Source organism: Xanthobacter luteus, from assembly GCF_040049235.1.
In the GTDB taxonomy this organism is placed as follows: Bacteria; Pseudomonadota; Alphaproteobacteria; order Rhizobiales; family Xanthobacteraceae; genus Xanthobacter.
On the sequence record NZ_JBDZDO010000001.1, the window covers coordinates 273,744 to 383,790 of the forward strand.

The 110,047-nt window shown below is 70.7% G+C and carries 107 protein-coding genes and 1 tRNA gene (2 of these 108 only partly in view); 32 read left to right on the top strand and 76 right to left on the bottom strand.

What is annotated here, in order from left to right; all coding sequences use genetic code 11:
- The 5 genes from tsf to ABLE88_RS01420 all read right to left on the bottom strand — a co-directional run.
- On the bottom strand, positions 1 to 316 hold the 5' portion of the coding sequence (gene tsf, locus ABLE88_RS01400; protein ID WP_348829583.1) for a translation elongation factor Ts. Its footprint begins 608 nt before the window's first position; only the first 316 of its 924 coding nucleotides appear in the window; the start codon lies at positions 314 to 316; its stop codon lies off the left edge, out of view.
- 135 nt (positions 317 to 451) lie between these two features.
- The gene (locus ABLE88_RS01405; protein ID WP_348829584.1) at positions 452 to 1,456 is read right to left on the bottom strand and encodes a 30S ribosomal protein S2; all 1,005 of its coding nucleotides are present in this window, start codon (positions 1,454 to 1,456) and stop codon (positions 452 to 454) included.
- Between the two features lie 201 nt (positions 1,457 to 1,657).
- Positions 1,658 to 2,482 carry a sulfotransferase family protein gene (locus ABLE88_RS01410; RefSeq protein ID WP_348829585.1) on the bottom strand — a complete coding sequence of 275 codons (825 nt, stop codon included), beginning with the start codon at positions 2,480 to 2,482 and terminating at the stop codon, positions 1,658 to 1,660.
- Positions 2,483 to 2,649: 167 nt separating this feature from the next.
- On the bottom strand, positions 2,650 to 6,111 hold the full coding sequence (gene dnaE / locus ABLE88_RS01415) for a DNA polymerase III subunit alpha (RefSeq protein ID WP_348829586.1): 3,462 nt from the start codon (positions 6,109 to 6,111) through the stop codon (positions 2,650 to 2,652).
- Positions 6,112 to 6,228: 117 nt separating this feature from the next.
- A complete protein-coding gene (locus tag ABLE88_RS01420) occupies positions 6,229 to 7,347 on the bottom strand; it encodes a linear amide C-N hydrolase (RefSeq protein ID WP_348829587.1) in 1,119 nt (372 codons plus the stop codon).
- 221 nt (positions 7,348 to 7,568) lie between these two features.
- Here ABLE88_RS01420 and ABLE88_RS01425 point away from each other — a divergent pair, with 221 nt between their 5' ends.
- Positions 7,569 to 8,336: a hypothetical protein gene (locus tag ABLE88_RS01425; protein ID WP_348829589.1), complete on the top strand. Its 768-nt coding sequence runs from the start codon at positions 7,569 to 7,571 to the stop codon at positions 8,334 to 8,336.
- A 9-nt stretch (positions 8,337 to 8,345) separates the two neighbouring features.
- On the opposite strand, the gene thiL is transcribed toward ABLE88_RS01425, so the two are convergent.
- The 11 genes from thiL to ABLE88_RS01480 all read right to left on the bottom strand — a co-directional run bounded on the left by thiL (position 8,346) and on the right by ABLE88_RS01480 (position 17,751).
- Complete coding sequence (thiL, locus tag ABLE88_RS01430) at positions 8,346 to 9,350, bottom strand: thiamine-phosphate kinase (protein ID WP_348829590.1); 1,005 nt, start codon at positions 9,348 to 9,350, stop codon at positions 8,346 to 8,348.
- 1 nt (position 9,351) lies between these two features.
- Entirely contained in the window at positions 9,352 to 9,831 is a 480-nt protein-coding gene (gene nusB, locus ABLE88_RS01435) for a transcription antitermination factor NusB (RefSeq protein WP_348829591.1), read from the bottom strand.
- The gene (gene ribH, locus ABLE88_RS01440) at positions 9,828 to 10,322 is read right to left on the bottom strand and encodes a 6,7-dimethyl-8-ribityllumazine synthase (RefSeq protein ID WP_348829593.1); all 495 of its coding nucleotides are present in this window, start codon (positions 10,320 to 10,322) and stop codon (positions 9,828 to 9,830) included. The genes nusB and ribH overlap by 4 nt, the downstream gene beginning before the upstream one ends.
- Positions 10,319 to 10,966 (bottom strand): riboflavin synthase, encoded by a 648-nt coding sequence (locus ABLE88_RS01445; protein ID WP_348829594.1) that lies wholly within the window; start codon positions 10,964 to 10,966, stop codon positions 10,319 to 10,321. Before ABLE88_RS01445 ends, ribH begins: the two co-directional genes overlap by 4 nt.
- A gap of 1 nt (position 10,967) precedes the next feature.
- The gene (gene ribD, locus ABLE88_RS01450; protein ID WP_348829595.1) at positions 10,968 to 12,125 is read right to left on the bottom strand and encodes a bifunctional diaminohydroxyphosphoribosylaminopyrimidine deaminase/5-amino-6-(5-phosphoribosylamino)uracil reductase RibD; all 1,158 of its coding nucleotides are present in this window, start codon (positions 12,123 to 12,125) and stop codon (positions 10,968 to 10,970) included.
- Positions 12,122 to 12,667 carry a transcriptional regulator NrdR gene (gene nrdR / locus ABLE88_RS01455; RefSeq protein WP_348829596.1) on the bottom strand — a complete coding sequence of 182 codons (546 nt, stop codon included), beginning with the start codon at positions 12,665 to 12,667 and terminating at the stop codon, positions 12,122 to 12,124. Before nrdR ends, ribD begins: the two co-directional genes overlap by 4 nt.
- 28 nt (positions 12,668 to 12,695) lie before the next feature.
- Entirely contained in the window at positions 12,696 to 14,009 is a 1,314-nt protein-coding gene (glyA, locus tag ABLE88_RS01460; RefSeq protein WP_348829597.1) for a serine hydroxymethyltransferase, read from the bottom strand.
- A 166-nt stretch (positions 14,010 to 14,175) separates the two neighbouring features.
- Positions 14,176 to 15,030 (bottom strand): energy transducer TonB family protein, encoded by an 855-nt coding sequence (locus ABLE88_RS01465; RefSeq protein WP_348829599.1) that lies wholly within the window; start codon positions 15,028 to 15,030, stop codon positions 14,176 to 14,178.
- The gene (gene exbD / locus ABLE88_RS01470) at positions 15,027 to 15,578 is read right to left on the bottom strand and encodes a TonB system transport protein ExbD (protein ID WP_348829600.1); all 552 of its coding nucleotides are present in this window, start codon (positions 15,576 to 15,578) and stop codon (positions 15,027 to 15,029) included. Before exbD ends, ABLE88_RS01465 begins: the two co-directional genes overlap by 4 nt.
- A gap of 16 nt (positions 15,579 to 15,594) precedes the next feature.
- Positions 15,595 to 16,662 (bottom strand): tonB-system energizer ExbB, encoded by a 1,068-nt coding sequence (gene exbB / locus ABLE88_RS01475; RefSeq protein WP_348829601.1) that lies wholly within the window; start codon positions 16,660 to 16,662, stop codon positions 15,595 to 15,597.
- A 198-nt stretch (positions 16,663 to 16,860) separates the two neighbouring features.
- Positions 16,861 to 17,751, bottom strand: a complete 891-nt coding sequence (locus ABLE88_RS01480; RefSeq protein ID WP_348829602.1) for a LysR family transcriptional regulator — start codon at positions 17,749 to 17,751, stop codon at positions 16,861 to 16,863.
- A gap of 111 nt (positions 17,752 to 17,862) precedes the next feature.
- On the opposite strand from ABLE88_RS01480, the gene ABLE88_RS01485 reads away from it, so the two are divergent.
- Complete coding sequence (locus ABLE88_RS01485; protein ID WP_348829603.1) at positions 17,863 to 18,864, top strand: aldo/keto reductase; 1,002 nt, start codon at positions 17,863 to 17,865, stop codon at positions 18,862 to 18,864.
- 30 nt (positions 18,865 to 18,894) lie between these two features.
- Here ABLE88_RS01485 and ABLE88_RS01490 read toward each other — a convergent pair whose 3' ends face one another.
- The gene (locus tag ABLE88_RS01490; RefSeq protein WP_348829604.1) at positions 18,895 to 20,061 is read right to left on the bottom strand and encodes an MFS transporter; all 1,167 of its coding nucleotides are present in this window, start codon (positions 20,059 to 20,061) and stop codon (positions 18,895 to 18,897) included.
- 433 nt (positions 20,062 to 20,494) lie between these two features.
- Here ABLE88_RS01490 and ABLE88_RS01495 point away from each other — a divergent pair, with 433 nt between their 5' ends.
- Both ABLE88_RS01495 and ABLE88_RS01500 read left to right on the top strand, forming a co-directional pair.
- Positions 20,495 to 22,096: a DEAD/DEAH box helicase gene (locus ABLE88_RS01495; RefSeq protein WP_348829605.1), complete on the top strand. Its 1,602-nt coding sequence runs from the start codon at positions 20,495 to 20,497 to the stop codon at positions 22,094 to 22,096.
- A 306-nt stretch (positions 22,097 to 22,402) separates the two neighbouring features.
- Complete coding sequence (locus tag ABLE88_RS01500; protein WP_348829606.1) at positions 22,403 to 23,227, top strand: class I SAM-dependent methyltransferase; 825 nt, start codon at positions 22,403 to 22,405, stop codon at positions 23,225 to 23,227.
- Between the two features lie 44 nt (positions 23,228 to 23,271).
- Here the strand turns inward: ABLE88_RS01500 and ABLE88_RS01505 are convergent, their stop codons facing one another.
- From ABLE88_RS01505 to crcB, 9 genes are all read right to left on the bottom strand, one after another.
- Positions 23,272 to 23,628 carry a TfoX/Sxy family protein gene (locus tag ABLE88_RS01505; RefSeq protein ID WP_348829607.1) on the bottom strand — a complete coding sequence of 119 codons (357 nt, stop codon included), beginning with the start codon at positions 23,626 to 23,628 and terminating at the stop codon, positions 23,272 to 23,274.
- Positions 23,629 to 23,635: 7 nt separating this feature from the next.
- Positions 23,636 to 24,424, bottom strand: coding sequence for an ATP12 family chaperone protein (locus ABLE88_RS01510; RefSeq protein ID WP_348829608.1), 789 nt, complete (start codon positions 24,422 to 24,424; stop codon positions 23,636 to 23,638).
- Between the two features lie 17 nt (positions 24,425 to 24,441).
- The gene (locus tag ABLE88_RS01515; RefSeq protein WP_348829609.1) at positions 24,442 to 25,122 is read right to left on the bottom strand and encodes an HAD-IA family hydrolase; all 681 of its coding nucleotides are present in this window, start codon (positions 25,120 to 25,122) and stop codon (positions 24,442 to 24,444) included.
- A 16-nt stretch (positions 25,123 to 25,138) separates the two neighbouring features.
- Positions 25,139 to 25,942 (bottom strand): hypothetical protein, encoded by an 804-nt coding sequence (locus ABLE88_RS01520; RefSeq protein WP_348829610.1) that lies wholly within the window; start codon positions 25,940 to 25,942, stop codon positions 25,139 to 25,141.
- Between the two features lie 95 nt (positions 25,943 to 26,037).
- Positions 26,038 to 27,852 (bottom strand): TRAP transporter large permease, encoded by a 1,815-nt coding sequence (locus ABLE88_RS01525; protein WP_348831057.1) that lies wholly within the window; start codon positions 27,850 to 27,852, stop codon positions 26,038 to 26,040.
- Between the two features lie 125 nt (positions 27,853 to 27,977).
- Positions 27,978 to 28,631, bottom strand: a complete 654-nt coding sequence (locus tag ABLE88_RS01530) for a TRAP transporter small permease subunit (RefSeq protein ID WP_348829611.1) — start codon at positions 28,629 to 28,631, stop codon at positions 27,978 to 27,980.
- Between the two features lie 217 nt (positions 28,632 to 28,848).
- A complete protein-coding gene (locus ABLE88_RS01535) occupies positions 28,849 to 29,541 on the bottom strand; it encodes a hypothetical protein (RefSeq protein WP_348829612.1) in 693 nt (230 codons plus the stop codon).
- Positions 29,538 to 30,617, bottom strand: coding sequence for an RluA family pseudouridine synthase (locus ABLE88_RS01540; protein WP_348829613.1), 1,080 nt, complete (start codon positions 30,615 to 30,617; stop codon positions 29,538 to 29,540). The genes ABLE88_RS01535 and ABLE88_RS01540 overlap by 4 nt, the downstream gene beginning before the upstream one ends.
- 73 nt (positions 30,618 to 30,690) lie before the next feature.
- Complete coding sequence (gene crcB / locus ABLE88_RS01545; protein ID WP_348829614.1) at positions 30,691 to 31,074, bottom strand: fluoride efflux transporter CrcB; 384 nt, start codon at positions 31,072 to 31,074, stop codon at positions 30,691 to 30,693.
- Between the two features lie 291 nt (positions 31,075 to 31,365).
- Between crcB and ABLE88_RS01550 the strand changes: the two genes are divergently transcribed.
- Positions 31,366 to 31,620, top strand: a complete 255-nt coding sequence (locus tag ABLE88_RS01550; protein ID WP_348829615.1) for a PepSY domain-containing protein — start codon at positions 31,366 to 31,368, stop codon at positions 31,618 to 31,620.
- Between the two features lie 7 nt (positions 31,621 to 31,627).
- Here the strand turns inward: ABLE88_RS01550 and ABLE88_RS01555 are convergent, their stop codons facing one another.
- Both ABLE88_RS01555 and ABLE88_RS01560 read right to left on the bottom strand, forming a co-directional pair.
- Positions 31,628 to 32,938 carry a replication-associated recombination protein A gene (locus ABLE88_RS01555; RefSeq protein WP_348829616.1) on the bottom strand — a complete coding sequence of 437 codons (1,311 nt, stop codon included), beginning with the start codon at positions 32,936 to 32,938 and terminating at the stop codon, positions 31,628 to 31,630.
- A 5-nt stretch (positions 32,939 to 32,943) separates the two neighbouring features.
- Positions 32,944 to 34,368, bottom strand: coding sequence for a Do family serine endopeptidase (locus ABLE88_RS01560; protein WP_348829617.1), 1,425 nt, complete (start codon positions 34,366 to 34,368; stop codon positions 32,944 to 32,946).
- A gap of 168 nt (positions 34,369 to 34,536) precedes the next feature.
- Between ABLE88_RS01560 and ABLE88_RS01565 the strand changes: the two genes are divergently transcribed.
- Positions 34,537 to 34,869: a hypothetical protein gene (locus ABLE88_RS01565; RefSeq protein WP_348829618.1), complete on the top strand. Its 333-nt coding sequence runs from the start codon at positions 34,537 to 34,539 to the stop codon at positions 34,867 to 34,869.
- A 48-nt stretch (positions 34,870 to 34,917) separates the two neighbouring features.
- On the opposite strand, the gene gcvA is transcribed toward ABLE88_RS01565, so the two are convergent.
- Together gcvA and ABLE88_RS01575 are read right to left on the bottom strand one after the other, a co-directional pair.
- The gene (gcvA, locus tag ABLE88_RS01570) at positions 34,918 to 35,883 is read right to left on the bottom strand and encodes a transcriptional regulator GcvA (RefSeq protein ID WP_348829619.1); all 966 of its coding nucleotides are present in this window, start codon (positions 35,881 to 35,883) and stop codon (positions 34,918 to 34,920) included.
- A 147-nt stretch (positions 35,884 to 36,030) separates the two neighbouring features.
- The gene (locus tag ABLE88_RS01575; RefSeq protein ID WP_348829620.1) at positions 36,031 to 37,521 is read right to left on the bottom strand and encodes an aldehyde dehydrogenase; all 1,491 of its coding nucleotides are present in this window, start codon (positions 37,519 to 37,521) and stop codon (positions 36,031 to 36,033) included.
- A gap of 491 nt (positions 37,522 to 38,012) precedes the next feature.
- Between ABLE88_RS01575 and ABLE88_RS01580 the strand changes: the two genes are divergently transcribed.
- From ABLE88_RS01580 to ABLE88_RS01610, 7 genes are all read left to right on the top strand, one after another.
- Positions 38,013 to 38,828: an alpha/beta fold hydrolase gene (locus tag ABLE88_RS01580; protein ID WP_348829621.1), complete on the top strand. Its 816-nt coding sequence runs from the start codon at positions 38,013 to 38,015 to the stop codon at positions 38,826 to 38,828.
- Positions 38,825 to 39,283: an SRPBCC family protein gene (locus ABLE88_RS01585; RefSeq protein WP_348829622.1), complete on the top strand. Its 459-nt coding sequence runs from the start codon at positions 38,825 to 38,827 to the stop codon at positions 39,281 to 39,283. The genes ABLE88_RS01580 and ABLE88_RS01585 overlap by 4 nt, the downstream gene beginning before the upstream one ends.
- On the top strand, positions 39,280 to 40,149 hold the full coding sequence (locus tag ABLE88_RS01590) for an FAD binding domain-containing protein (protein WP_348829623.1): 870 nt from the start codon (positions 39,280 to 39,282) through the stop codon (positions 40,147 to 40,149). The genes ABLE88_RS01585 and ABLE88_RS01590 overlap by 4 nt, the downstream gene beginning before the upstream one ends.
- Complete coding sequence (locus ABLE88_RS01595) at positions 40,149 to 42,458, top strand: xanthine dehydrogenase family protein molybdopterin-binding subunit (RefSeq protein ID WP_348829624.1); 2,310 nt, start codon at positions 40,149 to 40,151, stop codon at positions 42,456 to 42,458. Before ABLE88_RS01590 ends, ABLE88_RS01595 begins: the two co-directional genes overlap by 1 nt.
- Before the next feature lies 1 nt (position 42,459).
- A complete protein-coding gene (locus tag ABLE88_RS01600; RefSeq protein ID WP_348829625.1) occupies positions 42,460 to 42,957 on the top strand; it encodes a (2Fe-2S)-binding protein in 498 nt (165 codons plus the stop codon).
- A gap of 117 nt (positions 42,958 to 43,074) precedes the next feature.
- On the top strand, positions 43,075 to 44,859 hold the full coding sequence (locus tag ABLE88_RS01605) for a thiamine pyrophosphate-binding protein (RefSeq protein WP_348829626.1): 1,785 nt from the start codon (positions 43,075 to 43,077) through the stop codon (positions 44,857 to 44,859).
- A gap of 85 nt (positions 44,860 to 44,944) precedes the next feature.
- Positions 44,945 to 45,916: a Bug family tripartite tricarboxylate transporter substrate binding protein gene (locus ABLE88_RS01610; RefSeq protein WP_348829627.1), complete on the top strand. Its 972-nt coding sequence runs from the start codon at positions 44,945 to 44,947 to the stop codon at positions 45,914 to 45,916.
- 104 nt (positions 45,917 to 46,020) lie between these two features.
- Here ABLE88_RS01610 and ABLE88_RS01615 read toward each other — a convergent pair whose 3' ends face one another.
- The 16 genes from ABLE88_RS01615 to ABLE88_RS01690 form a co-directional block, all read right to left on the bottom strand.
- Positions 46,021 to 46,917 (bottom strand): DMT family transporter, encoded by an 897-nt coding sequence (locus ABLE88_RS01615; RefSeq protein ID WP_348829628.1) that lies wholly within the window; start codon positions 46,915 to 46,917, stop codon positions 46,021 to 46,023.
- Between the two features lie 26 nt (positions 46,918 to 46,943).
- Entirely contained in the window at positions 46,944 to 47,516 is a 573-nt protein-coding gene (locus ABLE88_RS01620) for a hypothetical protein (protein ID WP_348829629.1), read from the bottom strand.
- A 26-nt stretch (positions 47,517 to 47,542) separates the two neighbouring features.
- Positions 47,543 to 49,186 carry a GMC family oxidoreductase gene (locus ABLE88_RS01625; RefSeq protein WP_348829630.1) on the bottom strand — a complete coding sequence of 548 codons (1,644 nt, stop codon included), beginning with the start codon at positions 49,184 to 49,186 and terminating at the stop codon, positions 47,543 to 47,545.
- A gap of 446 nt (positions 49,187 to 49,632) precedes the next feature.
- Positions 49,633 to 50,049: a 50S ribosomal protein L17 gene (gene rplQ / locus ABLE88_RS01630; protein ID WP_348829631.1), complete on the bottom strand. Its 417-nt coding sequence runs from the start codon at positions 50,047 to 50,049 to the stop codon at positions 49,633 to 49,635.
- A gap of 75 nt (positions 50,050 to 50,124) precedes the next feature.
- Complete coding sequence (locus ABLE88_RS01635) at positions 50,125 to 51,141, bottom strand: DNA-directed RNA polymerase subunit alpha (protein ID WP_348831058.1); 1,017 nt, start codon at positions 51,139 to 51,141, stop codon at positions 50,125 to 50,127.
- Positions 51,142 to 51,271: 130 nt separating this feature from the next.
- Positions 51,272 to 51,661: a 30S ribosomal protein S11 gene (gene rpsK, locus ABLE88_RS01640; RefSeq protein WP_348829633.1), complete on the bottom strand. Its 390-nt coding sequence runs from the start codon at positions 51,659 to 51,661 to the stop codon at positions 51,272 to 51,274.
- A gap of 91 nt (positions 51,662 to 51,752) precedes the next feature.
- Positions 51,753 to 52,121 carry a 30S ribosomal protein S13 gene (rpsM, locus tag ABLE88_RS01645; RefSeq protein WP_348829634.1) on the bottom strand — a complete coding sequence of 123 codons (369 nt, stop codon included), beginning with the start codon at positions 52,119 to 52,121 and terminating at the stop codon, positions 51,753 to 51,755.
- A 395-nt stretch (positions 52,122 to 52,516) separates the two neighbouring features.
- On the bottom strand, positions 52,517 to 53,827 hold the full coding sequence (locus tag ABLE88_RS01650) for a porin (RefSeq protein ID WP_348829635.1): 1,311 nt from the start codon (positions 53,825 to 53,827) through the stop codon (positions 52,517 to 52,519).
- 765 nt (positions 53,828 to 54,592) lie between these two features.
- Positions 54,593 to 56,047, bottom strand: coding sequence for a porin (locus tag ABLE88_RS01655; RefSeq protein ID WP_348829636.1), 1,455 nt, complete (start codon positions 56,045 to 56,047; stop codon positions 54,593 to 54,595).
- A 348-nt stretch (positions 56,048 to 56,395) separates the two neighbouring features.
- Positions 56,396 to 56,487: transfer RNA gene (locus ABLE88_RS01660), tRNA-Ser, on the bottom strand.
- Positions 56,488 to 56,565: 78 nt separating this feature from the next.
- Positions 56,566 to 56,976 (bottom strand): DUF6165 family protein, encoded by a 411-nt coding sequence (locus ABLE88_RS01665; RefSeq protein WP_348829637.1) that lies wholly within the window; start codon positions 56,974 to 56,976, stop codon positions 56,566 to 56,568.
- Positions 56,973 to 58,934 (bottom strand): tetratricopeptide repeat protein, encoded by a 1,962-nt coding sequence (locus ABLE88_RS01670; protein WP_348829638.1) that lies wholly within the window; start codon positions 58,932 to 58,934, stop codon positions 56,973 to 56,975. Before ABLE88_RS01670 ends, ABLE88_RS01665 begins: the two co-directional genes overlap by 4 nt.
- Positions 58,935 to 59,015: 81 nt before the next feature.
- The gene (locus tag ABLE88_RS01675; protein WP_348829639.1) at positions 59,016 to 59,756 is read right to left on the bottom strand and encodes a glutathione binding-like protein; all 741 of its coding nucleotides are present in this window, start codon (positions 59,754 to 59,756) and stop codon (positions 59,016 to 59,018) included.
- A gap of 280 nt (positions 59,757 to 60,036) precedes the next feature.
- On the bottom strand, positions 60,037 to 61,572 hold the full coding sequence (locus tag ABLE88_RS01680; RefSeq protein ID WP_348829640.1) for a glycosyltransferase family 39 protein: 1,536 nt from the start codon (positions 61,570 to 61,572) through the stop codon (positions 60,037 to 60,039).
- Between the two features lie 71 nt (positions 61,573 to 61,643).
- Complete coding sequence (locus ABLE88_RS01685) at positions 61,644 to 61,958, bottom strand: acylphosphatase (RefSeq protein WP_348829641.1); 315 nt, start codon at positions 61,956 to 61,958, stop codon at positions 61,644 to 61,646.
- Positions 61,955 to 62,785: an EipB family protein gene (locus ABLE88_RS01690; RefSeq protein WP_348829642.1), complete on the bottom strand. Its 831-nt coding sequence runs from the start codon at positions 62,783 to 62,785 to the stop codon at positions 61,955 to 61,957. The genes ABLE88_RS01685 and ABLE88_RS01690 overlap by 4 nt, the downstream gene beginning before the upstream one ends.
- Positions 62,786 to 62,899: 114 nt before the next feature.
- Between ABLE88_RS01690 and ABLE88_RS01695 the strand changes: the two genes are divergently transcribed.
- The 4 genes from ABLE88_RS01695 (at position 62,900) to ABLE88_RS01710 (ending at position 66,300) form a co-directional block, all read left to right on the top strand.
- Positions 62,900 to 63,364: a RidA family protein gene (locus ABLE88_RS01695; RefSeq protein WP_348829643.1), complete on the top strand. Its 465-nt coding sequence runs from the start codon at positions 62,900 to 62,902 to the stop codon at positions 63,362 to 63,364.
- A gap of 29 nt (positions 63,365 to 63,393) precedes the next feature.
- A complete protein-coding gene (locus ABLE88_RS01700) occupies positions 63,394 to 64,137 on the top strand; it encodes a glycerophosphodiester phosphodiesterase family protein (RefSeq protein ID WP_348829644.1) in 744 nt (247 codons plus the stop codon).
- 73 nt (positions 64,138 to 64,210) lie between these two features.
- A complete protein-coding gene (locus ABLE88_RS01705; protein ID WP_348829645.1) occupies positions 64,211 to 65,383 on the top strand; it encodes a GNAT family N-acetyltransferase in 1,173 nt (390 codons plus the stop codon).
- A 125-nt stretch (positions 65,384 to 65,508) separates the two neighbouring features.
- Positions 65,509 to 66,300: a proteasome-type protease gene (locus ABLE88_RS01710; protein WP_348829646.1), complete on the top strand. Its 792-nt coding sequence runs from the start codon at positions 65,509 to 65,511 to the stop codon at positions 66,298 to 66,300.
- Positions 66,301 to 66,345: 45 nt separating this feature from the next.
- Here the strand turns inward: ABLE88_RS01710 and ABLE88_RS01715 are convergent, their stop codons facing one another.
- Positions 66,346 to 66,582 carry an Lrp/AsnC ligand binding domain-containing protein gene (locus ABLE88_RS01715; RefSeq protein WP_348831059.1) on the bottom strand — a complete coding sequence of 79 codons (237 nt, stop codon included), beginning with the start codon at positions 66,580 to 66,582 and terminating at the stop codon, positions 66,346 to 66,348.
- Positions 66,583 to 66,686: 104 nt separating this feature from the next.
- Between ABLE88_RS01715 and thiD the strand changes: the two genes are divergently transcribed.
- Both thiD and ABLE88_RS01725 read left to right on the top strand, forming a co-directional pair.
- Positions 66,687 to 67,520, top strand: a complete 834-nt coding sequence (gene thiD, locus ABLE88_RS01720; protein WP_348829647.1) for a bifunctional hydroxymethylpyrimidine kinase/phosphomethylpyrimidine kinase — start codon at positions 66,687 to 66,689, stop codon at positions 67,518 to 67,520.
- A gap of 99 nt (positions 67,521 to 67,619) precedes the next feature.
- Positions 67,620 to 68,234, top strand: coding sequence for a helix-turn-helix domain-containing protein (locus ABLE88_RS01725; protein ID WP_348829648.1), 615 nt, complete (start codon positions 67,620 to 67,622; stop codon positions 68,232 to 68,234).
- A gap of 179 nt (positions 68,235 to 68,413) precedes the next feature.
- Here the strand turns inward: ABLE88_RS01725 and ABLE88_RS01730 are convergent, their stop codons facing one another.
- The 13 genes from ABLE88_RS01730 to ABLE88_RS01790 form a co-directional block, all read right to left on the bottom strand.
- A complete protein-coding gene (locus tag ABLE88_RS01730; RefSeq protein WP_348829649.1) occupies positions 68,414 to 69,556 on the bottom strand; it encodes a hypothetical protein in 1,143 nt (380 codons plus the stop codon).
- Between the two features lie 248 nt (positions 69,557 to 69,804).
- A complete protein-coding gene (locus tag ABLE88_RS01735) occupies positions 69,805 to 70,281 on the bottom strand; it encodes a MaoC family dehydratase (RefSeq protein ID WP_348829650.1) in 477 nt (158 codons plus the stop codon).
- Positions 70,274 to 71,488, bottom strand: a complete 1,215-nt coding sequence (locus tag ABLE88_RS01740) for a CaiB/BaiF CoA transferase family protein (protein WP_348829651.1) — start codon at positions 71,486 to 71,488, stop codon at positions 70,274 to 70,276. Before ABLE88_RS01740 ends, ABLE88_RS01735 begins: the two co-directional genes overlap by 8 nt.
- Positions 71,485 to 72,390 carry an HpcH/HpaI aldolase/citrate lyase family protein gene (locus tag ABLE88_RS01745; RefSeq protein WP_348829652.1) on the bottom strand — a complete coding sequence of 302 codons (906 nt, stop codon included), beginning with the start codon at positions 72,388 to 72,390 and terminating at the stop codon, positions 71,485 to 71,487. The genes ABLE88_RS01740 and ABLE88_RS01745 overlap by 4 nt, the downstream gene beginning before the upstream one ends.
- On the bottom strand, positions 72,380 to 72,862 hold the full coding sequence (locus ABLE88_RS01750) for a MaoC family dehydratase (RefSeq protein WP_348829653.1): 483 nt from the start codon (positions 72,860 to 72,862) through the stop codon (positions 72,380 to 72,382). The genes ABLE88_RS01745 and ABLE88_RS01750 overlap by 11 nt, the downstream gene beginning before the upstream one ends.
- Before the next feature lie 75 nt (positions 72,863 to 72,937).
- Positions 72,938 to 73,975, bottom strand: coding sequence for a TRAP transporter substrate-binding protein (locus tag ABLE88_RS01755; protein WP_348829654.1), 1,038 nt, complete (start codon positions 73,973 to 73,975; stop codon positions 72,938 to 72,940).
- Positions 73,976 to 74,011: 36 nt separating this feature from the next.
- On the bottom strand, positions 74,012 to 74,383 hold the full coding sequence (locus tag ABLE88_RS01760) for a cupin domain-containing protein (RefSeq protein WP_348829655.1): 372 nt from the start codon (positions 74,381 to 74,383) through the stop codon (positions 74,012 to 74,014).
- An 18-nt stretch (positions 74,384 to 74,401) separates the two neighbouring features.
- Entirely contained in the window at positions 74,402 to 75,688 is a 1,287-nt protein-coding gene (locus tag ABLE88_RS01765) for a TRAP transporter large permease (protein WP_348829656.1), read from the bottom strand.
- Between the two features lie 64 nt (positions 75,689 to 75,752).
- Positions 75,753 to 76,253 carry a TRAP transporter small permease gene (locus tag ABLE88_RS01770; RefSeq protein ID WP_348829657.1) on the bottom strand — a complete coding sequence of 167 codons (501 nt, stop codon included), beginning with the start codon at positions 76,251 to 76,253 and terminating at the stop codon, positions 75,753 to 75,755.
- Entirely contained in the window at positions 76,250 to 77,005 is a 756-nt protein-coding gene (locus tag ABLE88_RS01775) for an IclR family transcriptional regulator (protein ID WP_348829659.1), read from the bottom strand. The genes ABLE88_RS01770 and ABLE88_RS01775 overlap by 4 nt, the downstream gene beginning before the upstream one ends.
- A 388-nt stretch (positions 77,006 to 77,393) precedes the next feature.
- Complete coding sequence (locus ABLE88_RS01780) at positions 77,394 to 77,828, bottom strand: DUF1489 family protein (protein WP_348829660.1); 435 nt, start codon at positions 77,826 to 77,828, stop codon at positions 77,394 to 77,396.
- A gap of 138 nt (positions 77,829 to 77,966) precedes the next feature.
- On the bottom strand, positions 77,967 to 78,953 hold the full coding sequence (locus ABLE88_RS01785) for a hypothetical protein (protein ID WP_348829661.1): 987 nt from the start codon (positions 78,951 to 78,953) through the stop codon (positions 77,967 to 77,969).
- A gap of 156 nt (positions 78,954 to 79,109) precedes the next feature.
- The gene (locus ABLE88_RS01790) at positions 79,110 to 79,235 is read right to left on the bottom strand and encodes a hypothetical protein (RefSeq protein ID WP_348829662.1); all 126 of its coding nucleotides are present in this window, start codon (positions 79,233 to 79,235) and stop codon (positions 79,110 to 79,112) included.
- 355 nt (positions 79,236 to 79,590) lie between these two features.
- Here ABLE88_RS01790 and ABLE88_RS01795 point away from each other — a divergent pair, with 355 nt between their 5' ends.
- Positions 79,591 to 79,926 carry a DUF3253 domain-containing protein gene (locus ABLE88_RS01795; protein WP_348829663.1) on the top strand — a complete coding sequence of 112 codons (336 nt, stop codon included), beginning with the start codon at positions 79,591 to 79,593 and terminating at the stop codon, positions 79,924 to 79,926.
- Positions 79,927 to 79,948: 22 nt separating this feature from the next.
- Here the strand turns inward: ABLE88_RS01795 and ABLE88_RS01800 are convergent, their stop codons facing one another.
- Together ABLE88_RS01800 and ABLE88_RS01805 are read right to left on the bottom strand one after the other, a co-directional pair.
- Complete coding sequence (locus tag ABLE88_RS01800; RefSeq protein ID WP_348829664.1) at positions 79,949 to 80,746, bottom strand: YdcF family protein; 798 nt, start codon at positions 80,744 to 80,746, stop codon at positions 79,949 to 79,951.
- 103 nt (positions 80,747 to 80,849) lie between these two features.
- Positions 80,850 to 82,022 carry an isovaleryl-CoA dehydrogenase gene (locus ABLE88_RS01805; RefSeq protein ID WP_348829665.1) on the bottom strand — a complete coding sequence of 391 codons (1,173 nt, stop codon included), beginning with the start codon at positions 82,020 to 82,022 and terminating at the stop codon, positions 80,850 to 80,852.
- Positions 82,023 to 82,344: 322 nt separating this feature from the next.
- On the opposite strand from ABLE88_RS01805, the gene ABLE88_RS01810 reads away from it, so the two are divergent.
- Positions 82,345 to 82,734, top strand: coding sequence for a hypothetical protein (locus tag ABLE88_RS01810; protein WP_348829666.1), 390 nt, complete (start codon positions 82,345 to 82,347; stop codon positions 82,732 to 82,734).
- A gap of 39 nt (positions 82,735 to 82,773) precedes the next feature.
- On the opposite strand, the gene ABLE88_RS01815 is transcribed toward ABLE88_RS01810, so the two are convergent.
- The 9 genes from ABLE88_RS01815 to yajC form a co-directional block, all read right to left on the bottom strand.
- A complete protein-coding gene (locus ABLE88_RS01815) occupies positions 82,774 to 83,712 on the bottom strand; it encodes an AEC family transporter (RefSeq protein ID WP_348829667.1) in 939 nt (312 codons plus the stop codon).
- 234 nt (positions 83,713 to 83,946) lie between these two features.
- On the bottom strand, positions 83,947 to 84,483 hold the full coding sequence (gene ruvX / locus ABLE88_RS01820; protein WP_348829668.1) for a Holliday junction resolvase RuvX: 537 nt from the start codon (positions 84,481 to 84,483) through the stop codon (positions 83,947 to 83,949).
- 72 nt (positions 84,484 to 84,555) lie between these two features.
- Complete coding sequence (gene recQ / locus ABLE88_RS01825) at positions 84,556 to 86,376, bottom strand: DNA helicase RecQ (protein ID WP_348829669.1); 1,821 nt, start codon at positions 86,374 to 86,376, stop codon at positions 84,556 to 84,558.
- Between the two features lie 227 nt (positions 86,377 to 86,603).
- A complete protein-coding gene (locus ABLE88_RS01830) occupies positions 86,604 to 87,317 on the bottom strand; it encodes a metal-dependent hydrolase (protein WP_348829671.1) in 714 nt (237 codons plus the stop codon).
- Positions 87,318 to 87,407: 90 nt separating this feature from the next.
- Positions 87,408 to 88,283, bottom strand: coding sequence for a phytoene/squalene synthase family protein (locus tag ABLE88_RS01835; RefSeq protein ID WP_348829672.1), 876 nt, complete (start codon positions 88,281 to 88,283; stop codon positions 87,408 to 87,410).
- A gap of 194 nt (positions 88,284 to 88,477) precedes the next feature.
- On the bottom strand, positions 88,478 to 88,918 hold the full coding sequence (locus ABLE88_RS01840) for an Mth938-like domain-containing protein (RefSeq protein ID WP_348829674.1): 441 nt from the start codon (positions 88,916 to 88,918) through the stop codon (positions 88,478 to 88,480).
- A gap of 2 nt (positions 88,919 to 88,920) precedes the next feature.
- On the bottom strand, positions 88,921 to 90,258 hold the full coding sequence (gene secF / locus ABLE88_RS01845; protein ID WP_348829675.1) for a protein translocase subunit SecF: 1,338 nt from the start codon (positions 90,256 to 90,258) through the stop codon (positions 88,921 to 88,923).
- An 11-nt stretch (positions 90,259 to 90,269) separates the two neighbouring features.
- The gene (gene secD / locus ABLE88_RS01850; RefSeq protein WP_348829677.1) at positions 90,270 to 91,877 is read right to left on the bottom strand and encodes a protein translocase subunit SecD; all 1,608 of its coding nucleotides are present in this window, start codon (positions 91,875 to 91,877) and stop codon (positions 90,270 to 90,272) included.
- A gap of 38 nt (positions 91,878 to 91,915) precedes the next feature.
- Complete coding sequence (yajC, locus tag ABLE88_RS01855) at positions 91,916 to 92,272, bottom strand: preprotein translocase subunit YajC (RefSeq protein WP_348829679.1); 357 nt, start codon at positions 92,270 to 92,272, stop codon at positions 91,916 to 91,918.
- A gap of 251 nt (positions 92,273 to 92,523) precedes the next feature.
- On the opposite strand from yajC, the gene cobS reads away from it, so the two are divergent.
- From cobS to ABLE88_RS01875, 4 genes are all read left to right on the top strand, one after another.
- Positions 92,524 to 93,324, top strand: coding sequence for an adenosylcobinamide-GDP ribazoletransferase (gene cobS, locus ABLE88_RS01860; RefSeq protein WP_348829681.1), 801 nt, complete (start codon positions 92,524 to 92,526; stop codon positions 93,322 to 93,324).
- A gap of 57 nt (positions 93,325 to 93,381) precedes the next feature.
- Positions 93,382 to 93,624 carry a DUF1289 domain-containing protein gene (locus ABLE88_RS01865; RefSeq protein WP_348829682.1) on the top strand — a complete coding sequence of 81 codons (243 nt, stop codon included), beginning with the start codon at positions 93,382 to 93,384 and terminating at the stop codon, positions 93,622 to 93,624.
- Positions 93,614 to 94,333, top strand: a complete 720-nt coding sequence (locus ABLE88_RS01870; protein WP_348829683.1) for a TIGR02281 family clan AA aspartic protease — start codon at positions 93,614 to 93,616, stop codon at positions 94,331 to 94,333. The genes ABLE88_RS01865 and ABLE88_RS01870 overlap by 11 nt, the downstream gene beginning before the upstream one ends.
- 94 nt (positions 94,334 to 94,427) lie before the next feature.
- Entirely contained in the window at positions 94,428 to 95,345 is a 918-nt protein-coding gene (locus tag ABLE88_RS01875) for a cation diffusion facilitator family transporter (RefSeq protein WP_348829685.1), read from the top strand.
- A gap of 6 nt (positions 95,346 to 95,351) precedes the next feature.
- On the opposite strand, the gene ABLE88_RS01880 is transcribed toward ABLE88_RS01875, so the two are convergent.
- On the bottom strand, positions 95,352 to 96,185 hold the full coding sequence (locus ABLE88_RS01880; protein ID WP_348829686.1) for an aldo/keto reductase: 834 nt from the start codon (positions 96,183 to 96,185) through the stop codon (positions 95,352 to 95,354).
- Positions 96,186 to 96,398: 213 nt separating this feature from the next.
- Between ABLE88_RS01880 and ABLE88_RS01885 the strand changes: the two genes are divergently transcribed.
- From ABLE88_RS01885 to ABLE88_RS01900, 4 genes are all read left to right on the top strand, one after another.
- Positions 96,399 to 97,733, top strand: a complete 1,335-nt coding sequence (locus ABLE88_RS01885; protein ID WP_348829687.1) for a DUF3300 domain-containing protein — start codon at positions 96,399 to 96,401, stop codon at positions 97,731 to 97,733.
- 143 nt (positions 97,734 to 97,876) lie between these two features.
- The gene (locus ABLE88_RS01890) at positions 97,877 to 99,586 is read left to right on the top strand and encodes a thiamine pyrophosphate-binding protein (RefSeq protein WP_348829689.1); all 1,710 of its coding nucleotides are present in this window, start codon (positions 97,877 to 97,879) and stop codon (positions 99,584 to 99,586) included.
- Between the two features lie 15 nt (positions 99,587 to 99,601).
- Positions 99,602 to 100,141 (top strand): carboxymuconolactone decarboxylase, encoded by a 540-nt coding sequence (locus tag ABLE88_RS01895; protein WP_348829690.1) that lies wholly within the window; start codon positions 99,602 to 99,604, stop codon positions 100,139 to 100,141.
- A 12-nt stretch (positions 100,142 to 100,153) separates the two neighbouring features.
- On the top strand, positions 100,154 to 100,642 hold the full coding sequence (locus ABLE88_RS01900; RefSeq protein WP_348829692.1) for a DUF2938 family protein: 489 nt from the start codon (positions 100,154 to 100,156) through the stop codon (positions 100,640 to 100,642).
- Between the two features lie 100 nt (positions 100,643 to 100,742).
- Here ABLE88_RS01900 and ABLE88_RS01905 read toward each other — a convergent pair whose 3' ends face one another.
- Positions 100,743 to 102,920 (bottom strand): malate synthase G, encoded by a 2,178-nt coding sequence (locus ABLE88_RS01905; protein WP_348829694.1) that lies wholly within the window; start codon positions 102,918 to 102,920, stop codon positions 100,743 to 100,745.
- A gap of 455 nt (positions 102,921 to 103,375) precedes the next feature.
- On the bottom strand, positions 103,376 to 103,963 hold the full coding sequence (locus ABLE88_RS01910) for an MFS transporter (RefSeq protein ID WP_348831060.1): 588 nt from the start codon (positions 103,961 to 103,963) through the stop codon (positions 103,376 to 103,378).
- A gap of 548 nt (positions 103,964 to 104,511) precedes the next feature.
- On the opposite strand from ABLE88_RS01910, the gene dusA reads away from it, so the two are divergent.
- Positions 104,512 to 105,507, top strand: coding sequence for a tRNA dihydrouridine(20/20a) synthase DusA (gene dusA / locus ABLE88_RS01915; protein ID WP_348829696.1), 996 nt, complete (start codon positions 104,512 to 104,514; stop codon positions 105,505 to 105,507).
- Between the two features lie 106 nt (positions 105,508 to 105,613).
- Positions 105,614 to 106,438, top strand: coding sequence for a sulfite exporter TauE/SafE family protein (locus ABLE88_RS01920; RefSeq protein ID WP_348829697.1), 825 nt, complete (start codon positions 105,614 to 105,616; stop codon positions 106,436 to 106,438).
- A gap of 4 nt (positions 106,439 to 106,442) precedes the next feature.
- Here the strand turns inward: ABLE88_RS01920 and ABLE88_RS01925 are convergent, their stop codons facing one another.
- A complete protein-coding gene (locus ABLE88_RS01925) occupies positions 106,443 to 107,108 on the bottom strand; it encodes a hypothetical protein (RefSeq protein WP_348829698.1) in 666 nt (221 codons plus the stop codon).
- A gap of 263 nt (positions 107,109 to 107,371) precedes the next feature.
- Here ABLE88_RS01925 and ABLE88_RS01930 point away from each other — a divergent pair, with 263 nt between their 5' ends.
- Complete coding sequence (locus tag ABLE88_RS01930; RefSeq protein ID WP_348829700.1) at positions 107,372 to 108,265, top strand: ATP-binding protein; 894 nt, start codon at positions 107,372 to 107,374, stop codon at positions 108,263 to 108,265.
- 110 nt (positions 108,266 to 108,375) lie between these two features.
- Here ABLE88_RS01930 and ABLE88_RS01935 read toward each other — a convergent pair whose 3' ends face one another.
- Positions 108,376 to 110,047, bottom strand: partial view of an SPOR domain-containing protein gene (locus tag ABLE88_RS01935; RefSeq protein WP_348829702.1) — the 3' portion only. The gene runs 587 nt beyond the window's last position; only the last 1,672 of its 2,259 coding nucleotides appear in the window; its start codon lies beyond the right edge, outside the window; it ends in the stop codon at positions 108,376 to 108,378.

Here is a 110,047-nt window from a genome sequence, read left to right on the forward strand (position 1 = left end):
AGCCGTCGGTGTTGAGGCCAACCTTGGCCACCTCGCGCACGAACGCCTGGAAGTCGGGATTGCGGGCGACGAAGTCGGTTTCCGCGTTCACTTCCACCGCCACCGCGTAGTGGCCGGACGACTCGACCGCGACGGCGCCCTCGGCGGCGACGCGGCCGGCCTTCTTGGCGGCCTTGGCAAGGCCCTTCTTGCGCAGCCAGTCGATCGCCGCCTCGATGTCGCCGTCAGTCTCGGTGAGCGCGGCCTTGCAGTCCATCATGCCAGCGCCGGTCTTCTCGCGCAGGTCCTTGACGAGAGCGGCAGTGATCGCGGCCATGTTGCTATCCTCTTCTTCTCGCGCCACGGCCGGCACGAGGCGATCCCGAGCCGGCCGTGTGGGCGCATGGCGCCCTTGATCCACAATTCTCTTTTCAGATCTGCGACAGGACGTGCGCCCTGTCGCGCCGCGAGGTCATTCGACCTCGGCGGACATCTCCTTGGCCTGGGCGACCCAGCCGTCCACGCGGCCGGGAAGTCCCACCTCCTCGCCGATGCGGTGGGCATCGGCAGCGTCGAGGGCGGCGATCTGCCAGAAATGGAAGACGCCGAGGTCGTTGAGCTTCTGCTCGATCTCCGGGCTCACGCCGGTGAGCTTCTTGAGATCGTCGGCGACGCCGCGCGGGCCGGACAGCGGCTCGAAGGTGGACCAGATGCTGGTCTCGGCCGGCAGGTCCTCCACCAGCGGCGCCTCCTCGGCGCCCACGTCGATGCCGAGATCGGTGTGGCCGCGGCCGATGCCGTCGATGGCGGCGCGCGCCACGAGGTCGCAATAAAGCTGGATCGCGCGGCCGGCGTCGTCATTGCCCGGCACCGGGAAGGCGATGCCGTCGGGATCGCAATTGGTGTCGAGGATCGCCGCCACCGGGATGCCGAGGCGCTGGGCCTCCTTCACCGCGATGTCTTCCTTGTTGGTGTCGATCACGAACAGGAGGTCCGGCAGGCCGCCCATGTCGCGGATGCCGCCCAGGGCCTTGTCGAGCTTGTCCTTCTCGCGCGAGAGCGTCAGGCGCTCCTTCTTGGTGTAGCCCGAGCCGGCTTCGGGGCCGGACAGCATCTCTTCCAGCTTCTTGAGCCGGGCGATGGAGTTGGAGATGGTCTTCCAGTTGGTGAGCATGCCGCCGAGCCAGCGGTGGTTCACGTAATACTGGGCCGAGCGGCGGGCGGCGTCCGCCACCTGCTCCTGGGCCTGGCGCTTGGTGCCGACGAACAGCACGCGCCCGCCCTGGGCCACCGTGTCGGACACGGCCTGCAGCGCGCGATGGAGCGACGGCACGGTCTGCGACAGGTCGATGATGTGGATGTTGTTGCGGACGCCGAAGATGTACGGCGACATCTTGGGGTTCCAGCGATGGGCCTGATGGCCGAAGTGCACGCCAGCTTCAAGCAGCTGGCGCATCGAATAATCGGGAAGCGCCACTTTGGTATTCTCCGGTTGAGCCTCCGCGGACGTACCCTCGGCCCGTCGGGGACGAAGGCACCGGATGGCCCACATGGGCCGTTTGTCCGCGTGCGGAATGGCGGGGCTTATAGGCGAGGCTGCCCCAAAGGGCAAGCTGTCCCGGCAAAGCGCACCCGCCGCGCGGGGACACGCCCGCGCGGCGGGGCCGCGCCGGCACGCTCAGAACATCTCGAACAGCACCATCTGGCGGTCGAGCTGGCGGGCGGCGACGACGTCGTTCGGCTCGTCCACAAGCTTGCGCATGGAGTGGTAGACGCGCCGCGACAGCAGCCGGAACAGGCTGATGGGGGCCGGGAGGGCGAGCGCATGATGGCGCAGGTCCGGCCGCACGGCCTTGGGCGCCTCGCCTTCCGCCCGCGCCACGAACTCCTCGGCGGGCAGGTCCATGACCTCGGCCAGCCGGACGGCGAGCGTGCGCCAGTCGCGCACCACGTCCTCATAGGCCACCACGGCGCGCGCCCGCCCGCGCGTCGCGCGTTCCGCCTCCAGCGTGTAGCGCAGCCAGACCCGCACCGAACGCTCGGTCTTCATCTGGTCGCGCTTGGCGAGCGAGGCCGCCACCTCGGCCGGATTGCGCAGGGCGATGACCGAGACGATGCGGTAGCCCGCGTCGGTCAGCAGGTCCTCGTACAGCGGCACCAGGCGGCAGATGCGCGGATCCTTCAGCACGATGCGCTCGGCGCCGCCGAACTCGCTGGCGATGGCGCCGCGCAGCGCGCCATAGAGGCCGGTGCGACGGGCGACCGTGAACGGGTCGGCCGCCAACGGTCCGCGCGCGTGCCAGAGGACGCCGCACTCCGCCAGGAGCTTGTCGTTCAGCTGCGAGATCAGCGCGGATTCCCAATAGCCTTCGGCATTGGCCTCGGTGGGCGGCATCAGGGTCCGGGGCGCCTCGAAGCCCATCAAGTTCACGATGCGCGAGCAAAGCGAGGTGCCGCTCCGGTGCATGCCCAAAACGAGCACGGCACGCTTTGCAGGCTGCATGGGCACTCCTTCCGGCTGACCGGCACCCAAAGATCAGGTGATCATGGCCGCCTGGGACATTCTTGGTGGGTCGCCCTGACCACTCGCTCTTCTAAGTGAAGTGCCGGGCGGCGACAAGCAACAGCTGCGTCACCGCCGGTCGTAACCCGTGAATCGCCGCGTTTTTCTCAGGCCGCCGCCTCCACCGCGACCACGCCCGGTATCGCCTTGATGGCGCCTGCAACCTGGGGGGAGACCGAATAGCGCCCTGGCAGGCTTACCTCCACCTCCGCTTTGGCATCGTCCACCATGAGGACGAGGCTCACCTCGCCCGTGCCGGCCTCGGTCTTGGGCTGGCCGTCCGAGAGCCGGCGGGCGATGCCCTCGATCGGCTCGGTCGAGCGCAGGAAGATGCGCAGGCCCTTGTGGTGCCGCGCGGCGAGCGCGTCGAGCCGCTCGCAGTTCTGGATCCGCACCCGCACGTCCTCGCCCTGGAGCTCGGCCGCGACCGTGAGCAGCAGCGGGGTACCGGGCTCCAGAAGGTCCCGCAGCTGGGCGAGCCCCTCCGAGAAGATCACCGCCTCGTAATGGCCGGAGGGATCGGAAAGTCCGACGATGCCCATGCGCGTGCCCGATTTGGTGCGCCGCTCCTGGCGCGACACCACGGTGGCGGCGAGCCGGCCGAAGGTGTCGCCGGCACGCACCCCGCGCGCGAAATCCTGGTAGGGCCGCACGCGCATCTTCTTCAGCGCCTCGGCATAATCGTCCAGCGGATGGCCGGTGAGAAAGAAGCCGATGGCGTCGTATTCCTTCTGCAGCCGTTCGGCCGGCATCCAGGGCGCGGCGTCGGGCAGCGGCAGCTCGGCGGCCACCGGTCCGGAGCCGAACATGTCGTCCTGGCCGATCGCCCGCCCCTGCTCCTCGCGCGCCGCATGGGCGGCGATGGCGTCGACGGCGGCGAAGGCCTTGGCCCGGTTCCGCTCCAGCGTGTCGAAGCAGCCGGCGGCGGCGAGGCTTTCCAGGGTGCGCTTGTTCACCAGCTTCACCGGCAGGCGCGAGGCGAAATCGGACAGGCTGCGGAACGCCCGCTCCGCCCGCGCGGCGACCAGCGCGTCCACCGCCGCCCCGCCCACGCCCTTGATGGCCGCCAGAGCGTAGATGATGCGCCCCTCTTTCACCGCGAACTCGCGCCCCGACAGGTTCACGTCCGGCGGCACCACCTGGATGCCGAGGCGCTGCGCCTCCTGGCGGAATTCCGCGAGCTTGTCGGTGTTGCCCATGTCGAGGGTCATGGAGGCGGCGAGGAATTCGGTGGCGTGGTTCGCCTTCAGCCAGGCGGTCTGGTAGGCCACCAGCGCGTAGGCCGCCGCGTGGGACTTGTTGAAGCCGTAGTCGGCGAACTTCGCCAGCAGGTCGAAGATGGTGTCCGCCTGCGCCTTGTCGATGCCGCGCTCCACCGCGCCGGTGACGAAGCGCGAGCGCTGCTTGTCCATCTCGGCGCGGATCTTCTTGCCCATGGCGCGGCGCAGCAGATCGGCCTCGCCGAGCGAATAGCCCGAGAGCGCCTGGGCGATCTGCATCACCTGCTCCTGGTAGATGATGACGCCGTAGGTCTCCTTCAGGTAGGGCTCGAGCTTGGGGTGGATGTAGTCCGGCTTCGCCTTGCCGTTCTTGCAGTCGCAATAGACCGGGATGTTGGCCATCGGGCCGGGACGGTACAGCGCCACCAGGGCGATCAGGTCCTCGACGCGGTCCGCCTTCATGTCCACCAGCGCCCGGCGCATGCCCGCGCTTTCCACCTGGAACACGCCGACCGTCTCGCCCTTGGCCAGCATGGCGTAGGTCTTGGGATCGTCGAGCGGGATCTTGGTGATGTCGAGGTCGATCCCGCGGGCGCGCACCAGCTTGACCGCCTTCTCGATCACGGTGAGCGTCTTGAGGCCGAGGAAGTCGAACTTCACGAGGCCGGCCTGCTCCACCCACTTCATGTTGTACTGGGTGACCGGCATGTCGGACTTGGGGTCGCGATAGAGCGGCACCAGGGCGTCGAGCGCGCGGTCGCCGATGACGATGCCGGCCGCGTGGGTGGAGGCGTGGCGGTTCAGCCCCTCGAGCCGCACGGCGATGTCGAAGGCGCGCTTGACCACCGGCTCCTGGTCCTGCGCCGCCTGCAGGCGCGGCTCGTCGGCGATGGCCTGCTTGAGGGTGACCGGATTGGCCGGGTTCTGCGGCACCAGCTTGCACAGCTTGTCCACCTGGCCGTAGGGCATTTCCAGCACGCGGCCCACGTCGCGCAGCACGCCGCGCGCCTGGAGCGTGCCGAAGGTGATGATCTGCGCCACCTGCGCGCGCCCGTAGCGTTGCTGGACGTAATGGATCACCTCGTCGCGGCGCTCCTGGCAGAAGTCCACGTCGAAATCGGGCATGGACACGCGGTCCGGATTCAGGAACCGCTCGAACAGCAGGCCGAACCGGAGCGGGTCGAGGTCGGTGATCTGGAGCGAATAGGCCACCAGCGAGCCGGCCCCCGAGCCGCGCCCCGGCCCCACCGGAATGTCGTGCGCCTTGGCCCACTTGATGAAGTCCGACACGATCAGGAAGTAGCCGGGGAACTTCATGTTGGTGATGACGGAGATCTCGTAGGCGAGGCGCTCCTCATAGGCCGCCACCTCCAGCCCCGGCGCCGGACCGTGCTTGGCGAGCCGCTGGGCGAGGCCTTCCTTGGCCTGGCGCTCCAGCTCGGCCGCCTCCTCGGCAAGCGGGTCGCCCGCCCCCGCCCCGGCGGTGAAGCGCGGCAGGATGGGCTTCACGGTCTTCACCCGGAAGGCGCAGCGCCGGGCGATCTCCACCGTGTTGGCGGTGGCCTCCGGCAGGTCCGCGAACAGCTCCAGCATCTCCTTGCGGGTCTTGAAGCGGTGCTCGGGGGTGAGCCGGCGCCGGTCGCCCTCGGCGATCAGCCGGCCCTCGGCGATGCAGACCAGGGCGTCGTGGGCCTCGTAGTCCGCATGGGAGCCGAAGAACGGCTCGTTGGTCGCCACCAGCGGCAGGCCCTTGGCATAGGCAAGGTCGAGGAGCTGCGGCTCGGCGAGGCGCTCGGCGTCGGTGCCGTGGCGCTGCAATTCCACATAGAGCCGGTCGCCGAAGATGGCGGCCAGCGTGTCGAGCCGCTGGGCGGCGAGCTCGCCATGGCCGGCCGCGAGCGCGGCATCGAGCGGACCGGCGGGCCCGCCGGTGAGCGCGATGAGGCCCTGATGCGCCTCGGCGAGCCAGTCGACGAGGATGCGCGGCTCGTCCTCGCTCGCGGTTTCGAGGAAGGCGCGCGAGACGAGGCGCATCAGGTTGCGCCATCCCGCCTCGTCCTTGGCCAGCAGCACGATGCGCGGCTTCTTGGTGCGGGCGACGAAGCCGCGCGGGCCGGGCGGCTCGGGCAGATCGAGGGCGAGCGCGGCGCCGGCGATGGGCTGGATGCCCGAACCCGCCATCTTCTCGGAGAATTCCAGCGCGCCGAAGAGGTTGCCCGTGTCGGTGAGCGCCATGGCCGGCTGCGCGTCGGCCTTGGCGAGATCGGCCAGCTTGCCGATGGAGATCGCCCCCTCCAGCAGCGAATAGGAGGAATGGACGTGCAGATGGACGAAGCCGGGATCGGGCATGGGACTTTCAGGGCGCGAGTCGCAACGCTCGAAGCTTACCCCCGATCGCGCCGCAGGGCATGCCCAGCCGGCACGCCGGCCCCCGCGTCCCGGGGCCGGCGCCGCGCGCGCCCCGGGTCAGGGCTTCGGAAAGGCGAGCGCCGGGGGCGCCATCTGCGGCTTCAGCGGCGCGGCGACCACGCTCTTGCCGTCGAGGTCGAACGACATCAGGTCGACGGATCGCAGCACCTGATCCTCGTAGGTCTTCACATAATAGCGCCGGCTGGCGAGATCGGCGATCACCGACCATTGGGTGAACTCGAACGCCGTGGCATCGCCCTTGCCGGGCCGCACCCAGCCTTCGGGGATGTCGAAGTTGTTGAGCACGTGTTCGGCCGCCCGCACGCTCTCGATGCCGCTCGGCCGACGCTCGGCGGCGAGCGCGAGCGCCAGCGCGCGCACGAAGCGCGAGGGCGGCGTCGGGTCGCCGGGAATGCCCAGCATGCCCGAGCCCTGGCCGAGCGGGCTGATGGTCTGGCCGAGAATCTCCAGCGGCGGCGCGTTGGTGGCCGACAGCTTCACGTAGTTGCGCAGATTGGTGAGGTGCCAGTCGAAGGGCGGCGCATTGGTCATCACGCCGAAGGGATTGTCGTAGACCTTGAGGACGCCGCCCACCGGCTCCACCACCAGCGAGGCACCCGAGGCGTCATGCAGCGTGTAATGGAGCGGCGGGGCGACGCCGAGATTGGGATCCTTCACGCCGATCACCGAGATTCCCGCCAGCGCCGCCTTCACCTCGGCCACGGTGGCGAAGCTCGTCAGCGCCCAGGTGATGAAATCCCACTGGGCGAGCGATCTGGCCGGGTCCGCCTTGGCCGGATCGGCATAGCCCACATAATCGGGGAAATAGAGCGCGCCGCCGGCCAGCCCCTTCTCGTTCACGCCGTCGATCAGCACCGGCATGCCGAAGGCGTTGAGGCCGACCGCGGCATAGCGGCTTCTCCAGGCGAGCGCGCCCGGCCTGCCGTCCGGCCCGGTGGCGGAAAGGGCGAAGCCGCGGGGGATGACGATGGCGTCGGACTTCAGCCGGAAGCCCATTTCCATGGTGCGGCCATAGACGATGGCGCCGTCGGTGCTCCGGATCAGGAAGCTGGTGCAGGCGCGGGCGGCCGGCGCCAGGATCAGCGCGCCCACCAGGACCGCAATGGTCAAAAAGCCGAAGACGGTGCGCCGGCGCTCGGGTGATACCGCGGGCATGGGCAGCTTCTCCCTTCTGGCGTTGTGGAACCGGCCTTGCCCGTTCGAGCGGGACAGCCGATCCGCGGACCCGCCAAAACTGCGCCCTCCGACGGCGGCGGCAAGGTGGGGATTCCCCTTAAGCCCCGGCCGGCAAAGTTTGAACGCCGCACCGCCTTGCACCGCCGGTCCGGTCTGGAGGAAAGTCCCCTCCCCCGAGATTCACGCCGAAACGGCTCCAGATGCGCACGCTCTTCGTCCATATCGGCACCCACAAGACCGGCACCACCTCGGTCCAGTGGTACCTCAACCGGCACGCCCGCAAGCTGAAGGGCTACGGGACCTACGTGCCCAAGGCCGGCTGCCCGTCGCCGCGCTCGTCGGGGCACCACAACATCCCCTGGCTGCTCGCCGGCGACCCGCGCGCCAAGATCGCGCATGGCGGCATCGACGCGCTGCTGGCCGAGCTTTCCGAGGTGGACAGCCCGAACGCGGTGGTCTCCTCCGAGGAGTTCCACTTCCTCGCCGACCGGCCGCAGGCGCTGGCCGAGCTCGACCGGCGCATTTTCGAGGCGGGCTGGACGCCGGTCTATCTGCTCTATCTGCGCGCGCCGGGGGCCTATGCCAATTCGCTCTACCGCGAGTTCCCGCTCCAGAACATCCACGTGCGGTTCGCCGATTTCCTCGCCGGGGTGCTGGCGGACGGCGCCTACCAGCCGCCCGGCGCGGTGATCCTGCGGCTCGACTACGACGTGCTGGTCGCCCAATGGCGCGCCGCCGCCAAAGGCGAGCTGCGCATCCTCGACTACGAGCAGGCGGCCGGCGCCGGCGGCATCATCCCCTCCTTCGTGCGCGCCCTCGGTCTGCCCGCGCGCGCCGCACAGTTCCGCCAGCGGCGCATCAACATCTCCAGCGGCGAGACCACGGACGAGATGCGCGCCGGGGCGAAGCTGGTGGACGCGCAGTTCCGCCCCGCCTACGAGCGCCTCGTGGCCCCGGGCGCCGGCTGAGGCGCGCGCTCAGAAGTGGCTGTAGCTGCCGGCGCCGAGGTCGAGCGGCGCGCCGTCCGGCCCGATCACGTCGAGGCCCTCGCCCGCTTGCGTTTCGCCGATGACCGCCACCGGCACGCCGGCGCGCGCCGCGGCGGCGATGAAGGCGGGCACGGCCGCCTGGGGCACGCAGGCGAGGATCTCATAATCGTCGCCGCCGGTGAGCGCGGCCTTGAGCATGTCCGCCCGCCCCCCCGTCACCGTCGCCGCCGCCGCCGAGAGCGGCACGAGGCGGGCGTCCAGGGTGCCGCCGCAGCCGGAGGCGGCGAGCATCTTCGCCAGATCGCCCGCGAGCCCGTCCGACACGTCCATCGCCGCGGCGGCATGAGCGCGCAGCGCCGGCGCCAGCGCCAGCCGCGGCTGGGGATGCAGATAACGGTCGAGGAGATGGGAGCGGCCGCCCGCGTCGAGATCACCGAACGGCGCGTCGCGCGGCCCGAGACGCAGCTTCAGGCCGAGGGCGGCGTCGCCGATGGTGCCGGAGATGAGGATCGCCTGGCCCGGCCGGGCGCCGGTGCGCGGCACGAAGCCGCCTTTGGGCACCGCGCCGAGGGCGGTGATGGTGATGGTCACCGGCCCCGGCGTCGCCACCGTGTCGCCGCCGAGGATCGGGCAGCCATGCAGCGCCGCGTCCGCCCCGAGCCCGGCGGCGAAGGCTTCGATCCACGCGTCGCCCGTCCCCTTCGGCAGCGCGATCGCGAGCAGCGCGCCGAGCGGGGCGGCGCCCTTGGCCGCCAAATCGGAGAGGTTCACCCGCAGGGCCTTCTTCGCCACCGAGGCGGGCGGATCGTCGGCGAAGAAATGCACGCCCGCCACCACCGCGTCCTTGGTCAGGACCAGGTCGCAGCCCTCCGGCGGGGACAGCAGCGCCGCGTCGTCCAGCAAACCGAGCGCGCCGGCGCCGGCGATGGGCCGGAAGAAGCGGGCGATCAGGCGGTCCTCGCCCGAGCCGCCGCCGTCGGCCGGCCCGCCCAAGTCAGGCTCCCGGCCGGGTGAATTCGTCGGGCCGCAGATCGCGCGCGAGCACGTCCAGCACCGCGTTCACCATGCCGGTCTCGTCGCGGTCGAGGAAGGCGCCGGCGACATTCACATATTCGGCGATGACGACGCGCGCCGGCACCTCCGGCCGCGACATCAGCTCGGCGACGCCGGCGCGCAGCACCGCGCGCAGCACCGCCTCCACCCGCTTCAGCGGCCAGCCGCCGGCGAGTGCGTTGTCCAGCAGCGGGTCGATGCGGCGCTGGTTGCTCAGCGCCCCCTCCACCACCGCGCGGAACAGCTTCACGTCCGCGTCGGGCAGCAAGGTGCCCTCCACCTCCTGGCCGAGCCAGTGGCTCTCGAACTCGGCGAGCACGTCGTTGACCGGGGTCTGGGCGAGATCCATCTGATAGAGCGCCTGCACGGCGCCGAGGCGCGCCGCGCTCTTCTTCATGGGCTTGGTGGGAGCCTCGCTCATGCTTCGAGCCGTCGCCGCAGGCGCAGCAGCGCGAGCGCCGCGCGCGCCGCGCCGCCGCCTTTGTCGCCCTCGCCCACGCGCGCCCGCTCCCAGGCCTGCGCCTCGGTGTCCACGGTGAGGATGCCGTTGCCCACCGGCAGCGCATGGGTGACGCCGAGGTCCATGAGGCCGCGCGCGCTCTCGCCCGCCACGATCTCGAAATGATAGGTCTCGCCGCGGATCACCACGCCGAGCGCGACGATGGCGTCGACCTGCGCGCCGGTGACGTCGGCGGCGTCGAGGGCGATCTCGGCGGCGACGGGGATCTCCAGCGCGCCGGGCACGGTGATCACCTCCACCTCGACTCCCGCCGCCTGGAGCACCGCGCGGGCGCCCTTGAGCAATTCGTCCGAGAGCGCCTCGTAATAGCGGCCCTCGATGATGAGGACGCGGGCATCGCCGATGGGCTCGTCGCCTCGTCTAGTGCTGTCCGCGCGCGTCGTCGCTGTCATGGGGTGGCCTCCGCCTTTGAGCGCGAGGCGTACTCGGCGGCGGGGAACTGCGCAAGGCGCGCGGCGTAGCGCGCCATCAGGTCGACCTCGAAATTGACCGCGTCCCCCGCCTTCGCCGCGCCCCAGGTGGTGACCTCCAGCGTGTGGGGAATGAGCAGGCAGGAGAAGGTGTTGGCCTCCACCTCGTTGACCGTGAGCGAGGTGCCGTCGAGCGCCACCGAGCCCTTCGCCGCGACGAACGGCGCGAACCTTGCCGGCACCTCGAACCGGAAGCGGGTGGAGGTGCCGAGGTCCTCGCGGGCGAGGATGCGCGCCTTCGCGTCCACGTGACCGGCCACCATGTGCCCGCCGAGCTCGTCGCCGATCCGCAGCGAGCGCTCCAGATTGACGCGCGTGCCCGGCCGCCAGTCCGCCACCGTGGTGATGGCGAGCGTCTCGGGGGCGGCATCCACGGTGTAGAGGGTGCCGCGCGGCCCGCCGGTGAGCGCCGACGTCACCGTGAGGCACACGCCCGCATGGGCGATGGAGGCGCCGATGGCGATGCCGTCCGCGGGATAGCCGCAGGCGATGGTGAAGGTCTTCACCTCCCCATTCTGCGCCACGGCGACCACCTCGCCCACCTCGGTGACGATGCCGGTGAACATGTCAGCGTCTCCACAAGCGCACGAGATGGTCGGCGCCGAGCGCGGCGCGCTCCACCTCGGCGAATCCCACGGGGGCATAGAGCCGGCCGAGCGGCCGGCCGGCCAGCGCGTCCACCGCGTCCGGGCCGAGCAGCGCCGGGCTCGAGAACACCGCCACCTCGTCCACCAGGCCGGCATCGAGGAACGCCGCCGCCACCTGCGGGCCGCCCTCCACCATCAGCCGGGTGATGCCGAGCAGGCCGAGGAGCTTCACGACCGCGGGAAGGTAAAGCCGCCCGCCCGCCCCGCGCGGCACCCGCAGCACCTCGATGCCGCGCGCGGTCAGCTCGCCCTGGCGGTCGGCCGGCGCGTCCTCGGCCGCGATCAGCCAGACCGGGACGTCGCAGGCGGTCTGCGCCAGCGCCGAGCCATGGGGCAGATCGAGGCCCGAATCGAGCACCAGGCGCACCGGCGAGCGGTCCTCCAGGCCCGGCAGCCGGCAGGTGAGCATGGGATCGTCCGCCTTCACCGTGCCGATGCCGACGAGGATCGCGTCCGCATGGGCGCGCATGAGGTGGACGCGCTCGCGCGACTCGCGTCCGGTGACGGCCGTCGGCGTGGGGCCCGGCAGGCCCACCTTGCCGTCCGCCGAGACCGCCATCTTCAGCAGCACGTGGGGCCGTCCATCGGTGACGCGGCGGATGTGGCCGGCATGATCGAACCGCGCCCGCTCGGCGCCGACGCCCACGCTCACCCAGATGCCGGCGGCGCGCAGGCGGGCGACGCCGCGCCCCCTCACCCGGTGGTCGGGGTCCTCGATCGCCGCCACCACGCGGCGCACGCCGGAGGCGATCACCGCATCGGCGCAGGGCGGCGTGCGGCCGTGATGGGAGCACGGCTCCAGCGTCACGTAGAGCGTCGCGCCGCGCGCCGCCTCGCCCGCCTCGGCGAGCGCCAGCGGCTCGGCATGGGGGCGGCCGGTGGCCGCGGTGGCCGCGCGGCCCACCACCTGGGGGCCGCCCGGGGCGTGATGGATGACGACGGCGCCCACCGAGGGGTTCGGCCAGGTGCGGCCGAGGCCGGCGGCGCCTGCCTCCAGCGCCAGCGCCATGAAGCGCTCGTCCTCCTGCGGCGAGGTGACCGGCCAGCTGGCCGGAGCGCCGATCGCGGCGCCGCTCATTCCGCGCCGCGCGCGGGAGGGCGCCCCTTCGCCTCGAGGCGCGCCTTGGCCTCCGCCTTGGCCTCGCCCTTGCCGTCGGCCCGCGCCTCCCCCTCGTGGGAGAGCTCCGCGAGCGCGTTCTCGAAATCCTTGGCCTCGCGGAAGTTCCGGTAGACCGAGGCGAAGCGCACATAGGCCACGTCGTCGATCTGCTTGAGCCCCTCCATCACCATCTCGCCGATGGTCTCGGAGGGGATGTCGGTGTCGCCCATGCTCTCCAGCTGCCGCACCACCCCGGAGATCATGCGCTCGACCCGCTCCTCGTCGGCCGGGCGCTTGCGCAGCGCCACCTTCACGGAGCGTTCGAGCTTCTCGCGCTCGAACGGCACGCGCTTGCCGGAGCGCTTGACCACCGTGAGCTCGCGCAGCTGCACCCGCTCGAAGGTGGTGAAGCGGCCGCCGCAATCGGGGCAGACGCGGCGCCGCCGGATGGAGGTGTTGTCCTCGGTCGGCCGCGAATCCTTCACCTGCGTATCGAGGCTGCCGCAATAGGGGCACCGCATGGTTCAGAACTCCCGGCCGTGCTCCGGCTCACGGATAGATGGGGAAACGCTTCAGCAGCGCCGAGACCTTGCCGCGCACCGCCTCTTCCACCAGCGAATCCTCCTCGACCCCCTTCTGGGAGAGGACGTCCAGCACCTCGGCGATGAGATCGCCCACCTGCTGGAACTCGGCAATGCCGAAGCCGCGCGTGGTGCAGGCCGGGGTGCCGAGGCGGATTCCCGAGGTCACGAACGGCTTTTCGGGATCGAACGGAATGCCGTTCTTGTTGGTGGTGATGTGGGCGCGGCCGAGCGCGGTTTCCGAGGTCTTGCCGGTGAGCCGCTTGGGCCGCAGATCCACCAGCATGAGGTGGGTGTCGGTGCCGCCGGAGACGATGGCGAAGCCGTGGCCCTTGAGGTTTTCCGCCAGCGCCTTGGCGTTCTCCACCACGTTCTTCGCATAGAGCTTGAACTCGGGGCGCAGCGCCTCGCCGAACGCCACCGCCTTGGCGGCGATCACATGCATCAGCGGGCCGCCCTGGATGCCGGGGAAGATCGCCGAGTTGATCTTCTTGCCGAGATCCTCGTCGTTCGCGAGGATCATGCCGCCGCGCGGGCCGCGCAGGGTCTTGTGGGTGGTGGTGGTGGCGACGTGCGCATGGGGGAACGGGCTCGGATGCGCCCCGCCCGCCACCAGCCCGGCGAAATGCGCCATGTCCACCATGAGATAGGCGCCCACCGAATCGGCGATCGCCCGCATCTTGGCGAAGTCGATGACGCGCGGATAGGCCGAGCCGCCGGCGATGATCAGCTTCGGCTTGTGCTGGTCGGCGAGCTTGGCCACCTCTTCATAGTCGATGCGCTGGTCGTCCTGGCGCACCGTGTAGGGCACGGGCTTGAACCACTTGCCGGACATGTTCACCGGCGAGCCGTGGGTGAGATGCCCGCCGGCGGCGAGGTTGAGGCCGAGGAAGGTGTCGCCCGGCTGCAGCAGAGCGAAGAACACCGCCTGGTTGGCCTGGCTGCCGGAATTGGGCTGCACGTTGGCGTAGGTGCAGGCGAACAGCTTTTTGGCGCGCTCGATGGCGAGGGTTTCCGCCACGTCGACGAACTGGCACCCGCCATAATAGCGCTTGCCCGGATAGCCCTCGGCATACTTGTTGGTGAGCACCGAGCCCTGGGCCTCGAGCACCGCGCGCGAGACGATGTTCTCGGAGGCGATGAGCTCGATCTCGTCGCGCTGGCGACCCAGCTCCGCCTTAACCGCGCCCGCGATCTCGGGATCGCTCTCGGCGAGCGGGGCGGTGAAGAAGCGGTTCATTTCCTCCGTGAAGGAGGCGGGGGTCGCATCGTGCGAGGCCATGAAAGGACTCCGGTGAAGCAGAAGCTCGCAGGCGGGGCGCGGGGCGCCATGGCCGGCCTGAAGCGGATCCTGCGCTTATCACAGCGTTTGCCTCAAGTCCAAAGGCGGATCTGCGGGCGGGGCAGACCTGCCCCACGCCAGCCACATGGCGCCGGCGGCCCCGCGCTCACCGCGTGGTGAAGTTCACCGGCACCGAGAAGCTCGCCCCGTTGCCGTCCGGCGGGCGCGGGAAGGGCGAGGCGCGGCGCACGGTGGCGACCGCCTCCGCATCCAGCACCGCCGAGCCCGAGGAGCGCGTCAGGCTCGCCGAGGTGACCCGCCCGGACCCGTCCAGCGAGAACCGCACCGACGGCCGCCCGGTGATGCCCTGGGCCCCCGGCGGGTAGCGCTTGAAGCGGTTGAGGTGCGCCGAGACCATGGCCGCCCATGAGGCGCGCGACATGGAATTGGCGCTGCTCGCCCCCTGGGAGGGGGCCGCGGTGCGCCGGGCGGGCGCGGTCTCGGAGCGCGGCGCCGCCGAGGTGGTCGGCGCCTGCTTGCGCTTGGTGGGCTTGGCCTCGGGCTTCGGCTTCTCCTTCTCGGGCGGCTTCGGCTTCTCCGGCGGGATCGGCACCGGCTCGGGCTCGGGCTTGTGCAGCACCACGTCGGACTGGACCGGCGAAGGCGCCATCTCGGGGATGTCGTCCTCCACCACCTGGCGCTCCACCGGTTCGGGGGGCGGGGTCTCGGTCTCGGGCTCGTCGGGGGCGTCGGGCGTGGTCTCGGGCGCCTGCACCATCTGCGGGCCGGGCGCGAGGTCCTCCACTTCGCTCGGCGCGCTCACGGGCAGCGCCGCAAGCTCGATCATCATCGCCGCCGGCGGCATCTGCGCCGGCGGCTCCAGGCTGCGCAGATACAGCGCGCCATAGACCGCCGCCGCGTGCGCGGCGAGGATGATCGCGCCGCCGGCGATCCAGCGCAGCACCGTGTGGCGGAGATGGTTGCGGTCGAAGTCGTGCCAGTGGTGGTGGACCGCGCTCACTGCGGCGCCCCCCCGGCAGGCGCCCCTCCCCCGCCGGTGGGCGCCGCCGGGGGCGATGCCCCCTGGAGCGCAGGGGCACCCGCCGCCTCGCCTGGCGCGGGTGCGGCGGCGGGCGCGGCCGGAAGCTGGGCCTCGCTGCCATCGAGGCCGACCAGCGCGACCTTCAGATAGCCCGCCCCGCGCAGCAGGTTCATCACCTCCATCACGTCGCCATAGGGCACCGCCTTGTCGGCGCGCACGAACACGCGCTGCTCGCGGTCGGTGCCGGTGCGCCCGTCGAGCGCCTGGCCGAGGCTCGGGCGCGCCACCGGGTCGTCGCCGAGGGCCAAAGTGAGGTCCTTCTTCACCGACAGGAACAGCGGCTTGTCCGGGCGCGGCTGCGGCTGGGCGTTCGAGGTGGGCAGGTCCACCTTCACGTCCACGGTGGCGAGCGGGGCCGCCACCATGAAGATGATCAGCAGCACCAGCATCACGTCGATGAAGGGCGTGACGTTGATCTCGTGGGTCTCGACGAGGTCGTCCCCGCCGTGGTCGAGCTTGGCGGCCATGGGATGCGTCCTCCGCTCACTCGGCGGCGGCGTGCAGGGAGACCACCTCGGCAACGAGGTCGTCGTCGCCCGCGGCGGCGCGGTCGAGGTCGCGCGACAGATGGCGCATCACCTCGGCGGAGGTGTCGGCGAGCGAGGCCTTGTAGCCGGCGATGGCGCGCGCGAACACGTTGTAGATCACCACCGCCGGAATGGCGGCGACGAGGCCGATGGCGGTGGCGAGCAGCGCCTCGGCGATGCCGGGCGCCACCACCGCGAGATTGGTGGTCTGCGCCTTCGAGATGCCGATGAACGCGTTCATGATGCCCCACACGGTGCCGAACAGGCCCACGAACGGGGCGGTGGCGCCGATGGTGGCCAGGATGCCGGTGCCCACCGCCATGCGGCGGCCGGCCGCGGCCTCGATGCGGTTCAAGGCGACGGCGACGCGCTCCTTGATGCCGTCCGCCGGCAGGCCCTCGGAATGGCGCCATTCGCCGACCGCGGCGCGCACCGTGGCCGGAGCCGCGCCCTTGCCCAGCGGCAGGTCGCGCGCGGCTTCCACCAAAGTCGGCGCGGCGCGCAGGGCGGCGAGCGTGCGGGCGACCGAGCGTCGGGCGAAGGCGATCTCGAGCGACTTGGCGAGCCACACCGTCCAAGTGAGAATCGAAGCGAAGGCGAGGCCGATCATCACCGCCTTCACCACCAGATCGGCCGCCATGAACATGCCCCACGGGGACAGATCATGCGGCAGCAGGCCATTGGCGGCGGCGGCTGGCGGCGGGGGCGCGCTGTCGGCAGGCGCCAGGTCCTGCGCCCCATGGTCGCCGGGGGACGCCTGGGTGGCCGGGGCGGAGGGCGCGGCCGGGGCGGCAGAAGCCGGGGCGGCCGGCGCCAAGGACGGCGCGGTGGCCGGGCGAGCGGGCGCAGGTGCGATGGGCGAAGATGCGGCGGGCGCGGAAGCTGCGGCGGGCGGCGCCGGGTCCTGCTGGGCATGGCCTGGGGCCGCCGCGCCGGCGGCCAGAAGCCCGGCGAGCACCAGCGCACCGGCAAAACGGCGGACCGGCACGGCAAAGGGCGAAATCAAACGGAAGCAATGAACCATCGCACGTCACCAGCAGCTCGATCTATGAATTGGGCGCTGGCGATCCCGCGCTGCGGGAATGGCTTGCAAATACCTTCATACGCCAAGCGAGCCCATTCGTTAAGCCTCGCATCCCTCCGCGCCATGCGCCGGCATGCCGCACAAGTGGCGCGGCCAGGCCTCGGGGCGGTGCGAGCGGCGGCCGCCCGGCCCGCGCCCTTACTTCTCCTTCAGGAAATCCACGAAGGCCCGCAAGGGCGCGGGCATGTGCCGGCGGCTGGGAAAATAGAGGAAGGGGCCGGCAAAGGGCTGGCTCCAGTCCTCCAGGATCGCCACCAGCGCGCCCGCGCCCAATGCCGGCGCGAGGAAGCCCTCGAAGCTGTGGAGGATGCCGAGCCCCGCGCGCGCGGCAGCGAGCTTCAGATCGATTTCCGACGTGGCGAGCGGGCCCGGCGCCGCCACCCGCTCGACCACGCCGTCCTTCTCGAACTCCCAGGCGGGCATGGCCCCGCTCTCGAACACGTGGCTGAGGAGCGTGTGCCGTTCCAGCTCGCGCGGATGGAGCGGGCGGCCCCGCCGGGCGAGATAGTCCGGCGCGGCCGCCGTCACGAAGCGCTGCTGCCTCGGACCGATGGGCACCGCCACCATGTCCTGGGCGAGCCGCTCGCCATAGCGCACGCCGGCATCGAAGCCCTCGGAGAGGACGTCCACGAAGCGGTTGTCGGAGGTCACGGACAGGGTGATCGCAGGATAACGCTCCAGGAAGCGCGGCACGATCTCCGGCAGGACGAGGCGCGCCACCACCACCGGAACGTTGAGGCGCAGCGTTCCGGCGGGGCTGTCGCGCACCGCGTTCACCGCGTCGAGCGCAAGCGCCACGTCGTCCAGTGCGGGGCCGAGCCGCTCCAGCAGGATGCGGCCGGCTTCGGTCGGCGTTACCGAACGGGTGGTGCGGTTCAGGAGCCGCACGCCGAGGTCGGCCTCCAGGCGGCGCAGGGCCTCGCTCAAGGCCGAGGGCGAGGCGCCCCGCCGCGTCGCCGCCCCGCGGAAGGAGCGCGCCCGCGCCACCGCCACGAACACGTCGAGATCGGCCAGATCGACCCGCTTCATTGTCCATAATCCCGCACAACTTATTCCGAGAATACACCATTGTCGCACACTGTCGCCAGCGGGATAGTCCCGGCCGGAAACGCCGCCGGACCGGCGGCGCAGGAGGATGAAATGGAACAGCGCCGTCTCGGGGCGAACGGGCCCCGCGTCTCCGCCATGGGCCTCGGCTGCATGGGCATGTCCGGCATGTACGGCCCCGCCGACCGTGCGGAGAGCATCGCCACCATCCACGCCGCGCTCGATGCCGGCGTGACGCTCCTCGACACCGGCGACTTCTACGGCTCGGGCCACAACGAGATGCTGATCGCCGAGGCGCTGAAGGGCCGGACGCGCGAGGAGGTGGTGATCAGCGTGAAGTTCGGCGCCCTGCGCGATCCGGCCGGCGGCTGGGGCGGCAATGACACCCGGCCGGCCGCGATCCGCAACTTCCTGGCCTATACGCTGCAGCGGCTCGGCACCGACCATGTGGACATCTACCGTCCGGCGCGCCTCGATCCCGGCGTGCCCATCGAGGACACGGTGGGCGCGATCGCCGATCTGGTGAAGGCGGGATACGTGCGCCATGTGGGCCTGTCCGAGATGGGCGCCGAGACCATCCGCCGGGCCCACAAGGTCCACCCGATCTGCGACCTCCAGATCGAATATTCGCTGCTCTCGCGCGGCATCGAGGACGGCATCCTGGCCACCTGCCGGGAGCTGGGCATCGGCGTCACCGCCTATGGCGTGCTCGCGCGCGGCCTGATCAGCGGCCATTGGCAGGCGGGACGCGCCGGCGCCGGCGATTTCCGTGCCGCAAGCCCGCGCTTCCAGGGCGGCAACGAGGCGGCGAACCTCGCTTTGGTGGAGGCCCTGCGCCAGGTGGCGCAAGGGCGCGGCATCACCGTCGCGCAGGCCGCCATCGCCTGGGTCACGGCGCAGGGCAGCGACATCGTGCCCCTGGTGGGCGCGCGGCGCAGGGACCGCCTGGCGGAGGCGCTCGGGGCGTTCGAGACCCGGCTCGGGCCGGCCGACCGCGCCGCCATCGAGACGGCGGTGCCCAGGGATGCCGCCGCCGGCGCACGCTACAACGCGGTCCAGATGGCCAATCTCGACAGCGAGCGGGCGGCCCCCTGAGGCGGCGGCGGACCGTGCCCGAGGGCGGTGTCAGGCAGAGGCCGGCGGCGGGCGGCGGGGACCCGGCGCGAGGCGCGAGGCGGGCCAGGCGAGCAGGATCATGGCCACCCCCGCGATCAGGAACACCACCTCGGCGCCGATCCGCTCCGCCACCCCGGCCATCACCACCGCGCCGATCGCCTGGCCGGTGAAGAACGAGCTCGCGAACAGCGCCACCCCGGAGCCGCGGGCTTCGGGCGCGAGCTCGGTGGCGAGGATCTGCAGCACGTTGTGGATCATGTAGAAGGCGAAGCCGGCGATGGCGAAGGCCACGGCCGCCATGCCGAGGCTCGGCACCAAGGCGGCGCCGATGAAGAACACGCCGACCGAAGCCCCGCCGGTCGCGATCATGCCCCTGAGGCCGAGGAAACGCACCAGCAGGCCGACCGAGAGCGAATAGCAGGCGCCGCCGAGCGCGAACGCGCCGATCACCAGCCCGGCCTCGACCGCATTGCCGAGCCCGTGCGCCACCATCAGCGCCGCCACCAGCGGAAAGATCCCGAAGGTGACGGCCCCTTCCACCGCGGCGACGCCGTAGAGCTTCAGCGACAGCGGGTTGCGCAGCACCAGGCGGTAGCGCGCCAGCGCCGAGGTGAAGGAGAGCCGCTCGCGGGCGCTGTTCTCCGACAGGAAGACCGTGCAGCCGACGCAGCCGAGGGATGCCACCGCGCAGGCGGTCCAGAACACTTGGCGCCACCCCAGCCACTCGGCGATGAAGCCGGACGCCGTGGATCCGAGGAGCTGGCCGAGGATGAGGGCGAACAGCACGCGGCTCAGCGCCACCGGCCGTTCGGCGAAGCTCGCGCGGTCCCCCACCGTGGCGAGGACCACCGGAATGATGCCGCCGGCGAAGCCGCCGGAGACGATCCGGGCGACGAACAGCACCTCGTGGCTCGGCGCCAGCGCCGAGGCGGCGAGCCCGAGCGCCAGCACCGCGAGGTTGATGCGCACCAGCCGCACCTTTCCCACGGCGTCGCCGATCGGCCCGAACACCAGCTGCATGGAGGCGTAGGCCAGGGTGAACGCCGATGCCAGCGTCGCCACTTGCCCTAGCGTAATGTTCAGGTCCGCCGCCACTTTGTAGACCATGGGGTCGATGGCACGCATGGAAAATGCGCTCGCGAAGGTCGCCAGACCCAGGACGTAAAGATAGTTCATACCGGCCGTGGGATGTCGCGTGGAGCACGCGCGGAGAAAAACGGCGCGCCCGATCCGCGTTGCCGCCCGATGGACCGCAAGCGATCCGCCAGGGACAGCAAACCCGTCTCGCCAATACGTTAGAGGACAGTTCACCAGCCGGAGGGACGCATGGTCTGCGCCCCTGCGGCCGGATTGCGCCCCAGCGCGGCCGATGAACAGGGGTGGAATCCGCGGGCGCCCAGGTCAAGCGATACGCCGCATGGCTCGAGGACGAGATCTTGCGCTGAACGCATGGCTCCATCTAATCATTGACACGGCGCACAATATTTCTATGTTGCTATGCGTCGTCCGAGATATGTCGAATCCAAGCGCGCCGTCCGACGACCACTCGTCTGAGCCCGTACGGCACGGGACGTTCGATCGCGGCGCGCTGCCGCATCCAAAAGATGCAATGTCATTTTCTGAACTCGGCCTGAGCGAAAAGGTTCTCGCGGCCGTCGCAGACACCGGCTATACGCAGCCGACTCCCATCCAGGCCCAGGCCATCCCCCACGTCCTCGCGCGCCGCGACGTCCTCGGCCTCGCGCAGACAGGAACGGGCAAGACCGCCGCCTTCACCCTGCCGATGCTCACGCTTCTGGAGCATGGACGGGCACGTGCGCGCATGCCGCGCACGCTGATCCTGGAGCCGACCCGCGAGCTTGCGGCCCAGGTCGAGGAGAACTTCGTCCGCTACGGCAAAAACCACAAGCTGAACGTCGCCTTGCTCATCGGCGGCGTCTCGTTCGGCGACCAGGATACCAAGCTGGTGCGCGGCGTGGACGTGCTGATCGCCACGCCCGGGCGCCTGCTCGACCATGTCGAGCGCGGGCGCCTGCTGCTGTCCGGCATCGAGGTGCTCGTCATCGACGAGGCCGACCGCATGCTGGACATGGGCTTCATCCCCGACATCGAGCGCATCTGCAAGCTCGTGCCCTTCACCCGCCAGACGCTGTTCTTCTCGGCCACCATGCCGCCGGAGATCCAGCGCCTGGTCTCGCAATTCCTGTCCAACCCGGTGCGGGTGGAGGTGTCGAAGCCCGCCTCTGCCGCCGCCACGGTGACCCAGCTCCTGATCGCCTCCGGCGGCGAGGACTTCGAGAAGCGCGACGTGCTGCGCGAGCTGATCCGCAACTGCGAGGGACTGCAGAACGGCATCATCTTCTGCAACCGCAAGCGCGAAGTGGCGGTGCTGCACCGCTCGCTTCAGAAGCACGGCTTCAACGCCGTGGCGCTCCACGGCGACATGGACCAGCACGCCCGGATCAAGGCGCTGGACCAGTTCCGCAACGGCGAGGCGACGCTGCTGGTCGCTTCCGACGTGGCCGCCCGCGGCCTCGACATCCCGGCGGTGAGCCACGTCTTCAACTACGACGTGCCGCACCACGCCGAGGACTATATCCACCGGATCGGCCGCACCGGCCGCGCCGGGCGCTCCGGCACCTCCTTCACCCTCGTCACCCATGCGGATGCGAAATCGCTCGCGGCGATCGAAAAGCTGATCGGCAATTCCGTGCCCTGGCACGGCGAGCCGCTCGGCGAAGCCCCGCCGCGGGAGCGGCGCGTGCGCCGCGAGGGTGGCCGCGAAGGTGGCCGCGAGGGCGGCCGCGAGGACGGCCGCCTGCGCGGCAAGCGGCGCATGGAGAAGGACGGACGTCCCGAGCGCGCGCGCGGCGAAAGCGAGCGTCCCGCCCGCACCGAGCGGCCGGAAAGCGAGCGTCCCGCCCGCACCGAGCGGCCGGAAGGCGAGCGTCCCGCACGGGCCGAGCGGCCGGAGCGTCCCGAGCGGGCGCCGCGCGCCGAGCGCCCCGAGCGGAGCGAGCGTCCCGAGCGGACGGAACGTCCTGAGCGGAGCGAGCGTCCCGAACGGGCGGAGCGTCCCGAGCGCAACCGCGGTCCGCGCGAGGGAGCGGAGCGTGCCCCGCGCCGCGAGCGCGCACCGGCCGGTGAGCCGGCCGACATGTCGCACCTGCCCGCCTTCCTGCTGCGCCCGGTGCGCGTGAAGGCCGGCTGATCCCGGCACCCCGCCCGTTCGGGCGGAGGGCCGTCCCGCTCTTGCGTCACGCCCGGCACCCGCCGGGCGTTGCGATTCGTGGGGCGGGGAATGCGAGCTCCTAATTTGTGAGCGGCCCACCGGTCCCAAGACCGGGCGGATATGGACGCCGGGCGGCGCCACAGAGGAAAATCCCCCGCTCGCCGCCCGCGGTAGGCATTCGTTGACGCGGCGCGTGTTTCTTCTTTCGCGTGCGCACTATAAGGGGCCGTGCAGCCGGCCCGTTGCCGCGCGACGCGATCTTTACCGACCCCTGCGAGGCCAAAGATGTCTGTCCAGAACCAACGGCTCATCGATTACTGCCGCTCGGGCCGCAAGAAGGTGAACGGCTGGTTCGCCCGCAACGACGCCGAGCTGTTCCTGCGCATTCTCGACCTCCAGCAGGAGCTGGGGGTGTCCGGCTCGGCCGTGGAGATCGGCGTCCACCACGGCAAGTCGTTCGTGCCCCTGTGCCTTGCCCTCGCCGGCGGCGAGAAGGCCCTGTGCATCGACATCTTCGACGACCAGTCGCTGAACGTGGACAATTCCGGCCAGGGCAACCGCGCGGTGTTCGAGGCCAATCTCGGCGCGTTCGGCATCGACAGCGCGAAGGTGATCATCCGCAAGGCCTCCTCGCTCGACGTGAAGCCCCAGGAGATCACCGACGCCGTCGGCCCGGTGCGATTCTTCAGCGTCGACGGCGGCCACTGGCACGACATCGTCATCAATGACCTCGACCTCGCGGCCGCGACCCTCGCCGAGGGCGGGGTGATCGCCCTCGACGATTTCCTCAAGCAGGCCTGGCCGGACGTCTCCTACGGCTTCTTCGACTGGCACCGGGAGAAGGGGCAGGACTTCGCGCCCATCGCCATGGGGACCTCCAAGCTCTATCTCGCCCGCAAGTCGTTCGCGCAGAAGTATCTCGACGGCCTCATGGCGAGCCCGGAGATCCGCGCGCGCATCTACAAGGTCTACGACTTCATGGGGGTGAAGGTTCCGGTGCTGATCGAGCCCTACCCCGCCTTCGTCATCGCCGCCAAGAACAAGCTCGCCGAGAGCAATGGCGAGCTGCTGGACCGGCTGCTGGCGCTGAAGCGCCGCTATATGTCCTGACGGCGGCGGCGCGCCCGCTCCGGCGCGCCTTGTTCCTGGGCGGCTCAGGGCCGCTTCCGCGCCGGCCGGCGGGCCTTTGCCGCAGCGGCGCGGGCCACCGCGAGGGCGCGCCGCGCGAGCACCGCGAGGTCGTCCGGATCGTCCATGGCCGCCTCCGGCAGGCGCCAGAAGCTCATGACCGTGCGCCGGCCGTTGCTGGCCACGTAGCCGAAGGGCGCGGAGCCGCGCGCCTCGAGCTCCCGGGCGAACGCCGCGTCGGCCTTCAGATAGAGCACGCCGCCGGCCTCGAGCGCGAACATCGCCCCGTCCGCGTAGATGCCATGGCCGCCGAACATCGCCCGCACGGCAACCGGGCCGAAGGCCGCGAACAGGTCGTCGAGGTGCGCCCGATCCACCGCCATCCCCGCGTCAGGAGCGCAGCAGTTCGAGAAGGCGCGCGGCCGCGTCCATCTCGGTGCGGCGGGCGGCGCGGCGCGCGGTCGCGGTCGCGTCGTCGCCCCACTGCTCGCGGTTGAAGTCCTCGTCCACATGGGCCGCGTCCCAGGCGGCCGGCGTCTCCAGCGCGCCGTCCGCGACCGCGAGCGCCAGCAGCGCCGAGCCCATGAGCGTGGTCATGGAATGCACCGCCGCCAGCGCGAGCGGCTGCGCCGGCACCAGCGCCGCCACCTTGGCCAGCGAAGCCTCCGGCTGGGCCACGTGGCGGATGCCCTGGGCGAGGAAGAATGGCGCGCCATGCCGCGCGCGCATCCAGTCCAGCACGCCGTCCCAATGCCGCGCCTGGCGCTCCACCAGGGTCTGCGGCCCCGCGGCGCGGTAGAAGACAAGGTCGGAGCCGGCGTAGCGCACCACCTCGTCCCGCACCGCCTCGACCTCCGGCGCCACCCGGTCGATGGCGACGTTCACGAGCCGGGTCAGCGGCATGGTGAAGGGATCGATCTGCGCGCCCTGCGCCGCCCATTCCCGCGCCATGGCCTCGGCCAATGCCCGGGTCGGCACGGCGAGCAGCCTGCGGGCGGGGGTGCGCACGGGCCGGCCGTCGAGCAGGATGGTGAAGCCGCCCCCCTCGTCCTGCGGCCCCTCCCCCACGCTCACGTCGGTGTAGAAGCGCTTCGGCAGCGCCATCTTCTGCGCGGCGCGCACGCGGGCGACCGGGTCCCCCGGCTCGGCCGCATGAAGGTCGTCCACGAGGTCTCGCATGATGGGTCCTCCGGCGGTCAGGCGCTCACGGCGCCGCGGCGCGCCACGAGGCCGAACGCCGCGTCCGGCACTTCCTCGAAGCGGTGCACCAAGATATGGGCGCCGGCCCGGCTCAGTTCCTCGATCGGATGATAGCCCCAGGAGACGCCCAGCGCCGAGGCCCCGGCGGCGCAGGCCATGGCCATGTCGAAGCTGGTGTCGCCGACCACCACCGTCTCCTGCGGCCCCGCGCCCACCTCGGCCATGGCCTGGAGCACCATGGCGGGATGCGGCTTGGAGGGCGCGTCGTCGGCGGTCTGGATGGTGGCGAACCAATCCTCCATGCGGTGCGCCGCGAGCACACGGGCCACCCCGCGCCGCGCCTTGCCGGTCACCATGCCGAGGATCACGTCGTCGCGCTGGCGCAAAGCGTCGAGCACCTCGCGCGCGGCGGGGAACATGGGCTCCGGCGGCTCGCTGTCGCGCAGCCGCGTGAAGGCGGTGCGGTAGGCATCGACCATGGCTTCGATCGGATAGGCGGCATCGCCCGCGGCGAGCACCGCGAACGCCTCCGGCAAGGACAGCCCCACCACGGACAGGATGCGCTCGCGCGACGGCGGCTCGACCCCGCGGGCCGCATGGGCGTCGCGCATGGCGGCGACGATCAGATGCTGGCTATCCACCAGCGTGCCGTCGCAATCGAACAGAACCAGCGTCATCCCCCCACCGCCTTCGTCATTTCTGGCTCATCTTCTGGGTCGCCACGTCGTAGAGCCAGGTCTCGCCGGAGGGATCGATGAACACCACCTGCCGGAACCCGCGCTGCTGGCACTGGCGCGGGAACGGACCGGAGACGATCAGCTCGGCCGCGGTCCTGGCGGGAAAATTGAACTTGATGGCGAGCACAGCGGCATCCTCGCCGGAGGTCGCCACCGTGAGATCGAGGCCGTTGTCCACGAACTTCTGCTGGGTCTGCTTGGCGAAGGCCTTGCGCGACTGGATGTCGGCCGGCGTCGCCGGCGGCGGGGTGTGGACGGTGGGCAAAGGCAGCTGGGCCTCGCCGATCCCGGTTTCGGCCGGACCGGGGGCGGCGAGCGCCAAGGCGCCACCCGGCGCCGACGTCGTCGCGGGCTGGATCGAGCCGAACGGATGGGGGGCGGTCAGCGCCTGGCTGGAGGCCGGCGGGGCGTCCGGCGGCGGGGCGAAGGGGGTTGGCGCGACGGCGGGCGGTGCGGCCGGGTCGGCCGCCGCCTGGGGCTGCGCCGCCGGCGCCGCGTCCGCGGGTCCGGCGGCCGGGGCACCGGCCTCGAGCGCGGCCTGCAGCGCGCTTGCGGCGCCCTCGGGGGGCGCCAGGGGGACGGCGTCCAGCACCCACCAGACCAGCGCCCCCACCAGCAGGGCCGCGCCGGCGCCGCCGAAGCCCACCGCGAAGGGCACCCAGGCGCGCGACCTCAGGCTGCGGGCGCAAAAGGGACAATGGTCCTCCTCGGGATAGACCTGCGCCCCGCAGCCGGGGCAGAAGTCCGACCTCGAGTCCATGGGCACATCTCCGAACGCTGGAACCACCAAGCCGTCCCCGAAAGCCGGGAACGGCGCGCAAGGGCACGGCCTCTAACAGACCATTGTGGCGGTTCCTAACCCGGATTGCCAAAATTGAGCGACGGCGGCGGCGGCATGTCGAGGCCGGGCCCGAGATTGTCGAACTGCTGCTGGATCTGCTGCTGGTCGAGCTGCACGCCGCCCGACTTGTAGTGGGTCACCATGCCGGGGAACAAGAAGATGAGCGCCACCATGATGAGCTGGATGCACACGAACGGCACCGCGCCCCAATAGATCTGCCCGGTGGTGACCGGCTGCATCATCTTGCCCGTCACGCGGTCCACATACGGCACCTTGGCGGCCACGGAGCGCAGGAAGAACAGCGCGAAGCCGAACGGCGGGTGCATGAACGAGGTCTGCATGTTCACCGCCAGCATCACGCCGAACCAGATGAGGTCGATGCCGAGCTTGTCGGCGGCCGGCCCCAGCAGCGGGATGATGATGAAGGCGAGCTCGAAATAGTCGAGGAAGAAGGCGAGCAGGAAGACCAGGATGTTGACCGCGATCAGGAAGCCGGTCTGCCCGCCCGGCAGCGAGACCAGGAGCTCCTCCACCCATTTGTGGCCGTCCACGCCGTAGAAGGTGAGCGAGAACACGCGCGCGCCGAGCAGGATGAACAGCACGAAGGCGGAGAGCTTGGCGGTGGAATAGGTCGCCTGCCGCAGCAGGTCGAACTTCAGCCGTCCGCGCGCCAGCGCCAGAGCGAGCGCGCCGACCGAGCCCATGGCGCCGCCCTCGGTCGGGGTGGCGACGCCGATGAAGATGGTGCCGAGCACCAGGAAGATCAGCGCCAGCGGCGGCACCATGACGAACACCACCTGCTCGGCGAGCTTGGAGAGCAGGCCGAGCCGGAACACCCGGTTCACCAAGGCGACGACGAAGGCGAAGCCAACCGTCGCCGACATGGTGAGCACCACATAGTCGGCGCCGAACTTCACGCCGCTCTCCGCCATCAGGAAGATGGCGGCGCCGACGGCGATGGCGAGGGCGATGAACAGCGAGGGCGTGAGCAGCTTCGCCGCGCCCGCCATGACGAAGAACAGGACGACGAAGGCGACGACGCCCCACGCCAGGGTGTTGGCGATCCCCGGCAGGAGGTTCGCGGTCAGCGCCGGCAGGGACCCGGTGGCGATCAGGAAGGCGAAGCCCGCAGCGGCGATCACGCCGAGCAGGCGCGCGGGAGCGGCCTTCTGGTTCGGGTCGCGCAGGGTCTGGGCCTCCAGAGGCAGGCCCGGCGCTGCGCCCGGGAAGATGGTCGACACGATGAAGATGTAAACGGCGTAGAGCCCGGCCAGGATCAGGCCCGGCAGGAACGCGCCCTCATACATGTCGCCCACCGAGCGGTTGAGCTGGTCGGCCATGACGATGAGCACGAGCGAGGGCGGGATGATCTGGGCGAGCGTGCCCGAGGCGGCGATCACCCCGGAGGCGACGCGCCGGTCATAGCCATAGCGCAGCATGATGGGCAGCGAGATCAGGCCCATGGAGATCACCGAGGCGGCCACCACGCCGGTGGTGGCGGCGAGCAGCGCGCCGACGAAGATCACCGCGTAAGCAAGGCCCCCACGCACCGAGCCGAACACCTGGCCGATGGTGTCGAGCAGGTCCTCCGCCATGCCCGAGCGTTCAAGAATCAGGCCCATGAAGGTGAAGAACGGCACCGCCAGCAGCACCTCGTTGTTCATGGTGCCGTAGACGCGCTCGGGCAGTGCCTGAAGGAATTTAGGCTCGAACAGACCGAGCCAGATGCCGACCAGGCCGAAGATCAGGCCGTTGGCCGCCAGCGAGAAGGCGACCGGATAGCCGAGCAGCAGGAACACCACCAAAGCGGCGAACATGATCGGCGCCATATTGTGGATGAACCAGCCCCTGAAGCCGGGCTCGGCCGCGACGGCGAGGTCCGGGGCGAGCGCGAGCAGGAGGCCGAGGGCGAGCGCCAAAGCGGCGAGGGAAAGCCGGGTCTTCATCGCACGCCTCACTTGCCGGTCGCGCGGGGCGCGGGGTCGGTTCCCCCGGGCGCAGCTATGCCGGGCACCGCGCCCGGGACCTCGGCCTCGGCGAGCAGCCGCTCGGCCTCCGCCGCCAGCGCCGCATGGCTGCCGCCCGAGCCCTCGTTGGGGTCCTCCATGCGGCCGGTGAAGATGGCGATGCGCTTGATGAGCTCGGAGATGCCCTGCAGCGTCAGGAAGAAGAAGCCCAGCGGCACCAGGAACTTGGCCGGCCATTGCGGGAGCCCGCCGGCGTTCAGCGACTGCTCGTTGATCTCGAACGAGTTCAGGAAGAAGGGCCAGGAGGTCCACAGCAGCAGGATCGAGAACGGCAGCAGGAAGAACAGGTGGCCGAAGATGTCGATGCCGTCGCGCACGCGCTTGCGCAGGTGGGAATTCACGATGTCGATGCGGATATGCTCGTTGTCCAGCAGCGTCCAGGACGCGCACAAAAGGAACACCGCCGAGAACAACACCCATTGCAGCTCGAGCCACGCGTTCGAGCTCATGTCGAACACCTTGCGCACCACGGCATTGGTGGCCGAGACGAAGATGGCGACGACGATGAGCCAGGCCGCGGCTTTGCCGATGCGCTTGTTGATGGCATCGATGGCCCGGGCGAGCGCGAGCAGCATTGACATGATCAAACGTCCCTCGGAGCGCTAGCGGCTCGAACCGCTCTTCTGGGACCACCTGGGGGCGTCCCGATTTGTGCCGGCACCATAGGCGAGAACGCGCCGGGTTCAAGGGGCGGCGCCCGCCCCCGGCGTCGCCCGCGCCGCCGCGCCGGCCCTGGTGCGCTGCATCTGAGACGAAAGTCGAACGGCAGGCGGATCTCCGCCCCCGCCTCCGCCACCGTCAACGGCCCGTCGGCGAACCGTCCGGCCAAGGGGGTGGGCCGGCAAGGCGCTCGCTGGCGGCGAAGCGGCCCCGCAGGCGGTCCCATTCAACCCGCCTGCCGGTTCCGGCGACCGGGCTCTCGCCCACGCACCAGATCTCGATGTCGGTGCCGGTCCGCGGCAGCAGGGCCACCGCCTGGCCGAGGCCGGCCCAGGCCGTGGTGCTCTCGTCCACGTCCGGCGGCCGCGTCCCGCACACGCTGAGGTCGAGCGCCGGGAAGACCTCGCGCGTCACCAGGTTCCAGCGGTCGGAGGCGCGGGAATAAAAGCGCAGGCGCCCGGCGCGCGGAATGCCGGCCGTCACGGCGCGCTCGGAGAGCCCAACCAGGGGAAATCCTTCCGGGTCGAGCCACATCACGAACTCGGTGACGAAGCCGGTCGCCCCCTCCGCGTCGCCGGCATCGTCGATGCGCAAATAGAAGCGCGGCCGGTCGAGGGTTACCGTCACCCGCGCCCGCGCGCCGTAGAGCACGCCGCCCGAGGCGGTGGCGGCGCCGTTCGGCTCGGCAAGCTCATAGGTGGGAAAGCCCTCGCCGCGGGCGATCTGCATCTCCCGGTAGAGGTCCACGATGTCGGGCATCTGGGCCCGCGCGCCCGCTGCCACGGCGCACAGCGCCACAAGCAGCACGCCGCGCGTGAGCGCCCGCCTCATCCTTCCGGCGATTCCAGGATCGGGTCGTACTGGCTGGCATCGAAGCCGAGCACGGCGAACGACTGCGCCATGTGCGGCGGCAGCGGCGCCGAGACGTCGATGAGGCCGGTCCCGCGCGGATGGGGGATGATGAGGCGCCGGGCGAGCAGATGCAGCCGCCGCTGCAGGCCGCCGGGCAGCTCCCAGTTCTCGATGTCGAAATATTTCGGATCGCCGACGATCGGATGGCCGATATGGGCCATGTGGGCGCGCAGCTGGTGGGTGCGCCCGGTCACCGGCTTCAGCGACAGCCAGCTCATCTTCTGCGCCGCCTGGTCCACCACGGCATAATAGGTGATGGCGTGGCTCGCCTCGTCCTCGCCGTGGCGGGCGACGCGCATCTTCTCCTCGTCCTCGTCGCGGGCGAGATAGGTGGAGATGCGCCCCTGGCGCGGCTTGGGCACGCCGGGCACCAGCGCCCAGTAGATCTTGCGCGCCTCGCGCGAGCGGAAGCTTTTCGCCAGCACCGAGGCGGCGAGGCGCGATTTCGCCACCAGCAGGCAGCCGGCGGTGTCCTTGTCGATGCGGTGCACCAAACGCGGCTTCTGCCCGTCCTTGTCGCGCATGGCCTCCAAGAGGCCGTCCACGTGCCGGAAGGTGCCCGAGCCGCCCTGCACCGCCAGGCCGAACGGCTTGTTGAGCACCATCACGTCCTTGTCCTCGTAGAGGATCAGGGACTTCAGGAAGGCGCGGTCGTCCGCGCCCTTGCCGGATCCCCTGGCCGGGCGCGGCGCGCTTTGCCCTTCGCCAGCGAAGGACCCACCCGCGGCCCGCGCGTCGGCGGATCCATCCTCGGGCGATCCGGCGCCGGCCGCGCCCTCCTGCGCCGCCTCGCCGCCGATCGGGGGGATGCGCACGCTCTGGCCGGGGTCGAGGCGGGTCGAGGTCTTGGCGCGGCCACCATCCACGCGCACCTGCCCGGTGCGCACCAGCTTCTGCAGGTGCCCGAAGGACAGGTCCGGATAATGCGCCTTGAACCAGCGGTCGAGGCGCATCCCGGCCTCGTCCTCGGTGACCTTCTTCAGTTCGACCGCCATCAGCGGAACATCCCCACCGGGCCCGCGCCCATCCTCGCCTGACCCATAAAGCAAGCGGCGCGCGTCGTCACGTTCAGCTCATGGCGCGCATCAGCTGGATGCCGGCGAACACCCCGAGGAAGGCGAACGTCACCGAGCCGAGCACATAGGCCGCCGCCAGCCCGTGCTCGCCCCGCTCCATGAGGAAGAAGAAGTCGAGAGAGAAGGTGGAGAAGGTGGTATAGCCGCCGAGAACCCCCGTGGTCAGGAACAGCCGCAGCGACTGGCTCCAGTCCTCGCCGTCCTTGAAGGCGAGGTAGCCGATGATGAGTCCCATCAGCAGGCTGCCCGTGACGTTCACCACGAAGGTGGCGAAGGGAAACCCCGTGCCGAGCAGCTTCGGCAGGGTGATGTTGAGCAGATGCCGCATGACGCCGCCGAGGCCGGCGCCCACGAACACGATGAGGGTGGGATACATCGCGGAAGCCCTCGCTGCGGCAGTGGACCGGATGGGATTGACGCCGACATGACATCGGAGTCGGCGCCGCGGCACCAGCCCCATTTTCCGCTTCGCGGGGCGCGGCCCGGCGAAGCCAGCAAAGGCACGTCCTCGCACCCGCGGGCGCCGGCGCTCCATCGGCCGGACGCGGCCCATCTCGCGAACGTGACCGCCCTGCCGGGGCGAACGGCGGGCGTCCGGCGTTGATTTCAAAGATGTCTCCCGGCTGGGCCCCAGCCGGGCCCTCGCCGCTGAAGGAGTGCACTGCCGATGCGCCGCTTTCCCCTCGTCCTCGCCTTCGCCCTCGTCGCGGCCGGCGCCGCGCGCGCCCAGGACCGGCCGGTCACCGACGACGAGCGGGCCAAGGTGACGGCGGCGCTGTCGGCCCACGCCTGCCAGCCCGGATCGATCGAGATGGACGACGGCCTGTTCGAGGTGGACGATGCCGTCTGCGCCGATGGCAAGCGCTATGATTTCAAGTTCAAAGCCGACATGACGCTGATCGAGAAGACGCGCGAGGACTGAACCGGCCTCAGTCCCCCCCGCGCTCCGCCCGCAGCCGCGCCCAATAGTCCATGCGCTTTCTGATCTCGCGCTCGAAGCCGCGCTCCACCGGGTGGTAGAAGCTCTGGCGGCCGATGCTGTCGGGGAAATAGTTCTGGCCGGAAAAGGCATCCGGCTCGTCGTGGTCGTAGCGGTAGCCCGCCCCGTAGCCCTCGCCTTTCATGAGCTTGGTCGGGGCGTTGAGGATGGTCTTGGGCGGCGTCAGCGAGCCGCCCTCCTTGGCCACCCTCCTGGCGCTGGAGAAGGCCTTGTAGACGGCGTTCGATTTCGGCGCGGTGGCCATGTAGACCACCGCCTGCGCCAGCGCCAGCTCGCCCTCCGGGGAGCCGAGGAAGTCGTAGGCCTCCTTGGCGGCGTTCGCCACCACCAGCGCCTGGGGATCGGCATTGCCGATGTCCTCCGACGCCATGCGCACGATGCGCCGGGCAAGGAACAGCGGTCCCTCGCCCGCATCCAGCATGCGCGCCAGATAATACAGCGCCGCGTCCGGGTCCGAGCCGCGCACCGCCTTGTGCAAAGCGGAGATGAGATTGTAGTGGCCGTCCTCGCTCTTGTCGTAGATCGGCGCGCGGCGCTGCACCACCTCGGCGAGGCCGGCGACGTCGAACATCTCGCCGGCGCGGGCGGCGCGCCACACCTCCTCGGCGAGGGTGAGCGCGGCGCGCCCGTCGCCGTCCGCCATGTGGACGAGCGCGATGCGCGCCTCCTCGGTCAGCGGCAGCGGCCGCTCCTCGATCGCCTCGGCGCGGGCGAGCAGCCGGGCGATCGCCTCGGCGTCGAGCGGCTTGAACACCAGGACCCGGGCGCGCGAGAGCAGCGCCGCGTTGAGCTCGAAGGACGGGTTCTCGGTGGTGGCGCCCACCAGCGTCACCGTGCCGTCCTCCATCACCGGCAGGAAGCTGTCCTGCTGGGCCCGGTTGAAGCGGTGGATCTCGTCCACGAACAGCAGCGTCGCCGTGCCGGTGAGGCGGCGCGCGCGGGCCTGCTCGAACACCTTCTTGAGGTCGGCGACACCGGAGAAGATGGCCGAGATCTGCTCGAAGTGCAGGTCGGTGGCGTTGGCCAGCAGGCGCGCCACCGTGGTCTTGCCGGTGCCCGGCGGGCCCCACAGCACCAGCGAGCCGAGCGAGCGGGTCTCCAGCATGCGCGAGAGCACCCCGTCCGGCCCGACCAGATGGTCCTGCCCCACCACCTCGGCGAGCACCGTGGGGCGCAGGCGATCGGCGAGCGGGCGGGCGATCTCGGCCCCGAGCCCGGCCGCCTCGAACAGGTCCGCCATCGGCCTCAGCCCGGCAGGACGGCGGAGATGGTGCGCCCGGCGCGCACCACCACCACGCGCCAGGCGCGCTGCGGGGTACGGATGACAAGGTCGAGGTCGCGCGTGCGCACCACCTTCTGGCCGTTCACCTCGAGGATCACGTCGCCGGCCTTGAAGCCGGCGGCGGCGGCAGGCGTGCTGTCGTCCACGTCGTAGACCACCACGCCCACCGCGTTGGGATCGACCCGCAATTCCTCCGCCACCGCGGGCGACAGGTTGACCACCGTCGCGCCGGCGAAGGGCGAGCGGGCCTTCAGCTGGATCTCCTCGCGCGGGACCGTCTCCGGCGCCCCCTCCAGCACCACGATGAGCGCCACCTCCTTGCCCGAGCGGCTGACGGCGAACGCCGCCTTGCCGCCGATGGGGCGGGTGGCGATGCGGTAGTTGAGCGACTGCGGATCGTCCACCACCTGGCCTTCCACCGCGACGATCAGGTCGCCGGCCTTGAGGCCCGCTTTGGCGGCGGGGCTGCCCGTCACCACCGAAGTGATGAGCACGCCGCTCGGCCGCTGGAGGCCGAGCCCTTCGGCGAGCTCCGCCGTCACCCGCTGGAGCGAGGCGCCGAGCCACGGCCGGCGCACCGACTTGCCGCCGCTCCTCGCCTGCTCGATCACCACCCGCGCCATGTTCACCGGAATGGCGAAGCCGATGCCGTGCGAGCCGCCGGAGCGCGAATAGATGGCGGTGTTGATGCCCACCAGGCGCCCCGCCATGTCCACCAGGGCGCCGCCCGAATTGCCGGGATTGATGGCGGCGTCGGTCTGGATGAAGAACTGGTAGTCGGAGATGCCCGCCTGGGTGCGGGCGAGCGCGGAGACGATGCCTTGCGTCACCGTCTGGCCGACACCGAAGGGATCGCCGATGGCGAGCACCAGATCGCCCACCGCCAATTCGTCGGAATCGCCCAGCGCGATCACCGGGAAGCTCTCCTTGCCCTCGCGCCGGATGCGCAGCACGGCAAGGTCGGTGCGCTGGTCGCGCAGCAGCACGTCGGCCTCGTATTCGCGCTTGTCGTTGAGGGCGATGCGGATCTCGTCCGCCTGCTCGATCACGTGATAGTTGGTGACCACGAGCCCCGACGCATCGACGATCACGCCCGAGCCGAGCGAGCGCTGCATGCGCTCCGGCGAGCCCAGGCCCGGACCGCCGCGATTGCCGAAGAAGCGGCGGAAGAACGGATCGTCGAACATCGGATTGCGCGGCTGCGCCTTCAGCGCATAGACGTTCACCACCGCCGGCGCGCTCTTGGCCACCACCGGCGCGAAGGAGAGCTGCACCTCGGCGCGGGAGGCGGGTACGCGCACCTGCGGCTGCTGCGCGCCGGCAGCGCCGGCAGCGGCGACGGTGAGCAGGCACCCCAAGGCGCCGGCCACCAGCATGCTTCCTCTCATCCCACGACCTCTCGCAAATCGCCGCCCCGCCCGGCACCGGTTCCGCGCCCACTTTTGCGCCAGAGCCGGCCCGGCGTCTACCGCGCCGCGCGCCGCCGAGGCCGCCGTTGACTTCCCGCCAAACGGGCGCAGTCTTGACCGTGGCCGGTCTCGTCAGGGGGGCACGCCATGAAGAGGGTCGCTTTGGGCCTGTCCGCCGTGCTGCTCGCCGCCATGCCGGGACATGGGCGGGACCTGGCGTCCGGCGACCCGCGCCTTGCCTACGCCTGCGGCTGGTATGCCATCTCGGTGTGCGCGACGGAGATCGCGCCCGCCCGTGACGCAAGGGAAACATGGGGCAGCGGCGAGGTGATCGACACCAGCGCGCTGGACTTCCCCAATTTCGCCGACGGCCATTTCTGCCATGTGATCGGACCGCGGGACAAAGGCGGCGCCGAGATCGCCGCCATGCGCCTCAGGCAGAACGGCTTCGGCTCCGCCTACGCCAAGTACGCCTGCTGACACCCCACTCCAGGCCGGACGCATCTGCCGGCCGGCGCGCAGCTCGGCTCAAGCGATCTTGCGCAGCAAGTCCTTGAGCACCCAATCGCGGAACACCTCCACCTTGGGCAGGTTCTCCCGCGCCTGCGGCACCACGAGGTAATAGGCCGAGGGCGAGTGCAGGCGCACGTCGAACGGCTCCACCAGCAGCCCACGCGAGATGTCGTGGCGCACCACCGCCGAGCGGCCCATGACGATGCCGAGGCCCTCGATGGCCGCCTGGAAGGCGGGATAGAGCAGATCGCAGGTGATCTCGCGGGCGAAGCCGAGGCCCGGCACCCCCGCCCGGTCCAGCCAGAACGGCCAGTCGTCGCGCACCAGCAGCGGCGAGCCGGTGCGGATGATGGTGTGGCGCTGGAGGTCGGCCGGCGCCTTCAGGTCCGGATCCTTCTCCAAAAGCCGCGGGCTGCAGACCGGGAAGACCTCCTCCTCGCCGAGCTTGTGGGCGCTCATGCCCGGCCAGTCGCCCACCCCGTACTGGATCGACACGTCGAAGTCCGGCCGCGCCGGCGGCGCGTTGGGGATGATGGTCTTGAAGCGCAGCGCCAGCTCCGGGTGCTGGTCCTGGAACGCGGCGATGTGCGGCAGCAGGCTCTTGATCTCGAACGTGCCGAGGCAACCGATGGTGAGCGTGTCGTCGCGCTGCTCGTGGCTCGCCCGGTCGGTGGCGAGCGAGATTTCGGCGATCACGAGCCGCGCCGCGGCCACAAACTGCTCGCCCGCCGGGGTCAGGCGCAGGCGCCCGCCGTCGCGGGAGAACAGCTGGATGTCGAGCGTCTCCTCGAGATTGCGGATCTGGTGGCTGATGGCGGTCTGGGTCAGGTTCAGCTCGACCGCGGCGCGCGTGAAATTGAGGTGCCGCGCCGCCGCCTCGAATGCCTGAAGCGCCCTCATGGAGGGCAAATGCCTGCGCACTGTTCTTGCGCCTCTCGTTTGATCCGCCCGGTAGGGCGGCCTCCCCTTGAAAGCGTTCATTACATCAGCTCGATGCAAAGCGCATCCGCTCTCGGCCGCCCCGCCTTGCGACGTGCGTTGCGCGAAGGTTCCCAGACGGCGGCGCCGGCCGGCCGGCGCGCGACAGGGGGGCCGACCGGCGCGCCAGGACGCGCCGGTCCGCCCGCCTCAGCCGATCTTGAAGGGGTCGCGCGGCTGGCCGGTGAGCTCCACGTAGACCGATTTGGTCTCGGTGTATTCGCGGATCGAATCGGTGCCGTTCTCGCGCCCGAGGCCGCTTTCCTTGAAGCCGCCGAAGGGGGTGGCGAAGGACACCACGCGATAGGCGTTGATCCAGACCGTGCCGGCGCGCAGCTGGTGGGCCACGCGGTGGGCGCGGTGCACGTTCTGCGTCCACACCGCGGCGGCGAGGCCGAAGCGCGTGTCGTTGGCGATCCGGATCGCCTCTTCCTCATCCTTGAACTTGATGACGCCGAGCACCGGGCCGAACACCTCCTCGCGGGCGATGCGCATGTCGTTGTTCACCCCGGCGAGCACCGTGGGTTGCACGAAATAGCCGCCGAGCGCGGGGTCGCCCTGCCCGCCATAGAGCACCTGCGCGCCCTCCCCCTTGGCGATGTCGATATATTCCAGCACCTTCTTGTACTGGGGCTCGTTCGCCACCGGGCCCATCTCGGTCTCCTCGGCGAGCGGGTCGCCGAGGCGGATCTGCCGGGTGCGCTCAACGATCTTCTCGAGCAGCACGTCGTGGACGCTCTCCTGCACTAGAAGGCGCGAGCCGGCCATGCAGGTCTGCCCCGTGGCGCCGAAGATGCCGGCGATGGCGCCGTTGGCGGCGACGTCGAGATCGGCGTCCTCGAACACGATGTTGGGCGACTTGCCGCCCAGCTCCAGCGAGACGCGCGTCAGGTTCTCGGCCGCCGAGGCGGCGATGCGCTTGCCGGTGGAGGTGGCGCCCGTGAAGGCGAGCTTGTCGATGTCCGGATGCTTGACGAGGTGGGCGCCGATCGACCCCTGCCCCGTCACCACATTGTACACGCCGGGCGGAAAGCCCGCCTCCTCGAAGCGCTTGGCGAGCTCCAGCGTCGACACCGGGGTGTGCTCGGACGGCTTCACCACGAAGGTGCAGCCGGCGGCGAGGCCGGGCGCGAGCTTGAACACCAGCAGCAGGCCGGGCGAGTTCCACGGCGTGATGGCGCCCACCACGCCGATCGGCTCACGGCGCGTATAGATGAAGAAGTTCGGGCGGTCGGAGGGGACGACATCGCCCTGGAGCTTGTCCGCCATGCCGGCATAATAATAGAAATACTCGGGAATATACTTCCACTGACCGAGCATCTCGCGATAGAGCTTGCCGTTGTCGTTGCACTCGATGCGCGCGAGCTCCTCGGCGTCGCGGGCGATGATGTCGGCGAGCCGGCGCATCATGGCGCCGCGCTGGGTGGCGGTCATCTTGCCCCACGGGCCGTCGTCGAACGCCCGGCGGGCGGCAGCGACCGCCGCGTCCATGTCCGCCGCGGTGCCGTCCGGCACCACCGCCCACACCTTGCCGGTGTAGGGATTGAGGCTGTCCATCTCCTGCGCCGGGGGGATCTCGCGGCCATCGATATAAAGGCCGTAGTGCCGGATCGGCGCGCCTTGGGTCACCTTCTGGTCCATGAGATTTTCTCCCTGGTGTCGCGCCTTTGGCGGCGCGCGTGCGGGCGGGACGGGCGGCACCAGCCACGTCTCCCCCCTTGTTCCGGGCGAGAGCACGCGCCGATCGGCTTGCCGCGCAACCTGATTGGATAGTGCGTTCTCTCTTTGAAGGTTAGAGGGCGAATGACCGGTCAGGTTGGTTCAACCCGATCGGATCGCGCTCTAACTACCGTGCGGGCGACCCATCCGCGCAAATGACGCTTTTGAATGGCCTGGCAAAATTTTCTCATGCCTCGCAGCGGCCCGCCATAAGAGCGGTCAATGAAACTTCCTCATGGCGCACATGAGAAACCATCCTTTGGCCGGCCCACGGGCCGCTGCCTATAAAGGCTCCAGGATCGCGTCGTCTGAGGTCAATCCGGGAACCTGATGTATTTCCTTGGATTTCCGGCTCTGCGGGCGACGGAAAGCGGGCCGGCGGCGGCCCGAGGAGCCGAGGCCGGATAGCACGCATGGCGCAGACGAACGGACGGACCACGGCGCGGGACGGCACGCCGATCGCCTATTCTCTCCACGCGGGCGCGGGCGGCCGGCGGATCGCGCTCATCCATTCTTTGGCGATGGACCGCAGCTTCTGGGACCGGGTGGTGCCGGCGCTGCTTCCGGTCGCGGACGTACTCACCCTCGACTGCCGCGGCCACGGCGCCTCCGGCAAGCCTGACGCGCCCTTCACGGTGGAGCAGTTCGCGGACGACCTCGCCGGCGTGATGGACCATGTGGGCTGGACGAGCGCCGCGGTGGCTGGCGCCTCGATGGGCGGCTGCGTGAGCATCGCGTTCGCCGCCGCCCATCCGGAGCGCACGGACGCCCTCGGCCTCATTGATACCACGGCCGGCTACGGCGCCGACGCCGTTGCCGCCTGGGAAGAACGCGCCATGAAGGCCAAGGAGGGCGGCATGGCCGCGCTCGTTCCGTTCCAGAAGACGCGCTGGTTCGGCGACGCCTTCCGCGAGGCCAATCCGGACGTGGTGGACGCCGCCATCAAGGTGTTCCTCGCCAACGACGTCGACGCCTATGGGCGCACCTGCCGGATGCTGGGCGCCTGCGACAAGGTCGCGGCGCTGCCGCTGTTCCGCATGCCGGTGCGGATCGTGGTGGGCGAAGAGGACTATGCCACCCCGCCCGCCATGGCGCAGGCCATGGCCGAAGCCATTCCCGGCGCGCGGTTGAGCATCATCGCCGGGGCGCGCCATTTCACCCCGCTCGAGGTGCCGGACACCATCGCGGACATGCTCAAGGCGTTGCTGGCGGAGGTTCCCGCGTCATGATCTTCACCGGCGAGATCGAGGTCGCGGCGCCCCGCGCGGTGGTGTTCGAAAAATTGAAGGATGCCCGCTTCTTCGCCTCCTGCGTCGAGGGGGTGCGCGATCTCAACGAGATCGACGCCACCCACTACACCGCGGTGATGGAAACCAAGGTCGCCTATATCCGCTTCAAGTTCGACGTCACCGTCGAGGTGACGAAGATGGAGGCGCCCGGCCGCATCGAGGCCAAGGTGGAGGGCGTACCCGCCGGCGTGGTCGGCCGGCTCACCGGCACCGCCAAGGCCGACCTCGAGGACCGCGGCGGAGCCACCGGCATCGCTTATGCGATCGAGGTGGCGCTGGCCGGCAAGCTCGGCGCGCTGGGCCAGCCGGTGCTGAAATCCAAGGCGCGGGAGATGGAGCGCAGCTTCACCGCCAACCTGCGCGATGCCTTTGGAGAGAAAGGGGAAGCGGCATGATTCCCTTCGCCCTGGAAGAGCCCGCCTCGTTGGCCGAGGCGGTGCGCCTGATCGATCCGGAGGATCCCACCTGCCGCCCAATCTCCGGCGGCACGGCCTTGATGCTGATGATGAAATCGGGCGTGTTCCAGCCCTCGAAGCTGGTCAGCCTGCGCCGGGTCGAGCCGCGCTTCTCCGCCTTCGCGGTGACCCCTGACGGCGGCCTCGAGGCCGGCGCCCTGGTGCGCCTCGGCCAGTTGGAGCGCGCCGACGCGGTGCGCGCCGCCTTCCCCGTCCTCGCCGATACGTTCCGCGTGCTCTCGAACGTCCGGGTGCGCAACGTCGCGACGCTGGGCGGCAATCTCGCGCACGCCGACCCGCACATGGACCTTGCGCCCGTGCTCATGGCGCTCGGCGCGCACGTCACCGCCACCGGCCCCTCGGGCAGCCGCGCCATCGCCCTGGCCGATCTGTTTCGCGGGTATTATGAGACCTCTCTGGAGCCGGACGAGCTGATCTCCGGCCTCTCCGTGCCGGCCCAGGCCGGCCGCCGCTCGGCCTATGTGAAATGCACCACCCGCGCGGCGCACGACTGGCCGGCGCTCGGCGTCGCGGTCTCGCTGGCGGTCAAGGACGGCACGATCGAGGACGCCCGCATCGTGCTCAGCGCGGCGGTGGAGACCCCGACCCGCATGACGGAGGCGGAGGCGGCGCTGAAGGGCGCGCCGATCGGCGAGGACGCGTTCCGCGCCGCCGGCGCGGCGGCGGCCAAGGCCGCCGAGGTGACCTCGGACGTGCGCGGCTCGGCGCCCTACAAGACCCAGCTGGTGCGCGTGAACGTCGCCCGCGCCCTCAGGAAGGCGATCGCATCCGAGGGAGCGGCGTAATGTCGGTGACCCAGCTCAAGACCCATCCCCTCATGCCCAACGGCCAAGTGGGGCGCGCGGTGCCGCGCCTCGAATCCCTCGCCAAGGTCACGGGACGCGAGGACTACACCCACAATCTGCGCCTGCCCGGCATGCTGCACGCCAAGATCGTGCGCTCCACGGTGGCGCACGGGCGCATCCTCGCCATCCACACCGAGGAGGCGAAGGCGGTCGAGGGCGTCCATTCGGTCGTCACCTGCGAGGACATCCGCGCCATCATCCCCGAGCCGTTCTTCGGCCCGGCATTCCACGACCAGCCGATCCTCGCCACCGGCAAGGTGCGCTATGTGGGCGAGGCGGTGGCGGTGGTGCTGGCGCGCGATCCCCACATCGCCGACGCCGCCGCCCAATTGGTGCGCGTCGACTATGAGGAGCTGCCCGCGGTCTATGACGAGGTGGAGGCGGCGACCTCGAACGTCTATGTGCACGAGACCCTCAAGCCGGCCGGCACCTTCCCGGACCTCAAGCACCTGGAAGGCAAGCGCGACACCAACGTGGCGCTGGACTACCGGCTGATCCGGGGCGACGCGGAAGCCGCCTTCGCCCGGGCGGCCCACGTCTTCGCGCACGATTTCACCACCCAGCAGGTGATGCACACCCCGTTCGAGCCGATGATCTCGGTGGCCGAGCCCACCAGCGCCGGGCTGACCATCCACACCGCCTCCCAGAGCCCGTCCTTCGTGCGCATCGAGATGGCGCGGCTGCTGAAGTGGCCGGAGAACCGCATCCGCGTGAAGACCAGCCATCTCGGCGGCGGGTTCGGCGCCAAGCTCTACATCAAGCTCGAGGCGCTCGCCGCCGCGCTCGCCCTGCTGGCGGGCCTGCCGGTGCGGGTGGCCCTCACCATGGAGGAGCAGTTCTACACCATCACCAAGCACGCCACGACGTTCCGCATCAAGAGCGGCGTCGACGCCGACGGCAAGGTGATCGCGCGGCGCTGCGACGTGTGGTGGAACGGCGGCGCCTATGCGGACATCGGCCCGCGCGTGACGCAGAAGTCCGGCTTCACCGCCGCCGGCCCCTACGACATCGACAACGTCTATCTGGAATCGGTGGCGGTCTACACCAACCGCCCGCCGGCCGGCGCTTTGCGCGGCTTCGGCATCCCGCAATTGGTGTGGGCCTATGAGAGCCACACCGACCTGATCGCCCGCGGCATCGGCATGGACCCGGTGGAGTTCCGCCGCAAAAACATCCTGCGCGACGGCCGCCCCCACGCCACCGGCACCATCATGCAGGACGCCGCCATCCCCGAGGTGCTGGAGCGCACCGCCGAGCGCATCGGCTGGGACCAGCCGTTCGCGCGCGGCACCGGCACCATAAGGCGCGGGCGCGGCATCGCCATCGGCTTCAAGGCCTCGATCTCCCCCACCACCTCGGTCGCCATCGTCAACGTGTCGGCGGACGGCTCGGTGACGCTCTATTCGAGCACCGTGGACATGGGCCAGGGCTCCGACACCGCCATGGCGCAGATCGTCGCCGAGGTGCTGAACGTGCCCACGGAAGGGGTCTGCGTGGTGCGTCCGGACACCGACGTCACCCCCTACGACATGGCGACGCTGGGCTCGCGCTCCACCTTCCACATGGGCAATGCGGTGCGCCTCGCCGCCGAGGACGCCAAGACCAAGCTCGACCAGCTCGCCACCGAGCTGGGACTGCCCGCGCGCAGCAACATCCCGGTCGACCAGCTGTTCAAGAAGAAATACGGCATGCAGGCCGGTAACGTGATCGGCATCGGCTCCTTCATCCCCTCCTACAAGTCGCCGGACCACGACACCGGCCTGTCCGACAACGTCACCCCGTTCTGGATGATCGGCGCGACGGCGGTGGAGATCGAGGTGGACACCGAGACCGGCCACGTCACCATCACCCGGATGGTGAACGTGTGCGACGTGGGCACGCCGCTGAACCCGAAGGTGGTGGAGACGCAGATTTCCGGCGCCGCCATCATGCAGCTGGGCTTCACCATGTCTGAGAAGATGGAGCTGGACGCGGGCCAGGTCACCAACGCCTCGCTCGCCGATTACAAGATCCCCTCCATCCTCGACATCCCCCATCTCATGGAGAGCGAGGCGGTGGTGGCGACCCAGCATTCCGGGCCGTTCGGCGCCAAGGGCGTGGGCGAGAGCGCCACCTTCGGCGTCTCCCCCGCCATCGCCAATGCCATCGAGGACGCCGTGGGCGTGCGCGTCACCGCGCTCCCCATCACGCCGGAGGCGGTCTACCGCGCCATGCGCGCCGCCGCGAACACGCCGCTCGAGGACTTCTGAGATGGCCGATCTGCGCACCATCAGCTTCACCCTCAACGGCCGCCCGGTCACCGCGCGGGTCGCGCCGCACCATTCGGTGGTGGAGCTGCTGCAGAACGAGTTCGGCCTGTTCGGCGCGCGCGAGAGCTGCGGCCAGGGCCTGTGCGGCTGCTGCACCGTCAAGGTGGACGGCGACCCGGTCTCCGCCTGCCTGTTCCTGGCCGTGTTCCTGGAGGGAACCCGCGTCGACACGGTGGAGGCGCTCGCCAAAGGCGGGGTGCCGAGCATCGTGCAGCAGGCCTTCATCGAGGCCGGCGCCTTCCAGTGCGGCTTCTGCACGCCGGGCTTCATCATGATGACCGAGCGCCTGCTGGAGGAGCACCCCGACCCGGACGAAGACCTCATCCGGCACTATCTGTCCGGCAATCTGTGCCGCTGCGGCACCTATCCGGAGATCATCGCCGCCGTTCAGCTCGCCGCCCGCCGCCGCAGCGCGGCGCGGCTCGACAAGGCGTCCTGAGGGCCGCCCGCCGCGACGGGACGTGAAGGAGCCACGCGCCGACCACGCAACCTGAGGATCGGGACGCAGACCGGGCAACGCCAAGACAGGCCCGCTTGCGTCCGCGGGAGGAAACGCATGAAGAGGAACGAAGTGCCGGTGGCGCCCAACGCACCGGCCGAACTTGCTTGGGGCAGCGATGTCGCGGCGGCCATGCTGCGCGAGCTGGGCATCGAATATGTCGCCCTGAATCCCGGCGCCAGCTATCGCGGCCTGCACGACAGCCTGGTGAACTTCCTCGGCAACGACGCGCCCCGGATGCTCTTGTGCATGCACGAGGACCACGTGGTCTCCATCGCCCACGGCTACGCCAAGGCCACCGACCGGGCCATGGGGGCGATCCTGCATTCCAATGTCGGGCTGATGCACGGCCTCATGGGCGTGTTCAACGCCTATTGCGACCGCATGCCGATGATGATCCTCGGCGCCACCGGCCCGGTCGCCCCGGAGATGCGCCGGCCCTGGATCGACTGGATCCACACCGCCAAGGACCAGGGCGCGCTCTTGCGCGACTACATCAAGTGGGATGACGAGCCGCGCTCGCCGGAGGGCATCGTCGAGGCGTTCCTGCGCGGCAACCAGCTCACCCACATGGAGCCGCGGGCGCCGGTCTATATCTGCCTCGACGCCGGACTCCAGGAGCAGAAGCTCGCCAAGCCCGTGGCCTTGCCGCCGGTGGAGCGCTACGCCCTCGCGCCGCCGCCGAGCGCGGACGACGCCACGGTCTCGCGCGTCGCCGACCTGCTGCTGTCCGCCAAGGCGCCGCTGCTGCTGTTCGGCCGCGGCTCGCGGGCGCAGGAGGCGTGGGACGCGCGCGTGAAGCTCGCCGAGCTGCTGAACGCGCGCGTCATGACCTCGCTGCGCGAGCGCGCCGCCTTCCCGACCGAGCACCCCAACCACGTGGTGCCGCCCTGCTACTGGCTGACCGCCGCCGCCAAGGACCAGGTGCGCGCGGCGGACGTGATCGTCAGCCTCGACTGGGCCGACTTCAACGGCTTCCTGATGCAGGTGACGCGCGACACCGCCTCGATTCCGGCGCGGCTCGTCCATGTGTCGCTGGATTCGAACCTGCACCGCGGCTGGAGCATGGACTATTTCGCTTTGCCGCCGGTGGACGTGCCGGTGCTGGCGAGCCCGGACCGGTTCGTCGCCCAGCTCCTCGCCGAGGTGGAGGCGCGGCTCGCCAAGGGGGCGACGGCCGCCGCGTCGAAGCCCGAGCGCGCCCCGCGCGCCGAGGCCGTCTACAAGGGCAAGCCGGGCGGCGAGATCGCTCCGCGCGACGTGGAGGTGGCGCTCGCCAAGGCGCGCGGCGAGCGGCCGTTCTCGCTCGCCCACGTCACCATCGGCTGGGCCGGCGACGTCTATGCGTTCCGCGATCCGCTCGACTATCTCGGCCATGACGGCGGGGCGGGCCTCGCCGCCGGCCCCGGCATCACGGTGGGCGCCGCGCTGGCGCTCAAGGATGCCGGCCGCGAGGTGGTCTCGGTGCTGGGCGATGGCGACTTCCTGCAGGGTGTCACCGCGCTGTGGACCGCCGCCCACTACGAGCTGCCGGCGCTGTTCATCGTCTCCAACAACCGCTCGAACTTCAACGACGAGCTGCACCAGGAGGCGGTCGCCAAGGCGCGCGCCCGGCCGGTGGAGAATCGCTGGATCGGCCAGCGCATGGACGAGCCCATGGTGGACCTCGCCGCCATCGCCCGCGCCCAGGGCGTGGCCGCCGAAGGCCCGGTGCGCACCCACGCGGCGCTCGAGGCGGCGATCGCCCGCGGCCTCGACCACGTGGCGGCCGGCAAGCCCTATCTGATCGACGTGCACGTGGAGGCGGGCTACGCCAGCGCCCCCCTGTCGCGCGGCGCGTGACGGCGCCCGAAGAAGGCGCGCAAGACGGGGGCCGGACGCCAAAGGCCCGGCCCCGAGGAGGAAGCCCGAACCAAAGGAGAGGGAGATGAAACGCCATATCGCCGCGGCCTTCGCCGCGACTTTTGCCGCAACCTTCATGTTTGCCGGCACAGCATCCGCCGAGGACTACCCCACCCGCGCCGTGACCATCCTGGTCCCGTTCGCGCCCGGGGGCATTGTCGACATCGCCGCCCGCGTGGTGGGCGAGCGGCTTCAGAACAAATGGGGCCAGCCGGTGGTGATCGAGAACCGCGCCGGCGCGAGCGGCATGATCGCCGCCCAGGCCGCCGCCAAGGCCAAGCCCGACGGCTACACCCTGCTCGGCGCCGAGGCGGGCGTGAGCATCATCAACGAACTCGTGTTCAAGACCGCGAACTATTCGATGGAGAAGGACTTCATCCCGATCATCACCATCACCGACACGCCGATCGTGCTGGTGGCCAACGCCAATTCCGGCATCTCCTCGATGAAGGACTTCCTCGCGAAGACCAAGACCACGGAGCTCGACTACGCCTCGCCGGCCACCGGTACGCTGAACCACCTGACCGGCGAGTGGATCGCCATCGAGTCCGGCGCCAAGATCCGCCACATCGGCTATAAGGGCGGCGCCCCGGCGGCGACCGCGGTGGCCGGCGGCGAAGTGCCGCTCGCCGTGCTCGCCTATTCCTCCGCCAAGCCGTTCGTGGATTCCGGCCGCGTGAAGATGCTCGCCGTCACCGACGGCAAGCGCGTGGCGGTCGCCCCCGATCTGCCCACCCTCCAGGAAAGCGGCATCCCCAACGTCTCGACCACCCAGTGGGCCGGCTTGTTCGCGCCCGCCGGTACGCCGCAGCCCATCGTCGACAAGATCCAGAAGGACATCGCCGAGGTGCTGGCCCTGCCGGAGGTGAAGGAGAAGCTCGGCGCGGTGGGCGCCGCGCCGCAGCCGTCCACTTCGGCGGAGTTCGCCGCGCGCCTCAAGAAGGAACGCGAGCAGTTCAAGAAGATCGTGGCCGCCGCCAAGGTGGGCGTGAACTGATCCCGCCCCGGCCGGCTTTGGCCCGGCCGGGTCCGTGGATGTGACGATCGGGGCCCGCGCTCACCGGCGCGCGGCCCCGAATTTTTTCCGCCCGCGGCCGCGGCTCAGGCGGACACGGACGCCGCGGCAAGGCTCGCCTTGCGCCGGAGCGCGCGCTCGCGCGCATAGGAAATCGCGCCGACCAGCAGCAGGAAGGCGACGCCGGTGAGCGCGACCCAGTCGGGCACCACGCCGAACACCAGCACCTGGACCACCATCGCCCAGACCACCGACGAATAGCGGAACGGCATCACCACGGCGACGTTGGCCGCGCGCATCGAGCCGATCATGGCGTTGAAGGCGACGGTCGCCACCACCCCCGCCGCCACCGCATAGGCGACCCCGGCGGGCTTGAACGGGCGCAGGCCCTCGAACAGCATCAGGCCGAGCGAGAACACGCTCACGCCGATCGCCGCCACCAGCGCCGCGAGCGCGGTGGAGCAGCCCGGCGGCAGGCGCCGCGCCGCGAGGTCGCGCACCACGGCGCAGACCATGCCGAGCGCGGCCACCGCCAGCCAGGGATCGAACCCCTGGATGGTGGGGCGCACCACCAGGATCACCGCCGCGAACGAGACCAGCACCGCCGCCCAGCGCCAGGCCCCCACGGGCTCGCGGAACGCCAGCGCCGCGCCGAGCGTCGCCAGCACCGGCGCCAGCATGAGGATGGCGGTGGCGTCGCCGATGGGCAGATGCACCAGCGCCGAGATGTAGAAGCCGATGAACAGCACCTCCCCCACGGTGCGCAGCAGCACCAGCGGGTGGACCGCATCCTTGGGGCGCGCCAGCGCGCCGCCCTTGAGCGCCAGCAGCCCCAGCAGCGGCACCAATACGAGGCCCCGGATGAACAGCGCCTGGCCCACGGTCAGCGTCTGCGCCGAAAGCTTCAGCAGCGTGTCGTTGCCGATCAGCGTCGCCATGGCGAGCATCATCAGCAAGATGCCCCGGCGCTCGTCCTGTTGCATGAAAACTCCTTGAGCGCGGCGCCGCCTCACAGGCGGCGGAACACGCGATAGCGGGGCGCGAACCAGTCCCGGCGGGCGAGGAAGGCGCGCCAGGGCGTGGCGCGGGCGGCCTGGCGCTCGGGCGCGGCCAGCGCCTCCGCACGGGCGATATAATGCAAGGAGAGCCGAGTGGCCGGGAACGGCGCGCGCGCGGCGACCTCGAAGCGGCGCACCATCAGCCAGTCGGGCGCGCGCATGAGCAGCGGGATGTGCTCGGTGTCGTACCAGGCGTCGAACTCGGCCTCGCCTTCGGGCGGCACGTCGAACCAGATGGAATTGATCACCGGCGCGTCGAGCGCGGCCGCGGCATCGATGCCGTCCCTCAGGGTGCGGCTCACCTCGCGCGCCAGATGGCGGGAAAGGTCGCCTGCGCGGTCCGGCAGGACATCCCCCTGCCCCGCGCCGCCGCGTTCGGCGATCACGAGGCCGAGCGGCGCCTCGGCCGCCGCATAGCGCCGGGCGTCGGCGAGGCCGAGGCCCTCGGGAAGCCCCTCCGGCGCCTCGGGCGCCGTCTCCCAGTAGAGGATGCCGGCGCCGGCTCCCGTCGTGTCGCAGCTCACGTCCGCGTCTCCCCGAGTTCCATGCCTCAGGCCGCCGTGCGGCGGTCCTCGAGGATCATGTCGGCCGCCTTCTCGGCGATCATGATGGTGGGCGCGTTGGTGTTGCCCGAGGTGATGGTGGGCATCACCGAGGCGTCCACCACGCGCAGGCCGGCGATGCCGTGGACCCGCAGGCGCGAGTCCACCACCGCGCCGGCGTCGTCCCCCATGCGGCAGGTGCCGACCGGGTGGAAGATGGTCATGCCGTAGCGCCGGGCGGCGTCCTTCAGCTCGGCGTCGGTCTGGGCGGTGATGCCCGGCTGCACCTCCTGCGGCCGGAAGCGCGCGAGCGCCGGCCCGGCGATGGCGCGCCGCACCGCGCGCATGGCGCCGGCGGCGATGTCGAGGTCGCGTTCGTCGGTGAGGAAATTGAGCTGGATCTTCGGTGCCGCCATCGCATCGGGCGAGGCGATGCGCACATGCCCGCGGCTGAATGGGTTCAGCAGGCACGCCGAGGCGGTGAATCCGGGATAGGGATGGGGCGCGTCGCCCACCTTGTCGAAGCTCACCGGATAGGCGACGAACTGCACGTTCGGCGTCGGCGCGTCCGGGGCGGAGCGGGTGAAGGCGCTCACCAGCGCCGGCGGGATGGTGAGCGGCCCCTTGCGCAGCAGCGCGTACTGGAGCGCCATCTTCGCCTTGCCGAGCCAGGTCGACGCCTGCTGGTTCAAGGTGATGGTGTCCTGAACCTTGAACAGCATGCGCAAGGCCACGTGATCCTGCAGGTTCTCGCCGACGCCCGGAAGGTCCGCCACCACCGGGATGCCGAACTCGCGCAGCCGCGCCCCGTCGCCGATCCCCGAGCAGGAGAGCACCTGCGGCGAGCCGACCGCGCCGCCGCAGACGATCACCTCGCCCGCCGCCTTGGCGTGGCGCGCCATGCCGTCCTGCCGGAAGGCGACGCCGGTGCAGCGCCCGCCGTCGAAGGTCAGGCGCTCCACGTGCGCGCCGGTGAGCACCTTCAGGTTCGCCCGCGTGAGCGCCGGACGCAGGAAGGCGCGCGCGGTGCTCCAGCGCAGCCCGTTGCGGCGCGTGAGCTCGAACCGGCCCACGCCCTCGCTGTCGCCTTTGTTGAAGTCGTCGGTGCGCGCAATGCCGCTCTCCACGCATGCCTGCTCGAACGCGTCGAGGATCTCCCAGCTCTCGCCGATGGGCTCCACCGCCAGTTCGCCGCCGGCGCCATGGAAGGCGTTGGCGCCGTTGGCGTGGTCCTCGGAGCGCTTGAAGTAAGGCAGCACGTCGTCCCAGCCCCAGCCGGGATTGCCGAAGCTCTTCCAGCGGTCATAGTCGGCCGCCTGGCCGCGGATATAGACCATGGCGTTGATGGAGGAGCAGCCGCCCAGAACCTTGCCGCGCGGATACTTGATCTGCCGTCCGCCGAGCCCCGGCTCCGGCTCGGTGGTGAAGCACCAGTCCACGCGCGGATTGCCGAAGGTGAAATAGTAGCCGATGGGAACGTGCAGCCAGATGTAGCTGTCCTTCGGGCCGGCCTCCAGCAGCAGCACCCGCACGGCGGGGTCCCTGGTGAGCCGGTTGGCCAGCACGCAGCCGGCCGAGCCGGCACCGACGATGACATAATCGAAGGTCCCGGCGTCTTGCGGCGCCGCGCGGCCCTTCTGTGCGTCTGCCATGGGTTTCCCGCACTTTCCTCGGCGATCTGACGGCGCGCCTGCGATCAGGCGGCGCCGCCGATGCGTCTTGCCCGGTCCCGCCGGCGCGGACCTTCCGGCGGCAGGGCGGCGCCGCAGGCCTCCCCGCTGGGAGAGAGGCCGCTGGTCGCGCCGCAGGATCAGCGTGCAGACCCGCCCGGCGCGAGGCAAATGACCCTTTCACATGCTGCCATGACGAACGCTCATGCCGGCGCGGCACGCGCCGGCGCGGCGTTCGGCCAGGCCGCGCGGCGGCAGGCGGGCCGGGCGTGCGGCAGGCGCAGAACGGGAAGGATTCGAGACCGCGAAAGACGCGAGGAACCAAAGCTGCGAGGCACCAGATCCACGAGAACGCGAAAGGGCGCCGGCCCAGAGGCCGGCGCCCTTTCAGCAATCAAGACCCGCGCACTGGGCTGCGCGGGAAAGACTCAGGCCGCCTGGGCGGCCGCCTCGGTGCGGGCGCGGTCGGCGGCGCCCTTGGCGTCCTCGTCGCGGTCCACGAACTCGATCACCGCCACCGGCGTGCAGTCGCCATAGCGGAAGCCGGCCTTGATGATGCGGGTGTAGCCGCCCGGACGCTCCTTGTAGCGCGGGGCGAGCACCTCGAAGAGGCGCTTCACCACGGCCGGATCGCGCAGCTCGGCGACCGCCTGGCGGCGCGCATGCAGGTCGCCCCGGCGGGCCAGCGTCACCAGCTTCTCGACGATCGGACGCAGGTCCTTCGCCTTCGGCAGGGTGGTGACGATCTGCTCATGGGTGATGAGCGCGCCCGCGAGGTTGGCGAACATCGCTTTGCGATGCTCCCAGGTGCGGTTGAACTTCCTATGTACCTTGCCGTGACGCATGACGGCGAACTCCTGGAATTGGGCGGCGTTGCGAGCCGAAGGGGGAAAAGCGGCTCGGGCCGCTTCTGACTGTGTTCAGTAGTGCTCCTCGAAGCGCTTCGCCAGCTCTTCGATGTTCTCCGGCGGCCAGCCGGGCACTTCCATGCCGAGGTGCAGGCCCATGGAGGCGAGCACTTCCTTGATCTCGTTCAGCGACTTGCGCCCGAAGTTCGGGGTCCGGAGCATCTCCGTCTCGCTCTTCTGGATCAGGTCGCCGATATAGACGATGTTGTCGTTCTTCAGGCAGTTGGCCGAGCGCACGGAGAGCTCGAGCTCGTCCACCTTCTTGAGCAGGGCGGGCGAGAAGGGCAGCGTCTGGATCGCCGTCGCCTCGCTCTCGCGCTTGGGCTCCTCGAAATTGACGAAGATCTCCAGCTGGTCCTGCAGGATGCGCGCGGCGTAAGCGAGCGCGTCCTCGGCGGTGATCGAGCCGTCGGTCTCGATCTGCATGGTCAGCTTGTCATAGTCGAGGATCTGGCCCTCGCGGGTGTTCTCGACCTTGTAGGAGACCTTGCGCACCGGCGAATAGAGGCTGTCGATGGGGATCAGGCCGATCGGCGCGTCCTCGGGCCGGTTGCGGTCCGCCGCCACGTAGCCCTTGCCGGTGTCCACCGTGAACTCGATGCGCAGCTCGGCGCCGTCGTCCAGGGTGCAGATCGGCAGGTTCGGGTTGAGCACCTGGATGTCGCCGACGGTCTGGATGTCGCCGGCGGTCAGCACGCCCGGACCGGTCTTCTTCGCCACCATGCGCTTCGGGCCTTCGCCCTGCATCTTGATGGCGATGTCCTTGACGTTGAGGATGATGTCGGTGACGTCCTCGCGCACGCCGGGGATCGACGAGAATTCGTGCAGCACCCCGTCGATGTGGATCGACGTCACCGCCGCGCCCTGCAGCGAGGACAAAAGGATGCGGCGCAGGGCGTTGCCGAGGGTCATGCCGAAGCCGCGCTCCAGCGGCTCGGCGACCACCGTCGCGAGACGCCTCGGATCGTGGCCGGGATTGACCTGCAGCTTCTCGGGCTTGATCAGCTCTTGCCAGTTCTTCTGAATCACTTGGATCACCTTGCTTTCTCGCCGGGCGGCGTCGGGGCCGGCCTCCGGCTCCGTCGCGCATGCCCGTCCCGTATGGGGAGAAAAACCGGGCAGTAGGCCCGTGGGGCGCCGGCCCCGCGGGAGATGCCGATCAGACGCGACGGCGCTTGCGCGGGCGGCAGCCGTTGTGCGGGATCGGCGTCACGTCGCGGATGGAGGTGACGAGGAAGCCCGACGCCTGGAGCGCGCGCAGCGCCGACTCGCGGCCCGAGCCCGGCCCGGAAACCTCGACCTCGAGGGTGCGCATGCCGTGCTCGGAGGCCTTGCGCGCCGCATCTTCCGCCGCCACCTGGGCGGCGTACGGGGTGGACTTGCGCGAGCCCTTGAACCCCATGGCGCCGGCCGAGGACCAGGAGATGGTGTTGCCCTGGGCGTCGGTGATGGTGATCATGGTGTTGTTGAACGAGGCGTTCACGTGCGCCACGCCCGAGGCGATGTTCTTGCGCTCGCGGCGCTTTACGCGGGTTGCTTCTTTGGCCATGTGGTCCTTGATCCTTCAGGCGCGCCCGTAGCTCCAGGCGCTCGGGATGGCCCCTTGCGGGGCGGGTCTCGTCAGCGGGACTGCGCGCCGCTCACTTCTTCTTGCCGGCGATCGGCTTCGACGGCCCCTTGCGGGTGCGGGCATTGGTGTGGGTGCGCTGGCCGCGCACCGGCAGGCCGCGGCGATGGCGCAGGCCGCGATAGCAGCCGAGGTCCATCAGGCGCTTGATGTTCATCGCCACTTCGCGGCGCAGATCGCCCTCGACGATGTAGTCGCGGTCGATGGCCTCGCGGATCTGCAGCACTTCCTGGTCGGTCAGCTGGTTCACGCGGCGCTCGGCCGGGATGCCCACCTTGCCGACGATCTCCTCGGCCTTCTTGGGGCCGATGCCGTGGATGTACTGGAGCGCGATGACCACGCGCTTGTTGGTCGGAATGTTGACGCCGGCGATACGAGCCACTGCTCTCTTCTCCATGTGCCGCGAGGGCGCCCTGGGGGTGCCTGCGGGTGTTGCTCCGCGTCCGGTGGAGGCCGGCCCCTGCGGAGATGAACAAGCGCCGCCCCGCCCAACCCTTCCGGGCGGGCCGAACGGCACCCAAACCAAAAGCGAGGGAGTGCCCTTAGCCGGGATTCGTGACGCCGTCAACCCCGGAGGGGGGATTCCGGCGCTGCGGCACGCCCCCGGCGATGGCCGCGGACGGCGCGCGGCGGGACGGCACGGGCGCGCCCGGCAGGACCGGCGATACGGCGCCGGGGCCGCAAGAGAAAGGGCAGCGCCAGAAATGGAAACCGGCATCCGGCCTTGGGGGCCGAACGCCGGTCTCTCCTCGGGGCGCGCGCCCCCGCGACGCGCGCTCAGAAGTCGCGCGAGACGAACAGCAGCACCTGGCTGGCGTCGGTCGAGGCCAGGCTCGGCCCGAAGCCGGTGGGAACGTAATCCTTCGCGCTGTTGTACGTGTAGTCGTACTGCAGGGCGATGGTGAGTTGCTTCACCGGGTTGAAGGCGATGTAGCCGCCCACATTGTAGTTGGTGCCGCCCGACATGCCGTAGAACAGCTGCGCCGTGGGATCATTGAGATCGAACGCCGCATAGCCGCCGAACAGCGCCGAGCTCCACTTCTCCGACCAATTGTGCAGGAACGAGGCGGTGACGTTCCAGCCCGAGACGGTGCTGAGGCCGGCCGGGCTGATGAAGGCGTCGGGCGGGGAATACATGCCCGACGGGTCGACCAGGCCGAGATAGGCCATGGCGCCGTCCGCATAGGCGCTCTGGATGTAGAGCGTGTCGCCCTCGGCCAGCTTGTCCAGCTTGAACATGATGCCGGCCTGCAGCGCATAGCCCCAGGTGCTCTGCGAGGTGAGCGTGTTGAGCACGTTCAGGGCATTGGTCTGGTGCAGGGCGCCGGAGAGCTGGGCCTCGCCCCAGTCGCCGGAATATTTCAGGTTGCCGACGATGTCGGTGGCGCTGACGCCGGCCTGAAAGTCGCCGTCGGTGACCGGCAGGAGCGGATTTTGCGCCAGCACGCCGCTGTTGCGCTCCGCGGCGCTCTCCAGCGAGATCGTGGCGCTGAGGCCGCTCGAGCCGAACTCGTAGGTGTAAGCGAGAAGGTTGAGGCGCACGTCGTCGCCGATGGTCGCCGGGTCGGTGCCGAGCACGTTGGCGTTGGCGTAGAAGTCGAAGAACGACTGCGCCTTGCCGAAGGTGAAGCCGGCGAACTGGATATAGGCGTTCCAGACCTCGACCTCGGACTTGTTCGGCCCGTCCGACCACGGATCGGCCGAGCGCCACTTGAAGCGGCCCTCGAAATAAGAGCGCAGGGTGCCGTATTCGGTCGAGGTGCGCGCGTCGAGAATCACGCCGGCGGTGGCGATGGAATAGCTCTTGTCGTTCTCGGGCGGGTAGTCGGTATAGGTGTTGAAATAGCCTTCCGCCCAGACGTATCCGCCGACGCGCAGGCAGGTGTCGGTGCCGGGAATGTAAAAGAAGCCCTCGCCCTGCTCGGTGCAGGCGCGCATGAAGGCGCTCTTGGCCTTGGTCGGCATGAGGTCGGCGGCGGCGGCAGGGCCTGCCGCCACGCCCATGGCCAGGGCGACGGAGGCCGCCGCGAGCGCCGCACGGGCGACGCGATCGCCCCGGCGCGCTGAGGAGGAGAAAGAGAGCGTCATGAACCACCAGCCCCTTATGATATAGTATATCTTTTACTGCTTCACGGGGCCGGATGCAAACATCCCGGAGGCTAAAAACGCCGCAGCAGAAAATCTCCTGCGCTGCCCCCCACCCCAAGCGACCCGGCCATCACCCAACGCATAACGTCCAGCACCCATCTGGACGTGAACCCACCGGGCGCTGGCCCGGTCCGCCCACTGCAGGCGGTGCATCGCCACCGGGCGCCTGTACCCGTGGCGCCAAGGCGGACGATGCCGGCCGCCTTGTCCGCACCCACCCTGCCCGCTCCCACCGTCGCCGCCTCGGACATGGCATGCGCACCGGACACGGCATGCGAGTCGGGCGGAGTGAGCGGCGACCGGCTGGGCGCCGGCAACCGGTGCGAAGCGCCGCGCGGGGCGTTCCCGCGGTGCGGCGCCGGCGGCGTCTGGCGCCATCTCGGCGCGCGTCCCGTTCCGCCACTCCGAAGCGCCGTTTGATCGGACGCCGGCGGGGCGAAGAAGTGCTCTACGGCGGCCCATCGCCAAAGCACCCGGCGACGGCACTTAGCAGAACCTCCAGTTTTCCCGGCCGCGACATAGACCTCGGCGCCCGGATATCCTGTTACCTAAACTATGCACCTCGGACTGTGCGTTGGGAATGCTTGAAGGCAAACTCTAGCTCTATTCCAAACTACGCACACTTACGTAACGTCAAGCATTTGAACAAAGAAAAACCCCGGCGGTCGCCCGCCGGGGTCTCTCGGAACCAAGAAGAAGCTTGGATCAGAAGTTGCGCTGCGCGCGGATGCCGCCCGACCAGATGTCGGTGGAACCACCGATGATCGAGGTGGCGCCCACCTGCTGCAGCGGAACGTCGGCCGAAACCTTCGAGTAGACCAATTCCAGGCCCAGATCGAGGTTCTTGACCGGCGACCACACGAGGTCGGTACCAACCTGCCACAGGTCGGCGTCAGTGACGGCGATGGCCGTCGTGTCGCCGGGCTCGTACTTGGTGTAGCTGCCGAACACGACGGAGCGCAGGCCGGGGGTCCAGAAGTGACGGAACTGGCCCATCACGCCCCAAGCGGTCGACAGGTTGTAGTCGCCGAAGGCGGTCACAACGGCGTCGGCCAGCGGCACGTAAGCGCCCGAGAGGTTGCCGAACTGGTCGATGTCGACCTTGCCCCACGCGGTGGCCGTGCCCTGGCTGTTGCCGCCCATGCCGGCGTAGCTGATCGCGCCCTTGGCGTAGCTGGCCTGCAGGAGGAAGCTGTCGCCAGCCGAGATCATGTCCGCCTTCAGGATGAGGGCGCCGCCGATGGCCCAGCCCCACTGATCCGACGAGGAAGCGCCGGGGAACAGAGCGAACTGATCGAGGGTGTTAACCTGATGGAGAGCACCGGACAGCATCGCGGTACCCCAAGCCTGGTCGAGGCGGAGGTTCGCCACGATGTCAGGCACGGCGTTGCCGGCCTGCCAGTTCTGGTAGGCCAGCGAGCCCGAGGTGCCGGTCACGAACGGGTTGAAGCCGAACGGGCCGATCGAGCCGACGGCGACACCCGACGCGGTGGTGCCCTGCACGCCGGTCACGCGGTTGGCGCCGTCTTCCAAGGCGAGGGTCGCCGAGAAGCCGTTGCCGAACTGCGCGGTGTAGGCGATCAGGGTGGTCCAGGTGTTCGAACCCGCGAACGGGGTCGTCATCATGTAGTTCACGCCGATGTCGAAGAACGACTGCGTGTAACCGAAGGTGAAGCCGGCGAACTGGATGAACGCGCGCTCGAAGTAGAAGCCGCTGTTCGGGCCCGAGCCGGCGCCCGACTGCGAGTTCCACTCCATGCCGAAGCGGACATACGAGCGCAGGGTGCCGTAGTCGGTCTGGGTGCGGGCGTCCATGTCGAACACGCCGCGGGTACGGGTCAGGATGTCCGCATCGTCCGAGTCACGGAACGGGAACGCGAAAGCGCCGACGCCCGGGCCGTTGAAGCCGGCCGAAGCGGTGGTCGCGATGTCGGGACGGAAGGTGCCGACGGCGTTCGCGTAAGCGTCGAAGCGGGCATAGCCGCCGATCTTCAGGCAGGTGTCCGTGCCCGGGATATAGAAGTAGCCGGCGCCGTAAGCGGAGCACACCTTCACGTATTCGACCGCCTTCGCCTTAACGGGCAGGTCGGCGGCCTGAGCCCCAGCCACCGCGACGAGACCCGCCGCGCTGCCGAGGAGAAGGCTCTTCACCATCTTCATCGTGACCTCCAAGTTTGGTTCCGAGGGAGCGAGTTCCGCTTCGCCGGTGCGGCTGCACCCGAGAGGTTCTTGCCCCGATTCCCATCTACACGCTCAACACATCGCTGAACGTGCGATGGGCGACCGGGGTCTGCCCCCCTTCGTCGCAAAGCCACCATACAAAAGGCCGGTCCGTGATCAACGATATCTCGGCCGCAAACGCCCTTCCGCAGCCGTTATTCCGCCGACTGTTGCAGGAAAGGCACTGCCGCTTTCGACCCACCCCGATACCGTTTGCCGAACGCGCGGAAAGGCCCCGCTGGGCGGCAGGATGCCTTTCCTCACAAGCATTCTCGGACGGTAGGAAGGTGGCGGAGACGGAGGGATTCGAACCCTCGAGACCCTTTTGGGGGTCTGCTCATTTAGCAAACGAGTGCCTTCAGCCTCTCGGCCACGTCTCCCGCGCCCCCTTCCTATGCCGGACACCTCCGGCCATTGCAAGCCGCCGGCCCCGTGGGAATCGCCAGATCCGGGGGGAATCACCGGATCTTGGGGGAATCGCCCGCGTAGAGCTTCTCCTCGACGATGGCCGAGCCGGTGAGCGCGCTGATGCGGCGCTTCAGGGCCGCGCGGCGGTCGTTGACGCCATAGACCTGGCGCGCCAGCGCCACGAACTCGGCATCGAACCGCCCTTCCCGCTCCAGGCGCCGCAGCGCGTCCTCGATGTCCCACAGGGCGCGATTCGCCGCCGCGAGCGCGGCCGTGAGCGCGGCGACCGCCTCGGGCATCGGCTCGCGGTCGCGCAGGGTCCGCAGCGCCGCAAGCTCGCGCAGCACGTTGGCCTGGGCCGACGGCTCGTCGATTCGCTCGGCCTTGATCTCGAGGATGGTGATCTTGTCGATCAGCTCGCCCACCGATACCGGGGCAAGCACCATGCGGGCGCCGCTCACAGCGATTCTCCCCGCTTCAGCGCCGCCACCATGCGGGTGATGCGGGCGAACACGCCGGCATAGTCGCCCGGCGTCTCCTGACGCACCAGGCGCAGGCTGGGATAGACCGGCGGTCGATCGGTCTCGCGGCCCCACCGCCAGTCCGGCGCGGCCTTCACCGCCAGCAAGGCCGGCCGCCCGCGCGCGCCGGCCAGATGGCCGAGCGAGGTGTCGACGCTGACCACCAGGTCGAGATGTTGCAGAATTGCCGCAGTGTCGATGAAGGTCCCGTCGGCGTCCCAGTCCGGCCCGAGCCGCGCCACCCGCGCGCCGAACGGGCAGGCATCGAGCTGCTCGGCGCCGAAGCCGTGCTGGAGGCTCACCAGTTCCACCCCGTCGAGCCCCGCCAAGGGGGCGAACATATCGAGCGGCACCGAGCGGCCGATGTCCACCGCCGCCGAGGGATCGCCCTGCCAGGAGATGCCGATGGTGAAGCCGCCCGGCAGCCGGCCGGTCCAGCGCGCGACCCGGCCGGGATCGGCGTTGAGGTAAGGCGGGGCGGGCCACAGCGCCGGGTCGGGGGCGATCAGGCGCGGCAGGCTCGCCAGCGGCGCCCAGAACAGGCCCGGCGCGCTGGTATCGAGATCGGACAAATCGGACACCACGCGCACCCGGGCGTCGATGCGCGACAGCAGCGGCACGAGCCGCGGCCGGGTGAGAAAGCGGGTGCGGATGCCGCGGTCGCCCAGCAGGCGCAGCAGGCGGCCGAACAGGATCTGATCGCCGATCCCCTGCTCGCCGACCACCACCAGCTCGTCCGGTTCGACGCGCCCGTCCCATTCGGTGAACGGCAGCGGACGGTAGGGCGGCGGCAGGAAGGAGGCGCGGCTTTCATACAAGCTCCAGCCCTCCGCCCAGCGGCCTTCGGCGAGATCATCCGCCGCCCGCAGATAGCGCGCCATGGGAAAGGTGGGGTCGATGGCCAGCGCCTGGTCCGCCAGAGCGCGCGCCGGCGCGGCCTCGCCTTGGTCGATCAGCAGCCGGGCCTTGGTGGTGAGCGCCCCGGGCGCGCGCGGGTCCAGCGCCAGCGCCCGCTCCACCGCCTGGCGCGCGCCCTCCGGCTCCTTGCGCTCGCGCCGCAGCTCGGCCAGCTCCTGCCAGAGCGCCGCCGCCGCGCCATTGCGCGCCAAGGCGGCCTCGGCGAGCCGCAGCGCCTCGTCGAGGTGGCCGCGCTGGCGCTCGGTGCGCACCAAAGCGGCCTGGAAGGCCGGCCGGTCGGGGGCGATGTTCACCGCCGCCGCGAACGCCGCGTGGGCGCCGTCCACGTCCGCCTGCCCCGCCAGGCCCTGACCCTTCAGGAAATAGGCGTCGGCGAGCGCGGGCGCGAGCTGCCGCGCCGCTTCCGCGGCCTGCGTCGCCTCGGCGAACCGGCCCAGCTCCAGCAGGGTGCCGGCGCGGGCCAGGTGGCGCTGGGGATCGCGCGGGTTGAGCGCCAGCGCGCGGTCGCAGTCCGCGAGCGCGGCCTCGGAGCGGCCGAGGCGCGACAGCGCCACCGCCCGGTTGGTGAGCGCCTCCTCGAGCGCCGGCTGGAGCGCGAGCGCGCAATCGTAGCAGGCGACCGCCGCGTCGAGCCGGCCGAGCTGCGCCAGCGCGTTGCCGGCCAGATAGTGCGCCTCGACGAAGCGCGGATCGAGCTCGCGCGCCTTCTCGAAGGCGTCGAGCGCCTTGTCCCACTTGGCCTCGGCCTGGCGCACGGCGCCCATCAGCAGATGCGCGTGCGGGTTGGTGCGGTGGGCGTCGCGCGCCTTGCGCGCGGCCGCCTGCGCCTCGCCCAGCCGGCCGGACTGGAGCAGCGCCAGCACCAGCAGCCGGGCGACGTCGAAGGCGTCCGGCGACGCCTTCAGCAAGGCGCGATAGTGGGTGACGGCCTCGTCGAGCCGCCCGTCCCGGTGCAGGGCTCCCGCCCGGGCCAGCTCCAACCGCGGATCCTTGCGCATGGCGCAGCAGCCCCCCTGGCGCCGGTCAGGCGCATCCCGTCATCCGCGCGGCCGGCCGCGCGGTCATCCCCGCGCGCGCTGGCCGAACAGCACCGCCTGGACGTCCTTGTCCTTGGCGATGTCGATCGAGGCGCGCTCCTCGGCGTTCACCGCGAGGCCGCGCTTGACCGCCGGGCGCGCGAGCACCCGCTCCAGCCAGGCCTTGAAGTGCGGAAATTCCTCGATCTTGATGCCCTGGCGCTCCCAGAGCTTGGCCCAGCCGACGCAGGCCATGTCGGCGATGGAATAATCGCCGGCGAGGTAGTCGCGGTCGGCGAGGCGCTTGTCCATCACACCGTAGAGCCGGTGCACCTCGTTCGAGTAGCGCTCGATCGCGTAGGGCACCTTCTCCGGCGCGTAGATGCGGAAATGGTGCGCCTGCCCGGCCATGGGGCCGAGCCCGCCCATCTGCCAGAACAGCCACTGCTCCACCTCCACCCGGCCGCGCTCGTCGGCGGGGTAGAAGCGGCCGGTCTTGCGGCCGAGATACTGCAGGATGGCACCGGATTCGAACACCGAGATCGGCGCCCCATCCGGCCCCTGCGGGTCGACGATGGCGGGCATCTTGTTGTTCGGCGAGATGGCGATGAAGTCCGGCTTGAACTGGTCGCCCTTGCCGATGTTGACGAGCTTGACCACGTAGGGCAGCCCGCACTCCTCCAGCATGATGGAGATCTTCCAGCCATTGGGCGTCGGCCAGTAATACAGCTCGATGGGCTGGGTCTGCATCTCGGTGGCGTTGGACTGGGGTGTGGCTTCGGCCATGGAACGCTCCCTCACGCGCGCGGAGCCGCCCCCGCGGCCTCGTGCCAATTGATTGGAACAGCCGGTTCCGACATCGCTGCGCGGCCGGAGCCGGCGCCGGATGCGATCAGGCTGGATCGATCTCGTCGGCCGGCCCCCCGTGGGTCGCCGGATGGCGCCGGCGCCGCCCGGCCCGCGCCGCACGCCGGCCCGCGGCCGGCTCTAGAGGTAGCCGTCCCGCCGGCCGCAGGCAAGGGAGGCCGCGACCACGCGCCCGTGAGCATGCCGGCGCGCCCCGGCCTCACCGGCACAGGGGATCGTCCGGCGCCAGCGGGGTCAGCTGCACGTCGCTCCAGCGGTGCGGATTCATCCAAGGCGACCACCATTTCATCGACATTTCGATGGTGTTCGACTTGGGCCGCGGCAGCAGGATCGGCAGACCGTTGACGATCCCGGTGACGCGCGCGCAGCCGGTGGCGGGGCGCGGCGGCGGGCGGTACTGGCGCTCGTTGACGATCACCACCCGCGCCCCCGGGAGGGCGGCGCGCAGCCGGCCCGCCGAGGTGCGGTCGTCCGCCACCAGGGTCGGGCTGGCGCCGAGCCGGGCGTCGACCGCCGCCTGGATCTTGTAGATCGGCTCGGCCGCCATGCAGCGCCCGCACAGGCGCGGGTCCGGCCACAGCGGCACCACCGCGCGCACCGCGGCGATGGCGACGTTCATGGCGAGCAGCAGCGCGAGGAAGATCACCACCCGATCGCGCCAGCCGCCGAGCCGCTCGAGCTCGGCGAACAAATAGACCGGCAGCAGCAGCAGGAAGACGTGGAAATAGCGGTCGCGCAGCGCCTCGGTCCCGGCGGCGGCGACGAACACCAGCGTCGCCACGACCCCGACCGCCATCAGGGTGCGCAGCACCCGGCGCGGCGGGCCGCGCTCGGCATCGGTGCGCCGCGCGCCCTCGCCGCGATTGTAGGGCAGGAACACCACCGCCACGAGCGCCACCAGCGGCAGCGCGTAGCCGGCGAGGGCGGCGAGGAAGGAGTTCAGGACCTCGTCCCAGCCCGCATTGGTGGCGCCGATGGTCTGGGCCGCGGCGGCGGCCACGTTCTGCCGGCCGAGATAGAGCGCCGCGCCATAGATGCCGAGCGGCACCGCCGCGGTCAGCAGGGTGACCAGCAGCCGCCGGTCCATGAGCGCGCGCCGGTAGGACGGCTCCAGCAGCCCCGCCAGCACCAGCGCGGCGAGGAAGGCGACGAAGCCGAACTTGCCGAGGATGCCCACGGCGATCCAGGCGCCGAGCCCGGCATAGAGCGCAAGGCTGGGGCGCCGGGCGATGGCGGTGAGCGTGAGGAAGGTGCCGGCGATGGCGACGATCATCACGTTGGAATGGGTGAGGATGCGGTGGCTGTGATAGCCGATCACCCAGATCGCCGTGAGCGAATAGACCGCGAGCGCCTGCATGCGCGGGTCTTCGATCACCTGCCGCGCCACCCGCCAGACCAGCAGCGCGCAGCCCGCCAGCAGCGCGTAGCGCAGCAGCGCGAAGGACAGGAGGCCGGTGCCGACCACCTGCTGCAGGCCATAGAGCAGCCAGTCGAAGAACGGCGGGTTGCGCGGGACGTAGGAGAGCTCCAGCGACTGGACCATGTAGCTCTCGATGGCGTCGTCCGCGTTCACCGCCACTTCCAGCAGGGTGGCGATGAGGATGTGCACCAGCGCCCAGACGAGCACGATCGTGACCACGCCCTGCGGGCGCGCCCACCACGGCACCGCGCCGACCGGCACGGCGCCGGCGGGCACATCCACACGGCGCAGGTCGAATGGATCGATGTGGGTCACGGGGGGTCTCGCCAATCGTCGGTCGGGCGCCTCTATAGACCCGTCCCGCCCGGGCCGCCACCGGGCAGAACCTAAAGGGTCTCCAGCACCGCGAACCCCGCGCCGCCGCCTGCCGCCAGGGCAGTCTCGGCGGCCTCGTGCAGCAGCAGGTCGTCGACCCGCGCCCCGAGCGGACCGGCGCGGCACGCCTCCACCATGGCGTCGACCGCGTCCGCCGGGCCGGCGAGCACCGCCTCCACCGCCCCGCTCCGGCGGTTGCGCACCCAGCCGGAAAGCCCGCGCCCGCGCGCCTCGTATGCGCACCAGGCGCGGTAGCCGACGCCCTGGACGCGGCCGCGCAACGTGAGGTGCACCACACGCCGTCCCGCATCCTGCCCCAAGGTCATCTGGCGCAGCCTTCCGCCGGCTTCAGCGCCTTGAAGTCGGCCATGGTGCCGATCAGCGCGAACTTGCCGTAGTCGATCTTCAGGTCACCCACCACGCCGTTGTCGTAGAGCGCGAAGCTCATCACATATTCCGGCGTGCCGCCGGAGCCGCCCTGTTCGTAATAGCTCACCGTGACCGGGAAGTAGGTGCTCGCGCCGAGCGCGGCGCGGGCCGCCGCGGGCACACGCTCCGGATTGGTGGTGGCGCGGCCGATCACGGTCAGGGTGTCATAGACCCGCGCGGGGTCGCTCGCGCCGTCATAGACCTTGGCCTCCAGCACCCGGTCGCCCGCCGTGCCGGCGGCGATCACCTTCGACACGTGCTCGGTGGGCATCAGCACCTTGCCGGCGATGGAGAGGGTGGCGGGCTTGGGCTTGGTCACCTCCACCTTCAGCGCCTCCGGGCCGTCACGGGTCACGTTGGCCTCGATCTCGCTGGTGCCGTCCTCGGCAGACTTGGTGGTGGAGGTGAAGCGGTAGGCTTTGCCCTCGCCGTCCTCCCACGCCTTGGAGGTCACCTCCTGGCTGAGGGTCGCGCCGTCGCCGGTGGTGCTGCGGCTGGTCTGGCGGGTGAGCGTGGTGAAGCCGGCGCAGGCATCGCCCGTGATCTCGTACTGGATCTCGCCGTGCATGTCCTCGAGCTGCCCGGTGGGCTTGGAGCCGTCCAGCACCAGGCGGTAGGTGGCCTTGTGGGCCAACAGCGGCACCGCCGCGGGCGCCGGGGCGGCGGCGAGCGCGACGGCGGCGAGGCCGAAGCCGGAGGCGATGAGGCGTGAACGAACCGGCATGTCTTCTCTCCCCGCCCCGCGCCGCCCGCCCCCGTTTCGGGACCGCTTGCGCCGCGGCGGCGCATCGGCCAAGAGGAAGGCCCAATTGCGCAAACCTTGTGGCAGGAGCGGCCAATGACCACCACGATCGAACAGAAGCTCGCGAGCCTCGGCATCACCCTGCCCAGCCCGCCGCCGCCGCGCGCCAATTATGTGCCGGTGGTGCGCACCGGCAACCTCTTGTTCGTCTCCGGCCAGATCTCGGTCGACGCCGAAGGCACGATCACCACCGGAAAGCTCGGCGGCGGGGTCGACATCGAGACCGGCCGCGCCGCCGCGAAGCTGTGCGCCATCAACATCCTGGCGCAGGTGAAGGCGACCATGGGCGACCTCGAGGCGCTGGTGCGGGTGGTGAAGCTCACCGCCTTCGTGAACTCAACCCCCGACTTCGCCGAACAGCCCAAGGTGGCGAACGGCTGCTCCGACTTCCTGGTGGAGATCCTCGGCGACAAGGGGCGCCACGCGCGCTCGGCGGTGGGCATCGCCGCGCTGCCCTCCGACGCCGCGGTCGAGATCGAAGCGGTGATCGAGGTGGCCTGAGGCGGGCCGAAAAAGGGGCGCGCCGGGCCATGAGCGATCCCGGCTTCCTCACGGCGCGCCCGGTGGCCCATCGCGGCCTGCACGATGCCGCGCGCGGCATCGTCGAGAACTCGGCTTCCGCCGTCGACGCGGCGATGGCGGGCGGCTTCGCCATCGAGGTGGACGTCCAGGCGAGCGCCGACGGCGAGGCCATGGTGTTCCACGACTTCGCCCTCGACCGGCTCACCGCGGCCTGCGGGCCGCTGAACGCGCTCGCGGCCGACGCCCTGCGCGCGGTCCCCTTCAAGGCCACCGCGGACCGCATGATGCGCCTGTCCGACCTGTTCGACCGGGTGGCCGGGCGCGTGCCGCTGCTGATCGAGATCAAGAGCGACTTTTCCGGCGACACGCGGCTCGCGGCGCGGGCGGCGCAATTGGCGTGTGCCTATGGCGGCCCGGTGGCGCTGATGTCGTTCGATCCCGCCATGGTCGCGGCGGTGCACGCGGCGGCGCCGACGGTGCCGCGCGGCATGGTCGCCGAGCGCCATTACCGGCCCCCGGGCTGGCCGGCGGTGACTGCCCGCCGCAGCTTCTGCCTCGGCAACCTGCTGCACTGGCCGCAGTCGCGCTTCCAGTTCGTCGCCTACCGCGTCGCCGATCTCGATGCGGCGGCGCCGCGCCTCGCCCGCGGCCTCGGTATGCCGCTGCTGGCCTGGACCGTGCGCACCCCGGACGAGCGGGCGCAAGCTATGCGGGGCGCCGACCAGATGATCTTCGAGGGCTTCGTTCCCTGATCCGGCGGAATCGGGCATGCTGCGACGCACCGCCGCGCTCCCGGGCGGACCCCGGCCGGCACACGTTTAGGACATGCCCGAAGTCTCCATCCGCGTCCTCACCGCGCTCGCGCAGATCGCGCCGCAGGACTGGGACGCCTGCGCCGCCGGCGGCGCCGCGCGGCCCGAGCCCTTCTTGTCGCACGCCTTCCTCTCGGCGCTCGAGGAGGCCGGCTGCGCCGGCGCCCGCTCCGGCTGGCAGCCCCAGCACCTGGTGCTGGACGGGCCGGGCGGCGTCCGCGCGGTCGCGCCCTGCTACCTGAAGGCCCATTCCCAGGGCGAATATGTGTTCGATCACGGCTGGGCCGACGCGTTCGAGCGCGCGGGCGGCGCCTATTATCCCAAGCTCCAGGTGGCGGTGCCGTTCACGCCGGTCACCGGCCGGCGCCTGCTGACCCGGGCGCCGGACGATGGGGCGGCGCGCGCCGCGCTCGCGGCGGGGCTGGCCGAGCTGGTGCGCCTGCGCAACGCCTCCTCCGCCCACGTCACCTTCGCCACAAAGGCCGAATGGGACGAGCTCGCGTGCCACGGCTTCCTGAAGCGCGCCGACCGGCAGTTCCAGTGGCTGAACGCCGGCTATACAGGCTATGACGACTTCCTCGCCGAACTCGCCTCGCGCAAGCGCAAGGCGCTGAAGAAGGAGCGGCGCGAGGCGCTGGAAGGCGGCATCGAGATCGAATGGCTCACCGGCGCGGGCCTCACCGCCGCCGCCTGGGACGCCTTCTTCGCCTTCTACATGGACACCGGCGCGCGCAAATGGGGCCGGCCCTATCTCAACCGGAAATTCTTCGCGCTGATCGGCGCGCGCATGGCCGACCGGGTGCTGCTGGTGATGGCGAAGCGCGCCGGGCGCTATGTGGCCGGGGCGCTCAACTTCATCGGCGAGGACGCGCTCTACGGCCGCTATTGGGGGGCGATCGAGGAGCACCCGTTCCTGCATTTCGAGGTCTGCTACCACCAGGCCATCGACTTCGCCATCGCCAACGGCCTCGCCCGCGTCGAGGCCGGGGCGCAGGGCGAGCACAAATTGGCGCGCGGCTATCTGCCGGTCGCGACCCATTCCGCCCATCTGATCGCCCATCCGGGCCTGCGGCGCGCGGTCGCACAATTCCTGGAGCACGAGCGCACCGCGGTAGAGGAGGACGCGGCGCTCCTCACCGAGCTCGGCCCGTTCCGCCGCGGCGCGCCGCCCGGCGAGGCCGAATAGCAGCCGTGCGGCGCGCGCGCATTGCGGCGGCGCGGCCCCCCTCGCTATAGTTCGCGCCGGGCGGAGAGGGAGCAGGGCGGATGCCGGCGGACGGACCGGCCTTTCGAGGCTCCAGGGGGAAGGCGATGACCTATTGTTGCGGCGTATTGGTGCGGGACGGCCTCGTGATGATCGCCGACACCAGGACCAATGCCGGGCTCGACAACATCTCCACCTTCCGCAAGCTCCACGTGTTCGAGGAGCCGGGCCACCATGTGCTGGCCATCGCCTGCGCCGGCAACCTCTCGGTGTCGCAATCGGTGATCAGCCTGCTGCACGAGGGCGTGGAAGACCACGAGGCCGGCGAGCGCCACCAGCTGCGCGACACCCGCACCATGTTCCAGGCCGCCCAGCTGGTGGGCACCGCGATCCGCCAGGTGCACCGGGTCAATGGCGACGTGATGGAGCAGAGCTCGGTCAATTTCGACGTGTCGTTCCTGCTCGGCGGGCAGATCGCCGGCGGGCCGCTGCGCCTGTTCATGATCTACAATGCCGGCAACTTCATCGAGTGCACGCAGGACACCCCGTTCCTGCAGATCGGCGAGCACAAATACGGCAAGCCGGTGCTGGACCGCGCCGTGAGCTACGACATGGAGATCGCCGACGCGCTCAAGACCAGCCTGATCTCCATGGATTCCACCATGCGCTCGAATCTCGGCGTCGGGCTGCCCATCGACGTGCTGGTGGTGTGCCCGGACAAGATGCATTCCGAGCTGAAATACCGCATCGAGCCCGGCGAGCCCTATTTCCACGATCTGCGCGAGCGCTGGTCGGCGGCGCTGCGGGCGGCGCACACCTCGATCCCCCGGCCGCCTTACATGAAGGACGTGCGCAGCCTCACCCGCGAGATCGCCAAGCGCGAGCGCGAGGGCACCTGAGACCCGCGCGGCGGCCGCCTGGCGGCCGCCGGGAACCGGATGCGCTCAGAAGGCCTTGAAGGTGAGGATGGTGCGGGTGTCCTGGATGCCGGCGATGGTCTGCACCTTCTCGTTCACGAAATGGCCGATGTCGGTGCCCGCCTCCACGTAGAACTTGACCATGAGATCGAAGTCGCCGGCGGTGGAGTAGATCTCCGAGGCGATCTCGGCATTGGCGAGCGCCGTCGCCACGTCGTAGGACTTGCCGAGCTGGCACTTGATCTGGACGAAGAAGGGGATCACCGCGGGCTCCCTGAGCATGGCCGGCGCCACGTTGGACAATTCGTGCCGCCCTGGCAAGGCCGCCGGCCGGGGCCGGGACCCTCGACTTTCTGCGGAGCATTGCCATGGCCCCTGCCCTTCTCGGCGCCGAACGCGCCGCGCCCATCGCCCTCACCATCGCCGGCTCCGATTCGAGCGGCGGCGCGGGCATCCAGGCGGATCTGAAGACCTTCTCGGCGCTCGGCGTCTACGGCGCCAGCGTCATCACCGCGCTCACCGCCCAGAACACGCGCGGCGTCACCGCCATCCACGACGTGCCGGACGACTTCATCGCCGCCCAGGCGGACGCGGTGTTTACCGACCTCGACGTGAGGGCGGTGAAGATCGGCATGCTCTCGCGCCCGGGCGCCATCCTCGCGGTCGCCGCGGCGCTGGAGCGCCACCAGGCGCGCGTGGTGGTGCTGGACCCGGTGATGGTGGCCGCCTCCGGCGCCAAGCTGCTCGCGGACGACGCCGTGGCGAGCCTCAAGGAGGTGCTGATCCCGCGCTGCGACCTGCTCACCCCCAACCTTCCCGAGGCGGCGGCCCTCCTCGGCCGGCCGATGGCGCAGGACGAGGACGAGATGCAGCGCCAGAGCGAGGCCCTGCTCGCCCTCGGGGCGAAGGCGGTGCTCATGAAGGGCGGGCACGGCAGCGGGCCGCAGAGCGTCGACCTGCTGGTGGAGCCGGGCCGCGCCACGCGGCTCGCGGCGCCGCGCCAGGCGACCATGAACACCCACGGCACCGGCTGCACCCTGTCCTCGGCCATCGCCGCCGAGCTCGCCAAGGGCGAGGACCTCGGCGCGGCGGTCCGCAGCGCGAAGGCCTACATCACCGGCGCCATCGCCGCCGCCGACCGGCTGCGGGTCGGCCACGGCCACGGGCCGGTGCACCATTTCTGGGCGTTCTGGCCGCGCTGAGCGCCGGCACCCTCACACCGCGAATTGTCTTGCCGCCTGGGAATTGCGCGCTATCGTCCGGCCCAACGAACGCTCGTTCGGCGGAAAGGATGACGGCACATGGCGGTCAGGGAGCGAAGCGGCACTGCCCTGGAGACGGGCGCGCAGGTGCTCACCGGGCAGCTGGGCAAGACCATCCAGCGCTTGCGCAAGGCCTACAACCTCTCGCTCTCCGAGCTCGCCGAGCAGTCGGGCGTCGCCAAGTCCATCATCAGCCAGATCGAGCGCAACGAGACCAACCCGACGCTCGCCACCGTCTGGCGCCTGTCGCAGGCGCTCGACATGTCGGTGGAGCGGGTGCTCGCCTCCTCCGACGACGCGCCGTTCCTGGAGAAGCTCACGCGCGCCGACACGCCGATCCTGGTCTCCGAGGACGGGCGCTGCCGGCTGTCCATCATCGGCTGGATCAAGACCGTGGAGTGGCTGCAATATTACGACCTGCGCGCCGAGCCCGGCGGCGAACTCGATTCGGAGGGCCACCAGCGCGGCGCGGTGGAGTGCCTGTCGGTGCTCGCCGGCACGCTGGAAGTGGAGGTGGCCGGCGAGGTGGAGAGCGTGAAGGAAGGCGAGACGCTGCGCTATCGCTGCGACCGCCGCCACGTGATCCGCAACCGCTCCGGCGCGCCCGCCCATGCGGTGATGGTGTGCCTGCTGAAGGCGGCGGTGCTGGACTAGAGCCGGACCTCATCCCCCCGGCGCGCCGGAGGGATCCAGCGGTGGGCGCGCGCGGGCGGCGCCGGCCCGGGCGGCGCCCTGCCCCACGGAGCAAGCCCCGGACAAGCCGGGGCCGGACGAAGCGCACGCGGGCGATGCCCCGGACGCGCCGGGGCATGACGGCGCGATGGGCGCCGCGCTCACTCGTCGGTGAGCGGCCCGAGGATCACCAGCTCGAGCTTCACCCAGTTGGAGAGCTGGGCATAAGTGAGCTTCTCGGCCTTCAGGTCGTAGGTGATCTCCGAGCGGGTCGGGCCGACGCACGAGAGCTTTCCGTCCTCGCCCTTCACCCGCTTGCAGCCGTCCTCGCTGTCCTTGTAGTAGACCCGGCCGTAAAGGCCCGGCTTCGACTGGTCGGCGTTGGAGAAGAACGCGTCCGCCTGCGCCTGCGCGGCGGAGGAATCGAAGAAGCTCTGGTCGTTCTGCACCGCCTGCTCGTTCCAGCGCAGGTTGTACTCATAATAGCCGGTATAGGGCTTCTTCTTGCCCGCCTTGTCGGTGAAGCTGCCCTCCTCCTCCACGTAGCGGATCGAGCCGGTGACGCGGTCGGTGAAGGAGCGGTCGGCCACGGTGTAGGTGAAGGTCACGCCGTTCTGGTCGGTGAGCCAGTTGCCCAGCTCGTAGTCGTAGTCGAGGTTGCCGGACACCCGCACCTCGGGCAGGAACGAGAACGGGCCGGAGGGCAGCTGCGCCCGCTCGAAGCGCAGCGGGTCCGGGTTCTTCACCTGGATCGACACCACCTTGCCGTCGACATAGCGCGAATAGACCTTGGTGGCCTCGGAGCTCGCCTTGCGGAACTGCTCGCCCACCTCCCACCAGCGCGTGACGTTGCGACCCTGGATCGAGCCGCCGGCGGCGGACGAGGTCTGGTTGCCCTTGACGATGTCGAGGCGCAGGCGGCCGGCGTCCGGGATGTAGCGGCCGTTATTGTCGATCTGCAGGTCGCCGCGCAGGATCGCCACCTCGCGCGCGATCTGGCTCGGGTTCGAGGGGTTCACCACGTCGAACTTCACCGAATAGGTCAGGCTCTTGCCTGGCGTGCGCTGGACCTGGCCCTTGAGGATCATCAGGTCGGCGACGGCGAGCTCGTTGATCTCGTAGAGGTCGGTGCCGGTGGAGGGCCGCGCCAGGCGCGAATTGTAGTCCACCGTCATGGTGCCGGTGAGCCGCGCCTTGTCGGCGGGGATTTCCCTGATCGCCTGGCTCGGCTGCTGGGCGAAGGCCGGGACGGCCAGAACGAGGCTCGCCGCGCACAGCACGGCGGACGGGGTGCGAAAGGTCATCTCAATCTCCCAATGGATGACGGGTCGCGCGCCGGCTCGCCCGGCGCCCGACGGAAGGGGCGCCCACCCCGCCAGGCGACGCCCTTCCCGCGTGTCCTGCCGAAGCGGCAGGGACGCGCGAGGCGCACAAAGGGGCCGAAAGGTGGCGGAAGCGTGGCGTCCCATCCCATCGGCGGACGCAAGATCGGGCAGGCCTTGCGGGAGCGCCAGGAAGCCTGAGACAGGACCTCCGGCGTGCGCCGGCGGTCTCAGCCCCCGCGCGCCTTGATCATGCGCAGGGGATTGTAGGTCAGCACCTCCGTGCCGTCGGCGCGGCGCACCGCGTTGAAGGTGCGCACCAGGCCGCGGTCGCCGCGCGAGGTGCGGCGCGCCTCCACCACCTCGCAGAACACCGTGAGGGTGTCGCCCACCACGGTCGGCCCCTTCACCTTCACGTCGGCCTCGAGGAAAGCGAGGCCGGTGTCCTGCATCATCGGCAGCATCAGCCCTTCGGCGAAGGCATAGACCAGCGAGCCCGGCACCACGGCGGCGGGCAGCGTCATGCCCTCGCGGTGGGCGGCGTTGGTGAACAGCTCCTCGGTGAGCCAGGTGAGGTTGCAGAAGGCGGCGAGGTCCGCTTCCAGGATGGTGCGCCCGGCGGTGCGGAAGCGCATGCCGAGGCTCAAGTCCTCGAAGTGGAAGCCGATGCCGATCTTGGGCCAGAGGGCATCCGCGGCGTCAGTCATTGTCGTCCTCCCGGGGGCGGCCCACGGCGCCCGCCGCCGCCAGGGCCGAGATGTCGTCCGGCGAATAGCCGAGCTCGGCGAGCACCGCGTCGGTATCGGCGCCGATGGCCGCGGCCGGCCGGTCCGGCGCGTGCGGGGCGCCGCGGAACACCACCGGCTGGCGCAGCGTGCGGGCGAACCCGGCCGCGCCAAGCGCGCCGGGCTCGAAGAAGCCCACCGCGTTCAGATGCGGATCGGCCAGCAGATCGTCGAGGTCATTGACCTTGGAATAGGGAATGTCGAGCCGCGCGAAGGTCTCCAGCCAGTCGGCGGTGGCGCGCCGCGCGACGGCGGCGCCGAGCACCGCGTAAAGCTCGCCCACGCGCCTGCTGCGCTCGCCGGGGTCCTGGAACCAGGGCTCGGCGGCGATGTCCTCGCGGCCGATCTCGTGCAGCAGGCGCCGCCACTGGTCGCCGGTATAAGGCAGCGCCGCGACCCAGCCGTCGCTGGTGCGGTAGGGCTTGCGGTCGGGCGAGAACAGGCGGTGATAGCCCGCCCCCTTCGGCTCGGCCGAGAAGGTGGCCGCCGCCAGGTGCTCGTTGAGCAGAAAGCCGACCAGGCTCTCGAACATGGGCACCTCCACGTCCACCGCCTCGATCAGCCCGCGCGCCTGGGCGGCGACCGCCGCCAGCACGCCGTAGACCGCATAGAGCGAGGCCACCTTGTCGGCCACCACGCTCGGCACGTAGGCCGGCGCGCCGCCCACATGGGCCGGCAGCATGGCGAGCCCGCTCGCCGCCTGGATCACGTCGTCATAGGCCGGCCGGTCGCGATAGGGCCCGTCCTGGCCGAAGCCGATGGCGGAGCAGTAGATGATGCGGGGGTTGATCGCCTTCACCGCGGCGAAGCCGAAGCCGAGCCTTGTGATGGCGTCGACCCGCATGTTGTGCAGCAGCACGTTGGAGGTGGCGATCAGCCGGCGCAGCACCTCCTTGCCGGCCGCGCTCTTGAGGTCGAGCGCGAGGCTCTTCTTGTTGCGGTTGTTGTTGGCGAACATGGCCCCCATGCCGTCCGGCGAGACCGGATGGACGGCGCGGGCGAGCTCGCCCTCCAGCGGCTCCACCTTGATCACCTCGGCGCCGAGGTCGGCCAGCACCTGGCCGGCGAACGGGCCGAGGACGATGGAGGTGATGTCGACGACACGGATGCCGGAGAGCAGCGGGATCATTGGGCCTCGAACCGGGAGAGGATGGCCTGGGCGGTCTTGATGTGCGGCCGGTCCACCATGCGCCCGTCGAGCTTGAAGGCGGAGGCGCCGGGATTGTCCGCCGCCAGCGCCAGCACGCGGCGCGCCCAGTCGAGGGTCGCCGCGTCCGGCGCGAGGCCGGCATGGATCGGCGCCACTTGGGCCGGGTGGATCGCCATGCGCGCCCGGTAGCCGAGTTCGGCGGCGCGGCGGGTGTCCGCCTCCAGCGCGGCGAGGTCGCGGAAGTTCGCGTCCACCGCGTCGATCGGGGTGATGCCGGCGGCGGTGGCGGCCAGCAGGCAGAACACTTGCGCATGGGTGGCGAGCACCGTCTGGGCGTCGGTGCGCCCCGGCAGCGGCGCGCGGCCGAGGTCGGCCGACAGGTCCTCCATGCCCCAGGTGTAGCCCGTGAGGCGCGGATGGCCCTTGCCGAGGTCGGCGCCGTTGAGCAGGGACGCGGCGGTCTCGGTGACGATGCCGACGATGCCCACATGGCCAGAAGCCACGCCTTCGCGCGCCTCCTGCGCGTCGAGGGCGGCGGCGAGCGGCGCCAGTTGGGCGATGGCGGAGAGCTTCGGCCAGACGATGCCGGCCAGCGGAGCGAGCGGCAGCGCCGCAAGCTCGGCGAGCGCGCGCACGGGCTCGGTGCCGTTGAGGCGCACGAACAACAGCGGGCCGCCCCCCGGCCCTTCGCCATCGCCCCGCGCCGCGAGGAAATCGCGCACGGTGCCCACCGCCGCATCCTTGCGCTCGGGCGCGACCGAATCCTCGAGGTCCAGGATGATGGCGTCGGCCGCGCCGGCGGCGGCCTTCGCCATCTTCTCCGGCGCGTCGCCGGGCACGAACAGATAGGAGCGCGGCGCCCGCCTGAGGTCAGGCGACATGGCTGTCTCCTGCGGCCGCTGCGGCCGGCCGGCGGCGCATGAAGGCCTGGCGGCGGCACACCGCCACCTCGACGCCGTCCTGGTTGAACGCCTTGTGCTCGAACTCCACGAGCCCGGCGTCGGCGCGCGAGCGGCTCTCGCGCTTGGCGACGATGGTGGTCTCGACGCGGATCGAGTCGCCCTGGAACACGGGCTTCGGGAAACGCACGTCGCTCATGCCGAGATTGGCGATGGTGGTGCCGAGCGTGGTGTCGGCCACCGTGATGCCGATCATCACGCCAAGCGTGAACAGGCTGTTGACCAGCGGCTGGCCGAACTCGGTCTTGGCGGCGAAGTGGCGGTCGATGTGCAGCGGCTGCGGGTTCATGGTCAGGCAGCTGAACAGCATGTTGTCGGATTCGGTGATGGTGCGCGTGATCGCGTGGGCGATCACGCGGCCTTCGACGAAGTCTTCGTAATAGAGGCCCGCCATGGGTCGGCTCCTCGGCGTTCGATCGCGGGGGCAGGACGGCGGGCGGGGAGGAACGCGCCCTCCCCGTCCGAAGGCTCAGCGCTGGGCGGCGATGGCGGCGCGGAACGCCTCCAGCACCTTGTCGGCGGGCTTGCCGCGCTTCTGCAGGTTGGCGGCCCAGTCCTTGGAGACCTCGTCGAAATTGTTGGCGAGGACCTTCTCCTGCTCGGGCGTGAACTTGACCATCAGCACGCCGTCCTTCTCGAGGCGCTTGGCAAGCTCGCCTTCCTCGGTGTCGAACTTGGCGCAGGCGTGGCCCACGGTCTCGTCGCCCGCCTTGGTGAGCGCGTCCTGGACGTCCTTGGGCAGCGCGTTCCACTTGTTGAGGTTGATGGAATAGGTGATGCCCACGGTGCCGAAGTTCTGGCCGATGGTGGAGGACTTCACCACCTTGTCGAGGCTGTAGGACACGGTGGAGGTGAAGGGCAGCAGCGCGCCGTCGATGGTGCCCTTGGTCATGGCGTCGAAGATTTCCGGCGGCGTCATGCGGATCGGCACGGCGCCGAGATTGCGCAGGCCGAGCTCCATGGGGCCGGGATTGGAGCGGATCTTGCGGCCCTTGAAGTCGTCGAAGCTCTTGAAGCCGGCCTTCTCGGAGAAGATCGCCTGATAGGGCGAGAGCGCCACCACATAGAGCACGCGCACGCCGTTGGGCTTGAACTCCAGGGTGTCGAGCAGGCCGCCGGGCTTGGCCAGCGCCCAGAACGCCTTGGCGCCCTCGCAGGAGGAGGCGAAGCCGCCGGGCAGCTCGGCCACGGCGCCGAGCGGCATCTTCTCCGAGGCGTAGCTCGGCACGATATAGCCGATGTCGGCAAGCCCGGTCTGGGTGACCGAGAGCAGGTCCTTCGCCTTGCCGAGCTGCTCGGCCGGGAAGTGCTGGAACTCCACCTTGCCGCCGGAGAGGGTCTTCACCCGGTCGAAGAAGAAGTGGGTGGCGTTCTTGGTGATGGAATGGCCGGCCGGCAGCGAATCGGCGAGCTTCAGCGTCACCTCGGCGGCGGACGCGGGCAGCGCGGCGAGAACGAGGGCGGCGGCGCCGGCGCGCAGAGCGAGGCGTTTGGACGGGGTGGTCATTCGGAGATCCTCCTTGGGAATGAGCGGGGTCGTTGGTCAGACCTTCTCGGCGTATGGCGGGGCGTAGATCACCAGCACGCGCACCGGCTCCGCGCTGGTGGCGACGAACACGTGCTCCATGCCGGCGGGAAAGAAGCAGCTGTCGCCCGGCCCCATCTCCAGCACCTGCCCGTCCACCTCGGCGCGCGCGGTGCCGGAGAGGAGGTAGCAGACCTGCTCAATGCCATCGTGGTGGTGCGGATGGGCGCCCTGGCCGGTCTCGACGGTGCCGAGCACCACCTCCAGCTGGCTGGCGCCCACGGTCTCGCGGCCGATCAGGCGGCGGTTGACGGTGCCGGAATGATTGGCGGGCGAATAGGTGCGCACATCGGCCTCGCGCACCAGGTAGTTGCGGGGGGTCTCGGACATGGGCTTCCTCCTCTTGGTCTAGTTCATGGTGCTGGGCAGCCAGAGCACCAGGCCCGGCCAGGCGATGAGGGCGGCGATGACGAGCAGGTGGGCGATCACGTGCGGGGCGATGCCGGCGAAGATCTCCTCCAGCGGCCGGCCGCTGTAGCGCGAGACCACGAACACGTTGAGCCCCAGCGGCGGCGTCACCATGCCCACCTCGGCGGTGACCACCACGATCACGCCGAACCACACCGGATCGAAACCCAGCGCCTTGATGGCGGGCACGGCGATGGGAACGGTGAGGATCAGGATCGCCAGCTGGTCCATGAAGCAGCCGAGGATGATGTAGACCAGCACGATCAACGCGATCACCACATAAGGCGAGACGTCGAGGCTGGTGATGAAGGCCACGGTCATCTGCGTGACCTGGGTGAGCGTCAGGAAGAAGCCGAAGATGTGGGCGCCGATGACGATCATCAGGATCATGCAGGTGGCGCGGGCCGAGCGGGCGAGCACGTGGCGCAGGGTCTTGTAGGTGAGCTTGCCCACCGCAAGGGTGAGCAGCAGCGCGCCGAAGGCGCCGAGCGCGGCCGCCTCGGTGGGGGTGGCGATGCCCACATAGATCACGCCCGTGACCAGGAACAGGAGCACCAGCATGGGGCCGACCTGCTTCAGCGCGACGAGCTTCTCGCGCCAGGAATAGGAATGGCCGGCCGGCGCCAGCGACGGGTCGTGCCACAGGAGCACATAGATCGTGGCGATGATGGCGAAGGTGACGAGGATGCCGGGGATCACGCCGCCGATCAAAAGGTCGGCGATCGAGACCTCGGCGATGATGCCGTAGAGCACCAGCGCGATGGAGGGCGGGATCAGCATGGCGAGCGTGCCGGAGATCGCCACCACGCCGCAGGAGAAGCGCGGCTCGTAGCCGGCGCGCATCATGGCGGGGATCGAGGTCGCCGAGAGCGCGGCCGCGGACGCCGTGCTCGATCCGGAGATGGCGCCGAAGCCGGCGCCGGCGAGCGCGGTCGCCACCGCGAGGCCGCCTTTCAGGCGTCCGATCCAGACCGACATGGCGTGGAACAGGCCGTCGGCGATGCCGCTCGCCACCACCAGCTCGGCCATGAGGATGAACATGGGGATGGCGATCAGCTCGTAGGAATTGGTGACCGAGAACGGCGTCGTCTCGAGCACGCCGACGGTGGCGACCGTGCCGGCGGTGACGAGCAGGCCGACGGCCCCGGAGACCGCCATGGCGAAGCCGACCGGCATGCCGATGGCGAGCAGCGCGAACAGCAGGCCGATGATCGCTAAGGACGTCATGACGTCTCCCTGGAAGGCGTATTCGTTCTGGTTTCGTTGGGCGCGGGGCGCCGGCCGGCGGCGATCAGGCGGGGTGCTGGCCCTTGCCGGGCGGGTGGATGAGGCGCAGCAGGCACAGCAGGACGATGGGCGCGGTGCCGATGGGCACCATCCAATAGGCGACCCAGATCGGCCACGGGATCAGGGTGGCCATCACCTCGCCCTGGGCGGTGCTGGCGAGCGCGCGGACGAGGCCGGTCCACAGGACGACGGCGAACAGCGCCGCGGCGAGGCCGTAGGAGATGCGGTCGCACAGGCGGCGCAGCCCCTCCGGCATGCGCAGATAGAGGATGTCCACGCGCACGTGCTCGTCGTGGCGCAGCGTGTCGGAGAGCGCGAAGAAGAACACGCCCACCATGAGGTAGAGCGAGATCAGATCGTAGGAGAAGCCGAGCGGGCTGTTGAACAGATAGCGCATGGCCACGTCCACGAAGACGATGACCATCATCGCGAACAGGCAGATGGCGCCGAGCGCCAGCAGGGCCGCCTCGTAGCGGGCGAGCGCGAGGGAGATGCGTCGGATCATCGGGCGTCGGCCCCTTTCTCGAAGAGCGCGAGGATGCGCTGGACCGCCTCGCCCAGGCTGGCGGCGATCTCCGGCCGGCGATCGAGCAGGCGGAAGTTCGGCCCCGCCACCGAGAGCGCGAGGCGTTCGCCGTCGAGCACCAGCGGCATGCCGACGCCGAGCACGTCGGGGGTGAATTCGGACAGGTTCTCGAACCAGCCGCGGGGCACCGAGGCGAGAATGTCGGCCTCCACGGCGGCGGCGTCCGGCAGGGTCGCGGCGCGGTAGCGGGTGAAGGCGACGGTCTCGAACAGCCGCGCCCGCTCGGCCGGGCTGTGGAGGCTGAGGATCGCCTTGCCGGCGGAGGTGGCCTGGACCGGGCGCCGGTCGCCCACCTGGGCGAAATAGCGCACCGGATGCTGGCTCTCGATCACCTCCAGATAGACGATCTCAGCGTCCACCCGGTGGGCCAGAAGCACGGTCTCTCCGGTGCGCTCCTGCAGGCGCACCAGCTCCGGCCGCATGCGGTCGACGAACGGGTCGTTGCGGGCGATGTCCTGCGCCATCACCAGCAGGCGCCGGGTCGGGTAGTAGCCGCCCCAGGCCCGCATCTCGTGGATCAGCCCCCTGCCCTCCAGCGTCTCCAGGAGATTGAAGGTCGAGGATTTCGGCAGGCCGAGCGCCTCGCTGATCTGCGACAGCGTGCGCGGCCGGCGCACCGCTGCGAACAGCTCGAGGATGGCGAGGAGGTTTTCGGCCTGTTTCACGATCATGAACTTTAATTCAGATACTCGAACAAAAGAGTCAAGACCGAGATTATATTGCGACGCAATAATGACGTGCTGCAGCGCGGCGAGGCGCGCCTGGGCGGCAGGTCATCCGCTGGAAGGGGGGCGGGTGGGAGGCCACGGGTGCGCCGCCCGTCGGACACCGCCGGCGCCCGGCGCTTTCCGGCATGTGCCGCGCGGTCAGGAGGATGGGTCAGGCGCCGCCGCCGGCGGTGCGGCGCGGCGGCCGGCGCCTTGCCGGTCCGAGCGATGCGCGGGCGGCCGGGATCATCACCGGCGGCGGCGCGGCACCGAAAGGCGGCAGGACTCGGGCGCCGGCGGCCGGAACCTCAAGGACCGGCGGCGGCGCATGCGCCGAAGCCGGCGCGGCGGCTCACAGCAGGCCGAGCGCGCTCAGCTCCCGGCGCAGGGCCTCGGGTAAATCGGCGCCGCTGCCGCCGGCGGCGAGGTCCGCAGGCGCGTCCTTGGCGGCGAGATAGCGCCAGCCCTGGAACGGCCGCGAGGGGCGCGGCACCACCGGCACCACCTCCTGGTCCAGCACCAGATGGCAGCGGCGGATGCCGTCGCCGTCCACGAACGGGCGGATGTCGAGCAGCGCCTGGCGCGCGCTCACCTGGCCCTTGATCACCCAATAGAGCGCGCCGCCCCCCAGCAGTTCGGCGGTGCGGGTGGGCACCATGCGGGTGGTGTGGGTCTGCTCGTAGACGCGCCCGGCGGCCGTCGCGGCGGCGCGCCGCTCGGCGATCCAGGATGCGAGGTCCTCGATGGACTCCGCGCCCACGCACAGCTTGAGAAGGTGAAGCGCCATGGCTCCTCTTAGAGCGCGATCCCATCAAATTATCAATTTGATCGGTGAATCGCGCTCCGGATTGACCAAGCCGCGCGCGCGCCGGCGGCTAAGCGGGGCGGCGGGCGGCCCCGTCATCCGCCGTCCGGCGGGCGCGCCTCACTGGGCGGCCGGGGGCGCGGCCTCGGGCTCCGCAGCCGCCGGCTGGGCCGGCCGGGCGGCCGGGGGCTGCGCGCGGGGCCGCGCCGGCGTGGTGGGCGCGGCCGAGACCGGCGGGCGCGGCGGCGGCAGCGGCGCCGCGGTGGCCGGGGGCGGCAGAGCCGGCGCCGGCTCGCGCGGCTCCACCGGCAGATTCACGGTCGGCGGTGGCTCGCCCGCGGGCGCGGCCTCGGCCGGCGCGGCGCCGCCCTGGGTCTTCTGGTCCACGAGGGGGAAGCCGAACGGGCCGGTGCGCGCGGGCGTGGTCACGGTGCCGCGATTGCGCGCGGTGCGCTCCCACATCGGCGTGTATTTGGCGACCAGCGCCGCATAGCGGCCGCCGGACAGGTTCGCCGTCACCTGCGTCACGTCGCCGAGAAAGGCCACCTGCGGGCAGGAGGACACCGAGCAGCTGCGCATGTCGAGCAGCATGGCGGCGACGATGCCGTAGGGATCGCGCTCCAGCGGCCGGCGCCAGACCGCGATCCGGTCCAGGAGGATGGGGCTCTTGCGGCGGCGGACGAACTCGAACGCATCCTCCACCAGCGCGAAGCGGGCGCGCAGCAGCGCCCGGGCGGCGGCGATGTTCTCCGGGCGCTCGAACAGCATCACCTCGCACGAGGCCTGGAGCGTCTCGTCGGCATTGATGCAGCCGAGCCCGGCTTCGGCGGTGGCCGCGTCCAGCGCGGCGGCGCGCACCTCGAGCGCCCGGGCCTCGGAGACCGTGTTGTTGGCCTGCACCTCCTTGAGGATGGAGGTGCCCACCGCCATGCCGCCGAGCAGCATGCCGATCAGCACGAACAGCGTGAGCGGACGCTCGGTCGGCTCGGCGCGCGCCAGCAGCACGAAGGCGAGCAGCGCCACCACCGCCGCGCCGACCACCACGACCCATCCCGGCAAGGTGACGCTCTGCGTCATGATGCCGAGGGTGTCGGCAATCCAGTTCATCGGCTCAACCTCTCGGACGTTTCCCAACGACCAACGTCCGGGCGGGGATCATGGTTCGGGCGGCCGCAGGAGGCAATGGCCAGCGCAAGTTGCACATCGATCGCCACGCCGCGGGCGGCCGGCGGCCGCGCCGCGGCAGGGTGCGCGCCCGACGCCTCAGCTCGCCCGGACGGCCGCCGGATCGAACCCGCCGAACAGATAGGCGAGGAGGATGCACAGGAGGAACAGGGCGAGCGCCGTGCGCGCGACGCCCCAGCAGGTACGCTCTTGAGAAAGGTTCATGATGGAGGTCGGTGGCCCGCTTGGTTGAAGCCCGCGCCCGCGAGGCGTGCCTTCGAGGCGCCGGGGACGGGAGCTTTAAGACTTTGTTAAGTGCACCGCAAGAGGCCGGTGGGACGCGTACACAAAACCTTTGTCGAAGGCTGCGTCGCGGCCGTGACGCGGTGCATCACGAAGGGGCGGCACGAACGCTTTTGCGGCGGCGCGCCGGCACCGAATCGCTCCCGCTTCGCCCCCGGCCCGCTCTGTCCCCCTTGGCCGAAGGCGCCGCATTGGCTACCCATGCCGGCACCGCCTTCAGATAAGAGCGCCCGTTTCCCGTTCAATGGGAGGCCGCCGCCACCCCGCCGAGAGCCTTATGACCCAATCCCCCAGCGACCGGGCGCCCGCGCCCCGAAAGACCGAGGCCGAGGCCGCTGGCGCGACGCCGGCACGCCTGCCGGACGAGGCGGCGATGGAGGCGGCGATCCTCGATCTCGCCGCCAAGGCCGGACCGGGCAAGACCATCGGCCCCGAGGAGCCCGCGCGCGCCCTCATGCCGCCCGGCGAATGGCAGCGCGCGCTGCCGGTGGTGCGCCGGGTGGCGGTGCGGCTCGCCCGCGCCGGGCGCCTGATGATCTACCGCAAGGGCAAGCAGGTCGATCCCGACGCCCTGCGCGGCGTGTTCCGCCTCGGCCTGCCGCGCGACGACTGAAAGCGCCGCGCCGGTGCCCCGGTCAGGGCGCGGGGAACAGCGCGTCGGTCTTGCCGGTGAGATAATAGACCAGGAGCCCCACCCACTCCTTCAGCCCGGTGTCGGTGAAGTCGAGCCCGGTCGCCGCGCGCGAGAAATTGCCCCAGAGCCCGCTTGGACCCACGGTGCGGAAGTCCACCGGATAGGCGGTCACCGGGAAGCCGGCCTTGCGGAAGCAGCCCATGGCGCGCGGCATGTGCGCGGCGCTGGTGACGAGCAGCCAGCGCTCGCCTGGCTTCGGCTGCAGCAGGGCCTTGGCGAAGCGGGCGTTCTCCTCGGTGTTGCGGGACTTGTCCTCGAACGCGACGCGCGCCGGGGCGATGCCGAGGTCGGGAAGGGTGGCGCGGATCATCTTCGCCTCCGCGCCCTCGATGCCGCCGAGCTTGCCGGAGCCGCCGACGAAGGCGAGCCGCGCCTCGGGGAAGCGCCGCGCGAGGTCGGCGAAGGCGATCGCCCGCTCGCCGGCATCGGCGAAGGCGGGAACCCCGCGCGCCAGCCCCACCTCCGGCATCTCCGCCCCGCCCAGCATGATGACGCCGTCCACCGGCCGCCCGTCGTCCCGGAAGATGGGGAAGCGCTCCTCCAGCGGCGAATAGAGGTAGTTGCCCGCCGGCGAGAAGCCGAACACCAGGAGGCCGAAAACGCTCACCGCCAGCAGCACGCGCCCGGCCCGCTTGGCGCCGAAAGCGAGCAGCACGAGCGCCAGCGCGGCGAGCAGCACCAGCAGGTTCGAGGGCGCGATGAGGAACCAGAAGATCTTTGAGACCGCGAAGAAATCCATCGGGCGCGCCGCCTCCTTGGGGCCGGAGCCGGGGGCTCCGTTGGAAGGCGGCCAGCTTTAGCCGGCCCGTTCGCATTTGCGAAGGGGCCGGCGCCTCACGATCTCAGGCGGTCTTCTCGAACAGCTGCCGGCCGATCAGCATGCGGCGGATCTCGCTGGTGCCGGCGCCGATCTCGTAGAGCTTGGCGTCGCGCAGCAGGCGGCCGGTGGGATAGTCGTTGATGTAGCCGTTGCCGCCCAGGGTCTGGATCGCCTCCAGCGCCATCCAGGTGGCCTTTTCCGCCGCATAGAGGATGGCGCCGGCGGCGTCCTCGCGGGTGGTGGCGCCCCGGTCGCAGGCCTGCGCCACCGCATAGACGTAGGCGCGGGTGGCGTTCATGGTCACGTACATGTCGGCGATCTTGCCCTGCATCAGCTGGAAGGTCCCGATCGGCTGGCCGAACTGCTTGCGCTCGTGGACATAAGGCAGCACCACGTCCATGCAGGCCTGCATGATGCCCACCGGGCCGGCGGCGAGCACGGCGCGCTCATAGTCGAGCCCGCTCATGAGCACGTTGACGCCCTTGCCCACGGTGCCGAGCACGTTCTCCTCCGGCACCTCGCAATCCTGGAACACCAGTTCGCCGGTGTCGGAGCCGCGCATGCCGAGCTTGTCCAGCTTCTGGGCCGTGGAGAAGCCCTTATAGCCCTTCTCCACCAGGAAGGCGGTGATGCCGCGCGGGCCGGCGGCGGGGTCGGTCTTGGCGTAGACCACCAGGGTCTCGGCGCACGGGCCGTTGGTGATCCACATCTTCGAGCCGTTGAGGACGTAGCGGTCGCCCTTCTTCTCGGCGCGGGTGCGCATTCCGACCACGTCCGAGCCGGCGCCCGGCTCCGACATGGCGAGCGCGCCCACATGCGCGCCGGAAATCAGCTGCGGCAGATACTTCGCCTTCTGCGCCGGCGAGCCGTTGCGGCTGATCTGGTTGACGCACAGGTTCGAGTGCGCGCCGTAGGACAGGCCCACCGAGGCGGAGGCGCGGGAGATCTCCTCCATGGCGATGACGTGCTCGAGATAGCCGAGGCCCGAGCCGCCATATTCCTCCTCCGCCGTGACGCCGAGCAGGCCCAGCGCGCCGAGCTTGGGCCACAGGTCGCGGGGGAATTCATTGGTCTTGTCGATCTCGGCGGCGCGCGGGGCGATCTCGGCATCCGAGAAGGCGCGCACCGTGTCGCGCAGCATGTCGGCGGTCTCGCCGAGATGGAAATCGAACGTGGGCTGGCTGTTCGGCACCATCTTCTGGTTTCCTCCCTCACCCTTTATGGCGCGCACGCGCCTGCGGCGCGAGCCCCGGCGGCGGCCGGGGCCCACCCGAAGCGCCGGACGGCGGCCCGCGCGGGCGAAGAATAAAACGAATGTACGTTTTTTCAACGGGGCAGATTCGCACTTCGATCGTCCCCGTCCAAGGAACGCCGCGCCGGCGCCACTGGCACGCCACGTTTGGTAAAGCAGCGATTCACCGATCGCCCGCAACACTGGACCGGATGGGACCTGCCACCCGCGCCGCTCGACCGGCCGGCGCGGCCGGTGCCCGGCACGCTGGCAAGGAGAGACCTTCATGGCCTCGATGATGAAGCTGCTCGCAACGGCGCTCGCCGCCGCGACCCTGCTCGGGATGGCGGCGCCGGCGCGCGCCGCCGGCCTTGGCACCGGCGCGGCGCAGCTTGCGCCCGCCGCGGCGGAGGTGATTAAGGTGGGCTATTGGTATCGCGGCCGCTGGTACGGCGAATGCTGGAATTGCGGCCCGCCCAGCGGCGCCGCCGTGGGCGCGGGCATCGCCCTCGGCATCCTGGGCGGCGCGGCGATCGCCGGGGCCGCCGCGGCACCGCCCCCGCCCACCGTCTACTACCAGCCGCCGCCGGCGGTATATCTCGAGCCCGCGCCCGCCCCTGGCCGGTGCTGGGTGCAGACCGACCCGCGCGGCTACGGCTACTGGTCGCCCTGCTGACGCCAGCGCCCCGCTTCGTCTGGCGCGCCTTTCGGCGCGTCAGTGCGACAGCGTCTGCGCCAGCCCAACCATGAGCGGCATGGTGACCGCCGCGGCAAGGATCTGCACGGTGAGCATCTCCGCCAGCAGCGGCGCGTCGCCGCCCATCTGCCGCGCCAGCACATAGCCGGCCGGCGCCGAGGGGACCGCGGCGGTCACCACCACCACCGCCAGCTCGATCGGCGTGAGCCCGAGCGCCAGCCCCAGGGCAATGGCGATGGCCGGCTTCACCAGCAGCTTCAGCACCGTGGCGAGATAGACCGCGGGCTTCGGCCGGGCGAGCTGGGCGACCGAGAGCCCGCCGCCGACCACGATCAGCCCCACCGCCAGCGAGGCGCGCCCGAGCACGTCGCCGAACTCGATCACCACCGCCGGAATCGGGATCGCGGCATAATTGATGAGCGCGCCCACCAGGCACGCCCAGATATAGGGGTTCTGCACCAGCTGGCGCAGCACGCCGAGAAGCGTCGGCGCCTCCCGCCCGGCGAAGTGGGCGAGCACCACCACGGCGATCACGTTGAGCACCGGGATCATCGCCACCAGCGCCACCGCGGCGATGGTGATGCCCTCGGCGCCGTAGAGCCCGCCCGCCACCGCCAGCGCGATGTAGGTGTTCCAGCGGAACGAGCCCTGGTAGAGCGAGGTGAAGGCCGGCCCGTCGAGCTTGAACATGGCCATCACCGGCCGGTTCAGGGCGACGATGGTCACCGACAGGGCCAGCACCGCGCCGAGCAGCGTGCCGGTGACCGCCAGCACATTGACCTTGGAGAGGTCCGCCTTCACCGCCGAGACCACCAGCAGCGCGGGAAACAGCACGAAATAGGTGAGCCGCTCCAGCCCCGCCCAGTGCAGCGGATCCTTCAGCAGCACGTGCCGCAACACTGCGCCGAGCGCGATGATGAGGAAGACCGGAACCAGGGCGGTGAGGATGATGGACATGGCACGCAACTGAGGACCGGGGCGCGGGAGGCTCCCGGAGCGCCCCGTCATAGAGGCCGGCGGGGCGGAAGGAAACCGTCCTGTTTCCTTTTCCCGCGCCGTCCCGCTTTGGCACGGCCCGGCCGCGGAACGAGAACAGGCGCGGGACGGACCGTGTCCGAATCACCGGCGCGGCCAAGGTCCCGATCCGTTCCGCCTATGCCCGCGGCCGGCCGCCGGAGGGCGCCGGCCGGCTCAGTCCTCGGGCGGTTCGGCCTCGGCGCGCAGGCGGTCGAGGAAATCGAGCGCGCCTTCCAGGATGAACAAAGCGGCGTGCTGGTCCACCACGGCGGCGCGGCGCGCCCGGCTCATGTCGGCGGCGATCAGCGCGCGCTCCACGGCGGCGGTGGACAGCCGCTCGTCCCACAGGGCGATGGGGCGGCGGGACAGGCGCGCGAAATTGCGGGCGAACGCCCGGCTCGCCTGGGCGCGCGGCCCCTCGCTGCCGTCCATGTTGAGCGGCAGGCCGAGCACGAACGCCACGGCCCGGCGTTCGTCCGCCAGCGCGAGGAGGCGCAAGGCGTCGGCGGTGAACTTGGTGCGCTTCACGGTCTCCACCGTGGTGGCGATGCGCCGGTCCGGGTCGCTCGAGGAGACGCCGATGGTCTTGGTGCCGAGGTCGAGCCCGATCAGCGCCCCGCGCTCCGGCAGCAGCGCCGCCGCCTCGGCCAGCGGTAGCACCGGCGCGGGCGCGGGGACGACATCAGAAGGCGGCGGCGGGGGTGTCGGCATGGGGCTCCGGCGTGGGTTTCTGGCGCGCCGCACCCTCGCGTGTTTCGCCGCGCGGCGCCAGAGGCAGCGCCCTCACCCCCCATCCACCACCGCCAGGAACGCGCTGCCGTAGCGCTCCAGCTTGGCCTCGCCGACGCCGGAAATGTCGCCGAAGGCGGCGAGCGAGCGCGGGCGCAGGCGCGCCACCTCCATCAGCGTCGTGTCGTGGAAGATCACATAAGGCGGCACGCTTTGGGCGCGGGCGATCTCGAGCCGCAGCGCCTTGAGGCGGCGGAACAGCGCCTCGTCGGCGGGATCGGAGAGCTGGGCGCGCGGCGCGCGCTCGCCGCCGCCGGTGCGGGCCGGGCGGGCGCGGGCCTCGGCCTTCAGCTCCACCTTCTCCTCGCCGCGCAGAACCGGGCGGCACTTCTCGGCGAGGCCGAGCGCGCCATGCCCCTCCACGTCCACCACCAGATGCCCCATGGCCACCAGCTGGCGCACCACGGCGCGCCAGTCGTCGCGCGAGAAGTCCTTGCCGATGCCGAAGGTGGAGATCTTGTCGTGGCCGAACTTCGCCACCTTGTCGGTGGCGTTGCCGAGCAGCACGTCGATCACGTGGCCGGCGCCGAACCGTTCGCCGGTGCGGTAGACGCAGGACAAGAGCTTGCGCGCCGCCTCGGTGCCATCGAAGGTCTTGGGCGGCGCGAGGCAGGTGTCGCAATTGCCGCACGGCTCCTTCAGGTCCTCCTCGAAATAGGACAGCAGCACCTGGCGCCGGCACCTTGCGCTCTCGCACAGGCCGAGCAGCGCGTCGAGCTTGGCGCGCTCCACGCGCTTGCGCGCGTCGGGGGCGTCGGACGATTCCACGAACTGGATCAGCTTCGCCACGTCCTCCAGGCCGTAGAGCAGCAGCGCCTCGGACGGCAGCCCGTCGCGGCCGGCGCGGCCGGTCTCCTGGTAATAGGCCTCGATGCTCTTGGGCAGATCGAGATGGACCACGAAGCGCACGTCCGGCTTGTCGATGCCCATGCCGAAGGCGATGGTCGCCACCATGATGATCCCCTCCTCCTTGAGGAAGCGGTCCTGGTTGCGCGCGCGGGTCTCGCCGTCGAGGCCGGCATGGTAGGGCAGCGCCGTGCGGCCCTCGGTGGACAGCATCTCGGCGGTGGCCTCCACCTTCGCCCGGCTCATGCAATAGACGATGCCGGCCTCGCCGTCGTGGTCGTCCAGGAAGGCGCGCAGCTGGGCGCGCGGATTGTCCTTGGGCACGATGCGGTAGCGGATGTTCGGCCGGTCGAACGAGGACAGGAACACCCTGCCCTCCTCCAGCGCCAGGCGCTCGACGATCTCGCGCCGGGTCGGCCCGTCCGCGGTCGCCGTAAGCGCGATGCGCGGCACCGCCGGGAAGCGCTCGTGCAGCACCGTCAGCTGGCGGTATTCGGGCCGGAAGTCGTGGCCCCATTGGGAGACGCAGTGCGCCTCGTCGATCGCGAACAGCGCGATGCGCGCGCCGTCGAGCAGGGTCAGGAAGCCCTCGGTGAGCAGCCGTTCGGGCGCCACATAAAGCAAATCGAGCTCGCCCATGGCGAGCTGCCGCTCCACCTGGCGCGCGGCGGCGGGCGCCAGCGAGGAATTGAGCATCGCCGCCTTCACGCCCAACTGGCGCAGCGCCTGCACCTGGTCGTGCATCAGCGCGATCAGCGGCGAGACGACGATGCCGGTGCCCGGCCGCACCAGAGCCGGCACTTGGTAGCACAGCGACTTGCCGCCGCCGGTGGGCATCAGCACCAGCGCATCGCCGCCGCCGCAGACATGGGCGACGATCTCTTCCTGCCGGCCGCGGAAGCGCTCGAAGCCGAACACGTGGCGCAATACGTGCGCGGGCGTCTGGGCGGAGGGGGCGTGAGCGGTCATGGCGCCTTATAGCCGCGCCCGGAGCCCGGGCAATGGGCAGACCTCGAACGGCGCCGCGCCGGGAGCATCGGCGCGGCGCCCGCGATCGGACGTGGATCGGTGCAAAGCGGGTGAGCTGCCGTCATGCCCCGGCTTGTCCGGGGCCTCAACGCCACCCCTGGGCGAGCGGTGTGGTGGACCCTGCGGACAAGCCGCAGGGGGACGCGATCACCGGGCCGCCGCCCCGCTCACACCTCGAAGCTGCCGCCGACCGCAGGCGCCTCGACCTTCACCGGATGGTCCTTCAGGGCGTCGATGAAGCCGGAGGGGTCCTGCACCAGCAGCGGGAAGGTGGCGTAGTGGCAGGGCACCACGGTCTCCACCCCGGGCAGGAAGCGCTTCACCGCCAGCGCGGCGGTTCTCGGGCTCATGGTGAAGCGGTCGCCGATGGGCAGGATCACCACCTTCGGTTCGTGGATCTCGCAGATCAGCGCCATGTCCGAGAAGATGTCGGTGTCGCCCATGTGCCAGAGCGTCGGCTCGCCCGGCGCCTTGACGATCAGGCCGGAGGGGTTGCCGAGATATTCCGCCGGGGTGGCGTTGCCGCCCGAGGAATGGTCCGCGCGCACCATGGTGACGGTGAAGCCGCCCATGTCCACGGTGCCGCCGGTGTTCATGAAGGCGGTGGAGCCGACGCCCTGGCCGGCGAGGTAGGTGCAGATCTCGGGATTGGCCACCACCGGGATCTCGCGCGCCGCGTCGGCCGCCTCCTCGACGATGGCGACGGTGTCGCCCACATGGTCGCCGTGGCCGTGGGTCAAAAGGATGTGGGTGACGCCCCGCGCCGCCTCCTGCCGCGTGCCCTTGAACACCGGATTGCCGGTGAAGAACGGATCGATGAGCACCGCCTTGCCCGAGAAGTCCAGACGGAAGGCGGCATGACCGAGCCAGGTGATCTTCATGGATTTCAACCCCGTGGAGCCGGAGAAAGGGAGGGGAAGGCGGCCGGAGTATCGAAGAAGCCGCCCGCCGGTGCAATGCGCGATGCGCGCTCAGACGGGGATGAAAGCCCTGCCCGACGCCGCTTGGCGCGCCGCGCGCCAGAGCCCGAACGGCCGCCGCAGCGGCGAGAGGCCGGCCATCTCCCGGAACGGATCGCGCACCTTCGCCAGCGCCTTGAGATCGCCCGCCACCAGGGCCAGCGGCAGGAAAGGGGCGGCGATGCCGGCGCGGCCGGCGATCGTGTCGAACGCCGCGCCGGCGGCGGACAGGTGCCGCAGCGCCTCCGCGCGCAGGTCCGCGAGCGCGGCGAGAAGCGCGGGCGTCGGCGTGCCCGAGACCGCCGCGTCCCGGCCGATGCCGTGGCGCGCGAGCAGATCCAGCGGCAGGAAGCACTGGCCGCGCGCCGCATGGATCGGGAACGCGCGCATCAGCCCGGTGAGCGCCAAGGCGACGCCGCCATGGCCGGACGCGTCCCCCGCCTGCGCGGCGGCGGCGGGGGAAATCGCCAAAGCGGCGAGCTGAAGCAGCGCCGACGCGGTCTCGCCCGCATAGCCTTCGAGATCGCTCAGGCTCGGCATGGGATCGTCGTAGAGGTCGAAGATGCGGGCATCGGTCAGCGCGGCGAGGCTCGCGCGCGGCAGCGAACAGCGGGCGATGGTGTCGAGCAGGGCCGCGGCAACGGGATGGCCCTCCACCTCGCCCCAGCCCTCGCCCTCGATCACCTCGCGCCACCAGGCGAGGCGCACCTCGCCGGGCAGCGCCTCGCGCGCCACCTCGCGCACCCGCGCCACCTCCACGTTGAAGGCGGCGAGCGCGTTGAGGTGCGGCCGCGCGGCGGCGGGCGCGAACAGCGCCGCGAGGAAGCGGTCGCGGTCCTGGGCGCGCACCAGATCGGCGCAATATGCGTAGGCGGCCTCGAGCGACATGGCGGGGTGCCGGAGCCTAGACTGGCTTGGTGCGGAGCGGCGGCCGATCCGCGTGAGGAAAGCGTGTCATTGCAGGGACATGGAGCATTTCTCGGGAGTGCTGACGCAGGGCCCTGCTGTCCGCGGTCATGCAGCAAACGCCCGAGCGGGCGAAAGTGCCAGCCTCGGGGCGGAAAAATCGCCGCGCACCGCCCTCAGAGCGCCACCAACGCCGCGCCCACCGGGCGGCCTTCGGCGAGCAGCACGTTGTAGGTGGAGGCCGCCGCCGGCGTCGGCATCAGCTCGAACCGCAGGCCCGCCGCCCGCAGCAGCGCCTTCAGATCCTCCTTGAGGTGCGCCGGGTCGCGCCCGGTGCCGAGGAACAGCAGCTCGAAGGCGCGCGCCTCGGCGATGACGGGCGCCAGCGCCGCGCCGTCGAGGTCGCGGAACGAGCCCACCGGCCAGGGGCGCACGCCCGAGGGCAGCGCCAGGATCGAGCCCGCATAAGACATGCCGGAGAAATGGAAGAAGCGCTCGCCATAGCCGTCGATCGGCACCTGCCGGGGCAGGAAGGGCGCCGCCGCAGACGCCGGGACGGATTGCAGCTCAGGCGGCGCATCGGGCCGCGGATCGGGCCGTTCTTGCCGGCCGGCCATGCTCAGCCCTTCTCGGCGTCGCCCGGCGGGCGTGCCGCCGCGCCCTCGCCCGGCTTCGACCCATCGGCCGCCGGACCGGCCGTGGGCGCGGCTGCCGGCGCCTCGGCCGTGCCCTCCGGGACGGATCCCGCCGCCGGGTCCTTGGCGGGCCCCTTCGCCGGCGCCGTAGCGGGCGTCTCGGCCGGAGCCTTGGCCGGAGCCTTCGCGGGGGCCTTGGCCGCCCCCTTGGCGGGCGCCTTGGCCGCGCGGGCCTGGCCCTTGGCCGGCGCCTTGGCGGCAGGGGCCGCCGGCGCCTTGGCCGCGGCCGCGCCGGCCGGTGCCGGGCCGGAGATCGCCGCCGGCGCCTCGGCCTCAGCCTGCGCCTTCATCAAGGCGGCGACCTCGTCCACCTCGAGCAGGTCCTCGCCCGCCGGCCGTTCCGCCTTGGCGACGTCCGGCTTGGCGACGGTGGAGGCGCGCAGGCCGAGATGGATCAGGATCGGCGCCGCCACGAAGATGGTGGAATAGGTGCCGATCACCACGCCCACGGTCATGGCGAGCGAGAAGCCGCGCAGCACCTCGCCGCCGAAGAAATAGAGCGCGAGCGTCGCGAAGAAGGTGGTGGTGGAAACGATGATGGTGCGCGAGAAGGTGGCGTTCACCGCCGTGTCGAGCAGCTCCGGCAGCGGCATCTTCTTGTAGCGCCGCAGCATCTCGCGGATGCGGTCGTACACCACCACCGTGTCGTTGAGCGAGTAGCCCATGATGGTCAGGATGGCGGCGATCGACGTCAGGTCGAAGTCGATCCCGAACGCGGAATAGACCATCAGGGTGACGAAGATGTCGTGCATGGTCGTGACGAGGGCGCCGACCGCGAACTGCCACTCGAAGCGGAACCACAGATAAGCGAGCACGGCGAAGGCGCCGAGCACCATGGCGAGGATCGACTGGCGCACCAGTTCCTCGGACACCGAGGGGCCGACCGTCTCCACGCGGCGCACCGAATAGTCCGCCCCGAGCGAGCCGCGCACCTTGGCGATGGTCGCCTGCTGCGCCTCCTCCGAGCCCGACTGGCCGATGCGGATCAGCACGTCGCGCGGCGAGCCGAACTCCTGGATCTGCACGTCGCCGATGTCGAGGTCGGTCAGGTGCTCGCGCAGCGCGCCGATGTCGGCCTGCGGCTGGGCCGACTGCGCCTCGATCAGCGTGCCGCCGCGGAAGTCGATGCCGAGGTTGAAGCCCACCGTGGCGAACAGCAGCACCGCCACCACGGACATCGCCGCCGACAGCGGGAACGTCCAGTGGCGCAGGCGCATGAAGCGGATGTTGGTCTGCGCCGGAATGTAGTCGATCAAGGGCATGTTCGGCGCCTTCAGATGGGCAGCTTGGCCGGCCGCCGCCACTTCACCCAATAGGCGATCATGAGCCGCGTCAGGGTGTAGGCGGTGAACATGGTGGTCAGAAGGCCGAGAATGTAGGTGACGGCGAAGCCGCGCACCGGGCCCGAGCCGCCCATCAGGAACAGGATGACGGCGGTGGCGAGCGAGGTGACGTTGGCGTCGACGATGGTGCCGAGTGCGTTCACGAAGCCCTTGTCGATGGCCGAGATGGCCGAGCGACCCTCGCGCGCCTCGTCACGGATGCGCTCGAAGATCACCACGTTGGAATCCACCGCCATGCCGATGGTCAGGATCACGCCGGCGATGCCGGGCAGCGTCAGCGTCGCCCCGAGCATGGACTGGAGCGAGAACATGAGCGTGATGTGGATCACCAGCGCGATCAGCGCGAACACGCCGAACAGGCCGTAGACCGCGATCATGAACACGGCGACGAGGCCCGAGGCCACATAGGCCGCGACCTTGCCGCTCTCGATGGAATCGGCGCCGAGGCTCGGGCCCACGGTGCGCTCCTCCACCACCTTGAGCGGGGCCGGCAGCGCGCCGGCGCGCAGCAGGATGGCGAGGTCGTTGGCCTGCTGCACGGTGAAGCCGCCGGAGATCTGGCCCGAGCCGCTGAGGATCGGCTCGCGGATCACCGGGGCGGAGATCACGTGGTTGTCGAGGACGATGGCGAAGGGCCGCCCCACCGCCTCCTGGGACACCGCGGCGAAGCGCCGCGCGCCGTTGGAATTGAAGCGGAAGGAGACGATCGGCTCGCGATTCTGCTGGTCGAAGCCCGGCTGGGCGTCCACCAGGTCCTCGCCGGAGACGCGCACCTGCTTCTCCACCAGATAGGGCTCGCCGTTCGGCCCCTCCAGCACCTCCGAATCCACCGGCGGGCGGCCTTCCAGCGCCTGCTGCGGCGACATGGACATGTCGACCATGCGGAACGAGAGCTTGGCGGTCTGCCCGAGCAGCGACTTCAGACGCTGCGGATCCTGCAGGCCCGGCACCTGGACCAGGATGCGGTCCGCGCCCTGGCGCTGGATGTTGGGCTCCACCGTGCCGAGCTGGTCGATGCGGCGGCGGATGATCTCGATCGACTGGTCCACCGCCGAGCGGATGCGGGCGTTGAGGCCGGCCTGGGTCAGGGTCACGCTCACCGCGCCGTCGGCGCCGGAGGCGATCGTGAGGTCCATCTCGCCGGTGGAACTGCCGAACAGGGAGTCGGTGACCGGCACGGCGAGCTTGCGCAGCTCGGTCACCGCCTTCTGGGTGTCGGCGGGATCGCGCACCCGCACGTTCACGGTGGTGTCGCGCACCGCGAGGTTGGAATAGCCGATCTTCTGGTCGCGCAGCACGCGCCGCACCTCGTCGCGCACCTGCTCGGCGCGCTCCTTCACCAGCGCCGGCCCGTCCACCTCCAGCAGGATGTGCGAGCCACCCTGCAGGTCGAGGCCGAGCGTGACGTGGCTCGCGGCGAGCCAGGACGGCAATTGGGCGAGCACGTTCGGCGGCAGCACGTTGGGCAGGGCAAACAGGATGCCGAGCGCCGTGATGACGAGGATGGCCGCGGTCTTGAAGCGGGAGAAGTGCAGCATCGGGCGTGCAGTCTATGGCAGGTTCACGCGTCGCCGGATCACACGTTCGGAGGCGGGATGACCTCGTCCTTGGCCGGCTCGCCCTTGGCGCGCACCGAGGCGATGTGGGCGCGCAGCTGGCGCACCTTCACATTGTCGGCGATCTGGAGCTCCACCTCGTTCTCGTCGATCACCCGGCTGACCTTGCCGACCAGTCCGCCGGCGGTCACCACCACGTCGCCGCGGCGCAGCGCGTTGACCATTTCCTGATGGGCCTTGGCGCGCTTCTGCTGGGGACGCAGGATGAGGAAGTACATCACCACGAAGATCAGCAGGAACGGGGCGAGCTGAATGAGCATGTCGGCACCGCCGCCGGCGGCCGGTGCGCCCTGGGCGAAAGCGGGCGAGATGAACATGAGCATCCTCGTTCTGGTTCGTGGGGGTCAACAAAGCCGCGCCCCCGGCGGGGTCCGGCGAAGCGGCCGGACTATACCGGGCGGCCCGTCGAATGCAAACGCACGTCCGCGCGCGGCTTCGCGGGCATATTCCGTTAGGGAACTTTGCGGCCCCGGCGGCCGCCCGCGCACTTGACCGGAGCGGCGAATAAGGCTCCCAAAGGAGGGCCGGCGGCGCGCCGGCGCCTCCATTTGCGGACGCGGAACGCCCGATGCAGCCCAACCGGATCGCCGAAGACCTCCTGGCCGCCCTGCGCTTCTATTCGCGCCTGCCGGTCGCGCCCAAGGCGCAGGGCGCCGGCGCCTACGGCCCGCCGGACCTCGACCGCATCGCCTACGCCATCCCGCTGGCCGGCGCCGTGATCGGCCTGATCGGCGCGGCGATGCTGCTGATCGGCGACGCGGCCGGCTTCGGCGGCGATCTGGCGGCGGTGCTGGCGGTGGCCGCCATGGTGCTCGCCACCGGCGCGGTGCACGAGGACGGCCTCGCCGACACCGCGGACGGCTTCGGCGGCGGACGGGACACGGCGCAACGGCTCGCCATCATGCGCGACAGCCGCATCGGCGCCTATGGCGCCACCGCGCTCGGCCTCGCGCTGCTGCTGCGCGTCGCCGGCCTGTCGCAATTGCTGTGGGCCGCCGGGCCGCTGCGCGCGGCGCTCACCCTCGCCGCCGCCGCTGCCGCCTCGCGCGCCGCCGGCATCCTGCTGCTGCGCGCTCTGCCGCCGGCCCGCGCCGACGGCGCCTCGGCCGGCGTCGGCCAGCCATCGCCCGCGGCGGCGGCCGCCTGCGCGCTGGTGGCGGCGCTGGTGGTGATCGTGGTGCTGGTGCCGAGCTACGGCGTCGGCGCCGCCTTCGCCGGCCTGATCGCGCCTTTGCTCGCGCTTTTCGTCATGGTGCGGCTGTCGCAGCGGATGATCGGCGGCCAGACCGGGGACGTGGCGGGCGCCACCCAGCAGGTGGCCGAGATTGCGTTTCTGCTTGGCGTTCTTATGTTCGCCCGAAACGCCTGAGCGCCAGCCGGCGCGTCCTTGCGAGCCCGCGCCGCCACATACCCGGTCGCCGAACAGATGCCCGACGCCGAAGCCGCCCCCATCCTCACGCCCTGCGTGCGCATCTGCGCGCTCGATCCCATGAGCGGGCTGTGCCTGGGCTGCGGGCGCAGCACGCGCGAGATCGGCGCCTGGCCCTCGCTCTCGCCGCAGGTGCGCGCCACCATCATGGCGGCCCTGCCGGCCCGCCTCGAGCGGCTCAAGGCGGAGCGGCCGGGCCTGTTCTCCGACGGCCCGCCGGACGACGACGATGCGCGGTGACCGGCTGCTCTGGCTGCTGCTGCTGGGCCTGTTCGGCGGCGTGGCGGTGCTCGCGGTGCACCACGAGCAGGGCTCGGTCGCCGGGCTCGACCTCGACCAGTTCGCGAGCCTGGTGGCCAAGCTCTCGATCGCCATCTTCATCGGCGCGTTCGCCTGGTCCATGTTCCGCGGCCGGGTCGGCGAATCGCTGCTGGCGGCGGCGTTCTGGGTGGTGCTCGCGGCGTTCCTCGCGCTCGCTTACACCTATCGCGCGCCGCTGCGCGCGGTGGCCGAGCGGGTCGTCAGCCAATTGGTGCCGGGCTACGTGGTGCCGCGCCTCGAGGGCGCCCGGGTCACCGTGGAGGTGACGCGCGGGGCGGCCGGCGACTTCGCCGTGCGCGCGGCGGTGAACGGGGCGAGCGTCCCCATGCTGGTGGACACCGGCGCCACCTCGGTGGTGCTCACCCACGCCGCCGCCAAGGCGGCCGGCCTGCCGGTGGAGTTCCTCACCTACGACGTGGCGGTGGAGACCGCCAACGGGCGCACCAAGGCCGCCGCCGTCACCCTCGACAACATCATCGTCGGCGGCATCGTCGAGCGGCATGTGCCGGCTCTGGTCTCGCCGCCGGGCGTGCTGCGCACCAGCCTGCTCGGCATGACCTTCCTCACCCGGCTCGACGGCTTCGAGTTCCGCGGCGACCAGCTGATGCTGCGCGGCGCCGCGCCCTGAGAAGCGGCGGTCGGCATCCGCCCATCGGACCGCTTCAATCCTGTGGCATCCGACCTTAGATTCGCCCCAGGCAGGGGGGACGAAGGGCACAGCGATGCGAGAGCCGAGCGAGAGCGACCGCCTGAAGGAGCACGCGATCCTGTTCGCCCTGCTGCTCGACGTGAGCGTGTTCCTGCCCTACGCCGTCACGGTCTGGCGCATCGGCTCCCTCGCCATGCTGGCGGAGCTGCTGCGGGGCGGCCTGCTGCTGATCGTGGAAGCCGCCGCGCTCGCGACCCTGCGGGCGGTGCATCGCGGGCGGACCTATTTCTACGAGTTCGGCGTCGGCAAGCTGGAGCGCATGCTCTCGGCCGGCATCGGCGTGCTGCTGATCGCGGCGGCGGGCGTCATCGTCGCCAAGGTGGTGGTCGCGCATGAGCAGCCGGAGCTGCCCCCCGCCTGGGCCGCCGCCGCGATCGCGCTGGTGGTCTACAACCTCGTGACCAACGTGCTGCCGCTCGCGCCGCTGTGGCGGGCGACGCGCGCGGGCACCTCGATCATCGTGGCGTCCCAGTTCCGGGGGCGGGTCGCCAAGGCGGCGGCCTCGGTGACGGTGGTGGCGTGCGTGGCCGTCGACGCCCTTTCCGGCGACCGGGAGCTGGCGCGGGTCGCGGACGATGTCGGCGGCCTGGTGGGCGCGACCTTCATGGTCGTGGTGGGCGCGCACATGATCTACGAGGCGCTGCCGGACCTCCTGGACCGCGCGCTCGCCGAGCCGCTCCAGGTCAAGGTGAACGCGGCGCTCGCCGCCTCCTTCGAGAGCTACGAGCAATTGATCGGCGTGCGCACCCGCCGCTCCGGCTCGGTGTCGCACGTGGAGATCACGGTGGCGTTCGATCCCGCCCGCACCATCGCCGACGTGGGCGCCGCCACGGAGGGGATGCGCAACGCCCTGCGCCACGCCATCCCCGAGGTCGACGTGGTGGTGATCGCCGTGCCCGTGGCCGGGACACCACCGGCCGGCAGCGCCTGAGCCCGCTCAGAGCATTTCGAGCGCGCCTTTGCGCCGCGGCGGCGGGAAGTCGGCGTCGATGGCGGCGAGGTCGTCGGCATCGAGCGCGAGGTCGCGCGCCGCCGCATTGGCCTCCACATGGGCGATGCGGCTCGCTTTGGGGATGGCGATCACGTCCGGGCGCCGCATCACCCAGGCGAGCGCCACCTGGAACGGATCGACGCCGTGCTTCTTCGCCACCGCCCCCAGCGCCCCGCCGCGCGGCAGGCGCGCCTGCTCGATGGGGCTGTAGGCCATGATGGGGATGCCGTGGCGCCCCAGCAGCGGGAACAGGTCGAACTCCGGCCCGCGCCGGGCCGGGTTGTAGAGCACCTGGTCGGCGGCGCAGGCGCCGCCGCCGGCGGCGAACAGCGCCGCCATGTCGTCGGCGTCGAAATTGCTGACGCCGTAGTGGCGGATCTTGCCCGCCGCCTGCAGCGCCTCGAAGCCGGCCACGGTCTCGGCGAGCGGATGGCTGCCGGGCCAGTGCAGCAGATAGAGGTCGATGCGGTCGGTAGCGAGCCGCTTCAGCGAGCGCTCGCAGGCGGCGACGACGCCGGCGCGGCTGGCATTGTGCGGATAGACCTTGCTGACCAGGAAGACGGCGTCGCGCCGGCCCTTCACCGCTTCGCCCACCACCATCTCCGCCCCGCCGTCGCCATACATCTCGGCGGTGTCGATGAGGGTGAGGCCGAGGTCGATGCCGGCCCGAAGCGCCGCCACCTCGTCCGCCTTGCGGCGCGCCTGCTCGCCCATGAACCAGGTGCCCTGGCCGAGCGCGGGCACGCGCTCGCCCCCCGGCAACGTCACGCTTTTTGCCATGCGACATCGATCCTTGCTGGGGCTGCGACCATAGCCGAGCGGGCGCGCCGGACCAAGATGGGGTCTTCCGCCGGCGCCCTCGCGCCTTGCACTATCCGCTTGCGATGGGAATAAAAATCGCGTCAGGTCGGCGGATAATACTGGTTGGAGGAAGAAGTGGCAGTGCCCTACCCGCATCGGCGGTCCCTCATCCACGCCGGAAACTTGGCCCGTGTGCTCACGGCCTCGGTGTTTGCCTGGTCCACCATCGCCTACCCCGCGCTGGCGCAGGCGCCGCAGCAGCCGCCCGCCGAGCCGCAGGCTCAGCCGGCGCAACAGCCGCAGGCCCCGGCGCCGCAGGCGCAACCGGCCCAGGCCGCACCGCCGGTGGGCGCGCCGCCGCAGGCGCCGGCCGATGCCGCCGCGCCGATCCCGGCGGACGCGCCGTCTTACTCGGTGAGCGACCTCGAATACATCTTCGGTCCGATCGCGCTCTATCCCGACCCGCTGCTGGCGATCCTGATGCCCGCCACCGCCTTCCCCGAGCAGCTGGTGGCTGCCAGCAAGTGGATCGCCGACAACCCGGCCGCGGTGAAGGCCCGGGACTTCTCCGCCGTGGACAAGATGGGATGGGACGCCTCGGTGCAGGCGTTGGTGCGCTTCCCGGACGTGGTCACCCTGCTGGCGAGCCACATGGAATGGACCGAATCCATCGGCTATGCCTTCGTGCGCCAGCCGCAGGACGTCTCGACCGTGGTCCAGATGCTGCGCGCCAAGGCGCAGGAGCTCGGCAACCTGAAGACCACGCCGCAGCAGGTGGTGTCCACCCGCCAGGAGAACGGCAAGCAGGTGATCTACATCACCCCGTCCAATCCCGAGACCATCTACGTTCCGACCTACGATACCTCCACCATCTTCACCACCGCGGCGGTGGGCGCCCTGGTGTTCGGCACCGGCGTGCTGGTGGGCTCCGCCTGGAACAACCGCTGGGGCTGGAACAACCGCTACTGGAACAATGTCTGGGTGGTGCCGCCGGCGTGGCGCCGCCCGCCCCATTGGGGCTGGGGCGGTCCCGGGCCGCGTCCGCCGGCCTGGGGGCCGGGTCCGTGGCGGCCGGGGCGCCCCGGCGCGCCGCCTCCGGGCCGTCCGGGTGGTCCGGGCGGACCCATCGGCGGACCGGGTCGTCCCGGCTTCCCGGGTGGTCCGGGCGGACCGGGCGGTCCAGGCCTTCCGGGAGGCCCCGGCGGCCCCGGTCGCCCCGGCCTTCCGGGTGGACCGGGCGGTCCCGGCGGACCTGGCCGGCCCGGCGTTGCGCCCCCGGCGCGTCCCGACCGTCCTGCCACCGTCCCGCCCGCGCGCCCCGGTCAGGGCGCCGGCCAGAACCGGCCGAGCGCCGGGCAGAATCGGCCCAGCACCCAGCGTCCCAGCCAGGGGGCGCGGCCCCGGCCCCAGCAGGCGCGCCCGCAGAATGCCCGGCCGCGGCCCCAGAAGGCGCGCCCGCAGCAGCGCGCCCGTCCGCAGGGCGGCGCCCGGCCGTCCGGCGGCGCGAGGCCGCATCGCGGCCGCTGAGCGCGACACGCCCGCGGGGGCACGGACCCCGCGGGCACCGCACCGAGCCGGCATCCCGGCATGCCCGCGCGCGAACCCGAACGGCCGGCGCGCGTCGACCGGGTCCGCCGGGGCACATCGCGGTCGCATCTTGGGAGCACGCCATGGCCCTCGGCACCGATTTCCTGCTCGACGCCGTGGTGGCGGAAGGCCTCGACCATCTCTTCATGGTGCCCGGCGGGCTGGTCGATCCCTTCATGCCCGCTTTGGCGCGTCAGCCCAGGCTCACCCCCATCGTCGCCGCCCATGAGGGCGGCGCCGCCTACATGGCGGACGGCTATGCCCGCGCGAGCGGGCGGTTCGGCGCGGTGCTCGGCATCGGCGGACCGGGGCTTGCCAACATGGCCACCGCGGCCGCGGCGGCAAAGACCGATTCCTCGCCGCTTCTGCTGCTCTCGGGCGAGATCCCGGTCGCCATGGAGGGGCTCGGCGAATTCCAGGACGCGAGCCAGTTCACCCTCGACGACACCGCGCTGATGCGCCCGGTGACCCGCCTCTCGCTGACGGTCGCGAGCGCAAAAAATCTCGGCCATGCGCTCCGCCACGGGCTCGCCGAGGCGCTCTCGCAGCCGCGCGGGCCGGTGCACCTTTCGCTCGCCCGCGACGTGCTCGAAGGCGACTGCGATGCCGATTATGCGCCGGTCTTGCCCGCTTTCGCCGCGGCGCCGCTCGACCGGGCGGCGGCCGAGCGCGCGGTGCCGCTCCTGGCCGCCGCGCCGCGCCTTGCGGTGCTCGCCGGCGCCGGCGTCGCGGACGGGGCGGCGGCCGCGGCGCTCCAGGCGTTCGCCGAGCGCTTCGCGATCCCGGTGGCGACGACGCTGCGCGCCAAGGGCGTGTTTCCCGAGGACCACAAGCTCTCGCTCGGCGTGTTCGGCTATGCCGGGACGCGCCATGCCACGGCGGCGCTCTTGTCCGACGAGATCGACGTCCTGCTGGTGCTCGGTTCCGGCCTGAACGAGCGCGACACCATGCACTGGACCCTGCGCCAGCGCTCCAAGGCTTTGTTCGTGCACGTCAACACCGCGCAGGCGGAGCTCGCGACCGTGGCCGGGGCGGACCATGTGGTGGCCGGCCATGCGAGCGCCTTCCTCGAGCGCCTGTCGCGGCTGAGCGAGATGGAGGCGGCCGCCTTCGCCCGGTCCCAGGCGGACCGGGAGGCGTGGATCGCCGGCATCATGGCCGGCCCGCGCCTCTACGACACCGAGAACTGCCACCGCCCGGGCAAGCCCATCCACCCCGCGAGCGCCATCGTCGCCCTGCGCGCGGCGCTGCCGCGCGACGCCATCGTGCTGGTGGATTCGGGCGCCCACCGCGCCTTCGCCGGCCATTACTGGACCGCCTACGGACCGGGCACCTACATCTCGGCCACCAATCTCGGCCCCATGGGCTGGGCCATCCCGGCGGCGATCGGCGTGCAGTGCGCCCGGCCGGACCGGCGGGTGGCCGTCATCACCGGCGACGGCTGCATGCAGATGCACGGCATGGAGGTGCAGACCGCCGCCCGCTATGGCCGGCCGGTGATCTATCTGGTGCTGAACAACGGCGCGCTGGGCAATGTCTGGCTCCGGGCGCGCCAGTACGGCGCCCTGCCCGCCGAGCTCACCAGCGTGGTGGACCACGACTGGGCCGGCTTTGCCCGCGCGCTCGGCGCCCACGGCATCACCGTCACCGACCCCGCCGACCTGCCCAAGGCGATGGAGGAGGCGGTCGCGGCCGGCACCACGGTGGTGATCGACGTGAAGGCGGACAAGGACTGCCCGACCCCGGTCTACGATTTCGCCGCCGGTGCCCACGCCTGGTCCTACCACGAGTGAGCGGGAGCAGAGCTCATGGCCGCCTTGCCCGATCCCACCGCGACCCTCACCGGCACCGGCCGCGCCATCTATGAGGACATCCTCGCCCGGCGCGCCGCCAAGGGGGTGCACTATCTCGGCCCCTACATCCCGCTTCTGAACCACCCCGAGCTGGCCAAGCTGATCGAGCAGCTGGGCTGGTTCTACAAATATGAGAGCCGGCTGCCGCGCGACGTCTACCAGTTCGTGGTGCTGATCCTCGCCAAGCGGTCCAAGGTCGCGTTCGTGTGGGACGACCACCTCGCCGCCGCGCGCGCCGCCGGCCTTCCCGAAGCGATAACGCGGAAAGTGGCCGAGAACGAACGCAACTTCCCGCGCCCGTTCGACACCGTGGACCAGGTGACCGACTGCGCCTTCGCCTTCCAGTCGATCCCGCAGGCGCTCCAGGACGAGGCCATCGCCGCCTTTGGCGTCGCGGGTCTGCTGGAGATCGTCACGCTGTGCGGCTTCTATTCCATGATGGCCATGGTGAACGGCTGCTTCGACGTTCCCTTGCCCAATCCCGACACGCGCTGAGGGATTTATCGAATGGTAATTTTATACGTCCTGGTCGTCGGCGTGGTCGCGACCGCCGCGCTCGATGCGTGGCAGCAGGTCTGCCGCCGCGCCTTCGGCCTGCCGATCACCGACTGGGGCCTGATCGGCCGCTGGGTCGGCCACTTCAAGGACGGCGAATTTTCCCACCCCGACATCGCCCGCGCTCCGCCGATCCCGAACGAGCGCCCGATCGGCTGGCTGGTCCACTACGCGGTCGGCATCGGCTACGCCTTCGCCTACCTCGCTTTCATGTGGCAGGTGGTGGGCGCCCCGCCCGCGCTGGGCTCGGCCCTGGTGTTCGCCGCTTTGTCGGTCTCGGTCACCTGGTTCTTCATGGAGCCGGTATTGGGCGCGGGCGTGATGGCGCGCAAGGTGCCCCATCGGACGACGGTGCTGGCGCACGATTTCTCCAGCCACCTCGCGCTCGGCGTTGGGCTCTGGGCCGGCGACCTGCTCGCTCGGCCTTTGATCGGCGGATAACGCAGGCCCGCAGCCGCGGCGCCGCGGCCGGGACCCGCGGGTTCAGCCTGCCGACATCCGGAGCGCGGTGCTCCGCCGCGCTCCCGGCGGACGGGCCGGATCAGTCCCGGCCGGCCCGCTGAGCCTTCAGCTCCAGCCGGCGCTGGTGCAGCAGCGGCTCGGTGTAGCCGCTCGGCTGCTCGCGGCCCTTGAAGACCAGGTCGCACGCCGCCTTAAAAGCGATGGAGGCGTCGAAGTCCGGCGCCATGGGGCGATAGAGCGGGTCGCCCGCATTCTGCCGGTCCACCACCGCCGCCATGCGCTTCATGGTCTCCATCACCTGCGCCGCGCTGCACACGCCGTGACGCAACCAGTTGGCGATGTGCTGGGAGGAGATGCGCAGCGTCGCGCGGTCCTCCATCAGGCCGACGTCGTGGATGTCCGGCACCTTGGAGCAGCCGACGCCCTGGTCGATCCAGCGCACCACATAGCCGAGGATGCCCTGGGCATTGTTGTCCAGTTCCTGCTGGATCGCCTCCGGCGTCCAGTTCGGGCGCACGGCGACGGGGATGGTCAGCAGGTCGTCCAGCTTGGCCTTCGCCCGGTTGCGGAGCGCGGCCTGCACCGCGTGCACGTCCACCTTGTGGTAGTGCGTGGCATGCAGGGTGGCGGCGGTGGGCGACGGCACCCAGGCGGTGTTGGCGCCGGCCTTGGGGTGGGCGATCTTCTGCTCCAGCATGGCCGCCATCAGGTCCGGCATGGCCCACATGCCCTTGCCGATCTGGGCATGGCCGGCGAGGCCGCATTCGAGGCCCGTGTCCACGTTCCAATTCTCGTAGGCACCGATCCAGGTGGCCTGCTTCATGTCGCCCTTGCGCACCATGGGGCCGGCTTCCATGGAGGTGTGGATCTCGTCGCCGGTGCGGTCGAGGAAGCCGGTATTGATGAAGGCGACGCGGCTCGCGGCAGCGCGGATGCATTCCTTGAGGTTGACCGTGGTGCGGCGCTCCTCGTCCATGATGCCGACCTTGATGGTGTCGCGGGGAAGGCCGAGCAGGTCCTCCACACGCGCGAAGATCTCGACCGCGAAGGCCACCTCCTCCGGCCCGTGCATCTTGGGCTTCACCACATACATGGAGCCGGCGCGGCTGTTGGCGCGGCGCCCGTTGGGACCGATGTCGGCGAGGGCGACGAGCGCGGTGATCGCCGCGTCCATGATGCCCTCGGGGATCTCCGAGCCGTCCTTGAGCAGGATGGCGGGATTGGTCATCAGGTGCCCGACGTTGCGCACCAGCATGAGCGAGCGGCCGGGCAGAACCAGCCTGCCGCCGTCCGGGCCGGTATATTCCCGGTCGGGGTTCAGGCTGCGGGTGAAGGTGCGCCCGCCCTTGGCGATCTCCTCCTTGAGATCGCCCTTCATCAGGCCCAGCCAGTTGCGATAGGCGACGACCTTGTCCTCCGCGTCCACGGCCGCGACGGAATCTTCGCAGTCCTGGATGGTGGTGAGGGCGGCCTCAAGAACGATGTCGGAAATGCCGGCGGCGTCGTCCTTGCCGATGACGCTGGCCCGGTCCACCACGATCTCCACATGGAGGCCGTTCCTCTTCAGCAGCACGGCGGAGGGCGCGGACGCTGCGCCGCGATAGCCGGCGAACTGGGACGGGTCGGCAAGCCCAGTGGCGCCGACCACGAGCGCGCCGTCCTTTACGGAAAGCGGGCCGGCATCGGTCCAGGACCCCTTCTCGAGCGGCGCGCTCTGATCGAGGAAATCGCGGCCCCAGGCAATGACCTTTGCGCCGCGGCCCGGATTGTAGCTCCTGCCCTTCTCCGCCCCCTCGCTTTCGGGAATGGCATCGGTGCCGTAGAGCGCGTCGTAAAGCGATCCCCAGCGGGCATTGGCGGCATTCAGCGCGTAGCGCGCGTTCATCACGGGCACCACCAGCTGCGGCCCGGCGACCTGGGCGATCTCGGGATCGACGCCGGTCGTGGTCACGCGGAAGGCTGGCCCTTCGGGCACCAGATAGCCGATCTTCGCAAGGAAGGCCTTGTAGGCCTCGAGGTCGATCGGCGCGCCGTTGTCGCGATACCACTGGTCGAGCGTCTTCTGCAGGTCTTCGCGCCGCGCGAGCAGCGCGCGGTTGCGCGGCGCCAGATCGTGGGCGATGCCGGACAGGCCGGCCCAGAACGCCTCCCCGTCGATGCCGCTGCCGGGCAGAACCTCCGTCTCGATGAAATCGTGCAGAACACACGCGATCTGCAGCCCGGCGCGTTCCACCCGGGCTCCCGTCCCATTTGCCATCGTCACCGTCAGTCACCCTTTCCCAAGGCGAGACCGCATCCTGAGGAAATGCCGGCCGCGATCGCGGCGGCGGCGGGCTCGCCTTCACCAGTCGTTATTGTTTTACCAGAAACTTCCGTCGCCTCAGCCAAGCCTTATAGGCCAAGCCGGCCGGGTCGTTCTACTCGTAAAGATAACCCACCGGGCTTCCCGCCAGCCGGTCGCTGCGCAGGTGCGACCGGGTGATGATCTGACCCGCCAGAGGGTCGATCTCAGCGCGCCGGATCGGGGTCCACATCTGGAGGTCCTCCATCCCCTCGAGGGGAGGCCGAGCTGCAGGATCTGCGTGTCCTCGCCGACATCCGCGAGGGTTAGGGCGCCCTTGCCGGCGGTGACGGCGTCGCCAGCCGCCGCGCGGATCGGTGGCGATGATGGGTCCGTCACCGGATCGCCGCTCGGCGCCTCGATGCCAAGATCTAAGCCAGTGCCATCTTGTCGCGACGCAAGCGGACCATCAGCATCAACAGGCCCGCCACCAGGAACGACGCGGCGAGCGCTATGGCTGTGGTGAGGAACTGGCCTCCGCTCCTATCCAGCAGGATGCCGCCAAGACGAGGTCCCAGAAAGCCCCCGAGGTTGCCCACCGCATTTATGAGGCCGGCCGCGGCGCCCGCCGCCGCCACGGGCACCGCCCGCGACGCCGCCGCCCAGAACGGCCCCTCATAGGACAGCGCACCGCCTATTGCGAGGCAGATGAAGAATATCCAAGCCACGACGAAAGACTGGCCGATCATTACCGAGGCAACGAGGCTGACCGCGGCCAGAACAAGCGACATCAGTACATGACGCTGGTAGCGCCGATTGCGGTCAACCCACCAACCGTTTGCCCCCATGAACACGATCGCCGTGACGTACGGCAGCGCCGCAATCAGCCCCACCGCGCCGAAACCCGCATCCGCGAGCGCCCTCAGCAAGGTCGGCAGCCACATGTTCAAGCCGTAAAATCCGACCTGGATGAAAAACGACACCGCCACGAGCAGCCACACGGCAGGCTCGACGAAGATGCGGCGGAATGAACCGCCCCGGCTTCACCGGAGGCCATTTGGTTTAAGTCATGCCGCCATGGCTGTCTCACCGAGCATGGCGTAGTAGCGTTTCTCGGCTTCGGCCGGCGGGATGTTTCCCATAGGCTCCAGCAGCCGGCGATGGTTGGCCGCGCATCTGAGAGCCCTGATGGCGAGGGTTCTCGTCCCGCGCCGTGATGATGCGGTCAAGTTGATCCTGCGTCGGCCGGCGATCCCGCTCCTTGCCTTTCCCGAGGCCGAGCCGCTTCAGGGTGATGGGCGCGTGACGGCGGGCTTCTGTCGACCGGCGCGGCGCGCCATGCCGAGCGCCCATTCCCCGGCATCCCTGCGGCGCAGGGATGCCGCGCTGACGGACTACCACTTCCGACGGATCAGGGCTCTCCAGGAGCCGGATTTTAGTTTAGTGAAGGTGGCCAATCGGTGTGCGCTCCGTGTGCGCTCACGCGTCGAAAAACCGGAAATTGGGGCGCGCCGTGGCGAAGAATCGCGCGCATGACCCGGCCCAACTCCTTGAAGCCACAACAATAATGTCGAACGATCAGTTATTTGGATTTTCCGTGGCGCCCATGATGGATTGGACCGACCGGCACTGCCGGGCGTTCCACCGCACGCTCTCGCGCCGGGCGCGGCTCTATACCGAGATGGTCACGGCACCGGCGGTGATCCATGGCGACCGCGCGCGCCTGCTCGGCTTCTCCCCGGCTGAGCACCCGGTGGCGGTGCAGCTCGGCGGCAGCGATCCCGCCGCGCTCGCCGAGGCGGCGCGCATCTGCGCCGGCTTCGGCTATGACGAGATCAACCTCAATGTGGGCTGCCCGTCGGACCGGGTGCAGGGCGGCAATTTCGGCGCCTGCCTGATGCGCGAGCCGGACCTGGTGGCGGACTGCGTGGCCGCCATGAAGGCTGCCGTCGCCGTCCCGGTCACGGTCAAGTGCCGCATCGGCGTCGACGAGCAGGACCCGGAAGAGGCGCTCGACGCGCTCGCCGACAAGGTGGTGGCGGCCGGGGTCGACGGGCTGATCGTGCACGCCCGCAAGGCGTGGCTGAAGGGCCTCTCACCGCGCGAGAATCGCGACGTGCCGCCGCTCGATTACGACCGCGCGCGGCGCCTCAAGGGGCGCCTGCCGGGCCTGCCGATCGTGCTCAACGGCGGCATCGCCGGCATCGCGGCGGGGCAAGCCGAGCTCGGCCCGCTCGACGGCATGATGCTCGGCCGCGCCGCCTACCAGGACCCCGAGCTCCTGCTCGGCGTCGATCGCGCGCTGTTCGGCGAGGAGCCGCCCCACGCCGACGCGTTCGCCGCCGTCGCGGCGTTCGAGCCTTACATCGCCGCGCATCTCGAAGCGGGCGGGCGGCTGCCCGACGTCACCCGCCACATGCTGGGCCTGTTCACCGGCCGGCGCGGCGCGCGGCTCTATCGCCGCCGGCTCGCCACCGAGGCGATCCGCCCCGGCGCCGGCCTCGCGGTGCTGCGCGCGGCGGTCGACGAGGTGCGCCGCCGCGCCGAGCCGGCGGCCGCTTGAGGCCTCAAGCCCCGCGCTTTCGCGCAGCTGGGTTGCGGCAATTGCGCTGGACAGGCTGCCGGTTTGGGCGCACAGGGCGACCTTCCCTCCCTTCGCCCGAGACCCCATGCCCTGGAACGAGATCGTCTTCCTCGCCCTGGCTCTCTTGGCCGGGGGCGTCGTCACCGGCGTGCTGGCCGGCATGTTCGGCGTCGGGGGCGGTGGCGTGATGGTGCCCGTGCTCTACGAGGTGTTCCGCGCCGTGGGGGTGGACGAGAGCCTGCGCATGCAATTGTGCATCGGCACCTCGCTCGCGGTCATCATCCCCACCTCCTACATGTCCTACCGCGCCCATGCGGCGCGCGGCGCGGTGCTGCCCGGCGTGCTCGCGAGCTGGCGCCTGCCGGCGATCGGCGGGATGCTGACCGGAACCGCGATCGCCGCGGTGGTGGACGGCTGGGTGCTGCAGGCGATCTTCGTCGGCATCATCGGCGTGCTCGGCGTCAAGAGCGTGGTCGGCCGCAACGACATCCGCATCGCCGGCCAGCTTCCCGGCAAGATGGGCCTCGGGGTGATCGGCTACTTCCTCGGCCTCGCCGCGTCATTGGTGGGGATTTCCGGCGGCGGAGTGGCCACCAACATCCTGCTGCTCTACGGCGTGCCGATCCATGCGGCGGTGGCGACCTCGGCCGGCATCGGCATGATCATCCCCATCCCCGGCGTCATCGGCTACGCGGTGGCCGGCTGGCCCCATATGTCGGAGCTGCCGCCGCTGTCGCTGGGCTACGTCTCGGTGATCGGCTTCCTGTGCATGGCGCCGCTGAGCATGGTGTTCGCGCCCTATGGCGCCCGGCTCGCCCACCGGCTGCCGCACCGCGCCCTGGAGGTGGGGATCGGCCTGTTCTTCCTGCTGATCGCCGCGCGGTTCTTTCTCGCTCTGGTGTGGGCCTGAGCGGTCACCAGCGGTGCTTGAAGCCGGCGGTGACGCTCTTGGCGATCTCCGAGCCCGTATCCGAGACGCTCGTCGTCACGTTGAAGCCCTTGGCGAGCTCCTGCTGCGCGCTCACCGAGGGCAGCCAGCCGGCCTGGTCCTGGGTGGTCTTGGCGCCGACCGAGACGGTGGTGCGGGTGTCCTCGTGCTTGACGCTCAGCGACTTGTCGGTCTCCCAGGACTCGCTCGCGGCGCCGCGCGCGAACGAATAGCTGTCCTTCAGCGTCGCCGTCAGCCCGCCGCCGATGCCCACCGAGCGGGTGAGGCTGGTGGCGACCTTGCTGGTCTCGTCCGCAGGATTGACCGCGACGTCCACCGCGCCGTTTTGCCAGAACAGCCAGTCCGGCAGCGCCTTCACCGCGACCTTGGCATAAGCGGAGCCGGAGAGCGTCGCCTGACCGGCGGCCGGATCGGCCATCGGATCGACCGAAGGCTCGCTCACCGACAGGCCGACCTTGGTGCCGAGATCTGCCACCTCGTTGGAGAAATCGAGGGAGGCGGAGCCGTCCTTGTTTTCCGTGCGCTTCGATTCGCTCTTGGTCTGGGCGAGAGCCGGGGCGGCGGCGACGGTGGCGAGCACGGCGAGCAGGATCACGGCGCGGCCGCCGCGGCGGCACGAAGGCAAAGGCATGGGGCGTCTCCGGAAGGCCACCGTTCGGCGCGCTGCGTGAGTGCCGGACGAGGGACCCGCGCGCGCCTTGCGGCACTGCCCGGCCCCCCGGCCGCTTCGTTCCAGCACAGCACTCCCAGATCCATGGGGAGAAGTTGTGGCAGAAGTTCCCCGCGCACGGCAATTTTCGCCATGCGCTTTGCGCATGGCTCGGGCCGCGCCTTTCCCGCCGCCCCGCTTGCAGCCGCGCGGCGCGCGCCCTATCCCCGGCCGGGGAGGACCAGATGACGAGCCCGAAAGACTTTTCCGCCGACGAGACCCTGAGCCTGATGGCCCGCATCGCCGACGCGCTGGAGCGCATCGCTCCGGCGCGGCCGCAGGCGCCCGACTTCGACGCCGCCGACGCCTTCGTCTGGCAGACCGCGCCCGGGCGCTTCGAGCCGGTGCCGCGCGTCAACCGCGTCGAGATGGACCTGCTTCAGGGCATCGACCGGGTGCGCGACCAGCTGATGGAGAACACGCTGCGTTTCGCGCGCGGCCTGCCCGCCAACAACGCTTTGCTGTGGGGCGCGCGCGGCATGGGCAAGAGCTCGCTCGTGAAAGCCGCACACGCCACCACCAACACGCTGGTGCAGGATGCCTCGGGCGCGCGGCTCAAGCTGGTGGAGATCCACCGGGAGGACATCGAGACCCTGCCCGCTCTGATGGCGCTGGCGCGCGCCTCCAAGCACCGTTTCATCGTGTTCTGCGACGACCTTTCGTTCGACGCCGACGACACCTCCTACAAGTCGCTGAAGGCGGTGCTGGAGGGCGGCATCGAGGGGCGGCCGGACAACGTCATCTTCTACGCCACCTCCAACCGGCGCCATCTGCTGCCGCGCGACATGATGGAGAACGAGCGCTCCACCGCCATCAATCCCGGCGAGGCGGTGGAAGAGAAGGTCTCGCTCTCCGACCGGTTCGGCCTGTGGCTCGGCTTCCACAAGTGCAGCCAGGACGAGTACCTCGCCATGGTCGCGGCCTATGTGGCGCATCACGGCCTGCCGGTGGGCGAAGAGCAATGGCGCCGCGAGGCGCTGGAATGGGCCACCACCCGCGGCTCCCGCTCCGGCCGCACCGCGTTCCAGTTCGTGCAGGACCTCGCCGGCCGCACCGGCACGCGGCTCAAGAGCGCCTGAGGAAGCCGAGGCGTCACCCTGGCGATGCAAAAGGGGCGCCCGATCGGGCGCCCCTGTGTGGTCGGGCGGCCCCGTAACCGCGATACCATGCGCGGAGGCCGCGCGCGGCCTCAGTTCTTGTTGACGATGCAGTCGCCGCCCTGCCCGCGCAGCGCCTGGCACAGATCGTTGGCCTGGTCGCGGGAGGCGAACGGGCCGACCTGAGCGCGGTAGAACACGCCGCGCTCGCCGAGATCCGCCTTCCGCACCTGCGCCGTGTAGCTGCCGAGCAGGCTCGGATACTTGGCCTGGAGCGCCTTCCAGGAGCCTTGCGCATCCGCCTCGGAGCGCTGGGAGGCCACCTGCACCACATAGCTGCCGCTCGCCGCCACGGGCGGCGCGACCGCGCCGGTCTGGGCCGGCGCCGCGCCGGGCGCGGCGGATCCGGGGCTCTGGACCGGTGCGAAGGCGGTCAGCGAGGACCCCGCCGGGGCGGCCGTTCCGCCAGCGGGCGCGGCCATGGTGCCGTCGGGGCGCACCGCATAGGTCTTCACCCGCTTGGGCTCGCCCTGCCCGGTGGCGCCCGCGCCGGCGCGCGTGGCGGCGGTCACTTCAACCGGGCTCTCCTCGCGGGTCACCAGGCGCTCGTTGGGACTGCCGCCGGCGCCGAGACGCTCGGTGATCAGCTTGCCCTGGCTGTCGGCGGTGGGCGGAGTCACGGTCTTCACCGGCGCGCTGTCGGCGCGGATCACCTCGGGCGTGGCGGAGCCGAACGTGGTCTCGCCCACCGCCATGCGATAGGCGAAGAAGGTCGCCGCGCCGGCGACCGCGAGGCCGAGCACGCTCGCCACCATGAGCAGGGCCATGCGGCCCTTCCTGCGGCGCGGCTCGCTCTCGTAGATGTCCTCGCCGTGGGGCGGCATGTAGCCGTCGTCGGCGAACTGCGGATCGTAGGCGTCGTCGTAATCGTCGTAGCTGTTGTCGTCGCGGCGATCGGTGGAATAGGCGTAGGCCGCCTCGCCGGCCCGGTCATGGCTCGCACGCCCCCGGGCGGCATCGGCCCCGCGGGCATAGGCCCTCGGATCCTGGGGCTTGGCGCCGTGGCCGTCGTCATAGGCCTCGTCGTCATAGTCGTCGTCGTAATCGTCCGTGTCGTAGGCCGGCGCCGGCGGCACGTGGCGCTCGGCGCCGCGCGCCGGCGCCTGGAGCGCGACCGCCTGTCCCTTCGCCCCTTGCCCCCTGCTGGCCTGCCCCGGGGTGGCATAGGCGTGGGCGGCGTGGGCGGCATAGGCCTGGCCATCGGGGGCGCGCCGCGCCTCGCCGCGTGCGGCCGCGGCGGGAATCGGAAGCGCCGCACGCGGGCTGGCGCCGCTCTGGGGCGCGCGGGAAGCCACGGACCGGCTGTCGTAGGCCCGCGCGTCCGCGGCGCGCGGATCGGCAGCGCGCGGAGCCGGAGCGCGCGCGTCGGCGCGCGGCGCCACGGCCGGCGGCGCATAATCGTCGTCGTCCTCGGCGTCATAGCCGCGGGCGCGGTCGTCGTCCTCGTAATCGTCGTCATCGCCGTCGTCATAGGACGCGGCGGCCGGCCGGGAGGCATAGCCATTGGCCTGCGCCGGGCTTGGCAGCGACGGCGGGCGGGCGAGCGAGCCGTATCCGGAGCGCACGGCCGGCGAGGCTGGTGCCGCGGCGGCGCGCAGCGGCGCTGCAGCCGCAGAATAGGCCGCGCCGGCACGGGGCGCGGGAAGCTGGGCCGGTCGCGACGGGGCGGCGTAGACGTCATCGTCCTCGTCGTCATAGCGGCCG

What these genes read in the sequence shown, in the direction of transcription:
- ABLE88_RS01410 (WP_348829585.1), bottom strand. Translation starts at nt 2,482, where the DNA reads ATGCAGCCTGCAAAGCGTGCCGTGCTCGTTTTGGGCATGCACCGGAGC.
- dnaE (WP_348829586.1), bottom strand. Translation starts at nt 6,111, where the DNA reads ATGCCCGATCCCGGCTTCGTCCATCTGCACGTCCATTCCTCCTATTCG.
- ABLE88_RS01420 (WP_348829587.1), bottom strand. Translation starts at nt 7,347, where the DNA reads ATGCCCGCGGTATCACCCGAGCGCCGGCGCACCGTCTTCGGCTTTTTG.
- ABLE88_RS01425 (WP_348829589.1), top strand. Translation starts at nt 7,569, where the DNA reads ATGCGCACGCTCTTCGTCCATATCGGCACCCACAAGACCGGCACCACC.
- nusB (WP_348829591.1), bottom strand. Translation starts at nt 9,831, where the DNA reads ATGAGCGAGGCTCCCACCAAGCCCATGAAGAAGAGCGCGGCGCGCCTC.
- ribH (WP_348829593.1), bottom strand. Translation starts at nt 10,322, where the DNA reads ATGACAGCGACGACGCGCGCGGACAGCACTAGACGAGGCGACGAGCCC.
- ABLE88_RS01445 (WP_348829594.1), bottom strand. Translation starts at nt 10,966, where the DNA reads ATGTTCACCGGCATCGTCACCGAGGTGGGCGAGGTGGTCGCCGTGGCG.
- ribD (WP_348829595.1), bottom strand. Translation starts at nt 12,125, where the DNA reads ATGAGCGGCGCCGCGATCGGCGCTCCGGCCAGCTGGCCGGTCACCTCG.
- nrdR (WP_348829596.1), bottom strand. Translation starts at nt 12,667, where the DNA reads ATGCGGTGCCCCTATTGCGGCAGCCTCGATACGCAGGTGAAGGATTCG.
- glyA (WP_348829597.1), bottom strand. Translation starts at nt 14,009, where the DNA reads ATGGCCTCGCACGATGCGACCCCCGCCTCCTTCACGGAGGAAATGAAC.
- exbD (WP_348829600.1), bottom strand. Translation starts at nt 15,578, where the DNA reads ATGGCCGCCAAGCTCGACCACGGCGGGGACGACCTCGTCGAGACCCAC.
- exbB (WP_348829601.1), bottom strand. Translation starts at nt 16,662, where the DNA reads ATGGTTCATTGCTTCCGTTTGATTTCGCCCTTTGCCGTGCCGGTCCGC.
- ABLE88_RS01480 (WP_348829602.1), bottom strand. Translation starts at nt 17,751, where the DNA reads ATGAAGCGGGTCGATCTGGCCGATCTCGACGTGTTCGTGGCGGTGGCG.
- ABLE88_RS01485 (WP_348829603.1), top strand. Translation starts at nt 17,863, where the DNA reads ATGGAACAGCGCCGTCTCGGGGCGAACGGGCCCCGCGTCTCCGCCATG.
- ABLE88_RS01490 (WP_348829604.1), bottom strand. Translation starts at nt 20,061, where the DNA reads ATGAACTATCTTTACGTCCTGGGTCTGGCGACCTTCGCGAGCGCATTT.
- ABLE88_RS01495 (WP_348829605.1), top strand. Translation starts at nt 20,495, where the DNA reads ATGTCATTTTCTGAACTCGGCCTGAGCGAAAAGGTTCTCGCGGCCGTC.
- ABLE88_RS01500 (WP_348829606.1), top strand. Translation starts at nt 22,403, where the DNA reads ATGTCTGTCCAGAACCAACGGCTCATCGATTACTGCCGCTCGGGCCGC.
- ABLE88_RS01505 (WP_348829607.1), bottom strand. Translation starts at nt 23,628, where the DNA reads ATGGCGGTGGATCGGGCGCACCTCGACGACCTGTTCGCGGCCTTCGGC.
- ABLE88_RS01510 (WP_348829608.1), bottom strand. Translation starts at nt 24,424, where the DNA reads ATGCGAGACCTCGTGGACGACCTTCATGCGGCCGAGCCGGGGGACCCG.
- ABLE88_RS01515 (WP_348829609.1), bottom strand. Translation starts at nt 25,122, where the DNA reads ATGACGCTGGTTCTGTTCGATTGCGACGGCACGCTGGTGGATAGCCAG.
- ABLE88_RS01520 (WP_348829610.1), bottom strand. Translation starts at nt 25,942, where the DNA reads ATGGACTCGAGGTCGGACTTCTGCCCCGGCTGCGGGGCGCAGGTCTAT.
- ABLE88_RS01525 (WP_348831057.1), bottom strand. Translation starts at nt 27,852, where the DNA reads ATGGCGCCGATCATGTTCGCCGCTTTGGTGGTGTTCCTGCTGCTCGGC.
- ABLE88_RS01530 (WP_348829611.1), bottom strand. Translation starts at nt 28,631, where the DNA reads ATGTCAATGCTGCTCGCGCTCGCCCGGGCCATCGATGCCATCAACAAG.
- ABLE88_RS01535 (WP_348829612.1), bottom strand. Translation starts at nt 29,541, where the DNA reads ATGAGGCGGGCGCTCACGCGCGGCGTGCTGCTTGTGGCGCTGTGCGCC.
- ABLE88_RS01540 (WP_348829613.1), bottom strand. Translation starts at nt 30,617, where the DNA reads ATGGCGGTCGAACTGAAGAAGGTCACCGAGGACGAGGCCGGGATGCGC.
- crcB (WP_348829614.1), bottom strand. Translation starts at nt 31,074, where the DNA reads ATGTATCCCACCCTCATCGTGTTCGTGGGCGCCGGCCTCGGCGGCGTC.
- ABLE88_RS01550 (WP_348829615.1), top strand. Translation starts at nt 31,366, where the DNA reads ATGCGCCGCTTTCCCCTCGTCCTCGCCTTCGCCCTCGTCGCGGCCGGC.
- ABLE88_RS01555 (WP_348829616.1), bottom strand. Translation starts at nt 32,938, where the DNA reads ATGGCGGACCTGTTCGAGGCGGCCGGGCTCGGGGCCGAGATCGCCCGC.
- ABLE88_RS01560 (WP_348829617.1), bottom strand. Translation starts at nt 34,368, where the DNA reads ATGAGAGGAAGCATGCTGGTGGCCGGCGCCTTGGGGTGCCTGCTCACC.
- ABLE88_RS01565 (WP_348829618.1), top strand. Translation starts at nt 34,537, where the DNA reads ATGAAGAGGGTCGCTTTGGGCCTGTCCGCCGTGCTGCTCGCCGCCATG.
- gcvA (WP_348829619.1), bottom strand. Translation starts at nt 35,883, where the DNA reads ATGAACGCTTTCAAGGGGAGGCCGCCCTACCGGGCGGATCAAACGAGA.
- ABLE88_RS01575 (WP_348829620.1), bottom strand. Translation starts at nt 37,521, where the DNA reads ATGGACCAGAAGGTGACCCAAGGCGCGCCGATCCGGCACTACGGCCTT.
- ABLE88_RS01580 (WP_348829621.1), top strand. Translation starts at nt 38,013, where the DNA reads ATGGCGCAGACGAACGGACGGACCACGGCGCGGGACGGCACGCCGATC.
- ABLE88_RS01585 (WP_348829622.1), top strand. Translation starts at nt 38,825, where the DNA reads ATGATCTTCACCGGCGAGATCGAGGTCGCGGCGCCCCGCGCGGTGGTG.
- ABLE88_RS01590 (WP_348829623.1), top strand. Translation starts at nt 39,280, where the DNA reads ATGATTCCCTTCGCCCTGGAAGAGCCCGCCTCGTTGGCCGAGGCGGTG.
- ABLE88_RS01595 (WP_348829624.1), top strand. Translation starts at nt 40,149, where the DNA reads ATGTCGGTGACCCAGCTCAAGACCCATCCCCTCATGCCCAACGGCCAA.
- ABLE88_RS01600 (WP_348829625.1), top strand. Translation starts at nt 42,460, where the DNA reads ATGGCCGATCTGCGCACCATCAGCTTCACCCTCAACGGCCGCCCGGTC.
- ABLE88_RS01605 (WP_348829626.1), top strand. Translation starts at nt 43,075, where the DNA reads ATGAAGAGGAACGAAGTGCCGGTGGCGCCCAACGCACCGGCCGAACTT.
- ABLE88_RS01610 (WP_348829627.1), top strand. Translation starts at nt 44,945, where the DNA reads ATGAAACGCCATATCGCCGCGGCCTTCGCCGCGACTTTTGCCGCAACC.
- ABLE88_RS01615 (WP_348829628.1), bottom strand. Translation starts at nt 46,917, where the DNA reads ATGCAACAGGACGAGCGCCGGGGCATCTTGCTGATGATGCTCGCCATG.
- ABLE88_RS01625 (WP_348829630.1), bottom strand. Translation starts at nt 49,186, where the DNA reads ATGGCAGACGCACAGAAGGGCCGCGCGGCGCCGCAAGACGCCGGGACC.
- rplQ (WP_348829631.1), bottom strand. Translation starts at nt 50,049, where the DNA reads ATGCGTCACGGCAAGGTACATAGGAAGTTCAACCGCACCTGGGAGCAT.
- rpsK (WP_348829633.1), bottom strand. Translation starts at nt 51,661, where the DNA reads ATGGCCAAAGAAGCAACCCGCGTAAAGCGCCGCGAGCGCAAGAACATC.
- ABLE88_RS01650 (WP_348829635.1), bottom strand. Translation starts at nt 53,827, where the DNA reads ATGACGCTCTCTTTCTCCTCCTCAGCGCGCCGGGGCGATCGCGTCGCC.
- ABLE88_RS01655 (WP_348829636.1), bottom strand. Translation starts at nt 56,047, where the DNA reads ATGAAGATGGTGAAGAGCCTTCTCCTCGGCAGCGCGGCGGGTCTCGTC.
- ABLE88_RS01675 (WP_348829639.1), bottom strand. Translation starts at nt 59,756, where the DNA reads ATGGCCGAAGCCACACCCCAGTCCAACGCCACCGAGATGCAGACCCAG.
- ABLE88_RS01685 (WP_348829641.1), bottom strand. Translation starts at nt 61,958, where the DNA reads ATGACCTTGGGGCAGGATGCGGGACGGCGTGTGGTGCACCTCACGTTG.
- ABLE88_RS01690 (WP_348829642.1), bottom strand. Translation starts at nt 62,785, where the DNA reads ATGCCGGTTCGTTCACGCCTCATCGCCTCCGGCTTCGGCCTCGCCGCC.
- ABLE88_RS01695 (WP_348829643.1), top strand. Translation starts at nt 62,900, where the DNA reads ATGACCACCACGATCGAACAGAAGCTCGCGAGCCTCGGCATCACCCTG.
- ABLE88_RS01700 (WP_348829644.1), top strand. Translation starts at nt 63,394, where the DNA reads ATGAGCGATCCCGGCTTCCTCACGGCGCGCCCGGTGGCCCATCGCGGC.
- ABLE88_RS01705 (WP_348829645.1), top strand. Translation starts at nt 64,211, where the DNA reads ATGCCCGAAGTCTCCATCCGCGTCCTCACCGCGCTCGCGCAGATCGCG.
- ABLE88_RS01710 (WP_348829646.1), top strand. Translation starts at nt 65,509, where the DNA reads ATGACCTATTGTTGCGGCGTATTGGTGCGGGACGGCCTCGTGATGATC.
- thiD (WP_348829647.1), top strand. Translation starts at nt 66,687, where the DNA reads ATGGCCCCTGCCCTTCTCGGCGCCGAACGCGCCGCGCCCATCGCCCTC.
- ABLE88_RS01725 (WP_348829648.1), top strand. Translation starts at nt 67,620, where the DNA reads ATGGCGGTCAGGGAGCGAAGCGGCACTGCCCTGGAGACGGGCGCGCAG.
- ABLE88_RS01730 (WP_348829649.1), bottom strand. Translation starts at nt 69,556, where the DNA reads ATGACCTTTCGCACCCCGTCCGCCGTGCTGTGCGCGGCGAGCCTCGTT.
- ABLE88_RS01735 (WP_348829650.1), bottom strand. Translation starts at nt 70,281, where the DNA reads ATGACTGACGCCGCGGATGCCCTCTGGCCCAAGATCGGCATCGGCTTC.
- ABLE88_RS01740 (WP_348829651.1), bottom strand. Translation starts at nt 71,488, where the DNA reads ATGATCCCGCTGCTCTCCGGCATCCGTGTCGTCGACATCACCTCCATC.
- ABLE88_RS01745 (WP_348829652.1), bottom strand. Translation starts at nt 72,390, where the DNA reads ATGTCGCCTGACCTCAGGCGGGCGCCGCGCTCCTATCTGTTCGTGCCC.
- ABLE88_RS01750 (WP_348829653.1), bottom strand. Translation starts at nt 72,862, where the DNA reads ATGGCGGGCCTCTATTACGAAGACTTCGTCGAAGGCCGCGTGATCGCC.
- ABLE88_RS01755 (WP_348829654.1), bottom strand. Translation starts at nt 73,975, where the DNA reads ATGACCACCCCGTCCAAACGCCTCGCTCTGCGCGCCGGCGCCGCCGCC.
- ABLE88_RS01760 (WP_348829655.1), bottom strand. Translation starts at nt 74,383, where the DNA reads ATGTCCGAGACCCCCCGCAACTACCTGGTGCGCGAGGCCGATGTGCGC.
- ABLE88_RS01765 (WP_348829656.1), bottom strand. Translation starts at nt 75,688, where the DNA reads ATGACGTCCTTAGCGATCATCGGCCTGCTGTTCGCGCTGCTCGCCATC.
- ABLE88_RS01770 (WP_348829657.1), bottom strand. Translation starts at nt 76,253, where the DNA reads ATGATCCGACGCATCTCCCTCGCGCTCGCCCGCTACGAGGCGGCCCTG.
- ABLE88_RS01775 (WP_348829659.1), bottom strand. Translation starts at nt 77,005, where the DNA reads ATGATCGTGAAACAGGCCGAAAACCTCCTCGCCATCCTCGAGCTGTTC.
- ABLE88_RS01780 (WP_348829660.1), bottom strand. Translation starts at nt 77,828, where the DNA reads ATGGCGCTTCACCTTCTCAAGCTGTGCGTGGGCGCGGAGTCCATCGAG.
- ABLE88_RS01785 (WP_348829661.1), bottom strand. Translation starts at nt 78,953, where the DNA reads ATGAACTGGATTGCCGACACCCTCGGCATCATGACGCAGAGCGTCACC.
- ABLE88_RS01790 (WP_348829662.1), bottom strand. Translation starts at nt 79,235, where the DNA reads ATGAACCTTTCTCAAGAGCGTACCTGCTGGGGCGTCGCGCGCACGGCG.
- ABLE88_RS01795 (WP_348829663.1), top strand. Translation starts at nt 79,591, where the DNA reads ATGACCCAATCCCCCAGCGACCGGGCGCCCGCGCCCCGAAAGACCGAG.
- ABLE88_RS01800 (WP_348829664.1), bottom strand. Translation starts at nt 80,746, where the DNA reads ATGGATTTCTTCGCGGTCTCAAAGATCTTCTGGTTCCTCATCGCGCCC.
- ABLE88_RS01805 (WP_348829665.1), bottom strand. Translation starts at nt 82,022, where the DNA reads ATGGTGCCGAACAGCCAGCCCACGTTCGATTTCCATCTCGGCGAGACC.
- ABLE88_RS01810 (WP_348829666.1), top strand. Translation starts at nt 82,345, where the DNA reads ATGGCCTCGATGATGAAGCTGCTCGCAACGGCGCTCGCCGCCGCGACC.
- ABLE88_RS01815 (WP_348829667.1), bottom strand. Translation starts at nt 83,712, where the DNA reads ATGTCCATCATCCTCACCGCCCTGGTTCCGGTCTTCCTCATCATCGCG.
- ruvX (WP_348829668.1), bottom strand. Translation starts at nt 84,483, where the DNA reads ATGCCGACACCCCCGCCGCCGCCTTCTGATGTCGTCCCCGCGCCCGCG.
- recQ (WP_348829669.1), bottom strand. Translation starts at nt 86,376, where the DNA reads ATGACCGCTCACGCCCCCTCCGCCCAGACGCCCGCGCACGTATTGCGC.
- ABLE88_RS01830 (WP_348829671.1), bottom strand. Translation starts at nt 87,317, where the DNA reads ATGAAGATCACCTGGCTCGGTCATGCCGCCTTCCGTCTGGACTTCTCG.
- ABLE88_RS01835 (WP_348829672.1), bottom strand. Translation starts at nt 88,283, where the DNA reads ATGTCGCTCGAGGCCGCCTACGCATATTGCGCCGATCTGGTGCGCGCC.
- ABLE88_RS01840 (WP_348829674.1), bottom strand. Translation starts at nt 88,918, where the DNA reads ATGGCCGGCCGGCAAGAACGGCCCGATCCGCGGCCCGATGCGCCGCCT.
- secF (WP_348829675.1), bottom strand. Translation starts at nt 90,258, where the DNA reads ATGCCCTTGATCGACTACATTCCGGCGCAGACCAACATCCGCTTCATG.
- secD (WP_348829677.1), bottom strand. Translation starts at nt 91,877, where the DNA reads ATGCTGCACTTCTCCCGCTTCAAGACCGCGGCCATCCTCGTCATCACG.
- yajC (WP_348829679.1), bottom strand. Translation starts at nt 92,272, where the DNA reads ATGTTCATCTCGCCCGCTTTCGCCCAGGGCGCACCGGCCGCCGGCGGC.
- cobS (WP_348829681.1), top strand. Translation starts at nt 92,524, where the DNA reads ATGCAGCCCAACCGGATCGCCGAAGACCTCCTGGCCGCCCTGCGCTTC.
- ABLE88_RS01865 (WP_348829682.1), top strand. Translation starts at nt 93,382, where the DNA reads ATGCCCGACGCCGAAGCCGCCCCCATCCTCACGCCCTGCGTGCGCATC.
- ABLE88_RS01870 (WP_348829683.1), top strand. Translation starts at nt 93,614, where the DNA reads ATGCGCGGTGACCGGCTGCTCTGGCTGCTGCTGCTGGGCCTGTTCGGC.
- ABLE88_RS01875 (WP_348829685.1), top strand. Translation starts at nt 94,428, where the DNA reads ATGCGAGAGCCGAGCGAGAGCGACCGCCTGAAGGAGCACGCGATCCTG.
- ABLE88_RS01880 (WP_348829686.1), bottom strand. Translation starts at nt 96,185, where the DNA reads ATGGCAAAAAGCGTGACGTTGCCGGGGGGCGAGCGCGTGCCCGCGCTC.
- ABLE88_RS01890 (WP_348829689.1), top strand. Translation starts at nt 97,877, where the DNA reads ATGGCCCTCGGCACCGATTTCCTGCTCGACGCCGTGGTGGCGGAAGGC.
- ABLE88_RS01895 (WP_348829690.1), top strand. Translation starts at nt 99,602, where the DNA reads ATGGCCGCCTTGCCCGATCCCACCGCGACCCTCACCGGCACCGGCCGC.
- ABLE88_RS01900 (WP_348829692.1), top strand. Translation starts at nt 100,154, where the DNA reads ATGGTAATTTTATACGTCCTGGTCGTCGGCGTGGTCGCGACCGCCGCG.
- ABLE88_RS01905 (WP_348829694.1), bottom strand. Translation starts at nt 102,920, where the DNA reads ATGGCAAATGGGACGGGAGCCCGGGTGGAACGCGCCGGGCTGCAGATC.
- dusA (WP_348829696.1), top strand. Translation starts at nt 104,512, where the DNA reads ATGTCGAACGATCAGTTATTTGGATTTTCCGTGGCGCCCATGATGGAT.
- ABLE88_RS01920 (WP_348829697.1), top strand. Translation starts at nt 105,614, where the DNA reads ATGCCCTGGAACGAGATCGTCTTCCTCGCCCTGGCTCTCTTGGCCGGG.
- ABLE88_RS01925 (WP_348829698.1), bottom strand. Translation starts at nt 107,108, where the DNA reads ATGCCTTTGCCTTCGTGCCGCCGCGGCGGCCGCGCCGTGATCCTGCTC.
- ABLE88_RS01930 (WP_348829700.1), top strand. Translation starts at nt 107,372, where the DNA reads ATGACGAGCCCGAAAGACTTTTCCGCCGACGAGACCCTGAGCCTGATG.